General features: G+C 70.9%; 93 protein-coding genes, 1 pseudogene and 1 riboswitch. Of the genes and pseudogenes, 32 read left to right on the top strand and 62 right to left on the bottom strand.

Translation table 11 applies throughout. The features are described 5' to 3' along the window. The first annotated feature begins 730 nt into the window (after positions 1-730). From Cco03nite_RS13925 to Cco03nite_RS13945, 5 genes are all read left to right on the top strand, one after another. The gene (locus Cco03nite_RS13925; protein WP_203692486.1) at positions 731-5,398 is read left to right on the top strand and encodes a DEAD/DEAH box helicase; all 4,668 of its coding nucleotides are present in this window, start codon (positions 731-733) and stop codon (positions 5,396-5,398) included. Further along, positions 5,395-7,242, top strand: coding sequence for a UvrD-helicase domain-containing protein (locus Cco03nite_RS13930; protein ID WP_203692487.1), 1,848 nt, complete (start codon positions 5,395-5,397; stop codon positions 7,240-7,242). The genes Cco03nite_RS13925 and Cco03nite_RS13930 overlap by 4 nt, the downstream gene beginning before the upstream one ends. Then, entirely contained in the window at positions 7,235-10,423 is a 3,189-nt protein-coding gene (locus Cco03nite_RS13935) for a helicase-related protein (protein ID WP_203692488.1), read from the top strand. Before Cco03nite_RS13930 ends, Cco03nite_RS13935 begins: the two co-directional genes overlap by 8 nt. Continuing rightward, complete coding sequence (gene drmB / locus Cco03nite_RS13940) at positions 10,420-12,228, top strand: MrfA Zn-binding domain-containing protein (protein WP_203692489.1); 1,809 nt, start codon at positions 10,420-10,422, stop codon at positions 12,226-12,228. The genes Cco03nite_RS13935 and drmB overlap by 4 nt, the downstream gene beginning before the upstream one ends. A gap of 184 nt (positions 12,229-12,412) precedes the next feature. After that, the gene (locus tag Cco03nite_RS13945) at positions 12,413-13,579 is read left to right on the top strand and encodes a DNA cytosine methyltransferase (RefSeq protein ID WP_239167360.1); all 1,167 of its coding nucleotides are present in this window, start codon (positions 12,413-12,415) and stop codon (positions 13,577-13,579) included. Here Cco03nite_RS13945 and Cco03nite_RS13950 read toward each other — a convergent pair. Further along, on the bottom strand, positions 13,473-13,856 hold the full coding sequence (locus Cco03nite_RS13950; RefSeq protein ID WP_203692566.1) for a very short patch repair endonuclease: 384 nt from the start codon (positions 13,854-13,856) through the stop codon (positions 13,473-13,475). The two genes, Cco03nite_RS13945 and Cco03nite_RS13950, sit on opposite strands and share 107 nt — an antisense overlap. A gap of 186 nt (positions 13,857-14,042) precedes the next feature. Between Cco03nite_RS13950 and Cco03nite_RS13955 the strand changes: the two genes are divergently transcribed. The 5 genes from Cco03nite_RS13955 to Cco03nite_RS42360 all read left to right on the top strand — a co-directional run bounded on the left by Cco03nite_RS13955 (position 14,043) and on the right by Cco03nite_RS42360 (position 20,947). Further along, positions 14,043-16,583: a Z1 domain-containing protein gene (locus tag Cco03nite_RS13955; RefSeq protein ID WP_203692491.1), complete on the top strand. Its 2,541-nt coding sequence runs from the start codon at positions 14,043-14,045 to the stop codon at positions 16,581-16,583. A 116-nt stretch (positions 16,584-16,699) separates the two neighbouring features. Then, entirely contained in the window at positions 16,700-18,667 is a 1,968-nt protein-coding gene (locus Cco03nite_RS13960) for a hypothetical protein (protein WP_203692492.1), read from the top strand. Beyond that, positions 18,664-19,560 (top strand): hypothetical protein, encoded by an 897-nt coding sequence (locus Cco03nite_RS13965; protein ID WP_203692493.1) that lies wholly within the window; start codon positions 18,664-18,666, stop codon positions 19,558-19,560. Before Cco03nite_RS13960 ends, Cco03nite_RS13965 begins: the two co-directional genes overlap by 4 nt. Beyond that, positions 19,560-20,324, top strand: a complete 765-nt coding sequence (locus Cco03nite_RS13970; RefSeq protein WP_203692494.1) for a DUF6339 family protein — start codon at positions 19,560-19,562, stop codon at positions 20,322-20,324. The genes Cco03nite_RS13965 and Cco03nite_RS13970 overlap by 1 nt, the downstream gene beginning before the upstream one ends. Positions 20,325-20,665: 341 nt before the next feature. Further along, positions 20,666-20,947: a hypothetical protein gene (locus tag Cco03nite_RS42360; RefSeq protein ID WP_239167361.1), complete on the top strand. Its 282-nt coding sequence runs from the start codon at positions 20,666-20,668 to the stop codon at positions 20,945-20,947. Between the two features lie 81 nt (positions 20,948-21,028). Here the strand turns inward: Cco03nite_RS42360 and Cco03nite_RS43155 are convergent. Next, positions 21,029-21,301: pseudogene (locus Cco03nite_RS43155) on the bottom strand (helix-turn-helix domain-containing protein); the annotation flags it as partial. 257 nt (positions 21,302-21,558) lie between these two features. Here Cco03nite_RS43155 and Cco03nite_RS13980 point away from each other — a divergent pair. Beyond that, positions 21,559-21,702 (top strand): hypothetical protein, encoded by a 144-nt coding sequence (locus tag Cco03nite_RS13980; RefSeq protein ID WP_203692496.1) that lies wholly within the window; start codon positions 21,559-21,561, stop codon positions 21,700-21,702. A gap of 383 nt (positions 21,703-22,085) precedes the next feature. Here the strand turns inward: Cco03nite_RS13980 and Cco03nite_RS13985 are convergent, their stop codons facing one another. The 3 genes from Cco03nite_RS13985 to Cco03nite_RS13995 all read right to left on the bottom strand — a co-directional run bounded on the left by Cco03nite_RS13985 (position 22,086) and on the right by Cco03nite_RS13995 (position 25,927). Continuing rightward, entirely contained in the window at positions 22,086-23,984 is a 1,899-nt protein-coding gene (locus Cco03nite_RS13985) for an acyl-CoA dehydrogenase family protein (protein ID WP_203692497.1), read from the bottom strand. Between the two features lie 153 nt (positions 23,985-24,137). Continuing rightward, complete coding sequence (locus tag Cco03nite_RS13990) at positions 24,138-24,911, bottom strand: TIGR03943 family putative permease subunit (RefSeq protein WP_203692498.1); 774 nt, start codon at positions 24,909-24,911, stop codon at positions 24,138-24,140. Then, on the bottom strand, positions 24,908-25,927 hold the full coding sequence (locus tag Cco03nite_RS13995; protein WP_373314235.1) for a permease: 1,020 nt from the start codon (positions 25,925-25,927) through the stop codon (positions 24,908-24,910). The genes Cco03nite_RS13990 and Cco03nite_RS13995 overlap by 4 nt, the downstream gene beginning before the upstream one ends. A 110-nt stretch (positions 25,928-26,037) precedes the next feature. After that, a riboswitch (TPP riboswitch) is annotated at positions 26,038-26,142 on the top strand. A gap of 98 nt (positions 26,143-26,240) precedes the next feature. Between Cco03nite_RS13995 and Cco03nite_RS14000 the strand changes: the two genes are divergently transcribed. The 3 genes from Cco03nite_RS14000 to Cco03nite_RS14010 are packed head-to-tail and all read left to right on the top strand — an operon-like array spanning position 26,241 to position 28,994. Beyond that, positions 26,241-26,825 carry an ECF transporter S component gene (locus Cco03nite_RS14000; protein WP_203692499.1) on the top strand — a complete coding sequence of 195 codons (585 nt, stop codon included), beginning with the start codon at positions 26,241-26,243 and terminating at the stop codon, positions 26,823-26,825. Continuing rightward, positions 26,825-28,165, top strand: coding sequence for an ABC transporter ATP-binding protein (locus tag Cco03nite_RS14005; protein ID WP_203692500.1), 1,341 nt, complete (start codon positions 26,825-26,827; stop codon positions 28,163-28,165). The genes Cco03nite_RS14000 and Cco03nite_RS14005 overlap by 1 nt, the downstream gene beginning before the upstream one ends. A 55-nt stretch (positions 28,166-28,220) precedes the next feature. Further along, entirely contained in the window at positions 28,221-28,994 is a 774-nt protein-coding gene (locus tag Cco03nite_RS14010; RefSeq protein WP_203692568.1) for an energy-coupling factor transporter transmembrane component T family protein, read from the top strand. A 103-nt stretch (positions 28,995-29,097) separates the two neighbouring features. Here Cco03nite_RS14010 and Cco03nite_RS14015 read toward each other — a convergent pair whose 3' ends face one another. From Cco03nite_RS14015 to Cco03nite_RS14030, 4 genes are all read right to left on the bottom strand, one after another. Further along, positions 29,098-29,910, bottom strand: a complete 813-nt coding sequence (locus Cco03nite_RS14015) for an isoprenyl transferase (protein ID WP_203692501.1) — start codon at positions 29,908-29,910, stop codon at positions 29,098-29,100. Positions 29,911-29,964: 54 nt separating this feature from the next. Beyond that, on the bottom strand, positions 29,965-30,720 hold the full coding sequence (recO, locus tag Cco03nite_RS14020) for a DNA repair protein RecO (protein WP_203692502.1): 756 nt from the start codon (positions 30,718-30,720) through the stop codon (positions 29,965-29,967). A 115-nt stretch (positions 30,721-30,835) separates the two neighbouring features. Continuing rightward, positions 30,836-31,723: a GTPase Era gene (gene era / locus Cco03nite_RS14025; RefSeq protein WP_203692503.1), complete on the bottom strand. Its 888-nt coding sequence runs from the start codon at positions 31,721-31,723 to the stop codon at positions 30,836-30,838. Positions 31,724-31,738: 15 nt separating this feature from the next. Further along, positions 31,739-32,944: an XRE family transcriptional regulator gene (locus Cco03nite_RS14030; RefSeq protein WP_203692504.1), complete on the bottom strand. Its 1,206-nt coding sequence runs from the start codon at positions 32,942-32,944 to the stop codon at positions 31,739-31,741. A gap of 111 nt (positions 32,945-33,055) precedes the next feature. Between Cco03nite_RS14030 and Cco03nite_RS14035 the strand changes: the two genes are divergently transcribed. Continuing rightward, positions 33,056-33,889 (top strand): phosphoribosylaminoimidazolesuccinocarboxamide synthase, encoded by an 834-nt coding sequence (locus Cco03nite_RS14035; protein WP_203692505.1) that lies wholly within the window; start codon positions 33,056-33,058, stop codon positions 33,887-33,889. Positions 33,890-34,244: 355 nt separating this feature from the next. Next, positions 34,245-35,423 (top strand): delta-60 repeat domain-containing protein, encoded by a 1,179-nt coding sequence (locus Cco03nite_RS14040; protein ID WP_239167362.1) that lies wholly within the window; start codon positions 34,245-34,247, stop codon positions 35,421-35,423. 86 nt (positions 35,424-35,509) lie between these two features. Here the strand turns inward: Cco03nite_RS14040 and Cco03nite_RS14045 are convergent, their stop codons facing one another. Both Cco03nite_RS14045 and Cco03nite_RS14050 read right to left on the bottom strand, forming a co-directional pair. Beyond that, positions 35,510-36,796, bottom strand: a complete 1,287-nt coding sequence (locus Cco03nite_RS14045) for a hypothetical protein (RefSeq protein WP_203692507.1) — start codon at positions 36,794-36,796, stop codon at positions 35,510-35,512. Between the two features lie 93 nt (positions 36,797-36,889). After that, positions 36,890-37,915 carry a LacI family DNA-binding transcriptional regulator gene (locus tag Cco03nite_RS14050; RefSeq protein WP_203692508.1) on the bottom strand — a complete coding sequence of 342 codons (1,026 nt, stop codon included), beginning with the start codon at positions 37,913-37,915 and terminating at the stop codon, positions 36,890-36,892. 133 nt (positions 37,916-38,048) lie between these two features. On the opposite strand from Cco03nite_RS14050, the gene Cco03nite_RS14055 reads away from it, so the two are divergent. Genes Cco03nite_RS14055 through Cco03nite_RS14065 form a run of 3 tightly spaced genes read left to right on the top strand, consistent with a single transcriptional unit; the run spans position 38,049 to position 41,118 of the window. Further along, positions 38,049-39,194 carry a Gfo/Idh/MocA family protein gene (locus tag Cco03nite_RS14055; RefSeq protein ID WP_203692509.1) on the top strand — a complete coding sequence of 382 codons (1,146 nt, stop codon included), beginning with the start codon at positions 38,049-38,051 and terminating at the stop codon, positions 39,192-39,194. After that, the gene (locus Cco03nite_RS14060; RefSeq protein ID WP_203692510.1) at positions 39,191-40,312 is read left to right on the top strand and encodes a dihydrodipicolinate synthase family protein; all 1,122 of its coding nucleotides are present in this window, start codon (positions 39,191-39,193) and stop codon (positions 40,310-40,312) included. The genes Cco03nite_RS14055 and Cco03nite_RS14060 overlap by 4 nt, the downstream gene beginning before the upstream one ends. Next, positions 40,309-41,118 carry a sugar phosphate isomerase/epimerase family protein gene (locus tag Cco03nite_RS14065; RefSeq protein WP_203692511.1) on the top strand — a complete coding sequence of 270 codons (810 nt, stop codon included), beginning with the start codon at positions 40,309-40,311 and terminating at the stop codon, positions 41,116-41,118. The genes Cco03nite_RS14060 and Cco03nite_RS14065 overlap by 4 nt, the downstream gene beginning before the upstream one ends. A gap of 63 nt (positions 41,119-41,181) precedes the next feature. Here Cco03nite_RS14065 and Cco03nite_RS14070 read toward each other — a convergent pair whose 3' ends face one another. The 6 genes from Cco03nite_RS14070 to Cco03nite_RS14095 form a co-directional block, all read right to left on the bottom strand. Continuing rightward, complete coding sequence (locus tag Cco03nite_RS14070; protein ID WP_203692512.1) at positions 41,182-41,535, bottom strand: cytidine deaminase-like protein; 354 nt, start codon at positions 41,533-41,535, stop codon at positions 41,182-41,184. Then, positions 41,528-42,844 (bottom strand): hemolysin family protein, encoded by a 1,317-nt coding sequence (locus Cco03nite_RS14075; protein ID WP_203692513.1) that lies wholly within the window; start codon positions 42,842-42,844, stop codon positions 41,528-41,530. The genes Cco03nite_RS14070 and Cco03nite_RS14075 overlap by 8 nt, the downstream gene beginning before the upstream one ends. Positions 42,845-42,884: 40 nt before the next feature. After that, a complete protein-coding gene (gene ybeY / locus Cco03nite_RS14080) occupies positions 42,885-43,436 on the bottom strand; it encodes an rRNA maturation RNase YbeY (protein WP_203692514.1) in 552 nt (183 codons plus the stop codon). 17 nt (positions 43,437-43,453) lie between these two features. Further along, positions 43,454-44,497: a PhoH family protein gene (locus Cco03nite_RS14085; protein WP_203692515.1), complete on the bottom strand. Its 1,044-nt coding sequence runs from the start codon at positions 44,495-44,497 to the stop codon at positions 43,454-43,456. 142 nt (positions 44,498-44,639) lie between these two features. Next, entirely contained in the window at positions 44,640-46,013 is a 1,374-nt protein-coding gene (locus Cco03nite_RS14090) for a serine hydrolase domain-containing protein (RefSeq protein WP_203692516.1), read from the bottom strand. 10 nt (positions 46,014-46,023) lie between these two features. Next, positions 46,024-46,377: a histidine triad nucleotide-binding protein gene (locus Cco03nite_RS14095; protein WP_203692517.1), complete on the bottom strand. Its 354-nt coding sequence runs from the start codon at positions 46,375-46,377 to the stop codon at positions 46,024-46,026. A 23-nt stretch (positions 46,378-46,400) separates the two neighbouring features. Here Cco03nite_RS14095 and Cco03nite_RS14100 point away from each other — a divergent pair, with 23 nt between their 5' ends. After that, positions 46,401-47,165 carry an SDR family NAD(P)-dependent oxidoreductase gene (locus Cco03nite_RS14100; protein ID WP_203692518.1) on the top strand — a complete coding sequence of 255 codons (765 nt, stop codon included), beginning with the start codon at positions 46,401-46,403 and terminating at the stop codon, positions 47,163-47,165. 192 nt (positions 47,166-47,357) lie between these two features. Here the strand turns inward: Cco03nite_RS14100 and Cco03nite_RS14105 are convergent, their stop codons facing one another. From Cco03nite_RS14105 to hrcA, 3 genes are all read right to left on the bottom strand, one after another. After that, positions 47,358-48,092 carry a 16S rRNA (uracil(1498)-N(3))-methyltransferase gene (locus Cco03nite_RS14105; RefSeq protein ID WP_203692519.1) on the bottom strand — a complete coding sequence of 245 codons (735 nt, stop codon included), beginning with the start codon at positions 48,090-48,092 and terminating at the stop codon, positions 47,358-47,360. A gap of 99 nt (positions 48,093-48,191) precedes the next feature. Beyond that, positions 48,192-49,322 (bottom strand): molecular chaperone DnaJ, encoded by a 1,131-nt coding sequence (dnaJ, locus tag Cco03nite_RS14110; protein WP_203692520.1) that lies wholly within the window; start codon positions 49,320-49,322, stop codon positions 48,192-48,194. A 42-nt stretch (positions 49,323-49,364) separates the two neighbouring features. Beyond that, complete coding sequence (gene hrcA / locus Cco03nite_RS14115) at positions 49,365-50,387, bottom strand: heat-inducible transcriptional repressor HrcA (protein WP_203692521.1); 1,023 nt, start codon at positions 50,385-50,387, stop codon at positions 49,365-49,367. Between the two features lie 228 nt (positions 50,388-50,615). Between hrcA and Cco03nite_RS14120 the strand changes: the two genes are divergently transcribed. Then, a complete protein-coding gene (locus Cco03nite_RS14120; protein WP_203692522.1) occupies positions 50,616-51,116 on the top strand; it encodes a DUF4870 domain-containing protein in 501 nt (166 codons plus the stop codon). Between the two features lie 6 nt (positions 51,117-51,122). Here Cco03nite_RS14120 and hemW read toward each other — a convergent pair whose 3' ends face one another. Beyond that, positions 51,123-52,337: a radical SAM family heme chaperone HemW gene (gene hemW / locus Cco03nite_RS14125; protein ID WP_203692523.1), complete on the bottom strand. Its 1,215-nt coding sequence runs from the start codon at positions 52,335-52,337 to the stop codon at positions 51,123-51,125. Positions 52,338-52,354: 17 nt separating this feature from the next. Here hemW and Cco03nite_RS14130 point away from each other — a divergent pair, with 17 nt between their 5' ends. From Cco03nite_RS14130 to Cco03nite_RS14140, 3 genes are all read left to right on the top strand, one after another. Continuing rightward, positions 52,355-53,173, top strand: coding sequence for an enoyl-CoA hydratase-related protein (locus Cco03nite_RS14130; RefSeq protein WP_203692524.1), 819 nt, complete (start codon positions 52,355-52,357; stop codon positions 53,171-53,173). Positions 53,174-53,270: 97 nt separating this feature from the next. Beyond that, on the top strand, positions 53,271-54,143 hold the full coding sequence (locus Cco03nite_RS14135) for a hypothetical protein (protein ID WP_203692525.1): 873 nt from the start codon (positions 53,271-53,273) through the stop codon (positions 54,141-54,143). Between the two features lie 173 nt (positions 54,144-54,316). Continuing rightward, the gene (locus tag Cco03nite_RS14140) at positions 54,317-55,243 is read left to right on the top strand and encodes a phytanoyl-CoA dioxygenase family protein (RefSeq protein ID WP_203692526.1); all 927 of its coding nucleotides are present in this window, start codon (positions 54,317-54,319) and stop codon (positions 55,241-55,243) included. A gap of 87 nt (positions 55,244-55,330) precedes the next feature. On the opposite strand, the gene Cco03nite_RS14145 is transcribed toward Cco03nite_RS14140, so the two are convergent. From Cco03nite_RS14145 to Cco03nite_RS14165, 5 genes are all read right to left on the bottom strand, one after another. Next, complete coding sequence (locus tag Cco03nite_RS14145) at positions 55,331-56,239, bottom strand: hypothetical protein (RefSeq protein ID WP_203692527.1); 909 nt, start codon at positions 56,237-56,239, stop codon at positions 55,331-55,333. 141 nt (positions 56,240-56,380) lie between these two features. Continuing rightward, a complete protein-coding gene (locus tag Cco03nite_RS14150) occupies positions 56,381-57,532 on the bottom strand; it encodes a hypothetical protein (protein WP_203692528.1) in 1,152 nt (383 codons plus the stop codon). Between the two features lie 415 nt (positions 57,533-57,947). Beyond that, positions 57,948-58,454: an NUDIX hydrolase gene (locus Cco03nite_RS14155; RefSeq protein WP_203692529.1), complete on the bottom strand. Its 507-nt coding sequence runs from the start codon at positions 58,452-58,454 to the stop codon at positions 57,948-57,950. Further along, entirely contained in the window at positions 58,451-60,322 is a 1,872-nt protein-coding gene (lepA, locus tag Cco03nite_RS14160; RefSeq protein WP_203692530.1) for a translation elongation factor 4, read from the bottom strand. Before lepA ends, Cco03nite_RS14155 begins: the two co-directional genes overlap by 4 nt. Positions 60,323-60,484: 162 nt before the next feature. After that, on the bottom strand, positions 60,485-61,051 hold the full coding sequence (locus Cco03nite_RS14165; RefSeq protein WP_203692531.1) for a DUF4240 domain-containing protein: 567 nt from the start codon (positions 61,049-61,051) through the stop codon (positions 60,485-60,487). A gap of 338 nt (positions 61,052-61,389) precedes the next feature. On the opposite strand from Cco03nite_RS14165, the gene rpsT reads away from it, so the two are divergent. Beyond that, on the top strand, positions 61,390-61,656 hold the full coding sequence (rpsT, locus tag Cco03nite_RS14170) for a 30S ribosomal protein S20 (protein ID WP_120316509.1): 267 nt from the start codon (positions 61,390-61,392) through the stop codon (positions 61,654-61,656). Positions 61,657-61,939: 283 nt separating this feature from the next. On the opposite strand, the gene Cco03nite_RS43160 is transcribed toward rpsT, so the two are convergent. Genes Cco03nite_RS43160 through Cco03nite_RS14190 form a run of 4 tightly spaced genes read right to left on the bottom strand, consistent with a single transcriptional unit; the run spans position 61,940 to position 67,257 of the window. Continuing rightward, positions 61,940-62,668 (bottom strand): hypothetical protein, encoded by a 729-nt coding sequence (locus Cco03nite_RS43160; protein WP_203692532.1) that lies wholly within the window; start codon positions 62,666-62,668, stop codon positions 61,940-61,942. Beyond that, positions 62,665-63,648, bottom strand: coding sequence for a DNA polymerase III subunit delta (gene holA, locus Cco03nite_RS14180; RefSeq protein WP_203692569.1), 984 nt, complete (start codon positions 63,646-63,648; stop codon positions 62,665-62,667). The genes Cco03nite_RS43160 and holA overlap by 4 nt, the downstream gene beginning before the upstream one ends. Positions 63,649-63,691: 43 nt before the next feature. After that, entirely contained in the window at positions 63,692-66,253 is a 2,562-nt protein-coding gene (locus Cco03nite_RS14185; protein ID WP_239167363.1) for a ComEC/Rec2 family competence protein, read from the bottom strand. After that, a complete protein-coding gene (locus tag Cco03nite_RS14190; protein ID WP_239167364.1) occupies positions 66,253-67,257 on the bottom strand; it encodes a ComEA family DNA-binding protein in 1,005 nt (334 codons plus the stop codon). The genes Cco03nite_RS14185 and Cco03nite_RS14190 overlap by 1 nt, the downstream gene beginning before the upstream one ends. 381 nt (positions 67,258-67,638) lie before the next feature. Between Cco03nite_RS14190 and Cco03nite_RS14195 the strand changes: the two genes are divergently transcribed. Continuing rightward, positions 67,639-68,124 (top strand): hypothetical protein, encoded by a 486-nt coding sequence (locus Cco03nite_RS14195; RefSeq protein ID WP_203692533.1) that lies wholly within the window; start codon positions 67,639-67,641, stop codon positions 68,122-68,124. Positions 68,125-68,781: 657 nt separating this feature from the next. Here the strand turns inward: Cco03nite_RS14195 and Cco03nite_RS42850 are convergent. After that, positions 68,782-68,904, bottom strand: coding sequence for a hypothetical protein (locus Cco03nite_RS42850; protein WP_275412037.1), 123 nt, complete (start codon positions 68,902-68,904; stop codon positions 68,782-68,784). Positions 68,905-69,501: 597 nt separating this feature from the next. Then, positions 69,502-69,711 carry a GntR family transcriptional regulator gene (locus tag Cco03nite_RS14200; protein ID WP_373314236.1) on the bottom strand — a complete coding sequence of 70 codons (210 nt, stop codon included), beginning with the start codon at positions 69,709-69,711 and terminating at the stop codon, positions 69,502-69,504. Positions 69,712-70,215: 504 nt separating this feature from the next. Here Cco03nite_RS14200 and Cco03nite_RS14205 point away from each other — a divergent pair. After that, positions 70,216-72,174, top strand: coding sequence for a S8 family peptidase (locus Cco03nite_RS14205; protein ID WP_203692535.1), 1,959 nt, complete (start codon positions 70,216-70,218; stop codon positions 72,172-72,174). A 73-nt stretch (positions 72,175-72,247) separates the two neighbouring features. Here Cco03nite_RS14205 and Cco03nite_RS14210 read toward each other — a convergent pair whose 3' ends face one another. From Cco03nite_RS14210 to pepN, 7 genes are all read right to left on the bottom strand, one after another. Continuing rightward, entirely contained in the window at positions 72,248-73,186 is a 939-nt protein-coding gene (locus Cco03nite_RS14210; protein WP_203692536.1) for a hypothetical protein, read from the bottom strand. A gap of 175 nt (positions 73,187-73,361) precedes the next feature. After that, entirely contained in the window at positions 73,362-74,240 is an 879-nt protein-coding gene (locus tag Cco03nite_RS14215) for a DegV family protein (protein ID WP_203692537.1), read from the bottom strand. A gap of 11 nt (positions 74,241-74,251) precedes the next feature. Beyond that, positions 74,252-74,680: a DUF5818 domain-containing protein gene (locus Cco03nite_RS14220; protein ID WP_203692538.1), complete on the bottom strand. Its 429-nt coding sequence runs from the start codon at positions 74,678-74,680 to the stop codon at positions 74,252-74,254. A gap of 45 nt (positions 74,681-74,725) precedes the next feature. Continuing rightward, positions 74,726-75,325: a histidine phosphatase family protein gene (locus Cco03nite_RS14225; RefSeq protein ID WP_203692572.1), complete on the bottom strand. Its 600-nt coding sequence runs from the start codon at positions 75,323-75,325 to the stop codon at positions 74,726-74,728. Between the two features lie 64 nt (positions 75,326-75,389). Continuing rightward, positions 75,390-75,779: a ribosome silencing factor gene (rsfS, locus tag Cco03nite_RS14230; RefSeq protein ID WP_203692539.1), complete on the bottom strand. Its 390-nt coding sequence runs from the start codon at positions 75,777-75,779 to the stop codon at positions 75,390-75,392. 122 nt (positions 75,780-75,901) lie between these two features. Then, on the bottom strand, positions 75,902-76,486 hold the full coding sequence (gene nadD / locus Cco03nite_RS14235) for a nicotinate-nucleotide adenylyltransferase (protein ID WP_203692540.1): 585 nt from the start codon (positions 76,484-76,486) through the stop codon (positions 75,902-75,904). Positions 76,487-76,677: 191 nt separating this feature from the next. Further along, positions 76,678-79,167, bottom strand: coding sequence for an aminopeptidase N (gene pepN, locus Cco03nite_RS14240; RefSeq protein WP_203692541.1), 2,490 nt, complete (start codon positions 79,165-79,167; stop codon positions 76,678-76,680). Between the two features lie 304 nt (positions 79,168-79,471). Between pepN and trpS the strand changes: the two genes are divergently transcribed. Next, positions 79,472-80,461: a tryptophan--tRNA ligase gene (trpS, locus tag Cco03nite_RS14245; RefSeq protein ID WP_203692542.1), complete on the top strand. Its 990-nt coding sequence runs from the start codon at positions 79,472-79,474 to the stop codon at positions 80,459-80,461. Here trpS and Cco03nite_RS14250 read toward each other — a convergent pair. From Cco03nite_RS14250 to Cco03nite_RS14320, 15 genes are all read right to left on the bottom strand, one after another. After that, a complete protein-coding gene (locus tag Cco03nite_RS14250; protein ID WP_203692543.1) occupies positions 80,451-80,891 on the bottom strand; it encodes a GNAT family N-acetyltransferase in 441 nt (146 codons plus the stop codon). The genes trpS and Cco03nite_RS14250 overlap by 11 nt on opposite strands. Before the next feature lie 127 nt (positions 80,892-81,018). Further along, positions 81,019-82,503: a GTPase ObgE gene (obgE, locus tag Cco03nite_RS14255; RefSeq protein ID WP_203692544.1), complete on the bottom strand. Its 1,485-nt coding sequence runs from the start codon at positions 82,501-82,503 to the stop codon at positions 81,019-81,021. 344 nt (positions 82,504-82,847) lie between these two features. Beyond that, complete coding sequence (gene rpmA / locus Cco03nite_RS14260; protein ID WP_191841170.1) at positions 82,848-83,105, bottom strand: 50S ribosomal protein L27; 258 nt, start codon at positions 83,103-83,105, stop codon at positions 82,848-82,850. An 8-nt stretch (positions 83,106-83,113) separates the two neighbouring features. After that, positions 83,114-83,428: a 50S ribosomal protein L21 gene (rplU, locus tag Cco03nite_RS14265; protein WP_155374923.1), complete on the bottom strand. Its 315-nt coding sequence runs from the start codon at positions 83,426-83,428 to the stop codon at positions 83,114-83,116. A gap of 241 nt (positions 83,429-83,669) precedes the next feature. Continuing rightward, positions 83,670-84,161, bottom strand: coding sequence for a hypothetical protein (locus tag Cco03nite_RS14270; RefSeq protein WP_203692545.1), 492 nt, complete (start codon positions 84,159-84,161; stop codon positions 83,670-83,672). Between the two features lie 161 nt (positions 84,162-84,322). Beyond that, on the bottom strand, positions 84,323-84,835 hold the full coding sequence (locus Cco03nite_RS14275; protein ID WP_203692546.1) for a hypothetical protein: 513 nt from the start codon (positions 84,833-84,835) through the stop codon (positions 84,323-84,325). Between the two features lie 115 nt (positions 84,836-84,950). After that, positions 84,951-85,442 carry a hypothetical protein gene (locus Cco03nite_RS14280; protein ID WP_203692547.1) on the bottom strand — a complete coding sequence of 164 codons (492 nt, stop codon included), beginning with the start codon at positions 85,440-85,442 and terminating at the stop codon, positions 84,951-84,953. A gap of 43 nt (positions 85,443-85,485) precedes the next feature. Then, positions 85,486-86,028 (bottom strand): hypothetical protein, encoded by a 543-nt coding sequence (locus Cco03nite_RS14285; protein ID WP_203692548.1) that lies wholly within the window; start codon positions 86,026-86,028, stop codon positions 85,486-85,488. A gap of 126 nt (positions 86,029-86,154) precedes the next feature. Further along, positions 86,155-88,824, bottom strand: coding sequence for an Rne/Rng family ribonuclease (locus tag Cco03nite_RS14290; protein ID WP_203692549.1), 2,670 nt, complete (start codon positions 88,822-88,824; stop codon positions 86,155-86,157). 154 nt (positions 88,825-88,978) lie between these two features. Beyond that, a complete protein-coding gene (locus Cco03nite_RS14295; protein WP_203692573.1) occupies positions 88,979-89,734 on the bottom strand; it encodes a TIGR03936 family radical SAM-associated protein in 756 nt (251 codons plus the stop codon). 46 nt (positions 89,735-89,780) lie between these two features. Beyond that, on the bottom strand, positions 89,781-91,733 hold the full coding sequence (locus Cco03nite_RS14300; protein WP_203692550.1) for a TIGR03960 family B12-binding radical SAM protein: 1,953 nt from the start codon (positions 91,731-91,733) through the stop codon (positions 89,781-89,783). 81 nt (positions 91,734-91,814) lie between these two features. Then, on the bottom strand, positions 91,815-92,507 hold the full coding sequence (locus Cco03nite_RS14305; protein WP_203692551.1) for a lysophospholipid acyltransferase family protein: 693 nt from the start codon (positions 92,505-92,507) through the stop codon (positions 91,815-91,817). Between the two features lie 228 nt (positions 92,508-92,735). Next, on the bottom strand, positions 92,736-95,852 hold the full coding sequence (gene ileS / locus Cco03nite_RS14310) for an isoleucine--tRNA ligase (RefSeq protein WP_203692552.1): 3,117 nt from the start codon (positions 95,850-95,852) through the stop codon (positions 92,736-92,738). A gap of 261 nt (positions 95,853-96,113) precedes the next feature. Further along, positions 96,114-97,061 (bottom strand): terpene synthase family protein, encoded by a 948-nt coding sequence (locus tag Cco03nite_RS14315; RefSeq protein ID WP_203692553.1) that lies wholly within the window; start codon positions 97,059-97,061, stop codon positions 96,114-96,116. Between the two features lie 134 nt (positions 97,062-97,195). Beyond that, complete coding sequence (locus Cco03nite_RS14320) at positions 97,196-98,326, bottom strand: Fic family protein (protein WP_203692554.1); 1,131 nt, start codon at positions 98,324-98,326, stop codon at positions 97,196-97,198. A gap of 426 nt (positions 98,327-98,752) precedes the next feature. Here Cco03nite_RS14320 and Cco03nite_RS14325 point away from each other — a divergent pair, with 426 nt between their 5' ends. After that, positions 98,753-99,367, top strand: a complete 615-nt coding sequence (locus Cco03nite_RS14325; RefSeq protein ID WP_203692555.1) for a PASTA domain-containing protein — start codon at positions 98,753-98,755, stop codon at positions 99,365-99,367. A 155-nt stretch (positions 99,368-99,522) separates the two neighbouring features. On the opposite strand, the gene Cco03nite_RS14330 is transcribed toward Cco03nite_RS14325, so the two are convergent. From Cco03nite_RS14330 to ndk, 3 genes are read right to left on the bottom strand one after another with little or no spacing between them, the layout of a single operon-like run. Then, positions 99,523-102,045: a hypothetical protein gene (locus tag Cco03nite_RS14330; protein WP_203692556.1), complete on the bottom strand. Its 2,523-nt coding sequence runs from the start codon at positions 102,043-102,045 to the stop codon at positions 99,523-99,525. Continuing rightward, entirely contained in the window at positions 102,042-103,364 is a 1,323-nt protein-coding gene (locus Cco03nite_RS14335) for an SWIM zinc finger family protein (protein ID WP_203692557.1), read from the bottom strand. Before Cco03nite_RS14335 ends, Cco03nite_RS14330 begins: the two co-directional genes overlap by 4 nt. A gap of 21 nt (positions 103,365-103,385) precedes the next feature. Next, positions 103,386-103,796, bottom strand: coding sequence for a nucleoside-diphosphate kinase (gene ndk, locus Cco03nite_RS14340; RefSeq protein ID WP_203692558.1), 411 nt, complete (start codon positions 103,794-103,796; stop codon positions 103,386-103,388). Between the two features lie 180 nt (positions 103,797-103,976). Here ndk and Cco03nite_RS14345 point away from each other — a divergent pair, with 180 nt between their 5' ends. Beyond that, positions 103,977-105,305, top strand: a complete 1,329-nt coding sequence (locus Cco03nite_RS14345) for a VOC family protein (protein ID WP_203692559.1) — start codon at positions 103,977-103,979, stop codon at positions 105,303-105,305. On the opposite strand, the gene Cco03nite_RS14350 is transcribed toward Cco03nite_RS14345, so the two are convergent. From Cco03nite_RS14350 to Cco03nite_RS14360, 3 genes are read right to left on the bottom strand one after another with little or no spacing between them, the layout of a single operon-like run. Next, on the bottom strand, positions 105,302-105,757 hold the full coding sequence (locus Cco03nite_RS14350; RefSeq protein WP_203692560.1) for a DUF4233 domain-containing protein: 456 nt from the start codon (positions 105,755-105,757) through the stop codon (positions 105,302-105,304). The two genes, Cco03nite_RS14345 and Cco03nite_RS14350, sit on opposite strands and share 4 nt — an antisense overlap. Before the next feature lie 22 nt (positions 105,758-105,779). Continuing rightward, on the bottom strand, positions 105,780-107,102 hold the full coding sequence (locus Cco03nite_RS14355) for a bifunctional folylpolyglutamate synthase/dihydrofolate synthase (protein WP_203692574.1): 1,323 nt from the start codon (positions 107,100-107,102) through the stop codon (positions 105,780-105,782). Positions 107,103-107,137: 35 nt separating this feature from the next. Continuing rightward, a complete protein-coding gene (locus Cco03nite_RS14360) occupies positions 107,138-109,786 on the bottom strand; it encodes a valine--tRNA ligase (RefSeq protein WP_203692561.1) in 2,649 nt (882 codons plus the stop codon). An 84-nt stretch (positions 109,787-109,870) separates the two neighbouring features. Between Cco03nite_RS14360 and Cco03nite_RS14365 the strand changes: the two genes are divergently transcribed. Further along, positions 109,871-110,578 carry a hypothetical protein gene (locus Cco03nite_RS14365; protein WP_203692562.1) on the top strand — a complete coding sequence of 236 codons (708 nt, stop codon included), beginning with the start codon at positions 109,871-109,873 and terminating at the stop codon, positions 110,576-110,578. Between the two features lie 127 nt (positions 110,579-110,705). Here Cco03nite_RS14365 and Cco03nite_RS14370 read toward each other — a convergent pair whose 3' ends face one another. Together Cco03nite_RS14370 and Cco03nite_RS14375 are read right to left on the bottom strand one after the other, a co-directional pair. After that, positions 110,706-111,728 (bottom strand): CU044_5270 family protein, encoded by a 1,023-nt coding sequence (locus Cco03nite_RS14370; RefSeq protein ID WP_203692563.1) that lies wholly within the window; start codon positions 111,726-111,728, stop codon positions 110,706-110,708. 11 nt (positions 111,729-111,739) lie between these two features. Continuing rightward, positions 111,740-112,282 carry an RNA polymerase sigma factor gene (locus Cco03nite_RS14375; protein WP_203692564.1) on the bottom strand — a complete coding sequence of 181 codons (543 nt, stop codon included), beginning with the start codon at positions 112,280-112,282 and terminating at the stop codon, positions 111,740-111,742. 156 nt (positions 112,283-112,438) lie between these two features. Here Cco03nite_RS14375 and Cco03nite_RS14380 point away from each other — a divergent pair, with 156 nt between their 5' ends. Continuing rightward, positions 112,439-113,209, top strand: coding sequence for a phosphotransferase (locus Cco03nite_RS14380; RefSeq protein ID WP_203692565.1), 771 nt, complete (start codon positions 112,439-112,441; stop codon positions 113,207-113,209). Positions 113,210-113,218 lie beyond the last annotated feature (9 nt).

Consider the following 113,218-nt stretch of genomic DNA (forward strand, 5'->3'; position numbering starts at 1 on the left):
GCTTACCATGCGACCTGGCATCTGACCAGCAGGCCCGCAGATCATGTCCGCTTTCACGCGCCCGCCAGGGTGGCAGCGATGTTCGACTACCGCCGTCGCATGGCGGGCCGACTCGCGGAACAGATAATCGTTCTGCGCCGCGACCTTGTCGATGTTCCCAGCGCGCGTGCGGACCCGCAGTACTCGGTCACCGCCGCACATGGACTAATTGACGCATGGTGCGCCCGCGGCCTCGCCGAGGTCGTCGGCCAGGCGATTTGTCGCCGCCGATCCCGCCGCGTTACTCGACATCGCGACGCTCGGCTGGTCGACCTGGTTGGCCGCCACGAAGGCGATCGGCACCTCCGCAAACGCGGAACCGACCGCGTGTCCTGGCGGCTGTACCCGCTCGGCGGAGCCGTCGCTCGGCCGCTTATCCCCGAAACGGGGTCCGATTTCACCGGACCAGCCGAGCCCAGGTCCCGCTGGCACGGCCTACACACGAAGGGTGAACCCGTCGTGACACCACGGGTCCGCGCAATCAGTCCGCAGTGCGTAGTCTGCCGTAGCGCACGCGTGGACACCATCGCACCATTCGGCCACGCCCTCGACGAAGGGCGGACAACGGCTGACCGAAATGTGGAGATGCGCACCGACCGCGCCAACAGAGAATCCTCATGCGGATTGTCCTGCCTCCGGGTTCGGACGACCGTGTCCGCGCACCATCCGGCACAGAGCAGGCAGGAGTGAGATGACCTCTACGACTGATGTATCAGGCAAGACGGTTCGCCAGGTCGTCGAGGAGCAGTCAGACCGCGTCTTGGAGACCTACCGCATCGACAACGGACTCATCCAGGAACACGCCAACGGTGAGCGTCGCATCAACCAGGGCGGGTACGGCGAACGTCAGATCTACGAATTGGTGCAGAACGGCGCCGACGAGATGCGAACGCTCGACGACGGCGAGATCCGGGTGATCCTCACCGAGCACTACCTTTACTGCGCGAACACCGGCAACCCCATGACGCCCGAAGGCGCGGACACGATCCTGCGGATGAGTGTCTCCCGCAAACGAGGCGGCCAGATCGGGCGGTTCGGTGTGGGCGTCAAGTCAGTGCTCAGCGTCAGCGACGCCCCCGAGTTCTACAGCTCCACCGGATCGTTCGGGTTCGACCGTGACTGGGCTGCCGAGCGCATTCGCGGGGTGGCCCCCGGCGTGGCTGAGACCCCCGTGCTGCGCCTGGCCCGCCCCATCGAAACGCAGCGGGCCAGAAACGAGGACAGGATCCTCGACGAACTGCTGGCGCGAGCCGTGACGGTGGTGCGGCTGCCACTCACGCCGGGCAGCGCCGAGCGGCTCGGAGCCGACCTGCGCAGCTTTCCGCCGGAGTTTCAGCTGTTCTCTCCGCACGTGGCGCACCTGCACCTGGAGGATCGCCGTCCGGGCCGAACGCTGCACCGGGTGATGTCGGCGAAGGCCAGTCAGACCCTGCACACGCTGCAGGGGCCGGGTGAGGACGGCAAGCAGACCACCTCGGTGTGGAACGTCTTCCGGCGTACGCATCAGCCCTCGGTGAACGCTCTGCGGAGCGCAGGCGAACTCCACGACCGCCCGGAGATCGATCTGGCGTGGGCTGTGCCGCAGGGAAGCGGCGGCGGTCGCGGCACCTTCTGGGCCTACTTCCCCACCAACTACGCAACCACGCTCCGCGGCCTGCTTAACGCACCCTGGAAGACCGGCGAAGACCGACAGAACCTGTTCGATCACAACGCGTTCAACGACGAGCTGATCGAACAGGCCGCCAACCTCGTCGTCGAATCCCTGCCGCACCTCGTTCAGCCGGCAGACCCCGGCGCCTATCTGATGCTGTTGCCAGGACGAGGGCGCGAGGCTCCGCAGTGGGCTGACGAGAGACTGACCAACGCCGTCTGGAAGGCTGCCGCGTCACGCCCGTCGATCCCCGACCAAAATGGTGACCTGCGACGACCCGATCAGTTGAATCTGACGCCGGACGGCATGATCGACGACTGGCTGACCATGTGGTCGGGTTATGACGGCCGCCCGATGGACTGGACGCACAAGTCCATCGAAAATCGCGAACGCCGGGCCAAGGCCAACCTTATCTTTGACAAGGCCGGGCGTCCCGAGGCCTCCGTGCGCGAGTGGCTCGAGGCGCTCGTGGCAGACGGCCGTCCCGAGGGCTCCGCGCGTGCGATCCTCATCGTGGCGGCAATGGTTCGCTGCGGACACAGCCAGGCCGGGGACGCGCTACGGGCGCGGGTCATCCTCACCGAGTCATGTGGCATGGTGGCGGCGAAGGCTGGCGACGTCTTCCGCCGCAGCGATCAGGACGGACTCGACGACGACCTGGTGTATGTCGACCCGCAGGTGACCGAGCTGGATGTCGTCGCCGCCGCACTCAACGAACTCGGAGTACGTGAGGCCAACGCCGCCGGGCGACTGGCCGCCGTCCTGGACAAGGGGTTCGCCCGCTACTTCGAGCAGGAGTGGAACGACTTCTGGAAGCTGTGCCGCAGGGTCCCGGCGCAGGAGGCCGCTGACGCGATCCGCAGCCGTATCCCCGAATGGCGTCGTCAGATCAGGGTCCGCACGTTGGACGGCCGGTACCGCAGGCCCGTCGACTGCCTGCTGCCCGGACGTGTCGTCCCAGCTGACGGCAGCCGGGATAAGGGTGTCACTGTGGACTTAAGCACCCATGTGGCCGACCGCGCGCTGCTCACCTCGCTAGGCATGTCGGACGTCCCCGTTGCCGACATTGATCCACGTCAGGACGAGTGGTTCGACCAGTACCATGTTGCGTCCGTGGAGGCCATGTGCGCTGCGCTGCCCGCCGGCGTGCCCTATCCCAAGGCGTCCAACACCATGGTCGAGGGCGTCAATCCGGCCGGACCGCTCGGACTGCTCCCGGCTCTTAGCGAGGAGGGGCGCTGCCTCTTCCTCAATCACCTGCCGCCCGGTGGGTTGGTGCGGGACTGGACCGCCCGGGCCAATCGCCAGACGCAGCACGCGCAGGTCGACTCACCCTTGGTCTGGATGGCCAGGAAGTACGGACGCCTGCAGACCAACGAGGGATCGGTTGCCCTCAGGTCGGCAGTCGGGCCGTCGCTCATCGAGTACCGCGACATCCTGCCGGTGGCGCAGATCGATCGTGCCATCGCCGACCTGCTGGATCTGCCGGCGACGATCACCGACATCCCGGGCGCGCTCTGGGAGCAGCTCGTCACCAGGGTCGCCACCACGGAAGAGGACGCCGTACCCGGTCGGGCGTACGCCCTGGTCCTGCGGGCCGGTGCGGCGTGGCCCGGCGGTGACACCCGCTGCCGCGTCGGCGCGAAGTGGGGCACCCGCCCCGACGACCAGATCTGCGTCACCGCGAACCCGAACGAGTATCAGACACTCGTGCGGGAGAACGTGCCGGCGCTGCTCGCTCCGACCGCCTCCGACGTCGACGCCATGATCCAAACCTGGGGCATGCGGCGATACACCGAGATGGTCAGCCGTGAACTGCGAAAGGTCGAGGAGACGGAGCCGGTGGCGGTCGTCGCCGAGTTCGCGCATCTCCGCGTCCTGCGCGGGCGCAAGGCCGACGGCTGGACCTTCGTACAGTGCAGCGAACTCGACGAGGTCACGCGGACCCCGCTGGGCATGCGGACCCACCAGCTCGACATCGCCTCCCGCGACAACGTCATCTATGTCCGGCAAACCACGGACAAGGCCGCGTTGCTCGGTGGAATCTCCAGGGAGCTCGGCCTGCACCTGTCGACGGCAGAGATCAATATCGTCCTGCAGCGCGCGGAGGAGGCGCGAAACAATGACATCCTCAAAGCGGTCCGCGCCGCCCGGGACAACATCGGCAAGCTGCTGCTGCTGATCGGACGTGAGCAGCTGCAGTTCGGCCTGCCCGAGGGGGTCCTCGCCTGGGAGAGGACCAACAGTGGGCAGGAGCCCGACGATCGGCGGGTGGCCGAACTCGCGTTGCACGCCCACGGCGATGGAATCCTCCGCCACCACCGCAAGGACCTCGAGAAGCGCCATGAGGCGTTGAACGTCCGCTTCACCGGTGACACCAAGTCCCGCAGAGCGGTGGCCGACCTTGGATTCCCGGACAACTACGCGGGCGTCGGGGAGGATCCGGTGGGGGCGACAGAACAGGTGCCGGGACCGACCCCGCACTTTCCCCTCCATGACTACCAGGAGACGCTCGCCGCCCGCATGCACCGCATGCTTATGCAGCAGCCGCCGTCACGCGCGATGCTCAGCCTGCCGACCGGTGCCGGTAAGACCCGGGTCGCCGCCGAGGCGGTCATCCGATACATCAAGGAGCACGGCCAGCGGGGCGTGCCTGGCCCCGTCCTGTGGATCGCCCAGTCGGATGAGCTGTGTGAGCAGGCGGTGCAGAGCTGGCGCTACGTCTGGGAGAAGGTCGGTGCCGCCCGCACGCGGCTGACTATCAGCCGGTTCTGGAGCACCCGCGAGGCCACCCCGGTGACTGAGAACCCTCATCTGGTCGTCGCCACGATCGACAAACTGACCGCCAACCTCGATGATCCTGCGTACGCCTGGCTGCACATGCCCGCCCTCGTCATCGTCGACGAGGCGCACGGCTCGACCTCGCCGAGCTACACCCGGGTCTTCGAGAAGTTCGGACTCACGCAGCAGCCGCTGCGCACCGCCCGGCCGCTGATCGGCCTCACCGCTACCCCCTTCCGGGGACGCAGTGAGGATGAGACCCGTAGGCTGGTCAACCGCTACGGCGCCACCAGGCTCGACGACAACCTCTTCGAAGGTGAGCCCTACCCGGCGCTGCAGAGGATGCGCGTGCTCGCCCACGTCGACCACCATGTCCTTGAGGGCGGCACGCTGCGGCTGACCGACGAGGAGATGTCGCACATGTCCCAGCTGCACGGCGGAACCCTGCCGCCAGCCGCGGAGCAGCGCCTCGCCGAGGATCACGTGCGCAACGGCGTGCTCCTCGAAGCGCTGTGCGAACTCGATCCAGACTGGCCCGTGCTCGTGTTCGCCACCTCCGTCAATCACGCGCGGTTCCTGTCGGTCATGCTAAATGACCGGGGCGTGAGCTCCGCGGCAGTCGATGCGCAGACTCCGACAGCCCGACGACGTCAGATCATCGACCAGTTCGCACAGCGACGTATTCGGGTGCTGACCAACTACGGCGTCCTGCACCAGGGCTTCGACGCACCCGCCACACGAGCCGTCGTCGTGGCCCGACCCACCTACAGCCCGAACGTCTACCAGCAGATGATCGGCCGTGGTCTGCGCGGCCAGGCCAACGGTGGCAAGGAACGCTGCCTGATCCTCAACGTGCGCGACAACATCGTCAACTACGGACAGCAGCTCGCGTTCACCGCCTTCGAGAAGATGTGGGGTGGCGAATGAACACCGCAGGCGCCGTGACCGTGGCGCTGACGGCCGAGCAGCAGGAGGCTGTCCGGCAGCCCGCCGACACCCGGCTGCTGATCATTGCAGCGGCAGGCACCGGCAAGACTCACACCCTCGTCCGGCGCCTCGAATACCTACTCGAACACGATCTGACGGCCGACGAGATCCTGGTGTTGTCCTTCTCCCGGGCGGCGGTCGGTGAGCTCGCCACACGGGCCAGGGCCTCCGCGGGCAGCAGCCGGTTCGTCGTCGCGCGCACCTTTGACGCCTGGGCGCTCGACCTGCTCGTGCACACCCGGGCGGCAGAGGACTGGCACCACAGGTCGTTTGACGAGCGCATCACGGCCGCGACGGATGTGATCATCTCGGGTCAGGCCGACGAGTACACCGCACGCGTGCGGCATGTCCTTCTCGATGAGATCCAAGATCTGGAAGGCGACCGACGCGAGCTGGTTAAGTCGCTGCTGACCTGGCTGGACTGCGGATTTACCATCGTCGGGGACCCGGCACAGGCAATCTACGGATTCCAGGTACGCGACGCATCCCGTCCTGACGACGACGGGGACATGTTCACCTGGGCCCGGGAGACCTACCCCGATGACCTGGTCGAACTGGCCCTCACCCGCGACTTTCGGGCACGGACGCCGCGGCCCGACGGCATCCTCCGATGCGGGGAGGCGCTGCGCACAGCCGGTGACACCGGACCCGAGCTGGCGAAGCAGATCCGCGACGAGTTCGCGGGTGCCCTCGGTGCAGGACGGCTTGCTGACATCGTCCATGGCTTTACGCACTTCGATGGCACTACGGCGATTCTTTGTCGGACCAACGGGCAGGCTCTCAACGTATCGGCCGCACTGCACCGCGCCGGAGTTGACCATCGGCTGCAGCGGCGCGCCCACGATGAGGTCAACCCGCGTTGGCTAGTACCGCTGTTTCGTCACCACCGTGGGCTAAGCGTCGATCGGGACGCCTTCGCCGAACACACGGGGTTGACCGGCGAGCCGCTCGACGTGGCGTGGCCAGCCCTATTGACGGTCTCCCGGACGGGGAACAACCGGCTCGACCTCGGCAGGCTTCGCGCGGTCGTGGCAGCTGGCAGGCTGCCGCGCGCCGTCTGCTTCACCGATACCGCCGCGCTCACCGTGTCGTCGATGCACCGGGCGAAGGGACTCGAATACGACCGGGTGTTCCTGCTCGAGGACACTGTGCCTGAGGACTCCGACGAGATGGAGCACGCCCGGCTGCTGTACATGGCCATGACCCGGTGTCGCGACGACTTCTATCGCCTGGATCCGCTGCCTCGGTCGAAGGTCTACGTCAAGACCTGCCGACACTCCGGGCGATGGGGGCGATACCAGTTCCAGTTCGCGGGCCGCCGGCTCGGGCTGGCGCTGTCGGGTGACGACGTCAGCTCCGACCGCCCCGCGGGCACCGAGGGCTTCATGGCAGACCCGCTGGAACTCCAGGAGTACCTCATACACGAGGTCAAGCCGGGAGATCCGGTGGTGCTGACCGTACTCGACCATATGCCTGACGACGGCCTGGCGGTGCCCGCCTACACCGTCAACCACGGCGGCAGGCCCATCGGAGTTGTTTCGCACAGCTTCCGAATGGATCTCGCCCGGTACATGTACCGCTCTCCGGCCCGCCTACCCGATGAGGCGAGCTGGCCGAGTGCCATGACCAACTGCTGGATCGACGATGTCGAGGCCGTTGCCGGCGGGGAGGCGCAAGGGCGCCGCGTCGGTCTGGGCGAACATGGCGTCTGGCTGGCACCGAGGTTGACCGGGCTTAGCTCCTTCCGATACCACCGCAACGATACGGAGCACGACGATGAGTAAGTTCGCCGAGCATCTCGGGTTCCGGGATGAGCTGACCGACCGTCTGATCCTCGACCTGCTCGGGCCCGTTGACGGCCCGAGCGAGATCCTCGCTGATCCACCGGTCAGCACGTATCTGACCGGCGTGCTGTTCCCGCAGCGTCGCACCGAGGACGCCGTGGACGACGCTGCGGAGGCCGACCTCGACCTGGCCGGGGCTCGGATGGAAAAGGACGAGCAGCCGGACACCGGCGTGTCCATGGCCAATCAGCAGAGCCCCTCCTCCATGGGCCTGACCTTCGCCGTCGACGTACGAGCGTGCACGGAGTTCATCGTGTCGGTCGGCACCGCGTCCTACGAACCGATCGACGAGGCAGGCAACCGCGTCGCGGCGGAGATGGAGGCAGCACGCTCGACTGACGACTCGCCCATCAGGTGGCGTCGATCGGAGGTCAAGCCGGCATCCGTACCGGTCGACGTGTCCCGTCCCGGTTCGAGCGCCGTCCAGGTTGTGCCGGGACTTGAGCTACGGGTGCTCGTGCGCGCCGTCGACGACGCGCAGCACACGTCGACCGTCACCGTCAGCCTGGTTAACAACCACCAGAGTAAGGGACCGCTCCGCGATCCCTGGTGCTTCTTCCAGTGCGTACTGACGGTGGGCACCGCCAACGGGGTCGCGGCGATCGTGGAGCAGCCAGCCGCCTCCCTGAGCGACGACGAGGCACTGACCTCCGCCATGCTCTACCGCCACGCCCCCACCTTCGCCATCGGCCACGGCTGCGCGGCGGACTGGACCGGCACCGAGAATGACAAGGGCGATGGCACTCAGGGCCGACGGGCGGTCGCGGAGATCCGCTCCTCCTTCACCCCCAGCTTCGACGTGCTCCTGTCGGAATCGAACCCCGAGATTGACGACGCGGGCCTCGGCATGAACGACTTCGCGGAGGGGACACCCGAGCAGGTGTTGCGCTCGCTAGTGTGGCTCGTCGAGGGCTACGGCGACTGGCTTCGCGGGCGCGAGGCCGAAGCCGCCGCGATGGCCTCCTCCCGCTACGGTGCCGTCGCGCTCGACCAGCTCAAGCAATGCCGCATCGCGTACGACCGGATGAACGCCGGTGTCGACCTCCTCGCCCGGGACCCGGACGTCATGCGTGCTTTCCGGCTGGCCAACAAGGCAATGGCGGTGCAGCGTGCCCGCACCATGCTGATGAACGGGCACACCGCGACCCTCGACCTGTCCGCTGGCCGGTGGTACCCGTTCCAGATCGGGTTCATCCTCATCTGCCTGGCCGGCATTGCCGACCCCGACCACGACGACCGCGGCGTGGCGGACCTGCTCTGGTTCCCTACCGGCGGTGGCAAGACCGAGGCGTACCTCGGACTGATCGCGCTCACCGTGTTCCTGCGCCGGATCCGTCACGAGGAGGCGGGAGGCGGCGTGACGGTGCTGATGCGATACACCCTCCGCCTGCTGACGCTTCAGCAGTTCGAACGCGCCGCGACGCTGATCTGCGCCATGGACGATATCCGGCGCGGTGACCCCACGCTCAAAGGCGGCGAGATCTCGATCGGTATGTGGGTGGGAGCCAGTGCGACACCCAACAACCTCGGCGACGCCGAGGCCGGCTTGAAGGACCTTCGGGATGGAAAGAAGTTGCGCGAGAAGAACCCGGTGCAGCTGCGTCGCTGTCCCTGGTGCGGCATCGACATGGACCATCTCAACTACCGCGTCAACCGCGCCGACCAGCGGCTCGACGTCGGCTGCGGCAGCGCCGACTGCGCCTTCGCCGACGGCCTGCCTGTCCACCTCGTCGACGATGCGATCTACCACCACCGCCCCACGTTGATCATCGCGACCGTGGACAAGTTCGCGCAGATCACTTGGAAGGACGAGCCGGCGGCGCTGTTCAACCGAACCGGTGCGCCGGAGGGAACACCGCCGCCGGAGCTCATCATCCAGGACGAGCTGCACCTCATCTCCGGACCGCTGGGCACGCTGGTCGGCCTGTACGAGTCGGCGTTGGACATCGCGGCCTCCCGCCCCAAGGTGATCGCGTCCACCGCGACCATTCGGCGAGCCCGCGAGCAGGGCCAGGCCCTGTTCGACCGCGAAGTGCACCAGTTCCCGCCCGCCGGACTCGACGCCCGCCACTCCTGGTTCGCTGTGGAGGCGCCACCCGAGCGCAAGCCGTCACGCCGCTATGTCGGGCTCTTCGCACCAGGCACCAGCCAGGCCACGCTGCTGGTACGGGCCTACGCCGCCCTGCTGCACCACGCGTCGACCATCGACGGCAAGGACGAAATCCGCGACGCCTACTGGACACTGATCGGCTACTTCAACAGCCTGCGTCTGCTGGCCGCCGCGGAACTGCAGGTCAACGACGACGTGGTGGGTCGCCTCAAGCGGCTGGCCGGCGACGACCGCCCACGTGAGGTGGAGACGACGGAGCTGACCAGTCGCGCCGACGCCAGTGACATCCCCGTTCGGCTCCGGCAGCTCGACGTCCGTTATCCTGATCCGGCGGCACTCGATGTGGTGCTTGCCACCAACATGATCTCGGTGGGCGTTGACGTCAACCGGCTCGGCCTCATGACGGTGACCGGGCAGCCTCAGACCACGGCGGAGTACATCCAGGCGACCAGCCGCGTCGGCCGGCGCTATCCGGGGCTGGTCATCGTTCTCTACAACGCGGCCCGTTCGCGGGACCGGTCCCACTACGAGAACTTCCGGTCCTACCACTCCGCGCTCTACCGGCAGGTCGAGTCCACGAGCGTCACACCGTTCTCGTCGCGCGCCCGGGACCGGGGGCTGCACGCCGCGCTGATCGGTGCGGCCCGGCTGACCCTGCCGGCTGCCCGTGCCAATGCCGACGCCGCCATGCTCGACGACTTCATGTCCGATCTTGAAGCACTGGCCGACCGTATCGTCGACCGTGTCGCCCGGGTGGCGCCGGATGAGCGGGACGCGACAGCCGAGCACCTCACGAGGATCATCGACCGCTGGGCTGACATGGTCGACTGGAACCCCGAGCTCGTCTATCACAAGGCCAAATGGCCCAGTGACCCGAAAAGGCGGCCGGATCATGCCGCGCTGCTGCGCAACTTCGACGACGACGACCTGCCGTACTCGTTTCGCACCATGAACAGCCTGCGTGATGTTGACGTGGAAACCGACCTGATGCCCCGGGAGGGCCGACGATGAGCACCCAGGGACGGCCGCGGCGCACTGCTGCCGGCACCTCCGCCGAAGCACCGAGCATCTCCACCATCGGCAAGGTGCGACGCGCCCAGCTGATCACCACGTATGGGGTCGGATCGATGATCGCCGTCGAGGACGCGTCGTACATCGTCGCGGGCCTCGACGACTGGAAGATCAACCACGCCCAGCAGGTGCACGAGCCCCGCATCCAGCGAGCGCTCGGCGTCTCCCGCCTCTACCTTCCGCCGGCCGCCGACCGGCGGCATGCCGCGGCCCTGCGCAGGTTCCCCGACTTCTACTCGTGTCAGGGTTGTTCGCTGCTGCAGCCGTACGGCAGGTTCGGCGGCCGCGAGTCGACCTGCGCCTGCGGCGGAACGCTCATTCCCTCCCGTTTCGTGGTCGCCTGCGACGACGGCCACATCGACGATTTCCCCTACTGGGCCTGGGCCCACCGGGGGACTACGCCTACCGGTCCCTGCAAGCGTGAGCTGCGGATGGTGACCTCCGGACGAACGGCATCACTGAAGTCGATAGAGATCGTCTGCGGATGTGGTGCCCGCGCCTCCATGGAGGGTGCATTCCGACGCAGCGAGCTGCTGAAGCTACGCATCACCTGTTCGGGGGCGCGCCCCTGGCTCGGTGCCGGCGCGAAGGTGGAAGGCTGCAAACGGCCTCCGCGCACGCTGCAGCGCGGTTCCTCCGCCGCATGGTTCGGCGCGGTGCGCTCCTCGCTGGCGATCCCACCGTGGTCGACACGACTGCAGAAGCTGATCGACCCTCATTTCGCCATGTGGGCTGGCGAGGAAGATGCGATCATCGCACGTCAGGCGGTCAGGGCAGGGTTGGTCAAGGAGAGTGAGAGCCCTCAGCCGATTATCGACGCGGTCCGCCGACGCGAACAGCTCGAGAACCAGGAACAGTCCACCACCGAGATCGACCTCGACAACGAGCTCAAGTCCGAGGAGTTCGCGCAGCTGTGCGCGCCGACTCCCGCGGAGGAGGACGCTCCTGACTTCGAATGCAGGCCCGCCGCGGGGAATCCGCCCGGACCGGAGTTCGACCAGGTCATGTTGGTGACGCGGCTGCGCGAGGTCCGAGTGCTGCAGACCTTCAGCCGGGTCGAGCCGCTCACCGCGACGGACCCGACCTCCCGCCGCGGGGCGCTCTCGCAGAACTCGCTGAATTGGCTGCCAGCCATGGAGGTGGTCGGCGAGGGCGTCTTCCTGCGCCTGTCCGAGCAGGCCCTGCGGGCCTGGGAGAACGACTCCCGGGTACGCGACCGGGCACGGCGGATCCGCGACAATCACCAGCATCTGCTGGACCGCCGGGCTGAGGCGGCGGGTAGGCCGACGACTCCGTCGACGGTCACCGCCCGATCGGTAATGATCCACACACTCGCTCACGCCTTGATCAACGAGTGGAGTCTCGATGCCGGGTACTCCGCCGCCGCCATGCGGGAGCGCCTCTACACCGGCGACGACATGGCGGGGATCCTGATCTACACGGCCACGAGTGACTCGGCTGGCAGCCTCGGCGGCATCGTCCGGCAGGGCGAGCCCGAGCGGCTGTCGCGGACGGTCACTGCGGCGCTCCGTCGTTCCGGGTGGTGCTCGGCCGATCCCCTGTGCATGGAGGCAGGGGCCGCCGGCGCGGACAGCCTGAACCTCGCCGCCTGTCACGTCTGCTCCCTGCTGCCCGAAACCAGCTGTGAGCACAACAACACCCTGCTCGACCGCGGTCTGCTGATCGGCTGGCCGGAACACCCGACCGCGGGACTCTTCAGCAGCTATCTGGAGGTCAATGCCTGACCTGCGGGAGGACCGACGATTCGAAGGTGTGTACGAACGTCGGTTGAGACAGCATGCCCCGCCCGACTACAGTGGGCGAGTTGATCTCGCGTAGCATGGTCGACCTCTCGGCCACGGGCGAAACTGCCGCGACACATAACGGAGATGGTGGAACAGGACGATGGGAAGCCCTAGCCTTCACAGCGTGCCGAAACCGCCACTCCGAGTCGTCGATCTTTTCGCCGGGTGTGGGGGGTTGTCTCAGGGCTTCCGGCAGTCCGGGTTTTTCACCCCCGCTGCGGCCGTCGAGTTTGATCCGGCGGCCGCAGCGACCTACGGTGCGAACTTCGGCGCCGACCACATCTATTGTGGCGACATCACCGACTGGGTCACCGGCACCCTTCCTGAGGCCGATGTCGTCGTCGGCGGCCCGCCCTGCCAGGGCTTCTCGAACCTGGGCAAGAAGGACGAGGACGACGAACGCAACCAGCTGTGGCGCCGTTACGTCGATGCGCTGGTGAAGATCAAACCTCGCGCGTTCCTCATGGAGAACGTCGACAGATTCTGGAAGTCGCGAGAGTTCCAAGATCTGTACGCCGAGACCGCCCCCGGTGGCCGTCTTGAGGACTATCACATCGAAGTCGATCTGGTGCGTGCCACGGACTTCGGCTCCGCACAGCTGCGCAAGCGCGTGATTGTCATCGGCACCCGTCGGGACCTGCCGATCATCCCGATCCCGGAGGCATCCACCCCGAAGCACATGTGGCGGACGGTCAAGGATGCCCTTGCCGGCGTTCCGCCGACGGTGCCGCCGGATAGGGTGGAGCTGCCCGACCGCTCACTTGCCGACGGCACGCCAGGCTGGTTCACCGCCGAGGAGTTGCACATCACCCGCAGGTACGATCCGGTGATCTCGCTGCCGCGGTTCCACGCGATTCCGCCGGGCGGCAACCGGTTCGACCTGCCCGATCACCTCAAAGCCGACTGCTGGAAGAAGCACGAGACCGGCTCGGGGGATGTCATGGGACGGCTGCGCTGGGAACAGCCCTCCGTCACGATCCGCACCGAGTTCTTCAAGCCGGAGAAGGGTCGCTACCTGCACCCGGTGGAGCATCGTGCCATCACCCATTACGAGGCGGCGCGGCTGCAGGGCTTTCAGGACGACTTCAAGTGGTGCGGCACCAAGATTCAGATCGCCCGCCAGATCGGCAACGCCGTGCCGGTGGAACTCGCCCAGGCACTCGCCGAGCACATCGGTGCCAGTCTCACCGGGCTGCCGTCCGCTCACGCACCACGGTCACCACGCGTTGAGCAGCCTGCGCTGTTTGCTCATGTTCCCACACCCGCAGGGGCAGCCATCCCGACTCGATGAGTCGCAGATCGGTCTCCTGATCTCGCTGCCTCGTCCGCTGCACCTTCTCCGCCCAGAACGCGGCATTTGTCTTGGCCTTTGTGTGGTGCTCCGGGCAGCCGTGCCAGAAGCAGCCGTCAAGGAACACTGCCACCTTCGCCCGAGGGAACACCAGATCAGCGGTCCGCCGGACGCCCGGCAGCGGTCGCATGGACACCCGGTACCGCAAACCGAGAGCGTGTACGGCCGAACGCAGCATCAGCTCCGGCCGCGTGTCGCGGCCCTTGTTGGCCTGCATGCATCGACGTACGGCCTCACTCGACGCCCAGCCGGCATCCTTCTCCTGCACCACATTTCGAGCGTAACGCCTGGCCCAAGATCTGATCGTGTCGCACTCACCGCCCGATCGGCTGAGCCTCCGCCGGGCAACATCCTTCGGTAAGCTCACGGCGCACCGACAGTAACCACCGGAAGGCCCCCAGACGTGTCGACCGCCTTCGACCAGCAATATCAGGTGTTCCTGACGCTGGCTCAGCAGAACACACCCGCTGCCGCGCGGGACATGCTGGAGACCCTTGCCCTGGATCCCGCCGTCATCGAACGCATCCTCGAACGATACGAGCGGGACGCCCTTGCGGTGCGCGATCTGCGGGAGCCGCGATCGGTGGTGCTGAACAACCGTTTCACCTGGTACACGGGCCCGCGCAAGGGCGATCGATGCTGGCCCGCGTTGCAGACGCTGCTGCACCGCGACGGATGGAACGAGTCGGCGCTGGAGTCACTCGACGACGCCTCGACCAAGATCCTGGCCCTGATGAGCCACCCCAGAGAGAAGGCCTTCGCCGTACGGGGCCTGGTCGTCGGATACGTGCAGTCCGGCAAGACCACCAACTTCACCTCGGTGCTCGCCAAGGCCGCCGACCGCGGCTACAAGTTGTTCATCGTGTTGGCCGGCATCCACAACGGCCTGCGTCGGCAGACCCAGCTGCGGTTGCAGGAGCAGTTGGTCAGGCCGAACCCGTTGCTGTGGCATCAGCTCACCGACCCGGATCGTGACTTCTCGCCCCCGGCCAACGCCGCCGCGTTCTTCAACGACGCCAATCACCAGTACGTCCTGTGCGTGGTCAAGAAGAACCCCACCGTCCTGCGCAAGTTCACGCGTTGGCTCGACTCCGCGCGCGGATTCCTGGGCAACGCCCCGGCCCTCGTCATCGACGACGAGGCCGATCAGGCCACCGTGGCCACCAGGACGATCAACCCGCTGATCCGCGGGGTGCTGGACCGACTGCCCAAGGCCTGCTACGTCGGTTACACCGCCACGCCGTTCGCCAACCTGCTCATCGATCCGTCTGCGAAGGACCTCTATCCAGAACACTTCGTGGTCAACCTACCCCGCCCCGCCCGATACTTCGGCCCCGAGGTGATCTTCGGCAGGGAGGTGCAGGACCACGAGGACCCCGACGAGGTGCCCGCCGGCTACGACATGGTTCGCGTCGTACCCGATGACGACGTCGACCTGCTGCGCCCTGCCAAGGGCGAAGCCGAGGACTTCGCGCCGGTTATGACGGACAGCCTGCGTACCGCGGTGGCCTACTTCTGTATGGCCACCGCCGCCCGTACGGCGCGAGGCACCGGCAATCCACACAGCACCATGCTCATCCACACCAGTGTGAGCACTTCGGTGCATCAGAGCTTCGACGTGCCGTTGCGACACCTGCTCCGGTCGCTTGCGCAGGAGGTGCTTGGCAACGACCTCGCCGACCTGCGCAGACTTTGGGAGAGCGAGTGCAGCCGCGTCTCGGCCGACGAGTTCGGAGAGAAGGCGGTCCCGTTCGACACGCTGCTGCCGTACCTGCCGGACGTCGTCGACCGCTGCCGCGTCATCATGGACAACTCCACCAGCAATGATCGTCTCGACTATGAGAGCGGCCCGGTCGTCGCCATCGCGGTCGGCGGCAACACTCTGTCGCGCGGTCTGACGTTGGAGGGCCTGTGCGTCAGTTACTTCGTGCGCTCGGTGTCGGCCTATGACACCCTGCTGCAGATGGGTCGGTGGTTCGGCTTCCGTAACGGCTACGCCGACCTCCCGCGTATCTGGATGACGCGAGAGCTGCGCGAATGGTTCCGCCACCTCGCCTCCGTCGAGGCCGAGATGCGACGCGACATCGATGTCTACATGACCGAGGACAAAACACCACTCGACTTCGCCGTTCGCATCCGCACCCACCCCGCGCTGCTGGTCACAGCGGCCGCCAAGATGAAGAGCGCGGTGAAGGCGGCCGCGGCCTACGGAGGTCAGCGGGTGCAGACACGCTACTTCCCGGTCGAGGACGCCGTATGGCTGCGGGAGAACCAGCAGCATGCGAGGCGCCTGGTCGAACTGGCCGCCACCCGCGGCTGCCGCATCGACCGCGACAACGCACGTGATCGTGTCCTGCTGCGCGACGTCCCCCACGAGCTGATCCTCGATTTCCTGGACGGCTATCAGTTCCACGACCGGTCGCAGGAGTGCGATTCAGCCCTGATCCGTGCTTACATCCGTAAGCGCAGCGAACAGCGCGCCCTGCGGCAGTGGAACATCGCCTTGATCGGCAATCCGACGTCGAATACCGAGGGCTTCGAATTCGCTCCGGGAATCGCCGTCGGTCGCGTGACCCGATCACGACTCGACCCCGACTCCCCAGTCGCGGACATCAAAACCCTGATGAGCCGGCGAGATGCCGCCGTTGACCTCACCGTCGACCGCAGCGGCGAGCTCTCCGAGGATGCCATCAAGAAGCTTCGCCGCGCCCAACTGCCCGACCATGGGCTGCTGACCCTGTACGCGATCGACAGCCACTCGCCGACCAGGCGCCCGGATCGCCACGCGCTCCAGGCGGCCGACCACGTGATCGGCGTGGGGCTCGTGTTTCCCGAACCCCGGGAGTCCGACAGCGCGGTCGAGCGTGAGTACATCAGCGCCAACCTGGCGGGCCTGCACGTCGAGGAGGAAGACCTTGCCGGGCTGGAGACAGAGCAGAGCTGACCACTCGTCCCGGCTCGCCCCCTTCGGCGACGGTCCCGCATGATGCACGGATCGAACGTCGCGAGCCCGCCCCACCAGCTCTCCCCAAGCCAGCCCTCTACCGCGAGGAGACCACGTTGACCGACATCGGTTGGCTCTCGCAGCCATACCCGCCGGAAGGCGCCACCGCGGCTGAGGGCATCCGCAACCAGCTCGGACGACCCGAGCTCGACCATCTCACGGTGTTGGTCCGCGAGGCGGCCCAGAACAGCTGGGACGCCCGAGCCGGCTCCGGCGCGGTCGACTTCCGCATCGATTTGTCCACGGTCAGCCCGGCGCACGCCGGCAACTGGCGGGACCTGCTGTTGCGCCACGCACCCCAACAGGATCAGCTTCCGCTCCGTAAGGCGATCACCAACTCCGTCATCCACACGCTGACCGTGTCGGACCGGGGCACCACGGGCCTGGGCGGACCGACCCGTGCCGACGACGCGACCAGCAGCGTGCGGGACTTCGTCTCCTTCATCCGCAACGCCGGCGAGCCGCGGGACAAGGCCCTCGGTGGTGGCACCTACGGCTTCGGCAAGGGCATCTTCTATCTGCTCTCCAGGTCAGGCACCATCCTCGTACACACGCGCTGCCAGACGGAGACCGGATACCAGACCAGGCTGATCGGGTGCGCGCTGTGGCACAGCTACACCGCTCAGCATCCCACCGGACCGGTGCGGCACACCGGACGGCACTGGTGGGGGCTGCGCGGAGCCGACGGCGTGGTAGAGCCGCTCGTCGATGAGGACGCGGTTAACGCCGCGAAACAACTTGGGCTGCAACAGTTCCGACCGGACGAAACCGGCACGAGTATCGTCATCATCGACCCCTTGTACGACGAGCAGACACCGGGCGAAGCTGCGGACTACCTGGCGCAGACGATGTTGTGGCAGCTGTGGCCGAAGATGCTCGACACCCCGACCCGACCGGCCCCGATGCGCTTCGGCGTCAGTCACGACGGCGTTGAGGTTCCCGTGCCGGATCCGCGCTCGACCTCGCCGCTGGACATTTTCGTGGAGGCGTACGAAGCCTCCGTCCACCCGGATGCCACCAGGTTGTCCTGTTTCCGCCCTCGCCGTGAGCTCGGCAGCATCGGAATGGCGAGACGCCTCATGATGCCGCCGCCCGCCACCTCAGCCGCGACAACGGCGGGGGTGGACCAGGGCGTGCATCATGTCTGCCTGATGCGACCGGCCGAGCTGGTCGTGCGCTACCTACCCGGTCCCAAACCGTTGTCCGACAAGGTTGGATACGCCGGGGTGTTTCGCGCTCACGTGTCCCTGGACGAGGTCTACGCCAAGGCCGAACCTCCGACGCACGACAACTGGATCGCCGACCAGCTTGACGGCGAGGAGCGGACCTTTATCCGTATGACGTTCCAGCGCATCCGGGAGACGCTCGACGAGTTCAACCAGGCTGGCACCTCGGTGCGCAGCAGCTCGACTGCTGTCCCGCTCGGCGCGGCCAGCAGCATGTTTTCCGGCCTCATCGCGGGGGTGTGGGGCGCTGGCGGCGCCACCGATTACGCCGGTGGACGACCCGTCGCCGTTCAGCCAGCCGCCGTGCCGGAGTCGCCGGACGGCGCTCCGGCCGGCTTCGAGGTCGGCGCACGCGATCCTGAGCCGGAGGAGCGGGGAGGAAGTCTGGACCGTTCCGGTGCCAACGACCACTGGGAACCCGCGGGCCCAGCGCTCCGTTCCACTCGATCGGTCGCACAGCGCCCGACACTTTCTTACGTCGGCGATGCCCTGCTCGATCACCTTGAAGGCGTTCCGGTGATCATCCAGACCTTCACCCTGCCGGTGTCTGGATCGCAGAGCGTACGAGCCGACCTGAACGTCGTCATCGCCGGCAGCGCCACACGCGAAACACAGGCGCCCGCCGCGGCCGACATCCCGATCGTGCTCGGCTGGCGCAGCAACGACGGCCGCTTCATCAACAGCACCATTGCCGACCTGGAAGGCGGGGACGGCAGCATCTGGCAGGTCGTCGTGCGGCCCGCCGCCAACACGATCACCGAGATCGAGCTGCATGTCGCCGTCGGAGGTGCGCGATGAGGCGTCAAATCTGGCCGTACCGCCGACCCTCGGCGGAGACCCTGTCCGCCGATACCTGGCAGCTCATCATCGACGAGGGCCCGACGGACCTGCCCGCTTCACTGCCGCACTGGGACTACCGGACCAACCTGTCCTTGAGCCGGCAGATCACCATCGACATGGACCTGCTCCGCAGCGAGGTCCGCCTGCCATCAGACGCCAAGGTTCAGGTCGCGGTGATCTGGACCGCCTCCGGATCGAACCTGCGCCAGTCGGCGGGGGCCGTGGCCATACACCGCGAGGGACGCCAGAAAGCAGACCTTGAGGTACAGCTTCCCGGCGAACTGCTGGGAGGCACCGTCACTCTGCGCACCCTGCTGACCGTCGCCGACCCCGGCACGGTAGAGGATCCGCTCGCACCGCGACTCAGCGGATCCATTCTGTGGTCCGACGAGCACAAGGTACGGCTACAGGGCGACGCGCCGCAGTTTCCCATCGCCATTGTCGACTTCTCCCGCACGACGTTTCCCGACAACGCCAGCTGGCACCTGGAACTCGGCACCCAACTGGAAAGCGCCACCATGGGGACACTGCTGCTCTATATCAACGAACGCAGCAAGCCAACCGTGCAGGCGTTCCAGCGCGCGGCTGCGCCGAGGGCCGTCGACAAGGTGATCCTGGACGCCGTTTACGCGGACGTGGCTCGGCTGATGGTCGAGGCCGCGCTGCACCATCCCGATTTCACCGACGAATCGGCGTTCGACGAAGACAGCCTCGGTGAGACCTTTCAGAATCTGATTCACAGCCTGTTCCCCGGCCGCACCGTCGCAGACCTGCGCCAGTTGCGCGAGCATTCGCCACACCGCCTCTCCACGCAGATCCAGGCGGCTGTTGGCGTATTTCAGGAGTCGTGATGGATCTTTTGTATCCGCGGTTGCTGCCAGCCAACGCTCGCATGATCCACGCGGAGCTGGAGCAGGTCTCGGTGTCGGACCTGGGTGGTCACTACAACCTCGAACATGTTGCAACGGTCTTCACGGCGACCGGAGGCGATCGTGTATCGAAGCGCGTCCTCGGAGATCTCCGCACCGAACTCGTCACTGCAGCCAGGGAGAACGGGTTTCCTCATCCGCCATCGGTGCAGCAGCGCCTGTCGTTCGACAGCCGGGTCGGGCCAGCCCTCCACTCCTTGATGGATATGGTCCCGTCCGAGGCCGCGGCTGGCGACATCTGGGCCTTTATGGCGCTTGTTCTCGCACCGGATGTCGCCTACTGGAGGTTCAGACGGCCCGACGAGAAGTTCGACTCCGACCACGTTCTCGGAAGCGATGTCACCCGGCACGTCTTCGCGCGCCTGTGGTGGCGTGCGCACCTTCTACACGATCCGGCTGCAGGGCAACCGTACGCGTCATTCGATGTCGTTGGAGGGGCCGCGTTCGACCAGATCTTCGCACGTCGACGTGCCCTGGGAGCAAGTCCTGTCTTGGTTAAAGCGATCGTTCGTGTCTGGGCCAGCGTCGACACTCACGGGGGCAATGAACGACGGCTTCTTCAGGATTTCCTCATGCGCCTTCTTCGGCTGGCTCCATTTGTGGCGTTTGAGTCCCTGACCCCCTCGCAACTCGACATCGAGCTTCAGCGAGTCGCCCGCGACACCATCTCGGCCGTCCGGACATAGCACGAATCCGTGGACCGGGATGGGGCACTGCGAGTACCACTCGTGGGTGAGCCCGCCCAGCACTGCACGGTGCTAGACGTAACAGATCATGGAGCGGTACTGGCGGCGGAGAGGATCAGTGACTACTTCATGGAGTCGCTGGCAGGTCCGGCGGCTCGAGACTTCAGCTCATCGAAGAGTACCGGGGGAAGCAGTGTCGATGCAGGCACCTGTGGTGGGACATCCGTCGCGCTTGTCTCGTCTGCATGATGGCGTCCCGTCGATTCAGAGCCGCGCACATCAACCGACAGTCCTGGCGGGAGCACTGGAAGCAAGAACCCTTCAGCCTCGATTAATCTCCGGTGCTGTCGGATGCGATCAAGACTGTAAGCGAGCTCTTGAACAGCGTGGTGGAGCAAAGTCGTTCGTCCTCGACGACTGTCCTCAAAGAGCCCGAGGTCGTCGCCATCGAGCGAGTCGTTCTCGGTGAGCCGCTTGATGCGGTCCTGGATCCGTCGGTGTTCCTGCACAAGAAGGCGATGGATGTCGTACAGCGCGATCGCTCGGCGCCCGTCCTGCCAGCCGGCATGAGAAAAGGTCTCGTAGTCAGGGTGTCGTGCGCCAAGGATCCAGCCGCGCCCTAGCCATGGCGGTACCTCTATGCCTGGGAGGACTTCCATCGCCTCCTGGAGACCGATAGGGGTGACCAGCATGGTAGGAGGAATGTCGAGAGCCGCAGCCAAGATCAGAATTTCGGCTACGCCAACCGCGTCCCGCCGACCGGTCTCAAGGTTTGCGATGACCGTACGCGGGACCCTGAAGCCGAGATCGTCGGTCCTATCTGACAGCTGCTTTGCACTGAGACCTCGACGTAGTCGCCAGTACTTGATCTGTGACGCAACGACGCGAGTAACGCGGGCCGCCCAGTCGGAGCCAGTCGACTCGGCATCCGCGCGACCCTGGGGCGAGGTCGGTGCCGCATCGTACGCTTGTTCCATTCCGTTACCCGCTCGATGTTGTTAGCTGCGTCACGCCGCGTACAATATCATCTTCTGTTTCAACGCCTCAAGGGGCAGTTGTTGATCTATAAGCGTGCTGGCTGCGCAACCTCAACGGTTTTTGGCTCATAGCGACACAACTGATTGGCGATCGACGGTCAGGTGCTCTAGACTGTGCGGGTGCTTCAGGGCACACCGGCATCAAGCCGGAGGTTTATTGATAACCCGCCCAACGCGGGAGAATAGGAGTACAGGTCGTGAAGACCTCTCCGTGGCACTCGATCAAGCAGTCGGTCCACCACAACGAGACGCGGTGTACCGAGGGCAACAACATCGAGCGCGAGAACCGGCGCGACGGTACCGGCGGTAAGCCGCTCTGCAAGAACTGTGCCGAGATCTGACGAAGCCGCAAAGCACAAGGCCCCGTTCGAACCGAGATGCTACGAACAACTCGGTGCGGCCGGGGCCTTGCCGTCTAGTATATGACCAATCTTGGCAAATCACGTGCTACGTAGCGTTGAGTTTGCCGATCCGAGACATTTGCGGGACCACTATCTCGTCGGAAGTCTTCTCGCCGGTAGCGATGATGTCTCAGCGTGCTCGATGCTGGCTAACGTCGGCGGCACTCGCGTCGCGATGTCACCGCTGCCTCGCATGGAGCCGGCGGGTGGGCGCGACGAGGGCAACTTCCTCGGAAAGGGCGAGAACACCAGCGGGTCGGCACTGTGCGGATGCGCGTCCACCCCCTATGGCGATGTGAAGGTGCCCTTCCTTTCGGCGGGGTTCAGCGGGGTGGGATGCGGCGGCGGGTGTCGGGGGCGGTGGACGGGCCGGGGGTCCAGGTGGAGACCCATTCGCCCTGGTCGGGGGGTGGGATGATGCCGGATTCCAGGGCGGTGTGGGTGCCGGCCAGGACCTGGCGGGCCAGGGCGACGTCGGCGGCGTCGGTGTTGTGCCAGAGGGCGTGTTCGAGGATGGCGATGCGGCCGCGGGACTGGTGGCAGAAGAGGTCCGCGAGTTCGATCTCCTCGGGACGGCCGGAGGCGGTGGCGCGGGAGCAGACCGCGGCGATGGCGAACAGCTCCGCGCCGATGTCGACGACGCGGCCCAGGAAGCCCTGCCGGTGCTCCAGCCTGCCCTGCCAGCGGGCCATGCCCTGGAACGTGTTGCGGGCCAGGCGGCGGGCGGCGCGCTCGGCCCAGCGCACGTGCTTGGCCAGCCGGCCGAACTTCCGGTAGCCGCCGAAGGTGCCCCGGCCGACGGCCAGGGTGGGCAGCCAGCGGGCGTAGAAGCCGGTGGCGCGCAGCAGCGCCTTGCCCTTCGCGCCGATCGGCGATTTCGGGTCGATGAGGGCCCCGGCGACGGAGAGGTGCTGGTCGACGGCCTCGCGGGCGATGAACAGGTGCATGATCTCGGTGGAGCCCTCGAAGATGCGGTTGATGCGCAGGTCGCGCAGGAGCTGCTCGACGCCGATCGCCTTCTCGCCGCGGGCGGCCAGCGAGTCGGCGCTCTCGTAGCCGCGCCCGCCCCGGATCTGCACCAGCTCGTCGGCGACCTGCCAGGCCAGCTCGGAGCCGTACAGCTTGACCAGCGCGGCTTCGATGCGGAAGTCGTTGCGGTCGTCGTCGGCGAGCATGCAGCACAGGTCGAGCATGGACTCCATGCCGTACGCCGTGGCCGCGATGAACGCGATCTTCGTGGCCACGGCCTCGTGCCGGCCGACCGGCCGTCCCCACTGGACACGCTGCTGGGACCACTGCCGGGCGACGCTCAGCGACCACTTGGCCGCGCCGACGCACATCGCGGGCAGGGACAGGCGGCCGGTGTTCAGGGTGCTCAGCGCGATCTTGAGGCCCTGGCCCTCGCCGCCGATGACGTTCTCGGCGGGCACGAACACGTCGTGGAAGCGGGTGACGCTGTTCTCCAGGCCGCGCAGGCCGAGGAAGGCGTTGCGGTTCTCGACGGTGACCCCCTCGGCGTCGCCCTCGACCACGAACGCGGTGATGCCGCCGCGGCGGCCCTCCGCCTTCGGCACCATCGCCATGACCACGAGCAGGGTCGCCACGGTGCCGTTGGTGGCCCACAGCTTGACCCCGTTCAGGCGGTAGCCGCCGTCGACCGGGGTGGCGGTCGCGCCCATGCGGGCCGGGTCGGAGCCGACGTCGGGTTCGGTGAGCAGGAACGCCGACACCTCGCCCGCGGCCAGCCTCGGCAGGAAGCGCTGCTTCTGCTCCTTGGTGCCGAACAGCTTGAGCGGCTGCGGCACGCCGATGGACTGGTGCGCCGACAGCAGCGCGCCGATCGCCGGGCTGACCGAGCCGGCCAGCGTGAGCGCGCGGCAGTAGTCGAGGTGGGACAGGCCGAGGCCGCCGTACGCGGGATCGATCTTCATGCCGAACGCGCCGAGTTCGGCCAGGCCGTGGAAGACCTCGTCCGGGATGTGGGCGTCGCGCTCGATGGCGGCCCCGTCGACCTCGGTGCCTACGTACTCCCCCAGCTTGGCCAGGAACTGCTCGGCGTCGGGGTTCGGGGCGGGCCGGGGCCACGGGTGGATCAGGTCCATCCGCAGCCGGCCCAGGAACAACTGCTTGCCGAAACTGGGCTTGCGCCACTCGCTCTCGCGGGCGGCCTCGGCGACCTGCCGGGCCTGTTCCGCGCTCACCTCACGCTGCACCGTCGTCATCGTCGACACCCCTGTCGTCCGGTCGAACGCGGGGTCGCCGGGGCCGCCTCATGAGCGCGCCGCGACGAGCCGTGTTCGGTGGTTTGCGCCCTGAAATCACGCTACTCCGCAGTACTACCGAGCGGTAGCAGTTGGCAAACCGGCCGACAGTGGCTATTCGTACTGCTCCGCGGGAGCCTGGACCGCCCGCCACTCCAGCACCTCGATGAACGGGATGCTGTCACCGTTGACCGGGTCGGTGCCCTGCTGGTCGGTGTACGTCCCGGTGATCTCCACCCAGCTGTCGGCGGGCAGCCCCGTGGGCACGCTGCCGTTCATGCCGACCTTGATCGGGCGGGCGTCGGCCGCGCAGCAGGACAGGATCATGCGGGTGAGCAGCTGCCCGCCCTCGGGGTTGTCGGACAGGAAACCGGTGACCCGGACCCGGCGCTCGCCGATGGACAGTCCCTTGTCGAAGATCGCCCGGGTGGCGTAGTCCAGCACGCTGATCTCGGCCGGGTCCCCGTCGGGCAGCGCCGGGAAGTCGGACACCTGCTGCGCCGACAGCGCGCTGCCCGCCTGGCCCGCCGCGTAGGAGCCGAGCGCGGGCGGGGCCACCAGCAGCAGGCCGAGCACCGGTGCGATGAGCAGCCAGCCGACCCGCGGCTCGCGGTGCCCCGCGTGGCCGTGGTCGTGGCCGGAACCGCCGTCGGCGACGCCGCCCTGGGTCGCCTCGGGGTGGTCGGCGCACTCGGTGTCCACCGCCGAGCCGTGGCGGAGGTCGTACCAGAGGGTCATCACGGCCGCGACCACCAGCAGCGCACCCGCGCCGATCAGGAACGGCTGCAGGCCCGCCTTGACGTAGCGCAGGTACATGTCGGTGAGGCTCGCCTTGAGGATCGCGCCGCCGAGCAGCAGCATGACCACGCCCTGGGCCTGACGGTTCACAGCAGCACCATCCCGACTCCGGCGGCGACCAGCACCGCCATCACGAACGTGGCCGGGGCGAAGCGCATCGCGAAGCGGCGGCCGAACACCCCGGCCTGCATGGAGATCAGCTTCAGGTCGACCATCGGGCCGACGACCAGGAACGCCAGCCGCGCGGTGAGCGAGAACTGGCTCAGCGACGCGGCGACGAACGCGTCCGCCTCGGAGCAGATCGACAGCAGCACGGCCAGCGCCGCGAGCGCCAGCACGGACAGCACGGGCTGGTCGGCGACGGCCTGCAGCACCGACTCGGGCACCAGCACGTTGATGGTGGCCGCGGCCATCGCGCCGAGCACCAGGAAGCCGCCCGCGTGCACGATGTCGTGGCGGCAGGCCGCCCAGAACGCCCGCCAGCGGGACAGGTCGTCCAGCTCGGGCCGGTGCGGCAGCCTGATCCACTCCTGCTTGCCCAGGCGCAGCCAGAGCCAGCCCATCACCGTCGCCACGATGACGCTGGCGACGCCGCGGGCGACGACCATCTCCGGGTTGTTCGGGAAGGCGACCGCGGTGGCGGTCAGCACGATCGGGTTGATCGCGGGCGCGGCCAGCAGGAACGCCAGCGCGGCGGCCGGCGTGACACCGCGCCGGATCAGCGAACCGGCGATCGGCACCGAGCCGCACTCGCAGCCGGGCAGCACCACCCCGGCGCAGCTCGCCACCGGCACCGCCAGGGCCGGGTGCTTGGGCAGCGCCTTGGACCAGAACGAGCGCGGCACGAACACCGCGATCACCGCCGACAGCGCGACGCCGAACACCAGGAACGGCATGGCCTGCACCATCACCGAGACGAACACGGTGGTCCAGGTCTGCAGCAGCGGTGTGGAGATCGCGGCCGCGATCGGCTCCCGGAAGATCAGCAGCGCGATGAGCAGCACCGCCAGCACCTCGACGGAGCCGATCCGGCCGCCGAGCAGCGGGGCGCGCCCGGCAGGCGGCGACGGGGGCGTCGCGGGCGGGCGTTGATCGACGGAGGTCACGGGGATCCTTCGCGGTATCGGGGGTGTGCCGACCGGCACAGGTTACCGGGCGTGCGTTCGGTGTTAGCCTTTCCGGCACAAGCGCCGCTGTCCAGCGGCCTCATATGAACAAGTAACGACAGGGGAGCGCACAGCGCTGAGAGTGCGGCAACGGCCGCAGACCCTCGAACCTGATCTGGGTAATGCCAGCGCAGGGAGTTCGGTCAACACCTCACCGCCACGCCTGCTTTCGTGATACCCCCGAAAAGGGATGTCACGGGCGCGGCGTGTGCACTTCTCCTCGTTCGTACCCTCAACGGACCAGGAGTTATTCATGAACAACTATCGCTGGCGGACGGTCGACATCGTCGTCGCCTCGATCCTCGCCGTCGCCTTCGGCGTCGTCTTCTGGGCCTGGGGCCTGCTGTGGAACGGCCCGGCCGGGGCGATCTTCGGCTCGACGTTCCCGCCGGCCGCGGCCGCCATCTACGGCGTATGGCTGCTGCCCGCCGTGCTCGCCCCGCTGATCATCCGCAAGCCGGGCGCGGCGATCTACACCGAGCTGGTCGCCGCGATCGTGTCGGCGCTGCTCGGCACCTCGTGGGGCATCAGCGTGCTCTGGTACGGCCTGGCCCAGGGCGCGGCCGGCGAGCTGGGCTTCCTGCTCGGCGCGTACCGCCGCTGGAACCTCGGTCAGTCGCTGGTCGCGGCCGCGTTCGCGGGAGCCACCGCGGCCGGGCTCGACCTGTACTACTACTACGGCGACTGGACGTTCGACTGGAAGGTCGCCTACGTCGCCATCGTCGTGGCCAGCACGCTGCTGTTCGCGGGCGTCGGCGGGTATTACCTGACCAGGTCCCTGGCCGGCACCGGCGTGCTGGACCGGTTCCCGTCCGGCCGCAGCCGCGACCTGGTCTGATGATCGAGCTCGAGGGGTACGGGTGGCGGCACGCCGGCCGCCGCGCGTGGGCGGTGCGCGGGGTCGACCTGCGCATCGAGCGCGGCGAGCGGGTGCTGCTGCTCGGCCCCTCGGGCGCGGGCAAGTCCACGCTGCTGCACGCCCTGGCCGGGCTGCTCCCCGAGGACTCCGGCGAAGCCGAGGGCGGGTGCAAGGTCGACACCGGGCGGGTCGGCATCGTCTTCCAGGACCCGCAGTCGCAGCTGGTGATGTCGCGAGCCGGCGACGAGGTGGCGTTCGGCCTGGAGAACCTGGCCTGGCCGCCCGCCCGGGTCTGGCCCCGGGTGGACGAGGTGCTGGGCGAGGTCGGCTTCGGCTACGAGCGCGACCGGGCCACCGACGCCCTGTCCGGCGGTGAGCAGCAGCGCCTGGTGCTGGCCGGGGCCCTGGCCCCGCGCCCTGAGCTGCTGCTGCTCGACGAGCCCACGGCCAATCTGGACCCGGCCGGGGCCGCGCTGGTCCGCCGGGCGCTGCGCGACGCCGTCGACGCCGACACCACCGTCGTGCTCATCGAGCACCGCATCGCCGAGGTGCTGGACCTGGTCACCCGGGTGGTCGTGCTGGAGCCCGGCGGCGGGGTCCGCGACGACGTGCCGCCGCGCCTGCTGGCCGGCCCACTCGGCGCCGAGCTGGCCGCGGCCGGGGTCTGGGTGCCCGGCCACCCCGCTCCCCCGCGCCACGCCGCGAACCCGCCCGGCGACGTCCTGCTCACCGCCCACGACCTGCGGGTACGGCACCTGTCCTACCCCGACGTTACGGTCCGCGCCGGTGCGGCGCTCGCCGTGACCGGCCCCAACGGGTGCGGCAAGTCCACCCTCGCGCTGGCCCTCGGCGGCCTGCTCAAACCGGCCGCGGGCGAGGTACGCAGCCCCGACGGGCCGCCGCACCGGTGGCGGGCCCGAGCGCTGGCGGGCCGGATCGGCTCGGTGTTCCAGAACCCGGAGCAGCAGTTCGTGACCACCACCGTGCGCGACGAGCTGGCGCTGGGCGGCACCGCCCCGGGCCGGGTCGACGAGCTGCTCACCCGGCTGCGCCTGGACCACCTGGCCGGGGCGAACCCGTTCACCCTCTCCGGCGGCGAGGCCCGGCGGCTGTCGGTGGCCACCGCGCTGGCCGCCCGTCCCCGGCTGCTGATCCTCGACGAGCCCACCTTCGGCCAGGACCGGCGTACCTGGATCGAGCTGGTCGACCTGCTCGCCGCGCTGCGCGACGACGGCCACGGCATCGTCACCGTCACCCACGACCCCGACGTCGTCAGCGCCCTCGCCGACCGCACCCTCGACCTGGGACAGCACTCATGACCGCCACCGTCGCCATGCTGCTCGACCGCGCGCCCGGACGGAGCATGCCGTGACCCTGCCCGCCGCCACCGCGCTGCAACGCAGCGACGCGCTGCTCGCGCGGCGTGCGCCGGTCGCGAAGATCGTCGCGTTGGCGCTGTTCACCACCGCCGCGCTGTTCACCCGGGATGTGGCGGCGCTCGGGTTCGCGCTGGTGGTGACGTTCGCCGTCGCGCCGTTGTTCGGGATCACGCCGTGGGGGCTGCTGCGGCGCGGCTGGCCCGCGCTGCTCGGTGCGGCGACCGTGGTGCTGTCGCTGGCGCTGTTCGCCGCGGACCGGTCCGGCACCGTGCTGGTGGACTTCGGGCCGGTCGTGATCACGACGACGGTGCTCGGCAACGCGCTGTCGCTGGCGCTGCGGCTGCTGGCCATCGCGCTGCCCAGCATCCTGGTGTTCAGCACCACCGACCCGACCGACCTGGCCGACTCGCTGATCCAGCACGCCCGGGTCTCGCCCCGGTTCGCGATCGGCGCGCTGGCCGCGTTCCGGCTGGTCGGGCTGCTCGGCGCGGAGTGGCAGACGATCGCGATGGCCCGCCGGGCCCGCGGCATCGATGCCGGGCGCAACCCGCTGCGCTGGCTGCGGCTGTTCGCGAGCACCGCGTTCGGGCTGCTGGTCGGGGCGATCCGGCGGGGCACCCGGCTGGCCGTGGCGATGGACGCCCGCGGTTTCGACTCCGGCCTGCCCCGCTCCGTGGCCCGCCCGATGCCGTGGCGCATCGCAGACTGGCTCCTGGTCGCGGCCGGCGCGCTGCTCGCGCTGGCGATCCAGCTCATCGCCCACCGCTGACCGCGCCCGCGCCGCCCGCCGGGCGGGCAAGGTCATCGGACTTGCCTGGCACCTGTGCGTATCAAGGACGCGGATACCCACAGGTGCCAGGCAAGTCGGACGATCAAGAGGCGGGGGGTGGGGCGACCGGGTTGGGCAGGGCGCCGCCGAAGCGGCGGTCGCGCTGGGCGTAGAGCTCGCAGGCGTACCAGAGGTGGCGGCGGTCGAAGTCGGGCCACAGCGTGTCCAGGTAGACGTGCTCGGCGTACGCGGACTGCCAGATCAGGTAGTTGCTGGTGCGCTGCTCGCCCGACGGGCGCAGGAACAGGTCCACGTCCGGCACCTCGGGGTGGTAGAGGTACTTCGCGAACGTCTTCTCGTTGATCTTGTCGGCCTTGAGGCGGCCCTCGGCCACGTCCCGGGCGATCGCGGCCGCCGCGTCGGCGATCTCGGCCTGGCCGCCGTAGTTCACGCAGAACTGCAGGGTGAGCTTGGTGTTGTGGCGGCTCATCTGCTCGGCCGTCTCCAGCTCGTCGATGACGCTCTTCCACAGCCGCCCGCGCCGGCCCGACCACACGATGCGTACGCCCAGGTCGTTGAGCATGTCGCGGCGGCGGCGGATGACGTCGCGGTTGAAGCCCATCAGGAAGCGGACCTCCTCCGGCGAGCGCTTCCAGTTCTCCGTGGAGAAGGCGTACGCCGACAGGTACGGCACGCCGATCTCCAGCGCCCCCTCGATGGTGTCGAACAGGGAGAACTCGCCGCGCTTGTGGCCCTCGGTGCGGGGCAGCCCTCGCTCCTTGGCCCAGCGGCCGTTGCCGTCCATGACGATGGCGATGTGCTTGGGCAGCGCCTCACCGGGCAGCTTGGGCGGGGTCGCGCCGGACGGGTGCGGCGTCGGCGCCTTCGGCTCCCGAGCCTGCCGGATTCTGATCAAGGCGCTCCCCTGTCTGTTCACGGTCGCCACCGGCGATCCGGCCAGGTCCGGCGCTCAGCCCGGTTCCCGGCGATCAACCAACGGCAGAGAGCGTAGCTGCCGCTCCAGGTGCCACTGCAAATGCGCCGCCACGAAACCCGCACACTCGCGCTGCACCGGCGGCTCGGACTTCTCCGCCGCCGGCCAGTCCCCTTCCAGCAGGGCCGACATCAGATCGAGGGTGGCCGGGTCGGGATGGGCGGCGCCGGGCGGGCGGCAGTTCAGGCAGGTGACCCCACCGGCGGGTACGGAGAACGCCCGGTGCGGCCCCGCCTCCCCGCACACCGCGCAGTCCCGCAGCGCCGGGGCCCAGCCGGCCTGCGACATGGCCCGCAGCAGGTACGCGTCGAGCACCAGCGGGCCGGGGCGCAATCCCTCCGCGAGCGCCCGCAGCGCGCCCAGGGTGAGCTGGTAGAGCCGCAGCGCGGGCTCCCGCTCGACCGGGGTCAGCCGCTCGGCCAGCTCCACGATCGCGCTGGCCGCCGTGTAGCGCGGGTAGTCGGTCAGGAAGCGGCGGCCGAACAGGTCGCGGCCCTCGACCTGGGTGACGGTGTCCAGCGAGCTGCCCTCGCTGCACTGCACGTCCACGTGCCCGAACGGCTCCAGCCGCGCGCCGAAGCGCGACGTGGTGCGGCGTACCCCCTTGGCGACCGCGCGCACCCGCCCGTGCTGCCGCGTCAGCAGCGTCACGATCCGATCGGCCTCACCGAGCTTCTGCACCCGCAACACGATCGCGTCATCGCGATAAAGCGGTCGGCGCATCCCCGGCATGCCGACGACCCTACCGCCACCCGCCGACGCCCACCCCCTGCCGCAACTTGAAGACTTGCGCCTATCGACGCGCCCCGATGCCGCGACTCCTTAAGAGTTGCGCGGGAGGGTGCGGCTAGAAGCCGAGGCGGCGGAGCTGGCGGGGGTCGCGTTGCCAGTCTTTGGCTACGCGGACGTGGAGGTCTAGGTAGATCTTGGTGCCGAGGAGTTCCTGGATGTCGGCTCGGGCTTTGGTGCCGACTTCTTTGAGGCGGGAGCCGCGGGCACCGATCATGATGGCCTTCTGGCTCTGCCGCTCGACGTAGACGTCGGCGTACACCTTGGTCAGGCCGTCCTCGGGGATGATCTCCTCGACCAGCACGGCGATCGAGTGCGGCAGCTCGTCGCGTACGCCCTCCAGGGCCGCTTCGCGGATCATCTCGGCGATCAGCACGTGCTCGGGCTCGTCGGTGAGCATGCTGTCCGGGTAGAGCTGTGGCGACTTCGGCAGGTGCCCGACCATCACGTCGACCAGCGTGTCGAGCTGGGAGTTGGCGACCGCGCTGACCGGCACCACGTCGGCGAACTCGCCGAGCGCGTTGACCGCGAGCAGCTGCTCGGCCAGGGTCTTCTTGTCCACCAGGTCGGTCTTGGTGACCACGGCGACGACCGTCGCCTTGAGCCCGGCGATCTCCCCGGCGATGAAGGTGTCGCCCTTGCCGACGGGCTCGTTGGCGGGAATGCACAGGCCGATCACGTCGACCTCGCTCCAGGTCGCCCGGACCAGGTCGTTGAGGCGCTCGCCCAGCAGGGTGCGCGGGCGGTGCAGCCCGGGGGTGTCCACCAGCACCAGCTGCGCTTCGGGGCGGTGCAGCACGGCGCGGATGACGTGCCGCGTGGTCTGCGGTTTGTTCGACGTGATCGCGATCTTCTGCCCGACGATCGCGTTCGTCAGAGTCGACTTGCCCGCGTTCGGCCGCCCGACAAAGCAGGCGAACCCGGCACGGTATGAGTTATCCGCCACCTGCTCAACCTACCGTCAGGGCAGGAAGGCAGGCTCATCGGCGTACCCCCGGCGGCCGGCGGGCTGCTCGGCCACGAGCGCGGCGAACAGCTCGTCGACCGGGGTCTGCAGCAGGTCGGCCAGCGGGACCAGGGTCGTCGCACCGTCGGCGTACGCCCCGAACAGCTCGCCGACCAGCCGGGCGGGCTGCCGCGGCGCCTGCGCCGCGCCGAGCCGGGCCAGCAGGGCCGACCGCCCGGCGGGGCCGTGCTGGCAGCGGGCCGCCGTCCACAGGCTCAGCTCGGCCGCGCGGGCGGCGTCGAGCAGCCCGAGCCCGCGCAGCCGGGCGGCCATCGCCCCGGCCGAGACGCCGAACGCGCCGACCAGCTCGGCGAACGCGGCGTCGGTGACCAGGGCCCACGGCTGCGCCGGCTCGGCGGTCGGGGCCGGAGTCCGCTGCTCGGCGCACGCGGGGTCGGTGACCGGCCGCGCGGCCGCCGCGCGCAGCTCGGCCGTGGGCATGAGGAACGCGGTGGCGAAGGCGTCGGCCCGCTGCTCCAGCACCGCGCGCTGCCGGCCGGGCGCGAGGTGCTGGTCGAGCAGTGGCTGCACGGCGTCCCCGGCCAGCACGTGGCCGAGCGCGTGCGCGATCGCGAAGCGCTGCCGGGTGAACTGGCTCGTGAGGTCGGTCAGCACCAGCCGGCCGTGCGCGGACTGCCAGGCCAGCGCGTCCGCGCCACCGGGCAGCGGAGTGACCGCGACGTCCACCGCGAAGACCTGCTCGACGACGGCCGCGAGGCCGGCGGTGGACAGCGTGCCCAGGCTCGGCACCCCGGCGTCGCGTACCGCGGCGACGGCCTGTTCCGCCAAGGCGCGGCCCGCCGCGGCGGGCGGCCCCGCGGGCGGCTCGGGCAGAGTCGGCAGGGCCGGGCGGCGGCCGAGCAGGCGCAGCCGCTCGTACGCCGTGGCGTAGCGGTCGACCAGGGCGCGGATCTCGTCACCGGCGTTCGGCTCCGCCCCGGGCAGGGCGGGTTCACGGGTGCGGCCGGTGAGCAGCCAGTCCACGCTGACGTCGCCGGCGTCGGCGATGAGGGCCAGTTCCAGCGAGGTGAAGCGGCGCACCGCGTTGAGCGACTTGGACAGCTTGTCGGCGCTGATGCCGACCAGCTCACTGAAGGCGGCCTGGCTCGGCGACACGCGGGTGATCACCGAACGGACGCGGTCGATCACGCCTTCATCCATGGCCATCACCGTAATGAGGGGTCGCGATAATCGCAACGGCCGTCAGGACGGTTGACACACCCCGCCCCCGGGGTCGCTGCCGGGCACCCCGGCTCCGGTACGGTGATCCCCGTGGAGCTGCTGCACTCGGGCAAGGTCAGGGACGTCTACCGCGACGGCGAGGACATCGTTCTGGTGGCGTCGGACCGGCTCTCGGTCTACGACGTCATCCTGCCGACGCCGGTGCCGGACAAGGGCCGGGTGCTCACCCAGCTCTCGCTGTGGTGGTTCGAGCAGCTCAAGGACATCGTGCCGAACCACGTCATCTCCGGCGACGACGTGCCCGCCGAGTTCGCCGGGCGGGCGGTGCGCTGCCGCTCGCTGAGCATGGTGCCGGTGGAGTGCGTGGCGCGCGGTTACCTGACCGGCGGCGGGCTCAAGGAGTACCAGGCGGGCGGCTCGGTGTCCGGGGTCGTGCTGCCGGCGGGGCTGACCGAGGCGTCGCGGCTGGACGAGCCGGTGTTCACCCCGTCCACCAAGGCTCCGGTCGGCGAGAAGGACATGCCGATGTCGTACGCCGAGGTGGCCGACAAGGTCGGCGCGGACACCGCCGAGCGGCTGCGCGAGATCACGCTGGCCGTGTACGCCCGGGGGCGGGACATCGCCGCCGAACGGGGCATCATCCTGGCCGACACGAAGATCGAGCTGGGCTGGGCGGCCGACGGCACGCTGATGCTGGGCGACGAGGTGCTCACCCCCGACTCCTCGCGGTTCTGGCCCGCCGACGGGTACGCCCCCGGCCGGGTGCAGCCGAGTTTCGACAAGCAGTTCGTGCGGGACTGGGCGGTCGGCACCGGCTGGGACAAGACGCCGCCCGCACCCGAGGTGCCCGAGGACATCATCGCGGCCACCCGGGCCCGCTACATCGAGGCGTACGAGCGGCTGACGGGCCTGGCCTGGTCCTGAGCCGACGGCCGCCGGGCTGCCCGGCTCCGCAACTGCCCGGCGCGCCGCCGGTCCTGACACGCTCGGCATGTCCCATGCCTGCCTGCTCGCGGCGGTGCTGCGGGTGCCGCTGATGACCACGGAACCGGCGCTGGCCGGCAAGATCCTGGGCGCCGACCTGCTACGCGAGGTGTGAACCCGAACGGGTTTCCGTTTTTTGTCGCATTTCTTCACATTAGCGCCATATCACACCGATCATAGATACATGCGTTCTCTGTTCGGCGTGTCGCTTGTCATGTCATCTGTCTTGCTCGGCGTGCCGGCACCCGCTACGGCCGGTGCCGATGCGGGCGTGGGGCCGCCGATACCGCAGGTCGTGTCCGCGGACCCGGTGGACTGGACCCCGCACGTCACCGACGGGCAGGTCTGGGCGATGGCCCTGATCGGCGACACCGTCGTGGTGGGCGGCGACTTCACCAGCACCGCCGACGCCCGCCGCCAGGCGCCGGTGAACCGCCGCCACCTGATGGCGTTCCGCCTGTCCGACGGCCAGATCACCGACTTCAGCCCGGAGCTGGACGGGCCGGTCTACGCGCTGGCCGAGGGCCCCGACGGCAGCCTGCTGGTGGGCGGCGACTTCACCAAGGTCAACGGCCGGCACCGCCGCTCGCTGGCCCGCCTCGACCTGGCCACCGGCCGGCTGCACCGCAGCTTCTACGCGCCGGTCGACGGCGACGTGCGTACCCTGGCCGTGTCCGGCGGCGAGCTGTACGTCGGCGGCTACTACCGCTCCGTCAGCGGCGTGCCCCGCGCCGGGCTGGCCCGCGTCGACGCGCTGTCCGGCCGGCTCGACGAGGGCTTCGACGCGGGCCTGGCCGAAGCCGTCGAGAACTATCCGCGTGCGGAGGCGATGAGCCTGTCCCCGGACGGCGCCCGGCTCGTCGTGATCGGGAACTTCTCCCGGGTGCAGGGCCTGGACCGCCAGCAGCTGGTCAGCCTGGACGTGACCGGCCCGCGGGCCGTGGTCAGCGACTGGTCCACCGCCTTCTACGGCGTCGACCGCTGCGACGCCCGCTTCGACAGCTACGTGCGCGGCATCGACCACTCGCCCGACGGCTCCTACTTCGTGGTGGTCACCACCGGCCACGACTCCGGGCCGGACCTGCCCTGCACCACGGCCGCGCGGTTCGAGACCGCCGGCGGCGGCGAGCACGTCCCGACCTGGATCAACCACACCGGCGGCCACTCGCTCTACGCCGTGGCGGCCACCGGCCCGGCGGTGTACGTCGGCGGGCACCAGCTCTGGCAGGACAACACGTACGGGCAGAAGACGAAGGGCCCCGGCGCGGTGGACCGGCCCGGCATCGCCGCGCTCGACCCGGTGACCGGCCGGGCCCTGGACTGGAACCCCACCCGCAGCCGCGGCCAGGGCGTACGAGCCTTCGTGACCTGCCCGCAGGGCCTGCTGGTCGGCTCCGACACCGACGAGCTGGCCCGGGAGTACCACGCCCGCGTCGGCCTGTTCCCGTACCCGGCGCTGCCCGCGCCCGCCTGACCCGGCCCGACGGGACGGGGCCCGTGTCCGCCGCGTGGGTCGGCGGGCACGGGCCCCGAGTTCGCGCACCTCAGTGCCGTACGACCTCAGCGGAATGCGTTGGCGATGTCATCCCAGAGGCCGATCAGGGCGCTCACGAAGGACGGACCGGGCTCGGCGGGACGCGGCCGGTGCCCCGGGCCGACCGGCGGCTCCGGCTCAGCCGAGGGCTCGACCGGCGGAGCGGAGGGGTCCACGATCGGCTCGACCGGCGGCGCGGACGGGTCCACGATGGGGTCCACCGGCGGCGCCGACGGGTCCACGATGGGATCGGCGGGCGGCGCGGTCGGGTCCACGATCGGCTCCGCCGACGGCGACGGCACGGCCGTCGGGTCGACGATCGGCGGCTCCACCGGGCCCGCCGACGGCTCCACGATGGGCTCGAAGGGGTCCACCGGCGGCGCGGACGGGTCCACGATCGGCTCCGCCGACGGCGACGGCACGGCCGTGGGGTCCGTGATCGGCGGCTCCACCGGGTCGGTGGAGGGTTCCACCGTCGGCGTCAGGGCCTTGACCCGCAGTCCCGTGCCCTTGGCCGGCTTGGCCTCCGCCGACGGCGGGCCCGAAGGCTCCGGGGCCACGGAAGGTCCGTCGGACGGCGCGCCGGAGGGAGCCGCCGAAGGTGCATCGGACGGGTCCGGCGCGGCGGTGCCCGACGGGTCCGGATCGGGCGACGCCGACGGCCCGGGGCTGGCCGCGCCGGGGTCCACCGAAGCGGACGGGTCCGGCGAAGGCTCGCCGGACGGCGGGGTGGACGGGTCCGGGTCGGCCGACGCGGACGGATCCGGCGCGGGCGAACCGGACGGGTCCGGCGCGACCGGCGGCAGGACCGTGCCCTCGGCCGGGCAGGTGCGGGCCAGCACGAACAGCGGCGCGGTGCCGGTGATCTCGGCCTTCGCGCCGGTGAGGGTCCAGCCCTCCGGCACCGCCATCCAGGCCTTGCTGGTGTTCGCCCGCAGCACGATGCCGCCGCCCTCGGCGGGCACGACCGCGCTGGCCTCGGTGCCCTCGGGGGTGCTGAACGTGGCGGTGACGCTGACGAAGTCGCCGGTCTTGGCGTGGTCACCGGGCAGTTTGAACACCCAGACGTCCTGACCGGACAGCGGCCCGCCGCCGAAGGCCGGGTCGCAGACGTGGTTCTCGAACGCCGCCGCGGTGAAGCCGAGGCTTTCCGGCAGGATGTCGACGGGCGCGTTCGCCCACGCCTTCGCGGGCTGCCCGCCGAGGTCGGTCCCCGCGAACACCAGCGCCATCCCGAAGGTCAGCACCGCCATCCCGCAGGCGGCGAGTGGCCGGTGTCCGGGCCGGATGAGTCGGAAGTTGAGACGTCGCATGCATACCTCCACTGAGCTCGACGCAGCCCAGGGACTACCCACCGCGATTTGCCTCAAACCGGACTAATCAGGTTTTTTGGGAAAAATGGGAGATCAGTGCAGCGTGCTGGCCCGCCCGGTGCTGTCACGTACCACCAGCTCAGCGGGGGCGGGCACGAGCCGCCCGCCCGGCTCGTCGTCGAGCAGCAGCCGCATGGCCCGCGCGCCGATGTCGGCCAGCTCCAGCCGCACCGTGGTCAGCGCCGGGGTGAGGTCGGTGGCGACCGGCAGGTCGTCGAAACCCGCCACGGAGATCTGCTCCGGCACGGGGCGGCCCAGCTCGCGCAGGGCGGCCAGCGCGCCCGCCGCCATCAGGTCGTTCAGCGCGAAGATCGCGGTCAGCCCAGGGTGGTCGCGCAGCAGCTCGTGGGTCGCGGCACGGCCGCCCTCGCGGGTGAAGTCGGCGTGGACCAGCGCCGGCCCGGTCACCACGGAGGTGAAACCGGCCAGCCGCTGGGCGACCGTGGCCAGGCCGGCCGGACCGGTGACCACCCCGATCTCGCGGTGCCCCAGGCCGACCAGGTGCTCGGCGACGAGGCGGCCACCGCCGTACTGGTCGGGTTCGACGGTGTCGATGCCGGCGCCGTGCGCGCCGATCGCGGCCACCCGGCCGCCCGACTCCGTGAACGCCGCCACCTCCTCGGCGAACGGCTCGCCGACGAACGCCGAACCGGCCAGCAGCACCGCGCGGGCCCGCTGCGCGCGCAGCCGGGCCAGGTAGTCGCGCTCCAGCCCGGGGTCGCGGAAGGTGTTCGCCACCAGCACCATCAGGTCGTGCTCGCGGGCCACGTCCATCGCGCCGGCCGCGATCGCGGCGAAGTACGGGTCGGCGATGTCGTGCACCAGCACCCCGACGACCGTGCTGCGGGAGCGGGCCAGCGACTGCGCCGGGGCGTGCGCGACGTAGCGCAGCTCGGCGGCCGCGGTGGTGACCCGTTCGGCGAGCGCCTCGGCCACCCTGCGGCCGCCGCTGCCGTGCAGCACCCGGGACGCGGTGGCCAGCGAGACACCGGCCGCCGTGGCGACCTGCTGCAGCGTGACGGCGCCGCCGGGCGCTCTGGTTGACGAGGTTCGAGGCATGGGCGTAGGGTACCGCCTCGCAGGCGGAAAGCGCTTTCCACCCCCGCCCTCGCCGCAGCTCCTCCGAGACGCGGCCTCCCCGATCCCGACAGGTCGTGCTCGCATCACGACCTGCCAGACGAGAGGTACGAGCATGGACCGCAGAACTGTCGGCATCGTCATGAACGGTGTCACCGGCCGAATGGGCTACCGCCAGCACCTGGTGCGGTCCATCCTGGCCATCCGCGAGCAGGGGGGCCTCACCCTCGCCGACGGCACGGTGGTGTGGCCGGAGCCGGTGCTCGTCGGCCGCAACGCCGCGAAGCTGGAGCAGCTCGCCGAACAGCACGGGCTCACCCGCTACACCACCGACCTGGCCGCGGCCCTGGCCGACGACAGCAACGAGATCTACTTCGACGCGCAGGTGACCACCGCTCGCGTCGCCGCGCTGCGCCAGGCCATCGCCGCGGGCAAGCACATCTACACCGAGAAGCCGACCGCCGAGTCGCTGGCCGACGCCGTCGCGCTGGCCGACGAGGCGCGGGCCGCGGGCATCAAGCACGGCGTGGTCGCCGACAAGCTCTACCTGCCCGGTCTGCTGAAGTTGCGCCGCCTGGTCGAGTCGGGCTTCTTCGGCCGCATCCTGTCGGTGCGCGTCGAGTTCGGCTACTGGGTGTTCGAGGGCGACTGGCAGGCCGCGCAGCGGCCGAGCTGGAACTACCGGTCCGAGGACGGCGGCGGCATCATCCTGGACATGTTCCCGCACTGGCGGTACGTGCTCGACCACGTGATCGCCCCGGTGCGCTCGGTCTACGCGCAGATGGCCACACACATCCCGCAGCGCTGGGACGAGCAGGGCGACGCCTACCCGGCCACCGCCGACGACGCCGCGTACGCCGTGCTGGAGCTGGAGGGCGGCATCGTCGCCTCCGTCAACAGTTCCTGGACCACCCGGGTGGACCGCACCGAGCTGGTGACGTTCCACGTCGACGGCACCGAGGGCAGCGCCGTGGCGGGCCTGCGCAACTGCCGCGTCCAGCACCGGGCCACCACCCCGAAGCCGGTGTGGAACCCGGACCTGCCGGTCAGCCACGACTTCCGCGACCAGTGGACCGAGCTGCCGGAGAACGACGTGTACGACAACGGCTTCAAGCGGCAGTGGGAGGAGTTCCTGGCGTACGTGGTCGCCGACGCGCCGTACGGCCACGACCTCTACGCGGGCGCCCGCGGCGTGCAGCTGGCCGAGCTGGGCCTGCAGTCGGCCCGCGAGGGCCGCAAGATCCTGGTCGGTGACCTGTGAACACGCCCGCGACCGAACCCGACGCCACCGGGCACGGCCGCCCGGGCAAGGCCGCCCCGCGCAGCCGGGTCTTCTACGCGGCGGCGCACGTCGTGGCCGACCCGGCCGCCGACAACGGTGCGGGCCGCCCCGCGGTCGTCGACTGGGACGCCACCATGCGGTTCCGGCACCACCTGTGGTCGCTGGGGCTGGGCATCGCCGACGCGATGGACACCGCGCAGCGTGGCATGGGCCTGGACTGGGCCGCCACCACGGAGCTGATCCGCCGCAGCGGCGCGGAGGCCAGGTCCGTCGGTGGGCGGCTGGCCTGCGGCGCGGGCACCGACCAGCTCGCGCCCGGCGCGCACAGCCTGGCCGCGATCGAGGCGGCGTACGCCGAGCAGCTCGACGTGGTGCAGGAGTCGGGCGCGAAGGTCATCCTGATGGCGTCGCGGGCGCTGGCCGCGGCCGCCACGGGTCCGGCCGACTACCACGCCGTCTACGGCAAGCTGCTGGCGCAGGCCGAGCAGCCGGTGATCCTGCACTGGCTGGGCGACATGTTCGACCCGGCGCTGGCCGGCTACTGGGGCGCGGCCGACCTGGACGCGGCGACCGAGAGCGCGCTGGAGCTGATCCACGCCAACGCCTCCAAGATCGACGGCATCAAGGTGTCGCTGCTCGACGAGGCCCGCGAGGTCGCGATCCGGCGGCGGCTGCCCGAGGGCGTACGCCTCTACACCGGCGACGACTTCAACTACCCGCAGCTGATCGCAGGTGACGACGTCGGTTACTCGGACGCCCTGCTGGGCATCTTCGACGCCATCGCGGTCCCCGCCGCGAAGGCCCTGGAGCTGCTGGACGCGGGCGACACCGCCGGGTTCCGCGCGGTCCTCGACCCGACCGTGCCGCTGGCCAAGCACATCTTCGGCACGCCGACCTACCACTACAAGACCGGCATCGTGTTCCTGGCCTGGCTCAACGGCCACCAGGACCGCTTCGTCATGGTGGGCGGGCAGGAGCACTCGCGCTCCCGGGACCACCTGCTGGAGCTGCACCGCCTGGCGGGGGAGGCGGGCGTGCTCGACGATCCCGATCTGGCCGCCGACCGGCTCGCGCGCTACCTGGACGGCGCGGCATGAGGCTGTCGCTGAACACCGCCACCATCAAGAAGGCGACCCTGGCCCAGGCCGCCCGGCTGTGCGCCGAGAACGGCATCACCGGCATCGGCCCGTGGCGGGACGTGGTCGAGACGGCGGGCGGGGCGAAGGCCGCCCGGCGGCTGCTCGACGAGTACGGGCTGACCGTCACCAGCCTGTGCCGGGGCGGCTTCGTCACCACCGGCTCGGCGGGGTCGCTGGAAGACAACCGGCGCGCCATCGAGGAGGCGGCCGAGCTCGGCACGCCCGAACTCGTGCTGGTCGTCGGCGGGCTGGCCGAGGGTTCGAAGGATCTGCCCGCGGCCCGCGCCAACGTGGCCCGGGCCCTGGAACAGCTCGTGCCGTATGCGAGCGGCCACGGCGTACGCCTGGCGATCGAGCCGCTGCACCCGATGTTCTGCGCCGACCGGGCGGTGGTGTCCACCCTCGGCCAGGCCCTGGACCTGGCCGAGGCGTTCGCCCCGCACGAGGTCGGCGTCGTGGTCGACACCTACCACGTGTGGTGGGACCCGGAGCTGTTCGGCCAGATCAGCCGGGCCGAGGGCCGCATATCGGCGTACCAGGTCTGCGACTGGGTCGTCCCGCTGCCCGCCGACATGCTGCTCGGCCGGGGCCACGTCGGCGACGGCCACATCGACTTCGCCCCGATCACCGACGCGGTCCGCCGCGCCGGCTACACCGGCCACGTCGAGGTCGAGATCTTCAACCAGACGATCTGGGACACCGACCCCGCCGAAACGGTGAAGACGGTGGTGGACCGCCACCTCACCCACCTCGGCCCCGTCTGAGAACAGAGGAAGGGCGCCTTCACATCGCCATGCGTTGTAGAAGGCGCCCTTCCCTGACGTCTGTCAGGCGGTGCCTGCGGCGGCGATACTGCCGTCGGGGGTGGCGAGGTAGACCGGGATGCCGGTCGTGACGTCGCGGACCGCGGCCAGGTCCTGGCCGTCGACCTTCGACGCCTCGGTGACCACCAGGGCCGCCTCCAACGTGCTCGCGCCCGCGGCCACCGCGGAGGCCACCGCGAGCCGCAGCGCCGACACCGAGAACGACGGCAGGTTGATGCTCACGCCGGTGTACGTGCGCCCGTCGCCGTCACGCACCGCCGCGCCCTCGATCGCGCCGATCCGGGCGCGGGCCGAGCGGGCCATGGTGAGCAGCTTGCGGTCCTCGGCCGAGACGGATTCGAGGGTGACGTCAGACATCTGCCATGTGCCTTTCGGAGGGGGTCGTCTCGTCGGCCGGCTCCTCGCGGGTCACCAGCACCGTGTCGATGTGGTTGCGCCGACCGGTGGTGCCCTCGGCGACCAGGGTCAGCCCGCCCACGGACACCCGCGCGCCGGGGATCGGCACCCGGCCCAGCGCCTGGGCGAGCAGGCCGGCGACGGTCTCCACCTCGTCGGCGGGCAGCTCGACGTCGAACAGCTCGCCGAGGTCCTCGATGGGCAGCCGCCCGGTCACCCGCACCGCGCCGTCCGCCAGCCGCTCGACCGGGGGCCGCTCGACGTCGTACTCGTCGGTGATCTCGCCGACGATCTCCTCGAGGATGTCCTCGATGGTGATCAGGCCGGCGGTGCCGCCGTACTCGTCGATGACGATGGCGAGGTGGGTGCGGGCGGCCTGCATCTCCGACAGCAGGTCGTCGACGGGCTTGAACTCGGGCACGAACGCCGCGACCCGCATCAGGTGCTCGACCGGCGTCGCCGCGCCGCCCTCCTGCACCTGGCGGGCCATGTCCTTGAGGTACACCACGCCGAGCACGTCGTCGACGGACTCGCCGATGACCGGCACCCGGGAGAAGCCGGAGCGCAGGGCCAGCGCGAGCGCCTGCTCGGCGGTCTTGGTCGACTCCACCCAGACCATCTCGGTGCGCGGCACCATGACCTCGCGGGCGATGGTGTCGCCCAGCGCGAACACGGAGTGGATCATCTCGCGCTCGCCGTGCTCCACGACGCCGCGCTGCTCGGCGAGGTCGACCAGTTCCCGCAGCTCCACCTGGGTGCTGGCGAACGGGCCCTCGCGGAAGCCCTTGCCCGGGGTGACCGCGTTACCAATGATGATCAGCAGGCTGGCCAGCGGGCCGAGCACCCGGCCGAGCCAGCGGAGCACGGGCGCGGTGTAGCGGCCCACCTCGTACGCGTGCTGACGGCCGATCGTGCGCGGGGCCACGCCCACCACCACGAAGCTGATCACGCTCATCGCGCCGGCGGTGACCAGCGCGGCCGTCCAGCCGGGCCCGAACGTGTCCACGGCGACCAGGGCCACCAGTGTGGTGGCGGTCAGCTCGCACAGCAGCCGCAGCAGCAGGAGCAGGTTGATGTGACGTACCGCGTCGGCCGCCACCGCCTGCAGCGCCGCCGCGCCGCGTAGGCCTTCCCGGTTCAGTTCCGCCGCGCGGGCGGGAGAGATCACGGCGAGGGCCGATTCGGTCATCGCGAACAGCCCCGCCAGCACCACCAGACCGGCCGCGGACCAGAGCAGCGGCGCGTCGGGCAGGCCGCCCAGCTCGGTCACCGCACTGCCCCGCCAAGAGTCGGGACGGTATGGGCAGGATTCATGATCCGCTCGCCCCGCCCGCTGCCCGAGCCTGCCAGCTGTCCAGGAGTTTGCCCTGCAGGGCGAACATCTCCCGCTCCTCCTCCGGCTCGGCGTGGTCGTAGCCGAGCAGATGCAGCACGCCGTGGATGGTGAGCATGCTCAGCTCGTCCGCGGTGCTGTAGTCACCGTGCAGCCCGGGGGCGGGCGCATCCGGCACGCTATCACCGGTGCGCATGCGCGGGTCGGCGGAGCCGTACCGCAGCGCCTGCGCCGCGGCCACCTCCGGGCAGAGCACGATGTCGCCGAGCAGCGACGGCTGCCCGCCGGAGGACTCCGACGGGCCGTGGTCGATGGTGTCCTCGTCCATCGGGAAGGCCAGCACGTCCGTGGGGCCGTCCTTGTCCATCCAGCGGTGGTTCAGCTCCGCCATGTAGTCGGAGTCGACCAGCAGCACCGACAGCTCGGCGAGCGGGTTGACCCCCATCTGGACCAGGGCGTGCCGGGCGACGGCGACGATGTTGTCCGCGTCGACGTCGATTCCGGACTCGTTGGCGATCTCGATAGACACTCTTCAATCCCTAATCGTCAGCGACGTCGCCCCGCACCGCGGCGCGGCACGGAGTGGACGTTCGCCGGCAGCGTCTCACGCTGCTGGTCGTTGTCCCACTTCTCGTATGCGTCGACGATCTCGCCGACCAGCCGGTGCCGCACCACGTCGGCGCTGGTGAGCCGGGAGAAGTGCACGTCCTCCAGGCCGTCCAGGATCTCCTGCACGACCCGCAGGCCGCTGCGCTGGTCACCGGGCAGGTCGACCTGCGTCACGTCGCCGGTCACCACGACCTTGGAGTTGAAGCCGAGCCGGGTCAGGAACATCTTCATCTGCTCGGGCGTGGTGTTCTGGGCCTCGTCCAGGATGATGAAGGCGTCGTTGAGCGTCCGGCCGCGCATGTACGCCAGCGGAGCCACCTCGATCGTGCCCTGCGTCATCAGGCGCGGGATCGACTCGGGGTCCATCATGTCGTGCAGCGCGTCGTAGAGCGGGCGCAGGTACGGGTCGATCTTCTCGTTGAGCGTGCCGGGCAGGAAGCCCAGCCGCTCGCCCGCCTCGACCGCCGGCCGGGTCAGGATGATCCGGGTGACCTGCTTGGCCTGCAGTGCCTGAACCGCCTTGGCCATGGCCAGGTAGGTCTTGCCGGTGCCCGCCGGGCCGATGCCGAAGACGATCGTGTTCGCGTCGATCGCGTCCACGTACTTCTTCTGACCCAGCGTCTTGGGGCGGATGGTGCGCCCGCGGCGGGAGAGGATGTTGAGGGTCAGCACCTCGGCAGGCCGTTCGGTGGTGCCCTCATCGGTCAGCATGCCGACGGTGCGTCGGACGGCGTCCTCGGTCAGCGTCTCGCCCTTCTCGATAAGTTCCAGCAGCTCACCGAAGACGCGCTCGGCAAGCGCGTTCTCGGCCGCCGGGCCGGTGATGGTGATCTCGTTGCCCCGCACCAGGATGTCGCTGGACAGGGCCTTCTCTACGAGCTTGAGCACGCGGTCGCCGGTGCCCAGCAGCTGGACCATGACACTCGGGTCGGACACGGTGATCTTGGTTTGCACCGCGTTCGAAGAAGAACCAACGCTCATAAGTCGGCCGACCGGCCTTCCGCCACCCGCTCTCCGCACTCACCGGACCGGCTAGGTCGCCGCCCGCTTGGTCCCATCGTAGTCACCGATCCCACCATCGCCGCCAGTGGTTATGACGGCGTGCCCGAATCCGGACTCGGGTTCATTGGCTCACCCATACGCCGTCGAAGGTCTCCTGGCGCCGGGTGAAGCGGTAGGTCGCCCAGTGCATCCGGACCACCTCGCCGGCCGCGTCGCGGGTCAGCCGCAGGCGCTCGCCCACCTCCCGGCCCGACACGGTACGCAGCACGTCCGGCTCGCCGGGCAGCGCCGCGAAGACGGCCGGGGGCGCGTCGGCCGGGTCGTCCGCGCCGCGGCCGGTCAGCACGCCGCCCTCCCAGCGGAACACGTACTCGTAGCCCTCGCCCCACCAGCGGCCCAGCACGCCGCGCAGGTGCACGGGCGCGGGCTCGCCCGGGGTCCACGGCGCGACGTCGACCGGGTCGGCGGCCAGCGCCTCCTCGATCAGCCGGTGCGGCAGGTCGAGGATCGCCGAGGCGGTGCCGGAGGAGGCCAGCACGGCCGCGGCCATACCCCCGGGATTGCCGGGGCCGCCATGCCGGCCGCACGCCGCGGCAAGGAAGCCCGGCATCGCGCCGTTGTGGCCGACGTGCAGCACGCGGCCCTCGCGGGGCCACAGCATCAGGCCCAGGCCGACGCCCGAGCCCCACAGCGTCTCGTTGCGCGGCGTGAGCGGCCAGCGCGCCTCGGCGAGGGTGTCCGCGGCCAGCACCGCGCCGTCCGGGTCCACCGACGCCGGGTCGGTCAGGAACGCCGCCCAGCGGGCCTGGTCGGCCGCGGTGCTCCACAGCTGCGCGGCCGGGCTCACCGCGCCGAAGTCGGTCGGCGGCTCGGGCCGGGCATGGTCGGAGTACTCGTCGACCAGGTAACCCGTCGCGGCGTGCGCGGGCGCGCCGTACGTGGTGGCGGACAGGTTCAGCGGGCGGCAGACGCGCTCCTCGACCAGGTCCCACCAGTCGCCGCCGAGCCTCCGCGCGGCCAGGTGGCCCAGCAGCGCGAAGCCCAGGTTCGAGTAGTGGAAGCGGCGCGCCGGCGGGTGGATCGCCTCGGTGCGGGCCAGGTCGTCGAGCAGGCCCGGCAGGTCCGGCGGGCTCAGCGTGTCCCACACGTCGCCGACCGGCTCACGCTGCAGGCCCGCGGTGTGCGACAGCAGCCGCCGGATGGTCAGCCCGCCGTGCGCGGGCACCTTGAGGTGCGCGCCCAGCGGGTCGTCCAGGTCCAGCAGGCCCGCGTCGCGGCACTGCAGCACCAGCACCGCGGTGAAGGTCTTCGTGATCGACCCGATCCGGAACGGGGTGTCGGCATCCAGCGGCGCGCCGGGGTTGCCGGACCCGCCCACCTGGAAGGTCCACAGCGGACGGTCGTCGCGTCGCAGCGCCACGCTGAGGGCGGGCACCCGGGCCTCGGCCTGTACGGCGCGGACCAGGCGTTCGAGAGTGCGGTTCAGGTCTGCCACGGCGGCGAGACTACCCGGTGAGATCGCCGTCCATGTCGACGCCGCCGAGCACGTGCGCGTGGGCGTGGAACACGGTCTGCCCCACCGACGCGCCCGTATTGAAGATCACCCGGAAGCCCGTGCCGTCCAGCCCCTCGGCGGCGGCCACGTCGGCGACGGTGGCCAGCACCTCGCCGGCCAGCACGGCATCGCCCACGGCCAGCGTCGCGACGTCGGCGTAGTGCTCCTTCGGGATCACCAGCACGTGGGTGGGGGCCTTCGGCGCGATGTCCCGGAAGGCGAGGGTGCGCTCGGTCTCGGCGACCACCGTCGCGGGGATCTCCCCCACCACGATGCGGCAGAACAGGCAGTCGGCAACGGTCACGAGACAGATCGTAGGCTCCATCCATGTCCGATTCACGAGCGGTGCTGGTGACCGGGGCGTCGCGTGGCGTCGGCCGGGCCGTGGCCGCCGCGTTCGCCGCCCGCGGCGACCGCGTCGCGATCCACCACCGCGACTCCGCCGACCTCGCCGAGTCGCTGCGGGCCGAGCTGCCCGGTCAAGGGCATGCGGTGGTACGCGCGGACCTCGCCGACCCGGCCGCCGTCGCCACCATGGTCGACGCCGCCGCCGAGGCGCTGGGCGGGCTCGACGTGCTGGTCAACAACGCCGGGCAGGCGTACCCGCACCCGATCACCGGGGTCACCTACGCGGAATGGCAGGAGCTGTGGGCGCGCACGCTCGCGGTGAACCTGACCGGCCCGGCGAACGTCACCTACTGCGCGGTCCGGCACATGCTGCACCGCCCGCCGGGCTCCCCGCCCGCCCGCGTGATCAACGTCGGCTCCCGCGGGGCCTACCGCGGCGAACCCGGCCAGCCCGCGTACGGCGCGGCCAAGGCCGGCCTGCACGCCATGGGCCAGTCCCTGGCCGTCGCGCTGGCCCCGTACCGCATCGGCGTCGCCACCGTCGCCCCCGGGTACGTCCAGGAGGACGCGACCAACGCCGCCTACAAGGTCCCCCGCGGCGCCGAGCACGCCGCCCAGAGCCCGTTCGGCCGGGTCGCCCGCCCCGAGGAGATCGCCGCCGCCGTCCTCTGGCTGGCCGACCCCGCCGCCGAATGGGCCTCCGGCGCCGTCCTCGACCTCAACGGCGCCTCCCACCTCCGCTGACCGGCCACCAAGATCATCCGACTTGCCCGGCAGGCGTGTGTATCTTGAGCTCGCTTTCACACAGGTGCCTGGCAAGTCGAGCGATCATGGCGGACGCGCCGCGGCGCTCAGGTCATGGCGGTGGCCGGACGCGGCTGTTGCGTCCGTGGGTGCAGAGCAAGCAAATGGGTGCAGAGCAAAGTCACTCGGGGGTCACCAGCGGTGCAGGCGGGTGGCGAGCACGCTGAGGGCCGCGACGCCGGCCGTCGAGGTGCGCAACACGTTCTCGCCCAGGCGCACCGCCACCGCACCGACGGCGAGGAACGCCGTGATCTCGGCATCGTCGATGCCGCCCTCGGGACCGACGACCAGCACGATCTCCCCCGCGGCGGGCAGCTCGACCTGGGACAGCCGCTCGGTCGCCTCCTCGTGCAGCACGAACGCGGCCGCAGCGGCCGAAAGGCGCTGGGTGAGCTGTTTCGTGGACAGGTCGGGGTCACCGCCGACGACCGGCAGGAACGTACGGCGGGCCTGCTTGGCGGCCTCGCGGGCCACCGCCGCCCACTTCTCGCGGGACTTCGCGCCCCGGTCGCCGCGCCACTGGGCGACGCTGCGGGACGCGGCCCAGGGCAGGATCTCGTCGACGCCGACCTCGGTCATCGCCTGCACTGCCAGCTCACCCCGGTCGCCCTTGGCGATGCCCTGGGCGACGGTCAGGCGCGGGTCGGGCGCGTGGGCGTACCGCAGCTCGGTCACGGTGAGGTCGAGCGTGCCCTTGCCGACGGCCTGCACCACCGCCGACGCCGTGCCACCCCGCCCGTCGGCGAGCAGCAGCGCCTCACCCACCCGCAACCGCTGCACGGTCGCGGCATGGTGGCCCTCCATCCCACCGAGCGTGTAGACCCGCCCCGAAGGCAACTCGTCGACCAGGAACAGCGGCGCACTCACGGCAGACACCCTCCAACGGTGATCATGAACTTATGGCACCGACACGCCGTCGAACCGTGCCATAAGTTCATGATCAACGCGGCGGGGCGGAGAGGGCCGTCAGTGGCCGTTGAAGGCGTCGCGGACTCGGGAGAAGAAGCCGCCCTGCTTGGAGAGTTCGGCGACCTCCTCGCCGCGGGCGCGGGCGAACTCGCGGAGCATGCGTTCCTGCTCGCCGTCGAGGCGGGTGGGGGTGCGGACGTCGAGGTGCACGAAGAGGTCGCCGCGGCCGGTGCCGCGCAGGTGCGGGACGCCCTTGGCGCGGATGCGCAGGGTCGAGTTCGGCTGGGTGCCGGGTTTGACCTCGACCTGCTCCTCGGAGTCCAGGGTCTTGATGGTGAGGCGGGTGCCCAGGGCGGCGGCGGTCATCGGGACGGTGACCTTGCAGTGCAGGTCGTCGCCCTTGCGCGCGTACACGTCGTGGGCCCGCTCGTGGATCTCCACGTACAGGTCGCCGGACGGGCCGCCGCCGGGGCCGACCTCGCCCTGGTTGGCCAGCCGGATGCGCATGCCGTCCTCGACGCCGGCCGGGATCTTCACGGTGAGGCTGCGCCGGGTGCGGACGCGGCCGTCGCCGGCGCAGGTCGGGCACGGGTGCGGGATGGTGGTGCCGAAGCCCTGGCAGGCGTTGCACGGGCGGGACGACACGACCTGGCCCAGGAAGGTGCGCTGGACCGACTGCACCTCGCCGCGGCCGCCACAGGTGTCGCAGGTCTGCGGGTGGGTGCCGGCGGCCGTGCCCGCGCCGGAGCAGGTGGTGCACAGCACGGCGGTGTCCACGGTGATCGGCGCCTCGACGCCGAACGCGGTCTCGAACAGGTCGAGGTCCAGCCGCAGGATCGCGTCCGCGCCCGGCCGGGTACGCGGGCGCGGGCCGCGCGAGCCGCCGCCGCCGAAGAAGGCGTCCATGATGTCCTGGAAGCCCACGAACGGGCCGCCGCCGGGGCCGCCCGGACCCGCGCCGCCTCCGCCCGGCGCGAGCGGGTCGCCGCCCAGGTCCACCATGCGCCGCTTCTGGTCGTCGGAGAGGACCTCGTAGGCGTTGTTGATGTCCTTGAACTTCTCCGCCGCGGCCGGGTCCGGGTTGACGTCCGGGTGGTACTGACGGGCGAGCTTGCGGTAAGCCCGCTTGATGTCGTCGGCGTCGGCGTCCTTGGGAACGCCGAGAATGCCGTAGTAGTCCTTGGCCACGCTGTCCTCAAGCCTCGTTCAGCAACAACAGGAAATTCGGAATCAATGTCCCAGCATCTCGCCCACGTAACGCGCGACGGCGCGAACGGTGGCGATGGTGCCGGGGTAGTCCATGCGGGTCGGGCCGACGATGCCCATCCCGCCGACGACGGTCGCGCCCGGACCGTAGCCCGTGCTGACCACCGAGGTGGCCCGCAGGTCGACGACCTCGTTCTCGTCGCCGATGCGCACCCGGGCCGCGCCCGACTTCACCTCGTCGAAGAGCTTGAGCAGGATGACCTCCTCCTCCAGCGCCTCCAGGATCGGCCGCAGCGCGCCGGTGGTCAGGTCCAGCGGGCCCATCCGGGCCAGGTTGGAGGTGCCGGCCAGCGCGAGGCGCTCCTCGTGCCGCTCGACCAGGGTCTCCAGCAGGACGCTGACCAGCGTGCTCATGGTTGCCTTGGCCTGCGGCTCGGCCCGCTCGACCAGGCCCTGCACCAGCGGCGGGGTGTCCACCAGCTTGACGCCGACCAGGGTCGCGTTGAGGGTGCGGCGCAGGTCGGTGATCTCGTCCGGCTCGACCGGGCCGGGCAGCTCGACGACCCGCTGCTCGACGCGGCCGGTGTCGGTGATCATGACGAGCAGCAGCCGGGTGGTGGAGACCGGGACCAGTTCCAGATGGCGTACGGAGGAGCGGGTCAGGCTCGGGTACTGCACCACGGCGACCTGGCGGGTGAGCTGCGCGAGCAGCCGCACCGCGCGGTGCACCACGTCGTCGAGGTCGACCGCGCCGACCAGGAAGCGCTCGATCGCCCGGCGCTCGGCCGGGGAGAGCGGCTTGACCCGGGACAGCCGGTCGACGAACAGGCGGTAGCCCCGGTCGGTGGGCACCCGGCCGGCCGAGGTGTGCGGCTGGCGGATGAAACCCTCCTCCTCCAGCACGGCCATGTCGTTGCGCACGGTCGCCGGCGACACGCCCAGGGCGTGCCGCTCGACCAGCGCCTTGCTCCCCACCGGCTCCTGCGTCGCGACGTAGTCCTCGACGATGGCACGCAGCACTTCGAGCTTGCGGTCATCCAGACCCATACGCACCTCCCGGCTGGCACTCGTCGTGAGTGAGTGCCAGTCTACGTGGGCCGCCACCCGGACGGCATAGGCGTGGTGACGGGGTCGACACCGCACGGCGGCGACACCCGGCGCGGAGATCGGCAAAGTGGACAGCGGGTAAACTCAGCCGATCAGCTCGCAGTGTGTCGCCTATCGGTCACGGGTGTTGACTGGCGCCGATTGATCCACAGACCTAGCCTGTCGGGCATGAGTGAACCCACCCCGCCCGGCTCCTCCGAGCCGCCGGTTCCTTCGGCCCCCTCCTACGAGCCGCCGGCCCCGGCAGCGCCGCCGTCGGCCCCCGCGTCTCCCCCGCCGTCCGCCCCCGGCGGCTACACCCCTCCGCCCGGCATCGGCGGTCCCGCCCCGGTCGGCTACGCCAACCCGGACGACAAGACCTGGGCCCTGGTCGCCCACTTCGGTGGCGCGCTGACCTGGTTCGTCGCCCCACTGGTCGCGCTGCTCGTCAAGGGCAACGAGTCCCCCACGGTCAAGGCGCACGCGACCGCCGCGCTGAACTTCCAGATCCTCTGGGGCGTCATCAGCATCGTGAGCCTCTGCGTCGGCAGCTGCCTCAGCTGGCTGATCCTGCCCATGGTGCTGTTCTTCGTGCCGCTGTTCCCGCTGATCATGGGCGTGATGGCCGGTGTCAAGGCCAACAACGGCGAGCTGCCGAAGTACCCGCTGACCATGAACCTGATCAAGTAAGCCGGGTCACCAGGCCAGCAAGGAGTGGACCACCGCGTCCGCGAGGAGACGGCCGCGCAGCGTCAGCGCCGCGCGGCCGTCCGCGTACGCGGAGGGCTCCAGCAGCCCGTCGGCCAGCGCCTGCCGGGCCGCGACGCGCCCGGCCTCGTCCAGCACGTCCAGCGGCAGGCCCTCGACCAGGCGCAGCCGTAGCAGCACGTCCTCGGTATGGCGCTGCTCGCTCGTGAGGATCTCCCGGCCCAGTCCCGGGGACAGGCCCTCGGCCAGCCGGGCGGCGTACCGCGCCGGGTGTTTGACGTTCCACCAGCGCACGCCGCCGACGTGGCTGTGCGCGCCGGGCCCGAGGCCCCACCAGTCGCCGCCGCGCCAGTAGAGCAGGTTGTGCGCGCACCGGGCGGCCTCGTCGGCGGCCCAGTTGGAGACCTCGTACCAGTTCAGCCCGGCGGCGCTCAGCGCCGCCTCGGCCGCGAGGTAGCGGTCGGCGGCCACGTCGTCGTCCGGGGAGGCCAGCTCCCCGCGCCGGATCCGGGCCGACAGGCGGGTGCCGTCCTCCACGATCAGGGCGTACGCGCTGACGTGGTCCACCCCCGCGCCGACCACCGCGGCCAGCGAGGCGGCGAAGTCGTCCTCGGTCTCCCCCGGCGTCCCGTAGATCAGGTCCAGGTTGACGTGCTCGAACCCGGCCTCCCGCGCCTCGATCGCGGCGGCCGGGGCGCGCCCGGCGGTGTGCTTGCGGTCCAGGATGCGCAGCACCCCGGGCGCGGCCGACTGCATGCCCAGCGAGATCCGGGTGAACCCGGCGGCGCGCAGCTCGCGCAGCGAAGCCGGGTCGACCGACTCGGGGTTGGCCTCGGTGGTCACCTCCGCGCCGGCGGCGAGCCCCCACGTGCCGTCGATCGCCTCCAGCATCCGGCCGAGCTGGGCCGGTTTGAGCAGGGTGGGCGTGCCACCGCCGACGAAGACGGTGTCGACGCGCGGCGGGGCGGGCAGCACCTTCGCGGCCAGCGACAGCTCGGCGAGCACCGCCTCGACGTAGCCCTCGGTGTCCGCGCCGCCCAGCTCGGAGGCGGTGTAGGTGTTGAAGTCGCAGTAGCCGCAGCGGCTGGCGCAGAACGGCACGTGCAGGTACACGCCGAAGCCGCGCCCGCCGACGTCGGCCAGGGCGGACTCGGGCAGGACGCCGGTGTCGGGTACGGGTTCACCGTCGGGAAGCTGGGCCACGGCTCTAGTCTGCCCTCATGTCCTCACCTGACTCCCACCTCGTCCGGGTCACCCACGCCCGCGGCGTAACGACGATCACCCTCGACAGCCCGCACAACCGCAACGCGCTGTCGCACCGGCTGATGACCGAGCTGCTGGCGGCGCTGGCCGAGGCGAACGCCGACGACCGGGTGCGGGTGGTCGTGCTGGACCACACCGGGCCGGTGTTCTGCTCCGGCGCCGACCTGGCCGAGACGGCCGCCGCGGCGAAGTCGGGGCAGATGCCGGCCGCGCTGCTGGGTGACGTGCTGGGCGCGGTGGCCCGGTCGGCCAAGCCCGTGGTGGCCGTCGTCCGGGGACCGGCCCGGGCCGGTGGGCTGGGCCTGATCGCCGCGGCCGATCTCGCGGTGTGCGCGGCGGGGGCCACGTTCGCGTTCACCGAGGTGCGGCTGGGGGTGGTGCCCGCGCTCATCTCCGCGACGGTGCTGCCCCGGCTGGCCCCGCGTGCCGCCGCGGAGCTGTACCTGACCGGCGACGTCTTCGACGGCCCGCGCGCCGCCGCGATCGGGCTGGTCACCGCGACCGCGCCGGACGACGACGTGGACGCTGTCGTCGCGCGCTGGTGCGCCGGCCTGGTCCGGGGCGCGCCCGCCTCGCTGGCGACGGCGAAGGAACTGCTGCGCCGCCGCCCCGAGCCGGAGCTGGACGCCGAGCTGGCGTACCTGTCGGAGGTCTCGCTGCGCTTCTTCGGCTCGGCCGAGGGCCGGGAAGGAGTCGCCGCATTCCGGGAGAAACGGGATGCCGCTTGGGTTCCGCGGTCCGAGGAGGACGGTGCCGCGGCGGCGACCACCCCGTAGGGTGGCCTGAACGAGCCTGCGGCGGGGGCGGGCGGCTTGCGGACCTTCACGTGTCCGGACAGCCGTCCGCCCTCGCGCACATGTCGAGGAGGCCGCCGTGAAGGGCAAGCATGCGCTGACCGTCCTGGTGATCCTCGCCGTGGTGTTCGGCGTCGGCGGCTACCTCGCCCGGCAGCAGATCGACGGCAAGCTCGAGATCCCGATCCCCCGGCTCGGCGCGCCCGAGTGCGTGGCCCGCGCCGACGGCGAGGTGCGCCTGGACCCGGAGCAGATGGCCAACGCCGCGACCATCGCCGCCGTGGGCATCAGCCGCAACGTGCCCGACCGCGCGGTGATCGTCGCGCTGGCCACCGCCCTGCAGGAGTCGAAGCTGCGCAACCTGGAGCATCTCGGCGACGGCAACGACCACGACTCGCTCGGCCTGTTCCAGCAGCGGCCCAGCCAGGGCTGGGGCACCGCGAAGCAGATCATGGACCCCCGGCACGCCGCGAAGCGCTTCTACACCAGCCTGCTGAAGGTCAAGGGCTGGCAGAAGATGCGGGTCACCGACGCCGCCCAGCGGGTGCAGCGCTCGGCCTACCCGGAGGCCTACGAGAAGTGGGCCGATGAGGCGACCGTGCTGGCCAAGGTGCTGACTGGGCAGCAGGCCGGCGGTGTGACCTGCGACACGTACAGCGACGAGCCGCCGGCCGACGCCGCGACCGCGAAGGCGCTGGCCGACCGGATCAAGGCCGACTTCGGCACCACCAAGGCCAAGGGCGTCACCGCCGAGGGCGCGGCACTGCGCGTGCCGGCCGCGAACAGCAAGGCGGGCTGGCAGTTCGCGCACTGGCTGGTTGCTCAGGCCCCGATCACCGGGGTCACCCGGGTGTCGTTCGCCGACCAGCAGTGGTCCGCCGGTGACCGCGCGTGGTCGAGCACCGAGAAAGTGGCCGAACAGGTGGTGGCCGAGGCCGTCGCGGGCGGGTGACCCTGGTGGCAGGCCGGTCCGACGAGCCCCGCGCGACGACGCCGCTCGGGAACGCGAGTTAGTATCGGCACTCGTTCGCGAAGGTTGCTCATCCCGGCACGCCACCCCCCAAGTCGCGCGCCCCGATCCTGCCTTCGACTGTGCCCAAGTCTGGAAGGACGCAAGGGGAGGACATGACCATCACCTCTCAGGAGCCGGCGACGGACTACGCGCCGCTCACCGACGCCGAGCGCAAGGAATTCCACGAGAACGGGTACAAGCACCTCCCCGGTGTCGTCAGCCCCGAGATCGTGGCGGAACTCCAGGCCGAGGCCGACCGCCTGTACGGCGAGAACAAGAACACCGGTCACATCGACAAGACCGGCTCGCTGCACCTGCTCGGCGCGGTCAGCCACAGCCCGGCCTTCGCCCGGATGCTCGACTACTCCCCGACCTTCCGCTGGGTCTGGGGTCTGGCCGGCTGGAACATCTACTCCCAGCACAACCACCTCGACGTCAACCCGCCTTACGAGGAGGACGAGACGCCGCGCTGGGAGTGGCACCAGGACGGCTGGCGGCAGAACTCCGACGCGGAGTACTACGCCCCGTACTACGGCGACATCCCGCGGCCGATGCTGTCGATCAAGGTCGCCATCGTGCTCAGCGACATCTCGGAGCCGGGCCGGGGCCAGACCCTGTGCATCCCCGGTTCGCACCTGAACAACCACATGTACCGGCCGACCGACCCGACCGAGATCGCCAAGGGTCCGGAGGGCGCGGTGCCGTGGCTGGCCAAGCCCGGTGACGCGTTCATCTTCGACCGCCGCCTGTGGCACTCGCGCTCGCGCAACCGCTCGGACGTGACGCGCAAGATGCTCTTCATGAGCTACACCTACCGCTGGATCCGCCCGGTCGACGACATGCCGATCGACCGCGAGTCCGCGTGGTACGCCGGCCTCACCCCGGTGCAGCGCCAGCTCATCGGCGAGGCGTTCGGCAACCTGAAGGTGCAGAACATGTGGGGCGTCGGCGAGGGCGGCTGGATCGACGACACGATCCCGCTGCGCGCCGAGCTCAAGGAGCGCGGCCTGCTGGACCGCAACGTCCCCTGGCTGCGCTGAGCACACGGCGTCAGCCGAGCAGCGACTGAACGGACAGTGAGGCCGGGCCGCATCACGCGGCCCGGCCTCACTGCTGCTGACGGGCGGTCAGTCCAGGATCTTCTGCCCGCCGCTGACGCACTGGCCGGCGACGAACGCCGAGCTGTTGATCGGCACCGCAGGGCCGAGCTGGCCGAGCAGGCCGGACGACGCGCAGGTCTGCAGCGGCAGGATGTCCAGGACCTGGTTGCTGAACAGCGGGAGCACCGCCGGGTTCTTGCGCTTCTGGATGGTGCTGTTGCTGTTGTAGCAGTCACCCAGCACGGTGGTCGGCGACTGCACGGCCGCGGCCACCCCGGCGATCGACGCGGTCGAACCGCAGACCTGGACCGCCGCGGCGTTCACGACCGAGCCGCTGAGCAGCGACACCAGGCTTTGCGGCCCTTCCTGCGCGCTGTCCTTGGGCGCGGCGATGAACGTGTTGGCGTTGGAGCAGTCGCCCACCACGGTGGCGGGTGAGGCGATCGCGGCCGTGACGCCGGCGATGGCCGCGTTCGAGCCGCAGACCTGGATCGGCAGCGCGTTCACCGAGGTGTCGTCCAGGATCGAGATGACCCCCTGCACCTGGTTCTGCCGGATCAGGACGTTGCCGTTGGCACAGTCGCCCAGCACGGTGTTCGGGGAGCGGAGCGCGACCGCGGCCGATACGACCTGAGCCGACGCGGAGCCGCACGCCTGCCACGCGCCGGTGGTCAGCGCGCTGCCGTTGGCGATGGAGATCAGCGGCTGGCGCACCTCCCGCTGGGGGCCGCGAGCGACGTCCTTCACTGTCTTCACGGCAGCGAGCGCCTGCCCCGCGGCCTGCTGCACCGCGGCCTGCTTCAAGGTGGTCGCGGCGGTCCTGACGGGATCCGCATGCGCCGGTCCGGCCGCGGGCGCGGCGGTCGCCGCGGAACCCATCACCGCCACCGTAGCGAGCGCTCCGGCCGCGACGACCCCGGCCTTTCCTATCTGCATCGTCACTCCTTGTAGGATTTCTGGCCGCCGGCGCCCGAGTCGCAGGCACACGTCAGCGCGGCATGAGTTGTCGTTGGCGAGCATTCGAAGGGGCGAGTCGCGCTGGCGCGACCCGCCCCGTCTGCCGTGCCGGTTCAGCGACTAGTCGATGACCGTGTTGGCGTTGTAGCAGCTGCCGATGACGGTGTTCGGCGAGGTGATCGGAACCGCCGCGGCGATGATGTTCGCGCTGGTCGAGCCGCAGGACTGCAGCGGGAGCACGTTCAGCGAGGTGTTGTCCAGGGCGGCGATGACACCCTTGGGGTCGTCCTTGCTGATCTTCACGTTGGCGTTCTTGCAGTCACCGATGACGGTGTTCGGCGAGGTGATCGGGATCGCCACGCTGAGCACGTCGGGCGAGGTCGAGCCACAGGCCTGGGCCGTGATCAGCTGCACGGCGGTGCCGTTCAGCGCGGAGATCAGGCTGACGGAGTCCTGGTCCCACGGCGCGTCCCAGCCGCCGCCGCGCGCCTGCGGGGCGACGCGGGCGTTGGCGCCACGGTTGGCCCACGCGCTGCGGTTCTTCAGCGCGGAGACCTTCTTGACCAGGGCCTGACGGGCCTTGTCCATCGCCAGGGACTGGCCCATCGGCATGGCCTCGGTGCGGGCCGACTCCTGCCAGTGGTCGTCGTCGTCCCAGTCGTCGGCGCCGTTGATCTCGATGTTGCTGTTCTGGCAGTCACCGATGACCGTGTTCGGCGAGGTGATCGGCACGGTGATGCCGACGATCTGGCCGTCGGTCGAGCCGCAGGACTGGATCGACGCGATGTTGACCGCGGAGTCGTTGCCGACGCCGAGGATCGCCGCCTGCTTGTCGGTCTGCTTGATCTTGACGTTGGCGTTGGCGCACGCGATGTCGTTCTTGTGGCCGTAGCCGTCGTCGTGACCGAAGCCCGAGACCACGGTGTTCGGCGAGGTGATCGGCACCGAGATGCCCACCACGTTGCCGCTGGTGGAGCCACACTGCTGGAGGGCGGCCACGTTGACGACCGTACCGTTGAGCAGCGCGACGACCGACGCCGAGTCGATGTCCCACGGCGCGTCCCAGCCGTTGTTGTCGAAGCCGCCGCCGCGGGCGAGCTTCAGCTGGTTGGCCCCGACCTGGCGCATCGAGGTGGTCTTGCCCTCGGTGGAGGTGCTGGCCTGGGTCAGCGCAGAGGCGTCCGTGCTGGGCGCCGCAGCGGCAGGAGCCCCCATGATCGCCACTGTAGCGAGAGCGCCCGTGGCGACGGCTCCGGCCTTCTTCATCTGCATCGTCACTCCTTGTGCGACTTTGGAACCTGCTATGCCCTCATATCGGGCGAAAGCGGCAAAACACTGCACTTGGGGTAACGATGGGTAGATTGCCCAGTTACTACGGCTCCAGGCCTTTTGTCAGCAGATCTTGGCCGACCGACCACCCCCGCCAACCGAACAGCCATAACCCACACGGGCGACCCCTCATGATCGCCCGACTTGCCGGGAAAACGTGCGTATCTTGACCGGCCATTCGCCCACCTGCCAGGCAAGTCGGGCGATCATGCGCACCCCGCCGACCATCGGCCCGAGACCGCGCCGCCCGGCACGGCACGGCCTGACGCGGCGTGGCACGGCACGGCACGGCACCTGGCGTAGCGCGGCGCGGCGCGGTGATGCGGTTTCGGGGAAACTGCACCGAATGGGGGTGGGATCAGAGGGCGGGGAGGAGGGTGGCGGCGTCGCGGAGGGCGCGGTCCATGGTGGTGAAGGCCATCGGTGGCGGGTCGCCCAGGGGGAGCCAGGCGGCTTCCGACGACTCGTCGGGGTCCAGGCGCAGGTGGGCGCCGACGGGCAGGGTGGCGAGGAAGAAGCAGTCCAGCACGGGCAGGCGCTCGCCCTGGAACTCGTAGTCGCCGACGTACATGCCGACGAACGCGCCCAGCTCGATGTCGACGCCCAGCTCCTCGCGGGCCTCCCGGCGGGCCGCGTCGGCAGGCTCCTCCCAGGCGTCGCAGAAGCCGCCCGGCGTCTCCCACAGCCCTTCGCGGGGCGGCCGCGAGCGGCGCAGCGCCAGGAAGCGCCCGGCGCCGTCGAGCACGATCAGGCTCGCCGTCGGGCGAGCGTTGAGGTACTGCTCGTACCCGCAGCTCCCGCAGACGGACGGCGGCGCGGCCGGAAGGGCCGCGCCGCAGCGGAAGCAGTGTCCCGCGAACGTCACTTCTTCTTGCCGCCCTCGGGTGCCTCCGAGGTGGACAGCGCGGCGATGAAGGCCTCCTGGGGCACCTCGACCCGGCCGACCATCTTCATGCGCTTCTTGCCTTCCTTCTGCTTCTCCAGCAGCTTGCGCTTCCGGCTGATGTCACCGCCGTAGCACTTGGCCAGCACGTCCTTGCGGATGGCGCGGATCGTCTCGCGGGCGATGACCCGGGAGCCGATGGCCGCCTGGATCGGCACCTCGAACTGCTGGCGCGGGATCAGCTTCTGCAGCTTCGAGGCGATCGTCGTGCCGTACGTGTACGCCTTGTCCTTGTGCACGATCGCGCTGAACGCGTCGACCGGCTCGCCCTGCAGCAGGATGTCCACCTTGACCAGGTCGGACGCCTGCTCGCCGCTGGGCTCGTAGTCCAGGCTGGCGTAGCCCTTGGTGCGCGACTTCAGCTGGTCGAAGAAGTCGAAGATGATCTCACCGAGCGGCAGCGTGTAGCGCAGCTCCACGCGGTCGGCGGACAGGTAGTCCATGCCCTGGAGCACGCCGCGCCGGCCCTGGCACAGCTCCATCACCGCGCCGACGTAGTCGTTGGGCGTCAGCACCGTCGCGCGCGCGACCGGCTCGTACACCTCGGCGACCTTGCCGTGCGGGTACTCGCTCGGGTTGGTGACCGTGATCTCCTTGCCGTCGTCGGTGACCACGCGGTAGACCACGTTCGGCGCGGTCGCGATCAGGTCGAGGCCGAACTCGCGCTCCAGCCGCTCCTGGATGATCTCCAGGTGCAGCAGGCCGAGGAAGCCGCAGCGGAAGCCGAAGCCCAGCGCCGCCGAGGTCTCCGGCTCGTACACCAGCGACGCGTCGTTGAGCTTGAGCTTGTCCAGGGCGTCGCGCAGCTCCGGGTAGTCCGAGCCGTCCAGCGGGTAGAGGCCGGAGTACACCATCGGCTTGGGGTCCTTGTAGCCGCCGAGCGGCTCGGTGGCCGGCTTGGCGTTCAGGGTGACCGTGTCGCCGACCCGGGACTGCCGCACGTCCTTCACCCCGGTGATCAGGTAACCGACCTCGCCGACGCTGAGCGACGGCGACTTGATCGGCTCCGGCGAGATGACGCCGATCTCCAGCAGCTCGTGCACCGCGCCGGTGGACATCATCTTGATCCGGTCGCGGGCGTCGAGGCGGCCGTCGATCACGCGGATGTAGGTGACGACGCCGCGGTAGACGTCGTACACCGAGTCGAAGATCATGGCGCGGGCCGGGGCCGTCGGGTCGCCGCCGGTCGGGGCGGGCAGCTGCCGGACGATCTCGTCGAGCAGGTGGGACACGCCGTCACCGGTCTTGCCGGACACCCGCAGGCAGTCCTCCGGCTCGCAGCCGATCAGGTGCGCGAGCTCCTCGGCGTACTTCTCCGGCTGCGCCGCGGGCAGGTCGATCTTGTTGAGCACCGGGATGATGGTGAGGTTGTTCTCCATCGCCAGGTACAGGTTGGCCAGCGTCTGCGCCTCGATGCCCTGCGCGGCGTCCACCAGCAGGATCGCGCCCTCGCAGGCGGCCAGGCTGCGCGACACCTCGTAGGTGAAGTCGACGTGGCCAGGCGTGTCGATCATGTTGAGGACGACCTGCTCACCGGCCCGCTCGCCCTCGCGCACGGTCCACGGCAGGCGTACCGCCTGGCTCTTGATGGTGATGCCGCGCTCGCGCTCGATGTCCATCCGGTCGAGGTACTGCGCCCGCATCTGCCGCGGGTCCACCACCTCGGTGATCTGCAGCATCCGGTCGGCCAGCGTCGACTTGCCGTGGTCGATGTGGGCGATGATGCAGAAGTTGCGGATGGCGGCCGGGTCAGTGTCGCCGGGCTTGTTAGATCCGAGCAGCGGAGGCACGGTGATCCGTTCTATAGGGCGTGAGGCGCGGAAAGCGGGTCGCTGGCGACGGGCCGCGTTCGGCGTGAGGCGGTTTTTGCCGCCCCTATGATCCCACGCCCGCCGACCGTGCCGAAGCGGGCTTCAACGTTACCGCCGCCGGCGCTCCGGCGGCGGCCTCGTTCAGCAGCGGCAGCCCTCGTTCGCGGGCCAGCCCAGCACCAGCGCGCTCAGCCGGGGCAGCCGGTGCCGCATCTGGTCGTCGTCCTCGAAGTCCCAGTCCTCGCCCGCGATCGGCGCCTTCGCGACCTCGGGCAGCACCAGCTCCGCCCCGGCGACCTCGCGGAACGCGTCGGCGGCCGCGTACCCGACCAGCTCGGCGAAGATCGCGCTGTCGTCGTCCCACTCCACGGCCTCAACCACGGACGGGTGCCCGGCCAGCGAGTCCGGGTCGGCCAGCGCCGCCTCGTACCACTTGCGGCCCGCCGCGATCAGCCCGCTGCGGAAGTCGACGAACGCGTCGTCGGAGCACCCGCCGCCGATCAGGTGCGCGGCGCCCCACAGGTCGTAGCGGTCGGCCGCGGCCCGCAACTCCTCGAACCGCGTCGCGAACCCGGCGATGTCCGCCAGGCTCAGCGCCGACAGCCGCGCGGTCAGCGCCTTCGCCAGCCCGGTGCCGTCCTCGCCGATGTCACCCTCGACGTCCGTACGCGCCTGCTCGATCAGAGCCCAGAACCGCTCGATGTCCACGACAACACAGTCTGCCATCCGGACCGCGCCCGCCCTCGATCTACGAACGGGTGTCGCGTCCCGTCACCCGATATGGTCGCCGGACCCGGCCACCGCCGGGGCCCATGGCAAGATCACTGCTCCGGACGAGAAGTGCGGTCCGCCTTCACTTCCCGCCCGCAAACAGTGATCGTCGCAGCTGCGCTACGCTGTCCGGGCAGGGCACCGCGACGGGTGTCACGTCGGCCCGTTTTGGCCGACACCCAGGCCACCTGGTAACCTGGCACGTCGCGGCTGGTGCTTCGTTGCGCCGGCCCATCCGAACCAATCACCCGAAACGAGCAGGACGAGGCTGTCGCGTGGCGAACATCAAGTCCCAGATCAAGCGCAACCGGCAGAACGAGAAGGCCCGGCTGCGCAACAAGTCGGTCAAGTCGTCGCTGAAGACCGCTGTCCGCAAGTTCCACGAGGCGACCGTCGCCGGTGACGTCGAGAACGCCACCGCGCTGCTGCGCGACGCCTCGCGCAAGCTGGACAAGGCCGTCAGCAAGGGCGTGATCCACAAGAACCAGGCGGCAAACCGCAAGTCGTCGATCGCCAAGAAGCTGGCTTCGCTCTCTGCCTGATCGTCGCAGCGTGCCCTCCCGGCACCGCCAAGACATCACCTGATGCCCGGCCCCCCATCGGGGAGCCGGGCATCGGTGTCTCCCCACCCCCGCCCCACCGCGTTGATCATGAACTTATGGCACGGGTCAGCGGCGTGTCCGAGGCACAACTTCATGATCGATGGCGACCCGTCGGCCGCACGTCGGATGACCATGAAGTTGTGGACATGACTCGCCGTCGAGCCGTGCCATAAGTTCATGATCAACGCGGTGGGGCGGGGGTGGCAGTGCGAGGGGGCGCGGGCTACTCGTAGCGGTAGGCGGCGGACTGGCGGGCGCGCTGCTCGGCGGTGCTGAGCCAGGGCTCGTCGGCGTCCGAGGCGGCCGTCGCCGACGGTGCTGGTGCCGGTGCGCCGTACCCGGTCGGGCCTGCGTATGTGTCCTGGCCGGGGTAGCTCGTCCGGTCGGCGTAGGGGTCCTGCTGCTGCTGGCCGTAGCCGCCCTGCTCGCCGTAGCCGGTGGGGCCGGAGTAGGGGTCCGGGATGTCGTTGCCGGTCCCGTTTCGCGGGCTAGACGGGTCCTGGTGGGTCGGGCGGGTCGGGAACGGGTCGCGGTCGTCATCGGTGGGGCGCTCCGCGCGGCGGGGCGGTCGGGTGCCCTCGGCCGGGGCGGCCACTCGCAGCCGTACGGTCGGCTGGGCGAGGGCCCGTCGCGCGGCGGACTTCGGCCGGGTCGCCTGGCCGCGGGACCGGGTGGTCGCACCACCGGACCGGGTCGTCGCACCCGCGATGACGTCGTTGAGTTTCACCATCACCGCCACCGACACGGGCAGCACGGCGACCGCCCACCAGCCGGTCAGCTCGGCCAGGGACAGCAGCACGGCCAGCGCCACGGTGCCCTCGAAGTACAGGAAGCACAGCAGGCTGCTCGGGCGCACGTACTGCAGGCCCAGCACCCGGGCGTAGAGCGGCCGGTTGCGCGCCTCCTCGGGGCTGATGCCCCCGGCGCGCCGGGAACGGATACCCGCTGTCATCGCCCGCCTCCCGCCTGCTTGGCCTGCGCGAACGCCACGATGGCGCGTTCGAGCGCGTAGTCGCGGTCCTCCTCGCCGCCCTTCACGGCGGCGTTGCAGTCGGCGGCCGCCCGCATCGCGAGCACCAGCGCGTCCGGGGTCCAGCCGCGCGCCTGCCGCTGCGCCTTCTCGATCTTCCAGGCGGGCATGCCGAGCGTCGAGGCCAGCTGGTACGCGTTGCCGCGCCCCGCCGAGGCGACCCGCGCCACGGTGCGTACGCCGTCGGCCAGCGCGTCCGCGATCGGCACCGGGTCCACGCCGCTGTGCCGGGCCCAGCGCAGCGCCTCCAGCGCAGCGGGCACGTCCCCGGCGACCGCGGCGTCGGCGACGGCGAACCCGCTCACCTCGGCCTTGCCCCGGTAGTAACGCGCCACCGTGGCCTGGTCGATCCGGCCGCCGGTGTCGGCCATCAACTGCGAGCAGGCCGCCGCGAGTTCGCGCAGGTCGTTGCCGACGGCCTCGATCAGAGTCTCGGCGGCGTCGGTCGCGCAGCGCCCGCCGAGCCGGCGCACCTCGCCGGTGACGAAGTCCACCCGGTCACGGTGCTTGCTCAGCTTCGCCGCGGGCACCACGGACGCGCCCGCCTTGGTCAGCGAGTCCGCCAGCGCCTTGTTCTTGGCACCGCCGGCGTGCGCGACGACCAGGGTCACGTCCGGGTCGGGCGACTTCGCGTAGTCGAGCAGCACCGCCGACACGTCCTTCTTGGCGTCCTGCCCGGCACGCAGCACCACCACCCGGACCCCGCCGAACAGCGACGGGCTGAGCAGCTCGGCGAGCTCGCCGACGAGCATCGTGCCGGCCTCCACCTCGCGGACCTCGGCCGACGGGTCGACGGCACGCGCCTGCGCGGCCGCGTCGGCGATCGCGCGCGCCACCAGAAGCTCCTCGTCGCCCAGCACGAGGACCACGGGTGTCAGGACGGGGGACGGAACCTGGCTCACCACCTCGCTATCGTCGCACGTGCGAACTGGCACCCGCCCGCCGTCACTCCAACGGGCGCGTCGGGAGAACGACGGAAAGCTTGCCCGCGTCGAGCACCACCGCGAGGTCGCCGCTGACGTCGGTGCGCTGCACCAGCGCGCCCCGCCCCGACAGCCGTGCCAGCACCGAGCCGCTCGGATGCCCGTAGTCGTTGCCCTCCCCCACGCTGACCAGGGCGATCCGCGGAGCGACGGCGTCCAGGAAGGACGGTTCCTGAAACGCGCTGCCGTGGTGGGCGACCTTCAGCACGGCAGCGGACACGTCCACGCCCGCCGCCAGCAGCGCATGCTGCCGCTCTGTCTCGGCGTCGCCGGTCAGCAGCACCCGCACCCCGCGTACGGTCGCGACGAGCATCAGGGAGTTGTTGTTCGGGTCACTGCGGGTGCCGCGTTCGGGTGGCGCGGGCAGCACCTCCAGCCGTACGTCGCCGACGGTCCAGCCACCGGGCTCCGGGGCGTCCGACACCGGCACCCGGTGCGCGGCGGCGGCCCGGGTCACCGCCTCCCGACCGGTGGCGGGTTCCGGCCAGGGCGTGGTGACCAGAGCACCGACCCGCCGCCCGGCGAGCACCCCGTCGAGGCCGCCGATGTGGTCCACGTGGAAGTGGCTGATCAGCAACAACGGCACCTCGTCCACGTCCAGCTCGCGCAGGCAGCGGTCCACGTCGCGGGGCTTGGGCCCGGCGTCGACGACCACGGCCGCACCGCCGCCCGCGTTGAGCACGGTGGCGTCGCCCTGGCCGACGTCACAGGCCACGACCAGCCAGCCGTCAGGCGGCCACCCGCCGGTGAGCACGCGCACCGGCAGTGCGCCGAGCACTCCCGCGAGCGCCACGACGGCCGCCAGCCGGCGTACCGCAGGACGCCGGAAACCGACCATGAGCAGCACGGTCAACCCGGCCAACAGCAGCGCGCCCGGCGGCCCGCCCGGCCACGGCAACACCCCGGCCGGCACCTGCGCACCAACCCTGGCCACGGTGACCAGCCACCACGCGGGCCAGCTGCCGAGCCAGGCCGCGAACTCGGCGCCGCCCGGCCACACCGGCGACAGCAGCGCGGCGGCGACCCCGGTGACGGTCGCGGGCGCGATCGCGGGCACCGCCACCAGATTCGCGGGTACGGCGACCAGGCTCAACGTGCCGCTGATGCCCGCGACCACCGGGGCGCAGGCCACCTGCGCGGCGGCGGGCACGGCCAGCGCCTCGGCGGCCCCGCCCGGCATCCCCCGGCGGCGCAGCGCGTCGCGCATCGGCGGCGCGAGCAGCAGCAGCCCGGCCGTGGCGAGCACCGACAACGCGAAACCCGCGTCGGCAGCCAGCTCGGGGTCGGCCATCAGCAGCACCGCCGCACCCGCCGACAGCGCGGGCAGCGCCGCGCGCGACCGGCCCGAGGCGAGCGCCAGCAGCGCGATCCCGCCCATCACCGCAGCCCGCAGCACACTCGGCGACGGCCGGGCCAGGATCACGAACCCGACCACGGACACCGCGCACACGACCGCGGTCAGCCGCGGCCCCGCCCGGGTCCGCCGGGCCAGCAGCAGCACCGCCCCGGTGACGATGGCTACGTTGCTGCCCGAGACGGCCGTCAGATGAGTCATCCCGGTGTCGCGGAAGGACTGCTCGACCGCCGGGTCGAGGCGGCTGGTGTCGCCCACCACGAGTCCCGGCAGCAGCCCGCCGGTGGCGGCGTCCAGCGGCGCGCAGGCCCGTTGCAGCCCCGAGCGCAGGCCGCCCGCCGCCCGCTGCGCCCACGACGCCTCCCCCAGCAGCTCCGGCGGCCGCTCCGTGGACAGCACCGCCGCCCTCAGGTCACCGCCCCGGGACGGGCCGAACCGGCCAGGCACCCGCACCCGCTGCCCTGGCAGCAGCCCCGCCCAGCCGTCGCCACTGGCCAACACCAGCAGCCCGACGTCGGTACGCAGGTCACCGGCCTGCTCCAGGTCAGCCGCCACCACCCAGGTCGCGGGCCGCCCGACGATCCCGGGCGACCGGCGCGGGTCGTCGCGCACGACCAGCGTCACCGTCACCGACGTCCGCCTGTCCACCAACGCGGCGATCTCCTCGGCATCCCTCGCCGCGAGCCGTGCCCCGGTCGCCGCCGCCCCGCACAGCACCCCGAGAAACGCCCCCGCCACGATCCACCGCCAAGTGCCCGGCTTCGCTTCCCTGTCCCCTCGCCGAACCGGCAAGAGCACCCGCCGCCAGGCTGTCCACACCCCGTGCCGCCCACCCGACCGCTGCGGTGACGGCTGCCGGTCTGACTGCCGGGCAGCACAGCGGTTGTCCGGCTCGGAAGGCCGGCGGCATCGCATCCGCGCCGCGGACCGCCTGACCGCCGACGGAACCCACGGCCACCGGTCCGATGCCCGCGCGGCCCGGCCCAGGCCGGTCCGGCGGACCGCGACCAGCGTCGCGCCGACGGCTCCCGCCGCGCCGAGCGCCAGGGTGAATGCCAGGCCGGTGAACAGCCCGGCCAGCGACGCCGCCCAGCAGCCCAGCGCGAACGGAGCCAGCCGCAGATCGGGGCCGTCCAGCGGCCGGTGAACCGGTCCGGTGGGGCGCTCCATCAGACCGTCACCAGATCTTTGAGCTGGGCGAACTTCGACTCGCCGATGCCCTCGACCTGGCGCAGGTCACCGACGCTGCGGAAGTCGCCGTGCCGGGCCCGGTGGTCGAGGATGCGCTGGGCCAGCACCGGACCGACTCCCGGCAGCGCGTCCAACTGGGCGAGGGTCGCGGTGTTGAGGTTCACCGGACCTGCGCCGGTCCCCGCCCCGGCGGCCGGACCGTCCGCGGCGGCCACGCCCGGCACCCCGATCGCGATCAGTTCACCGTCGGTGACCTTGCGGGCCAGGTTCACAGCGGACAGGTCGGTGTCGGGCAGCACCCCGCCCGCGGCCTCGATGGCGTCCGCGACCCGAGCACCGGGCGGCAGCCTGACCAGGCCCGGCTTGCGTACCCGCCCGGTCACCGCCACGACCAGCGTCGTCGGCGAGGGCGACACCGCCGGTCGCCCCGACTCCGCCACGGGCAGCGGCACCGATTCGGGCGCGGGCTCCACGGACGGCCGCGCCTGCCAGGCCAGGTATGCCGCAACGGCGACCACCAGCGCAGCCACCGCTGCCAGCGCCCGCAGTCCGCGCCGCCCCGGATCGAACGCCGCCCGCCCTGGCAACGCGCTCGGCGGGGAGTCCGCCATCGGCAGGCTGTCCGCATCCGGCGGCACTCCACCCGAAAACGCGACCGGTGCGGCGCTCGGCACGGCGCCGGACGCCGTCACCGGAACCACAGCGGGAGGCATCGTCACCGAAAACGCGGCGTCGAAGGCCGCTGCCGAATGCCCGAACGGCTGTGCCTCGGCACGCATCGGCGAAGCGCTTTCGACGGCCGGGTCCAGCGGCAGGAAGCGCCGGGCTGGACGCGACAGCGGGAAGTCGGGCAGCACGTCGAGAAACGGCATGTCCAGCGGATCGGGCCACGGCGACGGCGCGGCGTTCGGACTGAGCACGCGGTGCAGCCGGTCGAGGTTGGCCTCGGCGGGCGGCAGTTTACGGAACGGGGACGGCGGCACGCGGCCACGTTAGGGGCGGGCGCGCGGTGCGCGAACGCCCCAAATCTCTTGCCTGTGGACAACGGGCCGCTTGTGGACAACCGCCTGATCTACAGCTCGACGTGCTATGGCTGACCCGCACTCGCAGGGACCACGGATGGAGATCGGCGACCTCGCTGTGCCATGGCCGCCAGGAACGGCGCATCTCATTCGATATGGACTCCAGGAACGGCGGCCGCATGCCCGCCATTGTCGAGCCCCGGGTGCAGGGTGAGCGATCGGGGATGTGCGCCGATCGTGGCGCTGAGGAAGTCCTCGCGCGAGCGGCGCTCGGTGACCTGTAGATAACTCTGACCGAGTCGCTGGTCAGACGGAACGCGAGCCACGATTACCGTTTCCGTCATGGTCGTAGCTGCATTCATCGTGTCGCTCTTCGCCGTCATCCTCGCAGGGTTCAGCGCGTGGTACGCACGCTCCCTCGCGACGAACGACTCCGCGCGCCGACTGGCCGAACGGGCACCGGTCTTCACCCCCGAGGTGGAGTCGATCAATAACGACGTCTGGTTCAAGCTGTGCCTACTCCGGACCAAGAGCGAGGGCACGCTCACCTCAATACGCGTGGAGATCCTGGACCCCGAGTCGGTCTATTTCGAGGTTGATCAGCACGGGATAAGCAGGTCCGATGTGGCGGGCCTGCGGGCCTGCGGGTTCGAGCCGGTCGGACTGGGTGAGCGGACCGCCCGGCGCATCCATCTCGGCGAGGAGCGGCCAGCCCACCTTCGGATCCGTGTGACAGCCCACGGCACCCGCAAACAGGAGCAGTGGACCGACACGTACCAGCTGGTTGTGCCGCCAGCACCGGCACAAGCGATGGTCTGGTCGACCTGAAGGTCCATGGAGGCGACTCCGCCGAGCGGACCCCTCCGCCGAGGCGGGTGAGCGTCGTTCGTCGTGCACATAACCTAGCGGACTTGGCCCTCGGGACTCCGAGGTGTAGACGCTGGCACGGCGGACCGCCCGAGAGCACGTCGAGATTTCCCGCACCTCGCGGAAGGTGCCCGGGTGCGCACGATCGTGCGCACCCGGGCTGGCGCTAGGAGTCCATCAGGGTCTTGATGAGGTCCACGGCTGGCGCGGCCGCGGACCCGAACGCACCGCAGCACGCCGCGCCGAACGCTGCAGCCGCAGTTGCCAGGCCGACCCACAGCACGGCACGGTTGGCCTGACTTGCGCCTTCCTCAGGCCCCTGGTCAGGTGCGATGTCGCCCACTGAACCGTCGGGCGGCTCAACAAGCTGCTTGTGGTTCTGTACTCTGGGCACAGAAAACACGGAGAACTCCAATCTTGGCGGGCAAGCCGGGTTGATGCGCTCCAGAGGGCGGCACCCGTTCGCAGCGGGTGCCGTTCCGCTTTGCGGAGCCGGTGTCCGGCACGTTGTCCGTGCCGGCGTTCGGACTTCTCGTGAAAGTTCGCGAGATGCCCGTGAAGTGGAACGTCGCGGAGCCCTGTTCGAGCACCGACAGGTGGCCCACCTCGGTGATGCGGCTAGTCAGCGAACTCCTTGTGCAGCTGGCCGCCCTCGGTGTCCGTGTCCCACGGCACCTCGGTCGCAGCCTGGAAGTTCGTCCAGGCGATCAGCTGCACGGAGGGCTTCAAAACCGTTGTCACGCATCGGATTCTATGTGCCTGCGGCCGCCGACCTGCTGGCGGGATATAGCCGCCATTGGCCGAATAGCGATACCGACGCCCCGTCACGCCACTCGTCAGAGTGGCGTCGATACGGCGTCGGCGTTGACGTCATAGCGATGCCATCAGCCAGCCTCCAGCTCGGATTCAGCTCCACGCCAGAAACGCTAGCGCACCCCTCTGAGGGTCCGGCCCTGGTTCGACCCTGAAGACCTGCCACAAAAACGAGGGAGTGGTAGGCGCCCCCAGGCGACCACGCGCGCCCCGTCAACGATGTGGATGGTTTCCGCAGGTAGAGGCCCGAGCCATCGTGTTTGGCCCCGCTGTACCGGTAAACCTTCGTGCTCCGCCCGCGCTGAGACATCCTGCAGGACGCGTGCCCGGTGCACCCGCTCGGTGATGTCGACGGCCGGGGCGAGGTCGTCACAGATGCCGCCGAAGTTGCCGTCCCCGTGCGGCATCATCACCGACGCGTCGTGCTCGACCAGCTGGCGGGGCAGAACTTGATCTCCTACGCGACACGCAGCTCGCCGGTACGCCACAGGTTGCGCACCCGGCATGGCGCGATCAGCTAGGAGGTCAGTCTTTCTCCGGCACGAATGTCCCGCGTCCCGGCACGCCGACCACCACGCCGGTCAGGCGGAGAACGCCGATGACGCGCGTGATCGTAGAGAACGAGACCGAGTAGAGGTCCGCGAGTTCGTTGTAGGTCGGCAGCTGGGATCCGGCTGGGTACTCCCCGGACTTGATCCGGGCGGCCAGGTCTTCGGCGATCTTGAGATAGCTCATAGGCAGTGGCATGGATGACTCCTGGGTCGGCACCCCCGATCACACCACGCTCACGTACCGGAGATCCACCAATACCTGGAGTCAACATCATCGTGGAGTTCGACTACATGATCCTGCGCCGAATCTCCTAGCGCGCCGCCACGCGAAATGCGCCCGCTGCCCACAGGTGGCGGGGCGTCGTCGTATTCACCGCGAGGAGTGGACCGCGTTCCTGAGCTCCGCCAAGGACGGCAATTCTCTTGCTCGTGAACGGCGGGCCGTCGGTGGACAACGACCTGATCACAGCCGGAGCGTGCCACGGCCGCAGAACATCACGCAGGACGTCCGATCACGACCTGGGGCATGGCGCATGTTCTATAAACAGTTTTGACGTTACGAATCATCGATCGCTGTTAACCGCTCTGCCGCAACGGATTCATCCGCTCCTAGGTTCTGCGTCACCCCTACGCGGTCGGTGTCATCGGGACCCGGCCGCGCAGCGGGGATCTCTGGGAGGAGAGAACCTTGCGGCATCGAGTCTCCGCTCTCGGCTTCGCGATCATCGTCGCGTTCGCCGGGGCGCTCGGCGCGGGTGGGACGGCCAACGCCGCTCCCGCCGGGGCCGAAGGCAGCATCATGTACGCCGACAGCCCGAGCGCTGTCGCCGACCGCTACATCGTGGTCTTCAAGGACTCCGCGGTGCCCGCGAGCACCGTCGGCACCAAGGCCCGTGACCTGGCCGGCCGCTTCGGCGGCAAGGCGCGCCACGTCTACACCGCCGGTCTGCGCGGCTTCTCGGTCGGCATGACCGCGGCGCAGGCGCGCAAGCTGGCCGCCGACCCCGCGGTCGCCTCGGTCGAGGCGGTGCAGCGCATCGGCGTGCTGGACACCCAGAACAACCCGCCGAACTGGGGCGACGACCGGATCGACCAGGCGAACCTGCCACTGAACCAGGCGTACACGTACCCCACCAACCCGGGTCAGGGGGCGACGGTCTATGTGCTCGACACCGGTATCAACGCCAACCACGTCGAGTTCACCGGCCGCGTCAAGCAGGGCACGGACATGGTGGACGACGACAGCTCGCCGACGGACTGCCACGGACACGGCACGCACGTGGCCGGCACCGCCGTGGGCACCAGCTACGGCGTGGCCAAGAAGGCCTCCGTCGTGGCCGTCCGGGTGCTGAACTGCCAGGGCAGCGGCACCAACGACGACCTGATCGCGGGTATCAACTGGGTGCGCACCAACGCCCAGAAGCCGGCCGTCGTCAACTACAGCATCGGCTGCCAGAGCCGGTGCACCAGCCAGGCCATGGACAGCGCCGTGTCGAGCCTGATCTCGTCGGGTGTGCAGTTCGTCCAGGCGGCCGGCAACTCCTCCGACGACGCCTGCTACTACAGCCCGCAGGCGGTCGCGGCGGCGGTCACCGTCGGCAACACCAACAGCTCCGACGCCCGCAACAGCAGCAGCAACTACGGTTCCTGCCTGGACATCTTCGCGCCGGGCACGAGCATCGTGTCGGCGTCGTACTCCAGCAACAACGGCAGCGCGACGATGACCGGGACCTCGATGGCCTCGCCGCACACGGCCGGCGCGGCCGCGGTGTACCTGGGCCTGAACCCCAACGCGACGCCCGCCCAGGTGCGTGACGCGCTGGTGAACAACGCCACCACCGGCAAGGTCACCTCGCCGGGCACCGGTTCGCCGAACCGGCTGCTCTACACGGGTTTCATGAACGGCGGGACGAACCCGAACAACCCGTCGGTCACCAACCCGGGCAACCGGAGCGGCGTCGTCGGGCAGGCGGCCAGCCTCCAGATGCAGGCCTCCGGCGGCACGTCGCCGTACACCTGGAGCGCGTCGGGCCTGCCGGCCGGGCTGTCGATCAGCTCGTCGAGCGGTCTGATCTCGGGCACCCCGACCACCGCGGGCACCTCGAACGTCACGGTGACGGTCACCGACTCGGCGAGCAAGTCCGGGTCGGCGAACTTCACCTGGACGATCACCACCGGTGGCGGCGGCTGCACCGCGGCGCAGGTCGTCGGCAACTCCAGCTTCGAGAGCGGCACCACGCCGTGGACGGCCGACACGGGCGTCGTCGGCGCCTGGTCGAGCTACGGCTACCCGGGCAAGACCGGCACCCGTAGCGCCTGGCTGGGCGGCCAGGGCCAGACCCAGACCGACTGGGTCCAGCAGTCGGTGACCATCCCGGCGAGCTGCACCAGCGCCACGCTGCGGTACTGGGTGCGCATCAGCACCGCCGAGACCGACGGGCAGATCTGGGACCGGCTGACGGTGACCATGGGCAGCACGACCGTGGCCACCCAGACCAACCTCGACGCCAACTCCGCCTACGTGGAGAAGGTCGTCAACGTCAGCCAGTTCGCGGGGCAGACGGTGACGCTGAAGTTCAACGGCGTCGAGGACCAGTCGCTGCAGACCAGCTGGGTCATCGACGACGTGACCATCAGCGTCTCCTGATCCGGGGGGCCTCCTGATCAGGAGGCCGACGGGGGGCCGAGCGGCCGGGCATCTCACGACGATGCCCGGCCGCTCACTCCCATTCCCAGCGCATGCCGACGATGCCCGGCGGGATGTCCGTCGCGACGAGGTGCGCGCCGTGCGTCGAGCCGATCCACACCTCGCGTACGCCCTGGTCGGGGGCGTGCAGGCCGCGCCGTTCGAAGCGGTAGCAGCGGGCCGGCACCGCGTCGCGGTCGAACTGCACCTGCAGCACGTACTCCCCGACCGGCACCGAGAAGCCCCGGTAGTAGTTGTCGGTGGCGATCATCGAGCCGCTCTCGAACTCGTACTCCAGCACGACGGTGTCCCCCTGGGACAGCATCCGGTCGAAGATGATCTCGGCGGCCTGCAGTCCCGACTCGGGGTCCGAGCGCACCCGGCCCAGCCGGCAGTTGCGCAGGGCGTGCACGCCGGTGGGCGCGCCCAGGTCGTCGGTGCGGAAGATGCCGACGGTGCGCGACACCCGGTCCACGTTGGCCCGCAGCACCTGGCGGCAGTTGAGCCGCAGCTCCTGGCGCTGCGCGCCGACCTGGTACAGGTCGTGCAGGCTGATCCGGGTGAGTTCGTGGTACATCCACCGGTCCAGCTCCCGGATGATCTTCGAGACGCTGTTGCCGTCCTCGAAGAGCCGGTCGATGTCGATGGTCCCCGGTGGCTGGTTGAGCCAGCGGCCCCGGGGGCGGCGCGGGCCGAGCTGGGCGATGAGCGACTCGGCGGGCAGCGACAGGATCTGCTCCAGCAGCCGCACCGCCTTCATGGACTCGGGGCGCTCCGGGCGGCTGCGTCCCCGCCGCCAGTAGCTGAGGGTGGCCAGGCTGACGCTGATGCCGGCGGCGGACAGCTTCTCCTGGATCTCCTCCGGCCGGATGCCCCGATCCTCGATGGCCAGGTGCAACGCGGCGGAGAACGGGCCGGTGCGCAGCGCATGCGCCAGGTCCCGGCCGAGAAGTTCAGAACGAGCCTTCTCCATGAACGCTGAGTATCACCACGCCCCCGCCCCAGCGCCACCCGTGTTCGGGGAACGGCTCGGCCGGCGCGCGCCCTCTGATCGACGTTGGCCTATCTCGGCGAATCCGGGGCACGGAAAATCGATGAGATAGGCCAACGTCTGTGAAAAGGCCGAGCCGCCGTGCCGGGCGCGACGCTCAGAGCTGGTCGTCCAGCAGGGACTGGGCCGCCTCGGGGAGGCGGTGCACGACGACGCCGGCCAGGCCGGGGCCGACGTGCGCGGCGACCACCGCGCCGACCTCGCTGGTGTACAGCTCGCACAGCCGGTCGCCGAGCCGCTCCCGCAGCGCCTGCGCGACCCAGTCGGCCCGCTCGGCGGCCGCCAGGTGGTGCACGGCGACCTCGACGGGGCCGTCGCCGGCCGCCTCCAGGGCGAGCGCGACCAGCCGGTCCAGCGCGCGGGCGGCGGTGCGCACCTTGTCGCGCATGGTGATGCCGCCCGCGGAGACCTCCAGCAGGGGCTTGACCGCCAGCGCGGTGCCGAGCAGGGCCGAGGCGGCGTTGATGCGGCCGCCGCGGCGCAGGTGCTCCAGCGTGTCCACGTAGAAGAAGGTGCTGGTCCGGTCGATGGTGTGCAGGGCGGCGTCGCGTACCCCCGCGAGGTCTTCGCCCTGCGCCGCGGCCCGCGCCGCGGCCAGGGCCGGGAAGCCCACGCCCATCGCGGCCGAGCAGGAGTCGACGATCTCGACCGGCCCGGCGGCCTCGCCCGCCGCGGTCGACGCGGCGCCGAGCGTGCCGGACAGCGCGCCGGCCAGGTGCACGGAGACGATGCCGTCCACCCCCGTCGCGAACAGCTTGTCGTACACCTGCGCGAACTCGGCCGGGGTGGGCTGCGAGGTGGTCACCGCGACGCGGCGGGCGGCCAGCGCGACGGCGACCTCGGCAGGGTAGACCTCGACGCCCTCCCGCCCGGACACGCCGCCCAGCACGACGTGCAGCGGCACGACGGTCAGCGACCCGTCCGCGACGGTGGCGGGCAGGTAGGCGGTGGAGTCGGTGACGACCGCCACGGACATGCGGCCCCCCGTCACGATGGCTGCGCCGAGACGACCTCGAGCACGGGGCCCATCTGGCAGATGGTCATGACGTCGCCGCGCAGCCGGCCGCGGATCGTCACGGTGGCTCCGGGCTTGACGACGTTCGGGTCGCCGCCCATCAGCTGGTACGTGGCGCCGGTGTCGGCGCGCAGCACGGTGCAGCCGCCTTCCAGCTCCACCCGCTCGACCAGCCCGCGCACCGAGACGACCTCGCCGTCCTTGGCGGGCGGCGGCACCACGGGCCCGGACAGGCTCGGCTTCGGCCTGCCGGTGCTCGGCGGCACCGCCGAGGCCGACGGCTGCGGGGTCATGGAACTGCCCACCTCCGGCTCCTCGCTCGGGGCGCACGCGGTGAGCAGGAGACCGCCCAGCAGCGCGCCGGTCAGCAACAGATGAGTGAGGGGGGTTCGTGTGGTCATGTCAGTTCGGACGCTACCGCCCGGGGGCAAGTTGCGCGAGTGACCTCACGCGCCGACGTTGTACGCCGACACCCGCCAGCCGTACGACGGCTGCAGGATCAGGTCGACCCAGTGGCAGTTCTGCACCGGCGCGACCGTCGGCAGCATCTCCTCGGGCCAGCCGAGCAGCGCGGCCACCCCGTACTTGATGGCCCCGCCGTGGCTGACCAGGATCGCGGTGCCGCCGGGCACCCGCTCGGCAGCCTGCCGGATCGTCTCGCTGACCCGCTTGCCCAGGTCGGGCAGCGACTCGATGCCGTCGCCCGGGTCCGGGTCGGCCGCGCGCCAGCGGGCGTACGACTCGGGGAAGCGCTCGCGCACCTCCGGGGTGGTCAGCCCCTGCCACGAGCCGAAGTGCCGCTCGCGCAGCCGGGCGTCGCGCTCGGGGGTCAAGCCGGTCAGCTCGACAAGTGGCGCGGCCGTCATCACGCACCGGCTGAGATCACTGGTGATCATGAGCTGGGCCTCGCCGCGCGCGAGCACCGCGGCCGCGGCCTGGGCCTGGGCCCGGCCGCGGTCGTTGACGGGCACGTCGAGCTGGCCCTGCACCCGCTGCGCGGCGTTCCAGTCGGTGTTGCCGTGCCGCCACAGCAGCACACGCGTGATCGACTCCTGGCCCCGTTCCAAGCTCACGCCTGCTCCTCGCTGCGGGTCTCCTCGCGGGGCTGGATCACGCAGCGTCCTGGGTCGCCAGGTCGCGGTCGACGAACTCGATCCGGGCGCAGTCCTTCCACAGGCGGTCGAGGGCGTAGAACTCGCGCTCCTCGCTGTGCTGGATGTGCACCACGATGTCGCCGAAGTCCAGCAGCACCCAGCGGCCGGCCCGCTCGCCTTCGCGGCGCACCGGCTTGGCCTTCTCGGGCAGGTTCAGCAGAGCCTCTTCGACGGCGTCGACGATGGCCAGGACCTGGCGCTCGTTCGGAGCGGAGGCGACCACGAAGACGTCGGTGAGGACGAGTTGCTCGCCCACGTCCAGCAGGACGATGTCCTCGGCCTTCTTGTCGGCGGCCGCCTGCGCGGCGGCCAGGGCCATCTCGACGGCACGCTCGGTTGCGGGCACCTTGGTCCTTTCGTCGGTGGCCCGGTCGCGATGCTCGCGATCAGGCTCAGCATCCAGAGTCTCACAGTGATTACCCGGTCTGCCGCTGAGATAGACACGCGGTGGGCCGGGACACCCGGACATCAGCGGTATAGATGCCGCTTTGTGATGTATTGCACCACGCCGTCCGGTACCAGGTACCAGACGGGCTGGCCCGCGGCGACCCGGCGGCGGCAGTCCGTCGACGAGATCGCCATCGCCGGCACCTGGACCAGGCTCACCACGTCGGCGGGCAGGTGCGCGTCGGTCAGCATGAACCCCGGACGGGTGACCCCCACGAAGTGGGCCAGCTCGAACAGCTGCTCCGCGTCCTTCCAGGACAGGATCTTCGACAGCGCGTCGGCGCCGGTGATGAAGAACAGCTCGGTCTTCTCGCCGTACTGGTCGCGCAGCTCGCGCAGCGTGTCGACGGTGTACGTCGGCCCGATCCGGTCGATGTCCACCCGGCTCACGCTGAACCGGGGATTCGACGCGGTGGCGATGACCGTCATCAGGTAGCGGTCCTCCGCCGGGGTGACCGCGTGCTCGGTCTTCTGCCACGGCCGACCCGTGGGCACGAAGACGACCTCGTCCAGGGCGTACCGGTCAGCCACCTCGCTGGCCGCGACGAGGTGACCGTGGTGGATGGGGTCGAAGGTGCCGCCCATGATCCCGATACGTGTCGCCACGCGCCGATTCTATGCCTGCGCGCGTCGCGCCCCGGCTTGTCATCGACGCTGGCCTATGACATCGAAAAATCGGCGACCGGATTCGATGTCATAGGCCGGCGTCTACGTCGGGCGGGGCCGGGGACGCGGGCGGCCGCCCGCCGCCCGGGCCACCGGGGCCGAGGCGGCGGGTGGAGAGCTGGACGGGCTGGTCAGGCGGCTTGCTGGGCGCGGAGGGCGCGGGCCAGGTCGTCGGTCTCGTCGGCCAGCGCGCGGCGCAGCAGCGGGTGCATGTCCCCCGCCAGCGCCACCCGCGCGGCCGCCAGTGTGTCCTCCGACACGGCGTACGACGGGTAGGCCGCCTTCGACAGGTGCGCCAGCATGTCGCCGGAGCGGCCCTCCGAACGCGGCAGCTCGGCGAAGAACCGGGCCACGAACGGCGCGGTCAGCTCCGCGTGCTCCGGCTGCCACAGCCCCGCCCCGGCTGCGACCGCGATCCGGTTGGACTGGCCCTGCTCCGTGACGACCAGGTCGAACGCCCGCTCCTTGGCGGCCGGGTCGGGGCGGCTCGCCCGCACCCGGACGGCCTCCTGCTCGCCCTTGTCGCTGGTGTCGCGCTGCAGCTCGGCGTCGATCTCCTCCTCGGCCACGTCGCCGAGCACCGCGAGCCGGCCCAGGATCGCCCAGCGCAGCTCGGCGTCGACGGCCAGGCCCGCGGGCACGTCCGCGCCGGTCAGCCAGCCGCGCAGCACGGCGCGGTCGTCCTCGGCGGCGGTGGAGATGAGCGTGCGGGCCGCGGCGAGCTGGTGGCCGCTGCCCGGCTCCGCGGTGGCCAGCAGGGTCTTGGCCGCCCCGGCCAGCGCCGCACGGGCGGCCGCCTGCCCGTCCACGGGCACGAAACGGGTGGCCGCGTACCGGGCCAGCCCGAACACCGACTCGACGATGGTGACGTCCGGCTCGGCGGGCAGCGCCGCGGCGGCCAGCTCGACCAGCTCGGTGGCGGGCCACTCGGCGTCGCGTACGGCGTCCCAGGCGCTGTTCCACCACAGCGAGCGCGACAGCGGGTCGGGCTGCGCGGCCAGCAGCGCGGGCAGCTCGGCGCGGGTGCGCTCGTCGAGCCGGACCTTGGCGAAGGTGAGGTCGCCGTCGTTGAGCAGCAGGCCGCGGCCGCGTACGCCGGACAGCTGCGGCACCGGGGTGAGCGCGCCGGTCACCTCGATCTCGGTGCGCTGCCAGGCACCGTGCTCGTCGAACCAGCCCAGGCCGATCCGGTGCGGGCGCAGCGTCGGGTACTGCTCGGCCGCGGTCTGCTCGACGGTCACCGAGGCGTACGAGCCGTCCGGCGCCCACTCGATCACCGGCCGCAGCGTGTTCACCTGCGCGGTGCGCAGCCAGGCCTGCGCCCAGGCGTCCAGGTCGCGCCCGCTGGCCAGCGACAGCGCGCCGAGCAGGTCGGCCAGCGTGGCGTTGCCCCAGGCGTGCTTGTCGAAGTGCGCCCGCAGGCCGTTCAAGAACGCCTCGTCGCCGATGAACGCGACCAGCTGCCGCAGTGCCGAGCAGCCCTTGGCGTAGGAGATGCCGTCGAAGTTGGCGAACGCGGCGTCGGTGTCGGCGACCTCGGTCGGCGCGATCGGGTGCGTGGACGGGCGCTGGTCGGCGGCGTACCCCCAGGCCTTGCGGCCGACGCCGAACCGGGTCCAGGCCTGCGGCCACGGGGTGACCTCGGCGACCAGCCGGTAGCCCATGTAGGTGGCGAACGACTCGTTCAGCCACAGGTCGTCCCACCAGCGCATGGTCACCAGGTCGCCGAACCACATGTGCGCCATCTCGTGGGCGATGATGGCGGCCCGCTCCAGCCGCTCGGTGTCGGTCACCGCCGCCCGGAACAGCAGCTCGTCGCGGAACACCACGCAGCCGGGGAACTCCATCGCGCCCCAGCTGAACTCGGGCACGAACGCCTGGTCGTACTTGCCGAACGGGTACCGCACGCCGAACAGCTCGTGGTAGCGGTCCAGGAACGCCTTGGTCAGCGAGAGGATCTCGGGCGCGTCGCGCTCCAGCACCTCGGCGTAGCTGGCGCGGGCGTACAGGCCGAGCGGGATGCCGTCGTGGCTGTCGGTCACCTCGACGTAAGGACCGGCCACGAGCGTGATCAGGTAGGTCGCCACCGGCTTGGTGGCGGGGAACTCCCAGCGGCCGGGCGGGTTCTGCACGCCCTCCGCGTTGGCCCGGACCAGCCAGGACGGGTCTGCGGTGACGGACAGCGCCACCGGCGCCTTGAGGTCGGGCTGGTCGAAGCAGGCCATGAAGCGCGGCGCGTCGGTGATCGAGGGCTGCGCGTACACGTAGACCTGCTTGTCGGCCGGGTCGACGAAGCGGTGCATCCCCTCGCTGGAGCGGGTGTAGGCGTACTCGGCGGACACCACGACGGTGTTGTCCGCGGCGAGGTCGGCCAGCCGCAGGCGCCCCTCGGCGAACGCCTCGGCGGGCAGCTCGACGCCGTTCAGGGTGGCGCCGAGCAGCCGCTCCGGCCGCGCCTCCAGGAACGTCTCGGCGCCGGGGTCGGCGGTGAAGCGGACGGTGGTGACCGTGCGGAAGAGTTCGTCTCCCGTGGTCAGATCCACGTCCAGGGCGTACGCGAGGTTCCGAACGGTGGCGGCCCGCGCGACGGCTTCGAGGTGGCTGAGGCAACGATGCGACATGAGGCCCATCCTGCCTGATGCGAAGCATGTGTTGAACAACCGGCACCCGCAACATGCGGAGTCCGCCCCGCATGTTGCGGTGGACTCCTGAGCGCGGTTTCATTCTTGCCGTTCCGGCCCGGTCCGGGGAGAATGGTCGCCATGCAGAAGCCGAACACCATGTGGTGGCTGCCCTGACGGGCGGCCCGCTTCCGCGAACCCAGCAAGACGACCCAGGCCGCCCCTCCGGGCGGCCTTCTTCGTGCACGGCTCCCGCCGGGCCGGGGTCTCCGGACGGGGTGGTCCGACTCCCGAGGAGACCGACATGACCATCGCCCCGACCCGCGTCCGCGCCCGCCGCCTGTCCGGCTGCAAGCCGACCGGCCACCTGCAGCTCGGCAACCTGTTCGGCATGATCGCGCCGCTGGTGGCCGGGCAGGACGACAGCGAGACGATCACCATGCTCGCCGACCTGCACTCGCTCACCGTCGAGCATGATCCCGCCGCGGTACGCGCGCTGACCCTGGAACAGGCCGCGGTGCTGCTCGCCGCCGGCGTCGACCCGGAACGCTGCACCCTGTACGTCCAGTCCCACCTACCCGAGCACGCCCAGCTGCACTACCTGCTGGAATGCGCCACCGGCTACGGCGAGGCGCAGCGCATGGTCGCGTTCAAGGAGAAGGCCGCGCGGGCCGAGCAGGTGCGGCTCAGCCTGCTCACCTACCCAGTGCTGATGGCGGCCGACATCCTGCTGCACGACACCGAGCAGGTGCCGGTCGGCGACGACCAGCTGCAGCACGTCGAGCTGGCCCGCGCCGTCGCGAACCGGTTCAACGGCCGCTACGGCCCGACCTTCACGGTGCCGGTGGCGGTGCCCGCGCCGGTCGCCGCGCGGGTGATGGACCTGGCCGACCCGACGGCCAAGATGGGCAAGACCAATGTGGTCGGCGTGGGTGTGCTCGGCATTCTCGACGAACCCGAGGTGGTACGCCGCAAGGTGATGCGCGCGGTGACCGACAGCGGGAGCACGGTGCGCCGTGACCGGGAGAACCAGCCCGGCGTGACCAACCTGCTGGAGATCTACCAGGCCTGCACCGGCTCCGCCGGCGACTTCGCCTCGTACGGCCAGCTCAAGCGGGAGACCGCCGAGGCCGTGGTGGCGGTGCTGCGGCCGATCCAGGAGCGCTACGAGGCGCTGCGGCAACGGCCGGAGACGGTCGAGCGGGTGTTGCGGGAGGGCGCGTCCCGGGCACGCCCGCGGGCCGCCGCCACGTTGCGGCGAGCCGGCGAAGCGATCGGACTCGTCAGCTTCTGAGCAGCTTCTTCGCGAAGCAGACCGAGTAGGGGTTGCCGATGTACCTGCCGTACGGCTCGGTCCGCTGGTAATCGGACGAGTCGAACAGTGCGATCGCCTCAGGCTGGTTCACGCCGGTCTCGCCGATGATCGAGTCCCAGCCCTGGGCGGTGGCCCGTCGTTCCAGAGCCGCAAGGATGCGGCGGGCCACCCCGGCGCGGCGGTGCGCCGGCAGTACGAAAAGTCGCCTGATCTCGCCGACACCCGACGCGGACGGCACGATGCCGCCACAGCCGACGGGCCTGCCCAGCACGTACGCCACGACGAAACGGGCGTGGGGGTCCAGGGGCGATCGGGTGGTGCCCGGATACCGCGTGAAGAGTTCGTCCTCAGCGGCGAGCACGAGCGCGGTGACATCAGGGTGGGTGATCTCACGGTGCTGGATCAACACCGTCAGCACGCTAGCCAGGGCTTGTTTCCGCGTTGTTTCACAAACCGCACAGTAAGGCGGTACGCGGTGAGATGGCGGACACTGTCGCCGAACCTTTACTCAACAGTGTCCGCCCTGGTACCGCCGCCTAGAGATCGTCGTCGTCATCGCCCGCGGCGGGCAGATCCCGCTCGTCGGGCAGCCACTCGTCGCCCGCGGTGTCGCCCTCCGGGCGCTCCCGCCGCGCCTTGCGGGCCGCGAGCCGCTCCGAGGCCCTCGGACGCGTGATGTCGTCCTCGAGACGCTCGTCGGTGAAGCGGTTGCCGGGCGTGAAGTCCTTGCCCGCGTAGATCGTGGGCTGCCAGTCGAACTCGCGCTCGCCGATACGCACCGGGTCGCCGGGCTGCGCGCCCAGCTTGCCCAGCTTCTCCTCGACCCCGAGCCGGGCGAGCCGGTCCGCGAGGTAGCCCACCGCCTCGGCGTTGTCGAACATGGTCTGGCGCACCCAGCGCTCGGGCTTGTTGCCGCGGACCACCCAGACGCCCGCGCGGTCCTGCACGATCTCGAAGCCGGAGTCGTCGACCGCCTTCGGGCGCAGCACGATGCGGGTCGGCTCCAGCACCGGCGCGGCCGCCCGGTGCTGCTCCACCATCCGGGCCAGCGCGTACACCAGGTCCTGCAGGCCCTCCCGGGTCGCCGCGCTGACCTGGTAGATCGGCCAGCCGAACTTCTCCAGGTCAGGGGTGGTGATGTCGGCGAGGTCGCGGCCGTCCGGCACGTCGATCTTGTTCAGCACGATGATCCGGGGCCGGTCCCCGAGCCCGCCGTACTGCGCCAGCTCCGCCTCCAGGGCCTCGATGTCGGCCACCGGGTCGCGGTCGGTCTCCAGGGTCGCCGTGTCCACCACGTGGGCCAGCACCGCGGTGCGCTCGATGTGGCGCAGGAACTCCAGGCCCAGGCCCTTGCCGGCGGCCGCGCCCGGGATCAGGCCCGGCACGTCGGCGACGGTGAACACGTGCTCGCCGGCCTGCACCACGCCCAGGTTCGGCACCAGCGTGGTGAACGGGTAGTCGGCGATCTTCGGCTTGGCCGCGGAGATCACCGAGATCAGCGAGGACTTGCCCGCGCTCGGGAAGCCGACCAGGCCCACGTCGGCGACGCTCTTGAGCTCGACGACCACCTCCAGCCGGTCACCGGGCTCGCCCAGCTCGGCGAAACCGGGGGCCTTGCGCCGGGCGCTGGCCAGCGCCGCGTTGCCGCGGCCGCCCCGGCCGCCCCGGGCGATCTCCAGGGTGGTGCCCGCACCCACCAGGTCGGCGATGACCTCGCCGTCCAGCGTCTGCACGACGGTGCCCGAGGGCACCTTGAGCACCAGGTCGCCGCCGTTCGCGCCCTCGCGGTTGTTGCCCGCGCCGCCCTTGCCGTTGGTCGCCTTGATGTGCGGGTGGAAGTGGAAGTCCAGCAGCGTGTGCACGTTGGGGTCGACTTCCATCAGGATGCCGCCGCCGTGCCCGCCGTTGCCGCCGTCCGGCCCGCCGAACGGCTTGAACTTCTCGCGGTGGATGGACACGCAGCCGTGGCCGCCGTCACCCGCCTGCAGGTGCAGCACCACACGATCCACGAACGTAGCCACGTTCCATCCTCCACATACTTCAACCGAAAAACAGCATATGCCCGCCTGTGCCCGCCCACCCCGGGCCCGCCCACCCACCCCCTGTCGCAACTCTTAAAGAGTCGCGGCCAAGGTGGCCTCCCTAAGCCGCATGTCTTTAAGACTTGCGGCGCGGGGGTCGGCCTCGGCCGGTCGGCGAGAGCCGGGGCGCGGGTGTCCGTGGGGCGTGCCCCTAGGGCAGCGCGCGGTGGGGGCCGGGTGTTCCGGGTCGGGGCGTTAGCCGCGTCTCATCGCGGCGTGGCCAGGGGCCGGAAACGGCAAAGGCGGGAAGGCGCTTCGCGCGCCCTCCCGCCTCCGACGAACTGTCAGGCCTCGACCGGAACGATGTTCACGGTCTTGCGGCCCCGCTTGAGACCGAACTGCACCGAGCCCGCGGCGAGCGCGAACAGCGTGTCGTCGCCGCCACGGCCGACCAGGTCGCCCGGGTGGAACTTGGTGCCGCGCTGGCGGATGAGGATCTCGCCGGCGCTGACGACCTGACCGCCGAAGCGCTTCACGCCGAGCCGCTGGGCGGCGGAGTCGCGACCGTTGCGCGAGCTGGATGCACCCTTTTTATGTGCCATCTCGAGGCCTACTTCCCGCTCTTGATGCCGGTGACCTTGACCTGGGTCAGCGGCTGACGGTGACCCTGCCGCTTGTGGTAGCCGGTCTTGTTCTTGAACTTGTGGATCCGGATCTTCGGGCCCTTGGTGTGGGCCACGACCTCACCGGAAACAGAAACCTTGGCAAGCTTCGCCGCGTCGGTCACCAGGTCGCTGCCATCAACAAGCAGCACTGCGGACAGCGCCACCACGTCGCCGGGCGCGCCCGCGAGCTTCTCGACCTCGATCACGTCGCCCTCGGCGACCTTGTACTGCTTGCCGCCGGTCTTGACGATCGCGTACATGGGACGCGGACTCCTGTCGTAGGTGCTGGCGGTTGGTTCATCGACCCGCGAGGCGGGTCGACTCTTTACTACTTGTTGCGCTCGGCAGTCCTGGCCGAAGACGGCCGGCACACACGCACGCATGCAGCGCCCTGTCATGGGCACCGTGGAGAAGACTACGTCATGCCCGGCCCGATGCCCAAACCGGGCACCCCCTGGCCCGGCGCGCGGTGACCGCGGTCACCGCGCGCCGGGGCGGCGATCACTTGCCGCAGAGCGCGCGGACGGCTTCGCCGCCCTTCTCGAACTCCGGGGTCTCCAGGGCCGCCATCGCCTTCGTGACGTCGCCGCCGGAGGCGGCGATGGCCGGGCCGACCTTCTTCAGGGTGGCGATGTCGGACTCGACGGCGGCCTTCAGCTCGGCGTCGTTCACGCCGGCCGCGATCGGCTCCAGGGCGGCCTGGAAGTCGGTGAACGCCTTGGTCAGCTTGCCCACCGCCTCCTGCGCCTTGGCCGGGTCGGCCTTGATGGTGTCCAGCTGCAGCGCCAGCTCCATGAGCGGGGCCTTGGCCGCGTCCTCCGCCTTGGTGTACGCGGCGCAGGCCGCAGCCTTGTCCATGGCCGCAGCGGCGGCGCTGGTGGCGGCGGCCGGGACCGAAGCCGAAGCGCCCGGGGTCGGGGTGTCGGTGTCGGCACAGGCCGTCATGCCCAGCAGCGCGAGACCGAGGGTGGCGGTAGCCAGAATCCGTCGCATGTTCTTCCTTGTCTATGCGGGGTGATCGGGTGCGCCACCTCGGCGGCGACACCCGTGCTTACTTGTCATATGGCCGGGGATTCAGCCTCGTACACGCCGAACCCTCGTTTGTGGCCACCGTGGCAGCCTAGCCACGGTGGCCGACAACGGGATCGGCAGCCTCAGGGGGCGCAGAGCTTCGAGGTCTTGTTCTCGTGGATGTCCAGAGCGGTGCCTTCGAGGACCGCGATCACCTTGTCGAAGTCGCCGTTCGCGGCCGTCAGGGCCTGCGCGGCACCGGCCACCGTGGCGATGTCCGCCTCCAGAGCCGCCTTCACCTCGGCATCGGCGGTGTCCGCGGAGAGCTTGGCCAGCTGGGCGCGGTAGGCCTCGATCGCCGTGACGAGTGCCGGAACGTGGGTCTTGGCCTTCTCCTCGTCGTCGATGGCCGCGCCGATGATCTTGGTGGTGGCCGCCAGCACCCCCAGGCTCTCCTCGCTGATGCCCATCATGTTGAACGCCAGGCACGTCGCTTCCTTGCTCTGGGTGCCGGTGGGCGCGGCCGGAGCGGCGGAGGAGGCAGCCGGGGCGGCCGACGACGAGGGGGTGGCCGTGGTCTCGGCCGGGTCGGCGGCGCACGCGGCGGCGCCGAGCAGGGTCAGGCTGAGGACGGCGGTGGTCAGAACGCGGCGCATGTGCGAGAGGGTCCTTTGGCACGTGAGAGGTGACGGTGGCGGACAAAGCCGCCCCGGGGCGGCGTGATAGCCCCGGGGCAGCTTAGGGAAGCCTGATGACGGCCTGATAACGGCCTCAGGGACAGATCCTGGCCAAAGGCATGATCCAGGACAGCAGGGCCGGCGTGAGCTTCGCCTCAAGTTCGGAGATCTTGGTGACGCCGTCGAGGAACGCCAGATCGGTAGCGGTCTGCCGGACGTTCGCCGCGACCTGGTCGAAGGCGGCCTTGACCGCCGGGTCGGCGGCGACCGCGCCGACCCCCGTGATCTGGGTCTCCAGCGCGGTGAGCGCCTCGCGCAGCTTGGTCTCCGCGGCCTGGGTCTTCGCCGCGTCGGTGCCGGCCCGCGCCTTGAGCACACCGCCGATCGCGGTGGTCAGGTCGGTCCGGGCCTTGCCGTTGAAGACCTTGTCGAACTCGGCGCAGACCGCCGTGGCCGCCGTCGAGCCGCTCGGCGCGGGCGCGGCGGCCGCGCTGGGCGAGGACGCCGGGCCGGGTGTGTCGTCGGCGCACGCGCTCGCGCCGAGCAGGGACACGCCCACCAGGACGGCGGTCAGGAAACGTCGCATGGGAATTGCCTCCAGAGGGGTGGTGCGGGGTCGCCGTACGTCGTCAGGCTGCCGGGCAGATCTCGTTCAGCGCCTCGTTGGCCGCGGTCAGGTCCGGGCTGAACAGGATCTGCTGCATCTTCGAGGGGTCCTCGGCGAGCTTCTGCGGGTCGCTCAGCTGCGCCACCGCGGCGTCCAGGGCCTTCGCGAGGTCCTCCAGCGCCTTGCGCAGCTTCGGATCGGCGGTCTTGGCCGCCTCGGCCTTCACCGTGCTGGACAGCGCCACGTAGTCCTTGCCCAGCGCGTCGAAGAAGACCTTGACCTTCTCCGGGTCGCTCAGCGAGGCGCCGAGTTCCTCGGCCCTGACCACCAGGTTCGCGACGAACTTCTTGCTCTCGGCGATCACCGCGGCGCAGGTCGCCTTCGGGTCGGTGGTCCCGGTGACGGCGCCGGAGACGCCCGGTGCGGCGCTCGCGCCCGGACTCGCCTCGGTCGTAGCCCCGGCCGACGGTCCCGAGCCCGCATTCGGCCGCGTCGGGTCACCGGAGCAGGCGGTGGCGGTCAGCAGCGCCGCGCCGAGCACGGCGGCGGCAAGGATGCGTCGCATAGGGGTCCTCCAGGCTCTGCGGGGGTGCCGGGACAGCGAACTGCCCGGGGATGTGGTGCACACATACCCCGGGCAGCTTATGCGAGTTCTCCGCGGGCATATCGACCGCGGACGATCCTGGTCGGTCTACGGGCGGGTGCGCCGCCGACCGCCGCGGCGGGTACGCCGCCTGGTGGGGGTGTCGCCGCCGTCCTCGCCGGGCTCCTCGCCCGCCTCGTCGTCGTCCTCGACCGCCGCCGTCTCGTACCGGGACAGGTCGTAGCCCTCGGTGTCGTAGTACCCCGCGTCCGCGGCCGCCGCCTTCTGCTGCTTCGGCGCGGGCGGCGCGGCGGCCTGCTTGACCGGCGCCGGCGGCAGCTGGGCCGGCGGCGCGGCGTGGACCGGCGCGCGGCGCTCGGAGACCGGCTCGGTGTGGATGATGACCCCGCGGCCCTTGCAGTGCTCACACGGCTCGCTGAACGCCTCCAGCAGGCCCGCGCCGATGCGCTTGCGCGTCATCTGCACCAGGCCCAGCGAGGTGATCTCGGTGACCTGGTGCTTGGTCCGGTCCCGGCCCAGGCACTCGGTCAGCCGGCGCAGCACCAGCTCGCGGTTGCTCTCCAGCACCATGTCGATGAAGTCGATCACCACGATGCCGCCGAGGTCCCGCAGCCGCAGCTGGCGCACGATCTCCTCGGCCGCCTCCAGGTTGTTGCGGGTGACCGTCTCCTCCAGGTTGCCGCCGACACCGGTGTACTTGCCGGTGTTGACGTCGACGACGGTCATCGCCTCGGTGCGGTCGAACACCAGGTGGCCGCCGGAGGGCAGGAACACCTTGCGGTCCAGGCCCTTGAGGATCTGCTCGTCGATGCGGTACGTCGCGAACACGTCCGAGACGCCGGTGTGCCGGTGCACCCGGTCCACCAGGTCGGGCGAGACGTGCCCGAGGTAGGTCTGCACGGTGTCGTAGGCGTTGTCGCCCTGCACCACGAGTTCCTTGAAGTCCTCGTTGAACAGGTCGCGGACCACCCGGACGACCAGGTCGGGCTCGCCGTACAGCAGCGCGGGCGCGCCGCCCTCGGCAGCCTTGGCCTGGATGTCCTCCCACTGCGCCTGCAGGCGCAGCACGTCGCGCTCCAGGTCCTCCTCGGAGGCGCCCTCGGCGGCGGTGCGCACGATCACGCCCGCGCCCTCGGGGACCAGCTTCTTGAGGATGTCGCGCAGCCGCTTGCGCTCCACGTCGGACAGCTTCCGGCTGATGCCGGAGGCGTTGCCGTTGGGCACGTACACCAGGTGCCGGCCGGACAGCGCGACGTGGCTGGACAGCCGCGCGCCCTTGTGCCCGATCGGGTCCTTGGTCACCTGCACCAGCACCGAGTCGCCGGACTTCAGCGCCTGCTCGATGGAGCGCTGGCGCCCCTCCAGCCCGGCCGCGTCCCAGTTGACCTCACCGGCGTACAGCACCGCGTTGCGGCCCCGGCCGAGGTCGACGAAGGCGGCCTCCATGCTCGGCAGCACGTTCTGCACCTTGCCCAGGTACACGTTGCCGACCATGGTGGCGGTGGAGGCGCGGGTGACGTAGTGCTCGACGAGCACGCCGTCCTCCATGACCGCGATCTGCGTGCGGTCCGGGTTCTCGCGGATGACCATGACCCGGTCGACCGCCTCGCGGCGGGCCAGGAACTCGGACTCGGTGAGGATCGGCGGGCGGGTGCGGCGCTGCTCGCGGCCGTCCCGGCGGCGCTGGCGCTTGGCCTCCAGCCGGGTCGAGCCGGAGACGCCCTGCACCTCGTCGCTGGCGGCACGCGGCTCGCGGATGCGGACGACCGTGTGCACGCCGTCCTCGGCCTCGGCGCCCTCGTCCCCGGCGCCCTTGCGGCGGCGGCGACGGCGACGGCGGGTCAGCGGCTCGCCGTCCTCGTCGGTCGCCTCCTCCTCGGCCTCGACGGCCTCGGGCTGCTCCTCGTCGCCGTTGTCGTCCGCGCCGCCCTTGCCCCGGCCACGGCCACGGCGGCCCCGGCGGCGGCGGGCGCGGCCGTTCTCCTCGCCCTCGTCCTCGTCCTGCTCCTCGTCGGCGGCGACCGGCTCGGCGGCCTCCGCCTCGACGACGGCCTCCTCCTCGTCCCGGCCACGGCGGCGCTTGCGGCGGCGGCCGGTCTCGGCCGGCTCGACTGCCTCGACGGGCTCCTCGACCGGCGCGGGCCGCGCGGCGGCCACGGGGCGCACCGGCGTTGCCGTCGCCTCAGGAGCCATGAACAGCACGGACGGGGCCAGCCGGCGCGGGGCTTCGCCCACCTGCTCGGCGGCCGCGGCGGCGGCCTCGGCCGCCTCCTCGTCCTCTTCGGCCTCCTCGTCGAGCGCGTCGGCCACGGTGGGCGCGAGCTCCTCGACAGCCGGAAGCACGGGCTCCGTTACGTCATTCGCCCCAGACTCGCCGGAGATGTCCGGCTCTGCGGCTTTCTTCCGGCGCCGAGTCGCCTTCTTGACGGGCGCGGGCTCCTCCACGGACTCCCCCGCGCCGTCCTCGACGGCCTCCGGGGCCGCGGCGGCGGCACGCTTACGGGTGCGCCGACGGGTGGGCGCGGCCTCGGGCTCCGCCGCGCCCTCCGCGGCGGCCGCCTCCGGCATCGCGGGCTGGGCCATCACCGGCTCAGGCGTCACGGCAGCGGGCTCAGGCGTCACAGGGGCGCCCATGCCGGCGTCGCCGCCGGTGTTCTCGCCGGTCACGGCACCGGGCTGGTCAGTCGCCGCGCTCGGCGGGTTCTGCGAAACGTTGTCGGCATTCTCGTGCCGATCTGCGGGCTCGTGGTCGAGCATCCGGACTGTTCTCCAGTTCTGGCGGTCCCGGGCGCGTCACAACGCAGCCACTCAGGAGCACCGGTGTTTGCCGCCGGGGTCGCCCGTCAGAGCGCCTGTCGAGGCGCTCGGACGGGCATCCGCCGAAGTCTGCCGAGAGCGGAGACCGGTCGGGTCAACGCTCGCCGATGGCGACGGGGTCGCGATCCACGTCGAGCGGATCCACGATCTCCCCCTGGGGGGTCAGCGTGCCCTGTGCCAGCCGGGTCGCCCTGGCACTTTTCAGTGAATGGGGCGCCGACGGCTCCAGGTCCGCAACCACGCGCAGGCCGGACAGGACGTCATCGGGCCGTACGGAGGGAGTGACCTGCCGCACGACAAGGTCGAGTATCGCACACGGGACTGCCCCGACCACGCCAGGTGGTGAGGTCTGTGACGAGACAGCCGCGATGGACGCCACGGCGTCCCTGGTGTCGAACGTGCGGCGGCCCTGTTTGGTCATGCGCTCGACCAGGACCTCACTCTGCGCGACGAACGCCGCCACGGCGGCGGCGAGCTGCTCGTCGCTCACGCCGGGCAGCTCGATACGCCACGACGAGGCCGTGATCCGGTCGGCCAGGCTGCCGGGGGTGTTCGCCTCCACGGCCTCGATCACGTCCAGGCCGGGCGACAGCGCCGCGTCGAGCGCCTTGCACAGGTCCGCCGGATCGACCCGCTCGCGCAGGCCGATCTCCAGGTACTCCGCCTCGGAGGCCACCCCGGTGGGCGCGGCGCTGGCGAAGGAGATCTTCGGGTGCGGGGTGAAGCCCTGCGAGAAGGCGATCGGGATCCCGGCCCGGTGGATCGCCCGCTCCACGGCGCGGGCGAAGTCGCGGTGGGAGGTGAAGCGCATCGGGCCGCGCTTGGTGTACCGCAGCCGGATGCGCTGCACGACGGGAGCCTGGCCGCCCGTCGGCTGGTTCTTGGTGCGTCCCACGTCAGGCCTCCGCGGGCACGCGCAGGCCGGTGTTGACCGGCGTGATGGGCAGCAGCTTCTGTCCGGTGGGCCCGATCTGGATGCTGGTGTCCATGGACGGGCACACGCCGCAGTCGAAGCACGGCGTCCAGCGGCAGTCGTCCTGCTCGTACTCGGTGAGCGCGTCCTGCCAGTCCTGCCAGAGCCAGTCCTTGTCCAGGCCCGAGTCCAGGTGGTCCCAGGGCAGCACCTCGGACTGCTCGCGCTCGCGGGTGGTGAACCAGTCCAGGTCCACGCCGAAGCCCGGCAGCACCGCCTCGGCGGCGTCGACCCAGCGGCGGTACGAGAAGTGCTCGCTCCAGCCGTCGAAGCGTCCGCCGTCCTCCCATACCTTGCGGATGACCGCGCCGACGCGGCGGTCACCGCGCGCCAGCAGGCCTTCGATCAGCGACGGCTCGCCGTCGTGGTAGCGGAAGCCGATGGCCCGGCCCAGCGAGCGGTCCGAGTTGATCTCGTTCTTGAGCGCCTTGAGCCGCGCGTCGATGACCTCGGGGCGCTCCATCGGCGCCCACTGGAACGGGGTGTGCGGCTTGGGCACGAACCCGCCGATCGACACGGTGCAGCGGATGTCCTTGCTGCCGGTCGCCTGGCGGCCGGACTTGATGACGTTGTGCGCCAGCCGGGCGATCTGCAGCACGTCCTCGTCGGTCTCGGTGGGCAGGCCGCACATGAAGTACAGCTTCACCTGCCGCCAGCCGTTGGAGTACGCCGTGGTGACGGTGCGGATCAGGTCCTCCTCCGACACCATCTTGTTGATCACCTTGCGGATGCGCTCGGACCCGCCCTCGGGGGCGAAGGTCAGACCGGTGCGGCGGCCGTTGCGGGCCAGCTCCTGCGCCAGGTCGATGTTGAACGCGTCCACCCGGGTGCTGGGCAGCGACAGCGAGACGTTGGTGCCCTCGTACTGGTCGGCCAGCCCGGAGCAGATGTCGCCGATCTCGGAGTGGTCGGCGCTGGACAGCGACAGCAGGCCAACCTCGGTGAAGCCGGAGAACTCCAGCCCGTCGTGCACCATCTGCGCCACCGTGGTGATGGAGCGCTCGCGCACCGGACGGGTGATCATGCCGGCCTGGCAGAAGCGGCAGCCCCGCGTGCAGCCCCGGAAGATCTCCACGGCGAACCGCTCGTGCACCGTCTCGGCCAGCGGCACCAGCGGCTTCTTCGGGTACGGCCACGCGTCGAGGTCCATGGTGGTGCGCTTGTGCACCCGGAACGGCACGCCCGCGCGGTTGGGCACGACGCGCTGGATGCGGCCGTCGGGCAGGTAGTCCACGTCGTAGAAGCGCGGCACGTACACCGACTCGGTCTTGGCCAGGCGCAGCAGGATCTCGTCCCGGCCGCCCGGGCTGCCCTCGCGCTTCCACGCGGCGACGATGTCGGTGATCTCCAGCACGGCTTCCTCGCCGTCGCCGAGCACGGCGGCGTCGACGAAGTCGGCGATCGGCTCCGGGTTGAACGCCGCGTGGCCGCCCGCGACCACGATCGGGTGCGATTCGTCACGGTCGGCGGCGAGCAGCGGGATCTGCGCCAGGCTCAGCTCGGTGAGCATGTTCGTGTACCCGAGCTCGGTCGAGAACGACAGGCCGAACAGGTCGAAGTCGCCGACCGCGCGGTGGCTGTCGACGGTGAACTGCGGCACGCCGCGCTCGCGCATCAGCTGCTCGAGGTCGGGCCAGACCGCGTAGGTGCGCTCGGCGAGCACGTCGTCCCGCTCGTTGAGCACCTCGTACAGGATCTGCACGCCCTGGTTGGGCAGGCCCACCTCGTACGCGTCCGGGTACGACAGCACCCAGCGGACGGTGGCCGACTCCCATGGTTTGACCACGGAGCCCAGCTCACCGCCGATGTACTGGATCGGCTTGCTGATCAGAGGCAGCAACTGCTCAAGCTGGGGAAAGACCGACTCGCCACGCATGGGTATCAAGGGTACGCGGTCGCACGGAGCACCCGGACCTCGGGCGATTGTGAACCCGATGTCCGGTTGCCACCTGCGTGTCTACTGCTCCGCGTCGCCGGAGCTTCGCTTCGGAGCGTATCGGGACACGTACTCCTGCCCGGTGAGCTGCTGGATGGCCATCATCACGGTGTCGGTGATCTCGCGCGCGGCGGTGCTCGCCGACTCGGCGTCCTTCCACGCCCCGACCTCGATCGGCTTGCCGAACTTCACCGTGACCTGGCCGGGCTTGAGCGACGGCAGGGCCTGGCCGATCGGCTGCACCTTCTCGGTGCCGATCATGCCGACCGGGATGATCGGCACGTCCGCGGCGAGCGCGAGCCGCGCCACACCGGTGCGGCCGCGGTAGAGCCGGCCGTCGGGCGAGCGGGTGCCCTCCGGGTACACGGCGACGAGGCCGCCCTCCTGGAGCACCGGGATCGCCGCGTCGAACGCGCTCAGCGCGGCCCGGCCGCCGGAGCGGTGCACCGGGATCGCGCCCAGCCCGCCCATCAGCGTGCGGAAGAACAGGCCGCTCAGACCGGTGCCGACGAAGTAGTCCTCCTTGGCCCAGAAGGAGATGTGCCGGCCGACCGCGGAGCCCAGGAACAGCTCGTCGGCCACGGAGAGGTGGTTGCCCGCGAAGATCGCGCCACCGTCGGCGGGGATGTGCTCCGCACCCTCGATGGTGGGGCGCCAGCCGAGCTTGATCGCGGGCGCCACCGTCCACAATCCGACCGTATAGAGCACCGGCACTTTCTGCCTCCACAGGTGATGAGCTAGCCGGGCGATGAACTTACCGTAGTCCCCTGAGCCTGCCCATACCCCCGGAACAGATCGCCTACGCGCCCGGAGTCTGAGATACTCCGCGCCCGCCCTCCGGGCTGGAACATGGCTCTGAGCTGCGCAGACGTTGCGCCGCATACGGACCGGGGCGCGGCCTGTGACATTTCCGGCACAGGCCGCGCCCCGTTCGTGAACCCGTCAGCTGCGGGTGACCGCCACCGTCACGTTGCCGCCGTCGCCGGCCTCACCCGTGAAGCCGCCGTCGACCGCGCCGTAGCTCACGCTGTCGGCCAGCGTCTCGGCGGCCAGGAACGCCTGGTGCGTACGCACCGCCGCGGCCACCTCGTCGGACGCCTGCACGGTCAGCGCGATCCGGTCGGTGATCGCCAGGTCCGCCTCGCGGCGGGCCTGCTGCACCACCCGGACCACGTCGCGGGCCAGCCCTTCGGCCTCCAGCTCCGGGGTGACCGCCGTGTCCAGCACGACCACACCGGCGTCGCCGGGCAGCGGCGCGGAGTGCTCCGCGTCGGCCGCGACCAGCTTCAGCTCGTACTCGCCCTCCTGCAGGGTGACTCCCGCGGCGACCGGAGCCCCGTCGACCAGCGACCAGTCCCCCGACTTCACCGCCTTGATCACCTGCTGCACGGAGCCGCCGACGCGCGGGCCGAGCACCCGCGGCACCACCGTGAGCACCTGCTCGCAGTGGCCGGTCAGGTCGTCGCTCAGCTCGACCGACTTCACGTTGACCTCGTCGGCGATCAGCTCGGCGAAGTCGCGCAGCCCGGACGCGTCCGGCGTCGCCACGGTCAGCGACGACAGCGGCAGGCGCACCCGCAGGCCCTTGGCCTTGCGCAGCGACAGCGCCGCCGAGCAGACCTCGCGCACCCGGTCCATGGTGGCGACCAGGTCGTGGTCGGCCGGCAGCGCCGCCGCGTCCGGCCAGTCGGCCAGGTGCGCCGAGCGCTCGCCGGTCAGGCCGCGCCAGATCTCCTCCGCGGTCAGCGGCGCCAGCGGCGCGACCACCCGGGCCAGCGTCTCCAGCACCGTGTAAAGGGTGTCGAAGGCGTCGGCGTCACCGGCCCAGAAGCGGTCCCGGCTGCGGCGCACGTACCAGTTGGTCAGCGCGTCCAGGTAGGTCCGCACCCCGGCGCAGGCGGCCGACAGGTCGTACGCGTCGAGCTGGGCCGTCGTGGTCTCCACCAGCTCCCGGGTCTTGGCCAGCACGTAGCGGTCCAGCACGTGCGTGGAGTCGGTCCGGGGCCGGGCGGTGTGCCCGGCGGCGTTGGCGTAGAGCGTGAAGAAGTAGTACACGTTCCACAGCGGCAGCAGCACCTGGCGCACCGAGTCGCGGATGCCCGCCTCGTTGACCGCCATGTCGCCGCCGCGCAGCACCGGGCTGCTCATCAGCATCCAGCGCATCGCGTCGGCGCCGTAGCGGTCGAACATCTCGTACACGTCGGGGTAGTTGCGCAGGCTCTTGGACATCTTGCGGCCGTCAGACCCCTGCAGGATGCCGTGGCTCACGCAGCTGCGGAACGCGGGCCGGTCGAACAGCGCGGTGGCCAGCACGTGCATGGTGTAGAACCAGCCGCGCGTCTGTCCGATGTACTCGACGATGAAGTCGCCCGGGTAGTGGTTCTCGAACCACTCGGTGTTCTCGAACGGGTAGTGCACCTGGGCGAACGGCATCGAACCGGACTCGAACCAGCAGTCCAGCACCTCCGGCACCCGGCGCATGGTCGAGTTGCCCGTCGGGTCGTCCGGGTTCGGCCGGGTCAGCTCGTCGACGTACGGGCGGTGCAGGTCGGTGACCTTCACGCCGAAGTCCTCTTCGAGCTGCGCCAGCGAGCCGTACACGTCGGTGCGCGGGTAGTTCGGGTCGTCGGAGACCCACACCGGGATCGGCGAACCCCAGAACCGGTTGCGGCTGATCGACCAGTCCCGGGCGTTGCTCAGCCACTTGCCGAACGAGCCGTCCTTGACGTGCTCCGGGGTCCAGTTGATCTGCTGGTTCAGCTCGACCATGCGGTCGCGGAACGCGGTGACCTTCACGAACCAGCTCGACACCGCCTTGTAGACCAGCGGGGTGTCACACCGCCAGCAGTGCGGGTAGGAGTGGGTGTAGGTCTCGTGGCGCAGCACCACGCCGCGGTCCTTGAGCTCGCGGATGATCGCCTTGTTGGTGTCGAAGACCTGCTGGCCCTCGTACGCCGGGACCAGCGCGGTGAACCGCGCCCGCTCGTCGACCGTCACCACGGTCGGGATGCCCGCCGCGTTGCAGGTGTTCTGGTCGTCCTCACCGAACGCCGGCGCGAGGTGCACCACTCCGGTGCCGTCCTCGGTGGTCACGAACTCCGCCCCGAGCACCTGGTACGCGTGCTCGCCCGCGTGGTCCACCAGGTACGGGAACAGCGGCGTGTACCGCTTGCCGACCAGGTCCGACCCCTTGACGGTGCCGGTCTGCTCGTAGCCCTCCAGCTCCTTGGCGTAGTAGCCGACCCGGGCCGCGCCCAGCAGCAGCTTCTCGCCGTCCTTCTCCATCACCGCGTAGTCGATGTCCGGGCCGACGGCCAGCGCCAGGTTGCTCGGCAGGGTCCACGGCGTCGTCGTCCACACCGCGACCTTCTCGCCGCTGTCGAGCTGGAACTTCACCGCCAGCGTCGGGTCCTGCCGGTCCTTGTAGACGTCGTCCATCCGGGTCTCGGTGTTGGACAGCGGCGTCTCGCAGCGCCAGCAGTACGCCAGCACCCGGAAGCCCTCGTACACCAGGCCCTTGTCGTGCAGGGTCTTGAAGGCCCACATGACGCTTTCCATGTAGTCCAGGTCGAGGGTCTTGTAGTCGTTGGCGAAGTCGACCCAGCGGGCCTGCCGGGTGACGTACCGCTCCCACTCGCTGGTGTAGCGCAGCACGGACGTGCGGCAGGCCTCGTTGAACTCGGCCAGGCCCATGTCGAGGATCTCGGCCTTGGTGGTGATGCCGAGCTGCTTCTCCGCCTCGACCTCGGCCGGCATGCCGTGGGTGTCCCAGCCGAACCGGCGCTCGACCCGGCGGCCGCGCATGGTCTGGTAACGCGGCACCACGTCCTTGACGTAGCCGGTCAGCAGGTGCCCGTAGTGCGGCAGGCCGTTGGCGAACGGCGGGCCGTCGTAGAAGACGAACTCGTTCGACCCCTTCGCCCCGGCGTCGCGCTGCTCCACGCTGGCCGCGAACGTCTTGTCGGCGGCCCAGTAGTCGAGCACGCGCCGCTCCAGGGCGGGCAGGTCGGGGCTCGCGGTCACGCCGTCGGCCGCCGCGTCGTGCAGTGGGTAAGCCATCGCGGGCTCCTCGTCACACTCGTCACTGTCGTCTCACAGTGCGAGGACGAGCCGGGGCCCGCGGTACCACCTCGCTTGCCCGCCGCAGGTGCACGGCGGACCGCTCGTGTCGGCTGTGACGGGCCGTCCCGTCCGGTTCTACTGGGGCCGGTGCGACCCGTTCTTCCGGAGGCTCACCGGTGATGGCCGGGTCGATGCCTGTGCGCTCCAGGTTACCGCCGCCACCGCCCCGACCGTCCACCGGGTTTCGGGTGAGTCGCCCTACCGGGTCTCACCCCGGTACCGCCCGCTGACCACGGTCCAGTCCAGCGTGCCGCGCACCGAACCGGCCACCCCGTCCAGGTGGGCGTGCACCGCCGGGTCGAACTGGGTGCCGAACGACGGCACCCGGGCCCGCAGCGGGGCGAAGCCGTCCATGCGCTCCTGCCACATGTCCACCGCCTCCTGCACCGCCGCCTCGACGGACAGCCGCCGCTCGTGCGAGATCGCCAGCACCAGGTTGTGCCCGCCCGCGGTGGCGATGTCCCTGTCCAGCGAGTACAGGTCGTTGAACCAGGACAGCAGGTCCGTGCCGGCCAGCCGCACCTCGCGCAGCGCCGGGTGGTGGTAGATCGCGTCCGGCAGGTGGGTGTGCGTGGCCAGCTCGGTGAGCAGGTGGGAGACCTCCGCCGCGGACGCCGCCCGGCGCAGCTCCACGTACTCGTCGACGCCGGGCAGGTGGCCCGCGGCCTTGTTCTCCGCCTCGGTGATCACGCCGTCGAGGTGCACCGCCACCGCGTCGGTGAAGCGGGCCTGCCAGCTCTCGGGCATGCGCTCGCGCAGCACGGCCCAGATCTCGGTGAGCATCAGGCGGGCCGGGCCCGCGAAGACCTCGGTCGGCGAGTCGGAGCCGTGCAGCAGGGCCAGCAGCTCGGTCACGAAGCGGCGCAGCCGGGGCGGCTCGGGGTGCGCCGTGCCGTCGCAGACGTCGTCCACCAGGTAGAACCAGGCGAAGATCATGGCGAGCAGGGCGAGGTCGTCCGGTCGCGCGTCGGGGAAGATCCGGCCGGCATGTCCGGCGTACGCCTCGCCGGCCAGCCAGCTCTGCCCGTCACCGTCGCTGATCAGCCCGCACTTGCGGGCCCAGCCGGTCAGGTCCTGTTCGGCGAGGGCGACGTGGGGTGACATGCGCGAGGCGAGAGGGCAGTCGACCGGGGGGATGGCGAACACGGCGGTCCTCCGTTCCGGGAGGCGGTGCACGGGGGGCGACGGCGGCGCAGAACAGCGCAGGCCATCATCACGATGGGTTCACGATCCATTACACAAGTGGCAAAGATCGATGTCAATCCCCCCGGCGTGCCACCTCAGCGCCGGTACGGCTCCCGCATCGGCTTGCGCACCGCGTCCATCGCCGCCAGGTGCGCCTCCCGGGCCACGCCGTCGATCAGGTAGACCCTGGTGACCGCGTTGCCCTTCGGCTTCACCAGCCCGTTCTTCACCAGCGCCTGCACGTCCCGGATCGCCTGATCCCGGCTCAGCTCCTCGTCCCCCTGGTACGTGGCCCGCCGCAACTCCCCCAGCGCCGCCGCGTACAACGCGGACACCGTCCGCTCGGGCAGCCCTCGCTCGGCGACCACCGCCTCCAGTGCCCGCCACAGCACGACCGTGTAGTCGATCCGCGCCTGTACCGTCTGCGCCTGCTGGTGGTGCGCCGAGAGCACGAACCGCACCCAGGTGTGGCAGTCGGCGTCCGGCTGGAACGTCTCGCCCCGGCTCTGCAGCGCCTGGTAGTAGGCCAGCGTGTTGATCTCGTGCCCCAGCCACTCCTCGATCGAGGAGAACTCGGCCGCGAGCACCCCGTCGCGGGCCAGCACCAGCGTGTGCAGGCAACGCGCCATCCGGCCGTTGCCGTCGCGCCAGGGATGAATGGAGACCAGGTTGAGGTGCGCCATCGCCGCCCGCACCAGCGCGGGCTGATCCAGGTCCCCCGCATTGAGCCAGTCGACGAGCTCGTCCATGAGTTCGGGAACCATTTCCGGGTCGGGCCCGGTGTAGGCCGGCCGTAGCGGGTCGGAGCCCGTCACGAAGATGCCGCCGCTGCGGTAGCGGCCCGGCCACTTCGACATGTTGTATTTGACGATCATGAAATGCAGCGCCGAGAGCAGCGAGCGGTGGTACTCGAAGTCGGCGATGTGCGGGGCCTGCTGCACATAGGTGAGCGCGTCGCGATACCCGCGGATCGCCAACTGCGTGTCGTCGGCCACGTCCACTGACATTGGCTGACCCTCGACCACGGCACGTGCGTCGGACATGCCGATCGTGATCTTCTCGATGGTGTTCGACCCCTGGATGGCGGCCGCCGTGAGCTGACGGCGCAGCTGGCCGGTCCAGTGCGGGCGGGCGCGGACGTGCAATTGCAGGTCCGCGCGCATCTGGTCGATCTCGCCCAGCACACGCAGATCGTCGGCGTCCAGCTTCGGGGTCTGCAGCAGCATCCCACCATGCTACTAGCCTAGTAGCACAATAGCCCCGGTTTCTTGTGCACGGGCGCATCCCGCACCATGATCGTTCGACTTGCCAGGCAGGTGGTCGAAAGCGGGCTCAAGATACGCACAGGTGCCAGGCAAGTCGAACGATCATGGACCGGGGCGCCGAAGCGTGAGAGCCGCTGCCCCTGCCGACGTCGCATTGCTGGCCGGAATCCGACAGTGATCGACTTGCCTGCCACCAGGACCGCTGTCAGCAGGCACGGAGGCCGCGTGGCCACTTCTCCGCCGCTGCCTGGGTCGATGGCTGACCGTTCGGCGGCTGTGGACGCTACCAGCGGTCTAGTGACCGGAGCTGCGTGGACCGCCATCATGGCCGATGTTTGCATACGTGCTGCTGCGTGAGTACACATCGGATATCGAGAGGCACCTGACGTGTCAGACCCCGACGAGAACACCCCCGCCCCGACCCCGCCGCCCGCCGACGACAAGGGCGGCGACTACAAGCCGGCGCACGGCGCGGACGACAAGGACAAGGACGACAAGGACGACGACGACAAGGGCGGCCGCAAGCGCTGGCTGCTCCTGCTCCTCCTGCTGCTCCTGATCCTGCTCCTGCTGCTGTGCGGCGGCTTCGCGTACATGAAGTGGTGGCAGAAGAAGGACGTGGACCCGTCGGCGTCCCCGTCCGCGGTCGCCACCGCCACCGTCGCGCCCCCGGCCGCCAGCCCGAGCGCCGCGGCCAGCCCCAGTGCCGTCGCCAGCCCCACCGCGGCCGCGTCGCCGACCGCCGCCCCGTCGCCGTCGCCGACCCCCGGGCCGACGCTGATCGCGGTGCCGAACGTGGTCGGCAAGAAGGCCACCGACGCCGAGAAGATCCTGGCCGACGCCGGCTTCACCAACGTGAAGTTCGTCGGCGAGGACGGCAAGGACCTGACGCTGCTCGTCAGCTGGAAGGTCGTCAAGCAGTCCGTGAAGGCCGGCACCAAGGTCGCCGCCGACACGGAGATCATCCTCACCAACACCAGCGTCAGCAACGGCAAGGGCTGACCCTCCACAAAGGAAGGGCACCTTCTTCACGCTACGCGTAGAAGAAGGTGCCCTTCTTAACATCTGAGGGCTCTGACCTGCACCGCAGCCGGCTGCGGCGGCCATCGGTCCGGCGGGCGGGCAGCCCTCGCCGGGTGCCGGCGGTTCACCGTAGGTCAGGCCGCGACCAGTGCCCGGAGTTCGCGGGCGTGCGCGACCAGGCGGCTCGAACCACCCCGTTCGGCCAGCGCGGTGACCTCCGGCGGCAACTGCGCGGCATCGCCCGAGCGGCCGCACCGTACGGCGAGCGCCATCAGGTCGGCCGTGGCCGGGCGTGCCTTGTCCAGCGCGACCAGCGGTGCCAGTGCCGCGACGGCGATCTGCCAGGTGGCGGCGACCGCACCGGCCTGCGCGGCCTCGTCCAGCGCCGACGCGAAGCGGTTCACCTTGAGCACGCCCGCCGCGGCCAGTTCGCCCAGCTCCCGCCCGACCGCCGCCGCGTCGAGGTCCCCGGTCGCGGCCAGGCCCAGCAGGCCGTCGACGGCGGCGATCCGGTCGGCCGCCGCGCGCGCCGCGAGGCCGTACGCCAATGCCAGGTGCACCGCCGGACCGACCGGGCCTTCGCCCTCTGCCAGGTGGGCCAGCAGCACGCCACCGCCCTCGTGGTCGAGGTCGGCGTTCGCGGCGAGCATCGGCAGCGCGGATGCGGCCACCACCTCCCGGTGCGACGGCAGCGCCGCCGCCCACAGCTGCGGCTCCTCGACGTCTCCCGAGGCCACGGCCGGGTGGTCGGGCCGGACGACCGTCATCGTCTCCAGGACCAGCGGGCCCGCGTGCTCCGGTGGCTTCAGCCCCACCACCCGGCGTACCGCGGGCTGGCGCTGCCACGAGTAGTAGCTGGACGGCTTCGGGTCGGCGCGCTGCTGGCGGCGCAGCGACACGGGGTCGGGCACCGGCCCGCTGACCCAGCGGGCGAAGGCGGCCCCGGCGGGCGAGCGCAGCCGCAGTGCCGCGGCGACCACCTGCGGGTCGGTCTCGCGGGGCAACCGCAGCAGGGCCTGTTCGAAGTCCAGCGCCCACGGCTGCCACCCCTCGCGCTCGGCCTGCTCCAGCCGCCGCAGCAGCTCCGCGGCCTCCAGCCGGCCGTTGGCGTGCGTCGGCGTCGCCATCAGCAGCGGCACCGGCTGCCGGACCAGCTGCACGGACATCTCCGCGAGGCGGGCCGCGAGCACCAGGTGCAGGCCGCTGCTGCTGCCGCGCATCTTGCGCAGCGCCTTGGCCTGCACCGCGCCGTCGCCGCGGAACAGGTCGGCGAGCTGCCACCAGCGGGCAGACCGTCCGCCCACGACGGTCACGGTGAGCAGCATCTCGCGCATCTGCTCAGCCAGCTTTCCCCACCAGGCCCGGCCCGCGTCCACGAGCGGCCGCACCGTCAGCGCCAGCGCCTCCTGGTCCTTCACCCGCCAGTACGCGATCGCGGCCAGCACCCGCTCCACGGTCGGCACCGACCGGTCGCCCGCGAGCAGCGCCGACAGCTCCTCGGCCAGCTCCGCGAGGCTGCCCAGCGGCGGCCCCAGCGGTGCCGCGACGGGAATCGGCAGCGCGGCCGGCACCGGCTCGGACGTGGTCGACGCCGGACCCGACAGCAGCGCGGAGACCTCGGCCGCGTGCTCCGGTCGCCGCCGCGCCACCTGCCGCAGCCACGTAGTCTGTGCTTTGACCAGCGTCTTCTCCGGCCGGGCGAGCGCTAGCCCGGCGACGTCGCGCAGCGTGTCCCAGGCCAGCAGCCCGGCGTCATCGACCCCGCGCAGCGCCTTCAGCGCCATGCCCGCGACCGTGGAGTTGCCGGCCTCCACCAGGCGCAGGTAGTCCCCGGCCCCGGCCGCCGCCTCCTGCGGCGACACGGCCAGCGCCTCGTGCAGCCGGGTGTACGCGCGCAGCTCCCCCGGCTTGCCCCCGCGCAGCAGCCGCGACCGGCAGCCCTCGACGAGCAGCCGGCGCACGGCGGCGTCCCCCGCGCCGAGCCGGATCAGAGCGGGCACGAACCCCCGCGCGTCCTGCTCGTACTCGTAGTCCAGCCGCGACCCGAGCCGGTCATGGGTGAACAGCATCGGCACGAGCGCCGCCGTGTACGGGCTGTCCCGCACCGCGACGTCGGCATCGGAGGCGTTCCGCATCGCGTCGATCCAGCAGGCGGTGAACGCCTCCCCGGTCGGCACGGCGCAGCCGCTCTCCCGGACCAGGAAGTCCACGAGCTGCCAGTGGCCGGATGCGCTCCACCCCCCGTCGACGGGCAGCCGGTCGGCCATCAGCTGCGCGAACTCGCCGATCCACGGCACCTGCCGCAGGCGCAGCACCTCCAGCACCGGGGCGGGCTGCGCCGCGCGCAGCCCCCAGCGGAGCTGCCCGCGGTTCAGCGCGGTCACGGCCTTCTTCGCGGTCGACGCGCAGCCGACCAGCGCGACGATCCGGGCCGGAGCCCGCCGCTGCGAGGTCTGCCAGTCCTCCGCCGGCTGCCGGGCGGCGGCGGCCAGCTCGGCGAACGCCGCCCGGCGCTGCTTCTCGCCGGTTCGGCGCACCCAGGCCACGACACCGGTCACGTCGGCGGCCTCCACAGCGCGCCGCAGCTCCTCCGGACCCGCCGCGACATCGCCCGTCGCCACGGCGTGCTCCGGTTCCTGCGCATCGGCCGAGGTCACGCCGGCACCTCCTGCGCCACCGTGAGGCGCACCGCGAGCTGGTGGCGGCACGGTCCCCGGTCGCCCCGGTGCTTGGCCCACCACCGGCAGGTGCAGCCCGCCGGCGTGCCGTCGACGAGCCGGACCTGGTAGACGCCCTCGGTGCCGCGTACCGCGGCGACGTCGCCGGACACGGTCACCGCCCCGGCTTCCAGCAGCGCCTTGGCCCCCGCCAGGCGCGGGTTGAGCTTCTCGGCGGCCGCGGTGCCGAACGGCATCACCCGGTGGAAGTAGGTGGCCTCGGCGGCGTCGTAGCCCACCCGCCCGGCGGTGCCCAGCAGCGCCAGCCCGGACCGGACCTGCGCCGCGGTGAGCCCGGTGGCGGTGGCCAGCGCGTCGGCGTCGAGGGTGGGCGCGAGGCTGAGCAGCTCGCTGATCCGGTCGGCCGCGTCGGCGGCGTCGTCGGAGGCCAGCGCGGACAGCACCGCGCCCTCGCCGGAGAAGCCGCGGTAGGGCTCGGGCGACAGCGTCAGCGAGAGTCGCAGGGTCGGCGTCTCCAGCTCCCACACCGAGGCGACGGCGGCGCTGCCGGCGCGCACGGCCGGGCCGTACACCGTCAGGGCGGTCGCGTGCCGCAGCAGCCCGCGCAGCGCGCCGAGCCGGTCCGCGCCGGTCAGGCAGACCGCTCCCGGCACGGGCCGGGCGGTGAGCCGCAGGCCCTGCCCGGCGGGCACCGCCCACAGCGTGCTGCGGTCCTTCGGCAGGCGGCGCAGGAACTCGGCGGCCGCCGCGGCGCCGATCCGCACCCGCGGCTCCATGCCCGCGGTGACCGCGTGCACCTGCGCGAAGCCGCGCAGCCAGCGGCCGGGCAGCGGCACCTTGCGCTCGACCACGGAGCCGTCCATGGTGGACACGGTCAGGTCCTGGGGGCCGACGGCGAGGTGCAGCGGGTCCAGCCCGCCGACCCGGGCCAGCGCGAGCTGCAGCGGCACGTTCACGTCGACGTTCGTGGTGCCGTGCTCGGGGCGTTCACCGTCCAGGCCGGACGGCAGCACGTCCATCCGGGCGTACACCCCGCAGCAGCCGCTGAACGACTCGAACCGCAGCATGTCCTCGCTGCCGGTGACCACCGGGTCGAGGCTGGTCCAGTCGGTGCGCTGGTGGTAGCGGGCGCGGGCGACCTCGGCGACGGCGAGCAGGCCGGCCGCGACGGTCTGCGGGGTGGTCATGAACCCGTCGAAGAACCGGGGGTGCGGGGCGCACCCGCCGGACGTCTGCAACGCGAGACCCTCCGCGGTCAGCGCGGAGGGCCCCGGGTACGAATAGGTGGCTACCGACATGGCGGCCACCGTAGGGACGGGCTACGACAGTTCGGGGAACCAGAGCTTGATCTCGCGCTCGGCGGACTCGGCCGAGTCGGAGGCGTGCACGAGGTTCTCCCGGTTCGACAGCGACAGGTCGCCGCGGATGGTGCCCGCGGCCGCGGCCCGGCCGTCGGTCGCGCCGACCAGCAGGCGGATCACCGCGATGGCCTCGTCGCCGGACACGATCGCGGCGACCAGCGGACCGGCGGTCATGAAGGCCTTGAGCGGCGGGTAGAACGCCTTCTCCACGTGCTCGGCGTAGTGCGCGTCGGCGAGGTCGGCGTCCATCGTGCGCAGCACGAGCGCGTCGACGGTCAGCCCCTTGCGCTCGAAACGCGAGATGATCTCCCCGACCAGGCCACGGCGCACCGCGTCCGGCTTGATCAGCACGAGCGAACGTTCCGCCACGAACTTCCTCCTTGAAGGCGACACATGTCCCCACCTGCGGCAACACGAGGTGGGCTCATCAGCCTACCGAACTGCACTTTCCTCGATCGACGGACCCGCCTAAGGTCATGGATTGAAGACACAGCGTTGCGGGGAGGCGGCGCGCTGTGGTCGTGCACACAGCGCTCGGGGAGGCACGCGTTGGCACGGTTAGGGCGCAAACCGGTCCGGCCCGGCCGGGTGACCACCGCCGTGTGCCTCGGCGCGCTGGGTCTGTTCGTCATCTCGATGTCCGCGGGTCTGGGCAGCTGGCCGCTGGGGGCGGTCGGCGCGGCGATGGTCGTCGTCGCCGTGGCCCTGCTGACCACCGCGTCGATGCTCGGCGCCGACAAGGCGTACGTGGCGGGCACGGTGCACGTGGTGAAGGCCTCCGAGCCGCCGCTGAGCGCCGAGTTCGGCCGCTGCGAGATGCAGGTGCTGGTCGACGCGCCGGGCCACCCCGGCCAGACTGTGATCATGAACGACCCGCGGGTTCCCGTGCTGAAGTGGCCGGACGCGGGCGACACGCTGCCCGCCCTGGTCGCCGTCGCGGACGCACGCCGCATCAAGATCCAGTGGGAGAAGGTCGGCACCCACGGCGAGCGCTACGAGCAGGCGTTCGACCACGGCGACGACGAGTTCTACCACGACCCGGGCGACGACTACGACGATCCGCACTTCGACGGCCCGCACCACGACGACGACCTCGGCCACTACGGCGACCCCGGCCACGACGACCACCACGGGTCCGACGACACCTACGCCGGCTTCCGCGACGACGACCCGGTCGACCTCGACGCGGTGCCCGTGGCGGATCCGCTGCCCCGCCGCCAGCCGAGCCCGCACCGCCGCCCGCCCGCGCCGCGCGAGGAGCCCGCGCCGGTCGCCGTCCTGGAGGGCGAGCTGTACAGCGGCGACGTGCCCGGACCCCGCACCCCGATGGACGAGGAGTCGCCGGACTTCGCCTCCATCGACGTGATCGACTTCGCGGACGTGCCGGAACCGGCCGCGCCCGCGATCTCCGACAAACTCACCGGGCCCGTGGCACTGCCGCCCCCGTCCGGAGCCGGCATCGACGATCTGCTCGTCTCGTCACCGCACGCCCGCCCCGCCTCGGCCGGGTCGATCCAGGGCGTGGGCATCACGCTGCTGGTCACCGACCTGGACCGCTCCCGCGCCTTCTACCACGACCTGCTCGGCTTCTACGAGATCGACGGCGGGCCCGGCAACCTGGTGCTCGCCTCCGGCGACACCCGGCTCGTGCTGCGCACCACCCCCGAGCTGGCCCCGGTCAACCGCCGGCACGTGCACCTCAACCTGGAGGTCGGCGACATCGACGCGATCTACCGGGAGCTGAAGGTGCGCGGGGTCAGGTTCACCTACGCCCCCCGGGTCGTCAACCACGGCGAGCGCCTCGAACTGTGGGCGGCCTCGTTCAAGGACCCCGACGGCCACGGCATCGCGGTCATCGAGTGGAAGGCGCGCGCCTAGCGGGCCACGGTCCGCCGCACGTACAGCACGTACGCCCAGGTGAGCCCGAACACGACGCCCACCACGGCGAACGCCCAGTGCAGGAACCCCAGCAGCAGCAGGGCCACCTGGAACACCGAGACCAGGTGCCAGCCCCACGGGAAGCGCAGGGTGGCGGTCAGCGCCATCGACACCACGACGGCGACCAGCGCGACCGTCACCGCCGCCATGCTGCCGCCCGGGGGGCGCAGCACCCAGATCGGCATCAGCGCGAGCAGCAGCACCAGCGCCTCCAGCACCAGCGTGCCCGCGCCGAGGCCGCGCACCGCGCGGGACGGGTTGCGCAGGCCGCTGGGCTTGCCGCCCAGGCTCAGCTGCAGCTCACGCTCGCGGGCCTCGCCCGGCTTGTGCCCGGCCGGCCCCTCCGGTGTCGTCCCCGCGCCGGCCTCGTTCGGGTGGCTGTGCTCGGTCATCCCCGCTCCTCGCCCCGGCGGTTCATCGCTGGAACAGCTTCCGGGCGTCGGCGACGGTGACCACGGAGCCGGTGATCAGTACGCCGACGCCGCTGATGCCGGCGTCGATGTCGGACTCGGCCAGGGTCACCGCGGCTTCGATCGCGTCGGGCAGCTCGTCGTACACGTGCACCCGGTCCTCACCGAAGATCTCCACGGCGACCGCCGCCAGCTCCTGCCCGGGCAGTGCCCGCGGCGAGGAGTTGCGGGTGCACACCAGCTCGTCGACGACCGGCTCCAGCAGCTCCAGGACACCCTCGGCGTCCTTGTCGCCGAGCATGGCGACCACGGCCACCAGGCGTCGGAAGGAGAACTCCTCGGTCAGCGCCGCGACCGTGGCGGCCATGCCGTGCGGGTTGTGCGCGGCGTCGACCAGCACCGTCGGCGCGTTGCGGACCCGCTCCAGCCGCCCCGGCGAGGACGCGGACGCGAAGCCCTCCCGCACCAGCTCCAGCTCCAGCTGCTTGTTCTTGCCCGCGCCGAGGAACGCCTCGACGGCGGCGAGCGCCACGGCCGCGTTCTGCGCCTGGTGCGCGCCGTGCAGCGGCAGGAAGATCTCGTCGTACACCCCGCCCAGGCCCTGCAGCGTCAGCACCTGCCCGCCGAGGGCGAGGTTGCGCTCGATGACGCCGAACTCGCTGCCCTCCCGGGCGACGGTCGCGCCGACCTCGGCGCAGCGCTCCAGGATCGGCTCCATCGCCTCCTCCGGCTGCAGCGCGCAGATCAGCGTGGCCCCCTCGTGCACGATGCCCGACTTGGCCAGCGCGATGTCGGCGATCGTGTCGCCGAGCCACTCGGTGTGGTCCAGCCCGATCGGCGTGATCACGGCGACGCCGGCCTGGATCACGTTGGTCGCGTCCTCCGCGCCGCCGAGGCCGACCTCGACCACGGCCACGTCCACCGGCGCGTCGGCGAACGTCGCGAACGCCAGCGCGGTGGTCATGTCGAAGTACGTCAGCGGCTCGTCGCTGCGCGCGTCGATCAGCTCGGCCAGCGGCCCGACCTCGGCGTACACCGCGGCGAAGCGCTCCTCGTCGACCGGCTGCCCGTCCAGGCTGATCCGCTCCCGGACCGTCTCCAGGTGCGGGCTGGTGTACCGGCCGGTGTGCAGCCCGTGCGCGCGCAGCAGGCTGTCGATCATGCGGGCGGTCGACGTCTTGCCGTTGGTGCCGGTCAGGTGGATCGACGGGTACGCCCGCTGCGGGCTGCCGAGCACGTCCAGCAGGTCCTCGATGCGGCCGAGGTCGAAGACCATCCGGGTGAAGCCGCGCCGGTCCAGCGCGGCCTCCACCTCGGCGTACGACATGTCCTGTCCGTCTTGAGCGGAAGAGCTCACGAATGTCACCCTAGCTGCGCGAGCGCCGCGTCGATGCGAGTCACGTCGGCTTGCGCCGTGGCGAGCCGCTCGCGCAGCTTCGCGACGACCTGCTCCGGCGCCTTCGCCAGGAAACCCTCGTTGCCCAGCTTCGCCGTGGCCTGCGCGATCTCCTTCTCCGCGGCGGCCCGGTCCTTGGTCAGGCGGGCCCGCTCGGCGGCCACGTCGATGCTGCCCCGGGTGTCCAGGGACACCGTCACCCCGCCGGCGACCGCGACCGTGCCGGTGGCCGTGAAGCCGTCGCCGGGCACGTCCAGCCGGGCCAGGAAGCGCATCAGCGGCTCGTGCGCGGCGATGCCCGCGGCGGCCAGCCCGTCGAGCTGCGCGGCCACCCGCTGACCCGGCTTGAGGCCCTGGTCGGCGCGGAAGCGGCGCACCTCGGTGACGACCCGCTGCAGCGTCTCCAGCTCCGCCTCGGCCGCGTCGTCGACCAGCGCCGGGTTCGCCGCCGGCCACGCCGCGACCATCACCGAGGCGTCGCCCTCGGCCTTGTTCAGAGCGCACCACAGCTCGTCGGTGACGAACGGGATGACCGGGTGCAGCAGGCGCAGCAGCTGGTCCAGCACGTGCCCCAGCACCCGGCGGGTGCGCTCGGCCGCAGCGGCGTCGTCGCCGGTCAGCACCGGCTTGGCCAGCTCCACGTACCAGTCGCAGACGTCGTCCCAGGCGAAGTGGAACAGGCTGTCGCAGACCTTCGCGAACTCGTAGTTCTCGAAGTACTCGTCGACCTCGGTGATGGTGTGCTGCAGCCGGGACAGGATCCAGCGGTCGATCGTCGACAGCTGCGTGGGCAGCTCGCCGTCGGTGTGCGCGCCGTTGATCAGGGCGAACCGGGTGGCGTTCCAGAGCTTGTTGCAGAAGTTGCGCGAGCCCTGGCACCACTCCTCGCTGACCGGCACGTCCGAACCCGGGTTCGCGCCGCGGGCCAGGGTGAACCGGGTCGCGTCGGCACCGAAGCGCTCGATCCAGTCCAGCGGGTCGACGACGTTGCCGAACGACTTGCTCATCTTCTTGCCGTACTGGTCACGGACCATGCCGTGCAGCGCCACGGTCTTGAAAGGCACTGCCGAAGGGCTGTCCTTTTCTTTCATCGCGTACAGGCCGAACATCATCATCCGGGCGACCCAGAAGAACAGGATGTCGTAGCCGGTGACCAGCACGCTGGTCGGGTAGAACTTCGCCAGGTCGGCGGTCTGCTCGGGCCAGCCCAGCGTCGAGAACGGCCACAGCGCCGAGGAGAACCACGTGTCGAGCACGTCCTCGTCCTGCCGCCAGCCGTCACCGCTCGGCACCTCGTCGTCGGGGCCGACGCAGACGACCTCGCCGTCCGGGCCGTACCACACCGGGATGCGGTGGCCCCACCACAGCTGGCGCGAGATGCACCAGTCGTGCATGTTGTCCACCCAGGCGAAGTAACGCTTGGACAGCTCCGCGGGCTCGATCTTGGTGCGGCCGTCGCGCACCGCGTCCCCGGCGGCCTTGGCCAGCGGGCCGGTGTTGACGAACCACTGCAGCGACAGCCGCGGCTCGACCGTCGTCTTGCAGCGCGAGCAGTGCCCCACCGCGTGCAGGTACGGGCGCTTCTCCGCCACGATCCGCCCCTGCTCGCGCAGCGCGGCGACGACGGCGGGGCGGGCCTCGTACCGGTCCAGGCCCAGGAACGGCCCGTGCACCGTGATGATCGCCCGCTCGTCCATCATCGTGATCGAGGGCAGGTTGTGCCGCTGGCCGATCTCGAAGTCGTTCGGGTCGTGCGCCGGGGTCACCTTCACGCAGCCCGTGCCGAACGCCGGGTCCACGTGCGCGTCGCCCACGATCGGGATGCGCCGGCCGGTCAGCGGCAACTCCACCTCGGTGCCGATGAGGTGCTTGTAGCGCTCGTCGTCGGGGTGCACGGCCACCGCGGTGTCACCGAGCATCGTCTCGGCGCGGGTGGTGGCGACCACGATCTCGTCGCTGTACCGGATGGAGACCAGCTCGCCCTCGTCGTCGCTGTGCTCCACCTCGATGTCGCTCAGCGCGGTCAGGCAGCGCGGGCACCAGTTGATGATGCGCTCGGCGCGGTAGATCAGGTCGTCGTCGTACAGCTTCTTGAAGATGGTCTGCACGGCCCGCGACAGGCCCTCGTCCATGGTGAACCGCTCGCGCGACCAGTCCACGGAGTCGCCGAGACGGCGCATCTGCCCGAGGATCGCGCCGCCGGACTCGGCCTTCCACTGCCACACCCGCTCCACGAACATCTCGCGGCCCAGGTCGTGACGCGACAGACCTTCTGCGGCGAGCTTGCGCTCCACCACGTTCTGGGTGGCGATGCCCGCGTGGTCCATGCCCGGCAGCCACAGCGCCTCGAAGCCCTGCATCCGCTTGCGGCGGATCAGCGAGTCCTGAATGGTGTGATCGAGCGCGTGGCCCACGTGCAGCGAACCCGTCACGTTCGGCGGCGGGATCACGATGGCGAACGGCGGCTTGTCGCTCTTCGCGTCGGCGTCGAAGTGACCGGCGGCTACCCACTGCTCGTACCGCCGCTGCTCTACCTCGCCGGGCTGGTACGCGGCGGCAAGCTCGGACGAGGACGGGGCGCGCGGCTCGCGCGGCTGCTGGCTGTGTTCGGTCACCCGCCAAGTCTACGAAGCGCTGCTGGGTCCACCGCTGGCAGGCCATCGCTTGCTAGGCTCCGCGAGTCGGCGGAAGGTGGGCACATGTCAGAGCAGGACGCGAAGGTACGCCAGGAATCGGCGGCGCCGGAAGCCGTCGAGATCCCGCAGTACGCCCGGCCGGCCGTGCGCCTGATGCCCGGCCCTGACCCGGCCGAGCCCGCGGACGAGCCCGCCGCGCACAGCAAACGCCGCCGCTGGACCCTCACCGCGATGGCCGTGCTCGGCGCGGGCGCGGTCGCGGCCGCGTTCACGCTCGGCCCCACGCTGATCCGGATCACCCAGCAGAACGACGCGAAGCTCACCATGCCCGAGAAGATCGGCGCGATGGTCCGCGACGACAGCCCCGCGGCCAAGGACACCGCCGGCTACCTGCTGACCGCGCTCGCCGCCGACATCGAGCTCGACACGACCGCCACCGGCATCTACACCGACCCGGCCGAGGGCGCGGCGAAGAGTGTCATGGTCTTCGGCGGCACCACCACCATGTTCAGCCCCGAACGCGAACTCGACACGGTGCTCAAGCTGATGGAGGACGAGACCGGCGGCGTCACCGGCCTCACCGAGTACGACCCCGGCGACCTGGGCGGCGTCCTCAAGTGCGGCGCCGCCGACGCCCCCGACGGCAAGATGGCCGTCTGCGGCTGGGCCGACCACGGCAGCCTCGCCCTGGCCCTCTTCCCCGGCCGCACTCCCGCCGAAGCCGCCCCCCTCATGACCACCATCCGCACCACCACCCTCACCCGCCCCTGACCCCGCCCTCCGCGTTGATCATGGACTTATGGCACGGTTCGACGGCGTGTCGCTGCCATAACTTCATGATCGATAGCGGCCGGTGGGTGCCCGCCGGGCCGCCCGTAGGCAGCCCGGCAGGCGACGATCAGCCGAGGCGGTCGGTACGGCCGGTCTCGAGGATCAGCACGTAGGCGTTCATGCGTACCGGGCCGAGGGTCAGCAGTTCCCAGGCGAGCAACTCCCCCGTGCGGGGGTGGAAGATCAGCAGGTGCTGCTGGCCGTGTTCGCGGTCGTCGAACGTGACAGCCAGCCCGTCGCGGCCCGCCCGGTCGGTCACCTCGCCCCGCCAGCGGAACCCCGGCACGTCGGCGAGGATGCGCAGGATCTCCGCGCGGGTCTGCCGCGCGACGGCGTACCGGCCGAAGACCTTGCTGGTCTGCTTGCCGACGGCACCGGCGGCCCCCAGCTCGGTCATGAGCATCCTGGACAGCTCCGGCCGCGTCGAGGGCAGCGCCGCCGGCTCGAACGGCGGCAGCGTGAGGGCGTCGGCCGAGGCAGTGGCCGAGACCTGCAGGCGGCCTGCCCAGTAGTCACGTGATGCCTGGTCCGGGTACTCGCGTTCCCCCATGACGGTGGTCTGCCGACCCGGCTCGCCGGCCGCCCACCAGACCTCCGTCTCCTCGGAGAAGGCGACGGAGAAACGGCCATCGGGCGACGTCATCACGGGATCACCCCACACCTGCCTCCGGTGGTAGGTGAACCTGCCCACGCTGTTCTCGTACGCCGCGTCCACCAGCGTGTCTGCCAGCGCCCGCAGCCGGGGCCCCGCCGCCTCGTCCGTGCCCGGCTGGTACGCCACCGGCACGAGCACCCGGCCCGCCGCCGCACCAGGCGGATCGGTCGGGCCCGGCTCCACCTCGACGAGCACCTCCGACGCCGCGATCACGGCCATGGCACCCGCAGCCAGGGTGATCGCCCCGGTCGCGAGGACCATGCGCCGCGGCAGCCGGGCGTCGCGGCGCACGGCTGCCGGCCCGGCGTTCGGCTCGGCGGTCGCCTCCGCCCAGGTGATCAACTCGGCCGCCGAGAGCCGGGGCGCCTCCGGCGGCGCGCCACGTGCCGGGTCGGCAGGGCCGAGCAGGGTACGGGTGCGCTGTACTCCGAACATCTCAGGTCCTTTCACGATCGGGCCAGCTTGCGGTGTGGCAGGGACGGGGTGAGCGGGGCGGACATGGCGGCGGTGAGCCGTCCCCGGGCACGGTGCAGCCGCACCGCCGCGGTCGTACGGCTGCAGCCGAGCACCTGCGCGGCCTCGGCGACCGTCAGCTCCTCCCAGCCGATCAGGCGGAGGATCTCCTGGTCCAGGTCGGACAGCGAACGCATGGCGGCCCGGACGTCGGCCACCCCCAGGGTCGCGTCGGCACCTGCCGAGCCGGGCTCCCGCAGGGCGTCCGCCTCGGCGATCGGCACCTGCCGGCCGGCGGACCGGCGAGCCCGCCACTGGTTGGCCAGCAGCCGACGAGACACCCCGTACAACCAGGGCAGGCAACGGTCGGGCACCTCATCGCGCCGGCGCCAGGCGACCGCGAACACCTCCTGCGCGAGTTCGGCCGGTCCGTCGCCGTCGGCCAGGCGACGCCTGCCGTACTGGAGGATCTGCTGGTAGTGGTCGTCGTAGATCTTGGTAAACCAGCCTTCGTCGCGGCCGGGCGGCGGGCCCATGCGAACTCCCTACTGCGATGGCGATCGTCACCCTGCTTGTGTCGGCGGCGGCTCGATGATTACCGGCGGATTCGAGAACCGCGCGCCGAGGGGGGACGCCTGCGCCCGCGGGCGGCGGGACACCACCGGGGCTCAGCATCGAATAGCGTCACGGACGTGGTCCATACCCATGATGTGACGGTCGACGGGACGCGGCTCACGAAGCGCTACGTCTCCTGGGACCGAGATGAGCCTCTCCGCGAGTGGACGGCACTCCGGCTGGTCCACCGGCACGAACCCGACCTGGCGCCCGAACCCCTGGACGCCGACCTCACCGCAGACCCGCCCACGGTGACCATGTCACTCCTGCCCGGGGAGCCGCTCTCCGGCGGACTCGGCACCGCCCAGTCACTCGCGCTCGGCGCGGCCCTCACCCGGTTGTGGGGCATACCGCACGACGAATTGGCCGAGGCCTGGCCGTGGTCCGACGACCTCGGTTTCGCCCGGCGGCTGACGGAGGGGCCGCGACCTGACAACGTCATCGCCGCCGCGGCGTACGACGCCGCTGTGTCCTGGTGGGACGGCCCCGATCCGGAGCTGCTGAGCCGGCCACCGGCCGCGACGGTCATCGGGCATCGTGATCCGAACCTGCCCAACTACCTGTGGGACGGCAACCGGGTGCGCATCGTCGACTTCGAGGATGCCGCGGTCTCCGATCGCGCGATGGAACTGGCAGTCCTGTCCGAGCATCTGTCCCTGCGCACGACGGACACCGAGGCGTTCTGCGCACGATTCGACGTGGACGGCAACCGCCTACGCGCGGGCCGGCGGCTGTGGGCGATGTTCTGGCTCCGGCTTGTGCTGACCGAGGGCCGGTCCGCCCACCGCAACCCGCCGGGCACGGTAAAGGCTCAGGCCATTCGTCTCCTGGACCTGCTACGCGCTTGAACCGGATAC

The sequence above is a fragment of the Catellatospora coxensis genome (genome assembly GCF_016862635.1).
Taxonomy (GTDB): Bacteria; Actinomycetota; Actinomycetes; order Mycobacteriales; family Micromonosporaceae; genus Catellatospora; species Catellatospora coxensis.

Bases quoted from the DNA above. Each gene is read 5' to 3' on its own strand.
- Cco03nite_RS13925 (WP_203692486.1), top strand. From the start codon at position 731: ATGACCTCTACGACTGATGTATCAGGCAAGACGGTTCGCCAGGTCGTC.
- Cco03nite_RS13930 (WP_203692487.1), top strand. From the start codon at position 5,395: ATGAACACCGCAGGCGCCGTGACCGTGGCGCTGACGGCCGAGCAGCAG.
- Cco03nite_RS13935 (WP_203692488.1), top strand. From the start codon at position 7,235: ATGAGTAAGTTCGCCGAGCATCTCGGGTTCCGGGATGAGCTGACCGAC.
- drmB (WP_203692489.1), top strand. From the start codon at position 10,420: ATGAGCACCCAGGGACGGCCGCGGCGCACTGCTGCCGGCACCTCCGCC.
- Cco03nite_RS13950 (WP_203692566.1), bottom strand. From the start codon at position 13,856: ATGCAGGCCAACAAGGGCCGCGACACGCGGCCGGAGCTGATGCTGCGT.
- Cco03nite_RS13965 (WP_203692493.1), top strand. From the start codon at position 18,664: ATGAGGCGTCAAATCTGGCCGTACCGCCGACCCTCGGCGGAGACCCTG.
- Cco03nite_RS13970 (WP_203692494.1), top strand. From the start codon at position 19,560: ATGGATCTTTTGTATCCGCGGTTGCTGCCAGCCAACGCTCGCATGATC.
- Cco03nite_RS13985 (WP_203692497.1), bottom strand. From the start codon at position 23,984: ATGACGACGGTGCAGCGTGAGGTGAGCGCGGAACAGGCCCGGCAGGTC.
- Cco03nite_RS14000 (WP_203692499.1), top strand. From the start codon at position 26,241: ATGAACAACTATCGCTGGCGGACGGTCGACATCGTCGTCGCCTCGATC.
- Cco03nite_RS14005 (WP_203692500.1), top strand. From the start codon at position 26,825: ATGATCGAGCTCGAGGGGTACGGGTGGCGGCACGCCGGCCGCCGCGCG.
- recO (WP_203692502.1), bottom strand. From the start codon at position 30,720: ATGCCGGGGATGCGCCGACCGCTTTATCGCGATGACGCGATCGTGTTG.
- Cco03nite_RS14030 (WP_203692504.1), bottom strand. From the start codon at position 32,944: ATGGATGAAGGCGTGATCGACCGCGTCCGTTCGGTGATCACCCGCGTG.
- Cco03nite_RS14045 (WP_203692507.1), bottom strand. From the start codon at position 36,796: ATGCGACGTCTCAACTTCCGACTCATCCGGCCCGGACACCGGCCACTC.
- Cco03nite_RS14050 (WP_203692508.1), bottom strand. From the start codon at position 37,915: ATGCCTCGAACCTCGTCAACCAGAGCGCCCGGCGGCGCCGTCACGCTG.
- Cco03nite_RS14055 (WP_203692509.1), top strand. From the start codon at position 38,049: ATGGACCGCAGAACTGTCGGCATCGTCATGAACGGTGTCACCGGCCGA.
- Cco03nite_RS14065 (WP_203692511.1), top strand. From the start codon at position 40,309: ATGAGGCTGTCGCTGAACACCGCCACCATCAAGAAGGCGACCCTGGCC.
- Cco03nite_RS14070 (WP_203692512.1), bottom strand. From the start codon at position 41,535: ATGTCTGACGTCACCCTCGAATCCGTCTCGGCCGAGGACCGCAAGCTG.
- Cco03nite_RS14085 (WP_203692515.1), bottom strand. From the start codon at position 44,497: ATGAGCGTTGGTTCTTCTTCGAACGCGGTGCAAACCAAGATCACCGTG.
- Cco03nite_RS14100 (WP_203692518.1), top strand. From the start codon at position 46,401: ATGTCCGATTCACGAGCGGTGCTGGTGACCGGGGCGTCGCGTGGCGTC.
- hrcA (WP_203692521.1), bottom strand. From the start codon at position 50,387: ATGGGTCTGGATGACCGCAAGCTCGAAGTGCTGCGTGCCATCGTCGAG.
- Cco03nite_RS14120 (WP_203692522.1), top strand. From the start codon at position 50,616: ATGAGTGAACCCACCCCGCCCGGCTCCTCCGAGCCGCCGGTTCCTTCG.
- Cco03nite_RS14130 (WP_203692524.1), top strand. From the start codon at position 52,355: ATGTCCTCACCTGACTCCCACCTCGTCCGGGTCACCCACGCCCGCGGC.
- Cco03nite_RS14140 (WP_203692526.1), top strand. From the start codon at position 54,317: ATGACCATCACCTCTCAGGAGCCGGCGACGGACTACGCGCCGCTCACC.
- Cco03nite_RS14145 (WP_203692527.1), bottom strand. From the start codon at position 56,239: ATGCAGATAGGAAAGGCCGGGGTCGTCGCGGCCGGAGCGCTCGCTACG.
- Cco03nite_RS14150 (WP_203692528.1), bottom strand. From the start codon at position 57,532: ATGCAGATGAAGAAGGCCGGAGCCGTCGCCACGGGCGCTCTCGCTACA.
- Cco03nite_RS43160 (WP_203692532.1), bottom strand. From the start codon at position 62,668: ATGACAGCGGGTATCCGTTCCCGGCGCGCCGGGGGCATCAGCCCCGAG.
- Cco03nite_RS14185 (WP_239167363.1), bottom strand. From the start codon at position 66,253: ATGGAGCGCCCCACCGGACCGGTTCACCGGCCGCTGGACGGCCCCGAT.
- Cco03nite_RS14195 (WP_203692533.1), top strand. From the start codon at position 67,639: ATGGTCGTAGCTGCATTCATCGTGTCGCTCTTCGCCGTCATCCTCGCA.
- Cco03nite_RS14200 (WP_373314236.1), bottom strand. From the start codon at position 69,711: ATGAGCTATCTCAAGATCGCCGAAGACCTGGCCGCCCGGATCAAGTCC.
- Cco03nite_RS14210 (WP_203692536.1), bottom strand. From the start codon at position 73,186: ATGGAGAAGGCTCGTTCTGAACTTCTCGGCCGGGACCTGGCGCATGCG.
- Cco03nite_RS14215 (WP_203692537.1), bottom strand. From the start codon at position 74,240: ATGTCCGTGGCGGTCGTCACCGACTCCACCGCCTACCTGCCCGCCACC.
- Cco03nite_RS14220 (WP_203692538.1), bottom strand. From the start codon at position 74,680: ATGACCACACGAACCCCCCTCACTCATCTGTTGCTGACCGGCGCGCTG.
- pepN (WP_203692541.1), bottom strand. From the start codon at position 79,167: ATGTCGCATCGTTGCCTCAGCCACCTCGAAGCCGTCGCGCGGGCCGCC.
- trpS (WP_203692542.1), top strand. From the start codon at position 79,472: ATGACCATCGCCCCGACCCGCGTCCGCGCCCGCCGCCTGTCCGGCTGC.
- rpmA (WP_191841170.1), bottom strand. From the start codon at position 83,105: ATGGCACATAAAAAGGGTGCATCCAGCTCGCGCAACGGTCGCGACTCC.
- rplU (WP_155374923.1), bottom strand. From the start codon at position 83,428: ATGTACGCGATCGTCAAGACCGGCGGCAAGCAGTACAAGGTCGCCGAG.
- Cco03nite_RS14270 (WP_203692545.1), bottom strand. From the start codon at position 84,161: ATGCGACGGATTCTGGCTACCGCCACCCTCGGTCTCGCGCTGCTGGGC.
- Cco03nite_RS14275 (WP_203692546.1), bottom strand. From the start codon at position 84,835: ATGCGCCGCGTTCTGACCACCGCCGTCCTCAGCCTGACCCTGCTCGGC.
- Cco03nite_RS14280 (WP_203692547.1), bottom strand. From the start codon at position 85,442: ATGCGACGTTTCCTGACCGCCGTCCTGGTGGGCGTGTCCCTGCTCGGC.
- Cco03nite_RS14285 (WP_203692548.1), bottom strand. From the start codon at position 86,028: ATGCGACGCATCCTTGCCGCCGCCGTGCTCGGCGCGGCGCTGCTGACC.
- Cco03nite_RS14290 (WP_203692549.1), bottom strand. From the start codon at position 88,824: ATGCTCGACCACGAGCCCGCAGATCGGCACGAGAATGCCGACAACGTT.
- Cco03nite_RS14300 (WP_203692550.1), bottom strand. From the start codon at position 91,733: ATGCGTGGCGAGTCGGTCTTTCCCCAGCTTGAGCAGTTGCTGCCTCTG.
- ileS (WP_203692552.1), bottom strand. From the start codon at position 95,852: ATGGCTTACCCACTGCACGACGCGGCGGCCGACGGCGTGACCGCGAGC.
- Cco03nite_RS14320 (WP_203692554.1), bottom strand. From the start codon at position 98,326: ATGCTGCTGCAGACCCCGAAGCTGGACGCCGACGATCTGCGTGTGCTG.
- Cco03nite_RS14335 (WP_203692557.1), bottom strand. From the start codon at position 103,364: ATGTCGGTAGCCACCTATTCGTACCCGGGGCCCTCCGCGCTGACCGCG.
- Cco03nite_RS14350 (WP_203692560.1), bottom strand. From the start codon at position 105,757: ATGACCGAGCACAGCCACCCGAACGAGGCCGGCGCGGGGACGACACCG.
- Cco03nite_RS14355 (WP_203692574.1), bottom strand. From the start codon at position 107,102: ATGTCGTACGCCGAGGTGGAGGCCGCGCTGGACCGGCGCGGCTTCACC.
- Cco03nite_RS14365 (WP_203692562.1), top strand. From the start codon at position 109,871: ATGTCAGAGCAGGACGCGAAGGTACGCCAGGAATCGGCGGCGCCGGAA.
- Cco03nite_RS14370 (WP_203692563.1), bottom strand. From the start codon at position 111,728: ATGTTCGGAGTACAGCGCACCCGTACCCTGCTCGGCCCTGCCGACCCG.
- Cco03nite_RS14375 (WP_203692564.1), bottom strand. From the start codon at position 112,282: ATGGGCCCGCCGCCCGGCCGCGACGAAGGCTGGTTTACCAAGATCTAC.